Below are 115,343 nucleotides of genomic sequence, written 5' to 3'. Positions count from 1 at the left end.
CCATCCCGTGCCAGGTCTATGATCTTAGGAAATAATAAGATCACGACGCGCTACTATTCTTTAGATAAAAACGGGAAAAGCACCCATACCAATGCAGAAATGACTGCCACAGCAGTACAGGGGCTTTTTGATGATAAATTTCCTATAAGCCGTATGCAATTGCTGGCCTGCGGCACTACCTCCCCGGACCAGCTGCTGCCCAACCATGCCGCTATGGTGCATGGTTTGCTGAAATGCCAGCCGGTAGAGCTGATTGCCGCCACCGGCGCCTGTGCAGCCGGCATGCAGGCATTTAAATATGCTTACATGTCCGTAAAATGTGGTAACACTACCAACGGAGTAAGCACCGGTTCAGAAAAATTCTCCGCCTGGATGCTGGCAAAGAAATTTGAGCCGGAAACGGAGAACCTGAAGCTGCTGAGTGAGAACCCGATCATTGCTTTTGAAAAAGACTTTCTGCGGTGGATGTTGTCTGACGGCGCCAGTGCAGCCCTTTTTCAGGATAAACCGAATGAGGACGGTCTTTCCCTGCGGGTAGACTGGGTGGAGATTGCCTCCTATGCCCATGAGCTGGATACCTGCATGTATGCCGGTGCTATTAAAGACAGTAATGGCGGCACCCAGGGCTGGATAGATATGACGCCGGAAGAATGGGCGCAGCACAGCGTTTTTTCCTTTAAACAGGATACGCGCCTGCTGGGCAAGAACATTGTACCTTCCGGTGCAAAAATGTGGAAAGAGCTGGTAGAGCGCTATAATATTGATATAGAGAACGGGCTGGATTATTTTCTGCCCCACCTTTCCTCTGAATTTTTCCGTTTTAAGATAGATGAAGAGATCAGCCGTTTAGGCGTGCCTATTCCCCAGGAAAAATGGTTCACCAACCTTACCCGTGTAGGTAACGTAGGCACTGCCTCGCCTTACTTTATGCTGGAAGAGCTGATGAATACCGGCATGCTTAAAAAAGGCCAGAAGATTGTGATGATGGTACCGGAGAGTGCACGTTTCTCTTATGCTTACGCGCATTTGACTGTGGTGTAAAGCGGGGAGTTGCCTCCTAAAACTGCTCCTATATGAAACAGAACGAAGTACCGCAGGACGGTGATAACCTGCACGAAGGCACTTTTAAACAATTGTTTTACGCAGTGAACGATGCCGGCGAATACAAGCAGCCGGTAACCAGCGTAGGCTGGGAGCCGGAGAATGTAGCCATGGCACAGGCCTGGGAAGAGGTGCATGCTAAAGTGGAGAAAGCCCGTGAGCGCGTGCTGGCCGGTGAAATAAGCCCTATAGCCTATTACATGGAAAAAAATCTCATGGACCTGCCCCTGCTGGCCAGTTATGTGAGCAAATTTCAATGGCAGGTAAAACGCCACCTGCAGCCCCGGGTATTCAAAAATCTGAGCAGCACCATGCTGCAGCGGTATGCCGCTGCTTTCAAGATCACGGTGCAGGAATTACAGCATCTAAAATAGTTATTGCCTTATAGTACACGGTCCGCAGACCACGGCGGTTGACGTTGGTCTGTGGACCGTGCACAATTTCAGACATTATGAGCCAAGTACAATTTAACCACGTGCAAACGGCACATTGTGAGAGTGGGGTCATATCCAACCTGTTCCGGCATTATGGTCTTACCATCAGTGAGCCCATGGCTTTTGGCATAGGCGCCGGCATTTTCTTTGGCCACCTGCCTTTTGTAAAAGTGAACGGCGTGCCCGGTACCACCTATCGTATATGGCCAGGCGCTATTTTTCAGCGGGTGTGCAGCCGCTTGGGTGTAAAAATGCAATCGCAGAAATTTTCCAGCCCCGAAAAAGCTATGCAGGAGCTGGACCGCGTAATTGGCGAAGGCATCCCCGTGGGCGTATTGTCCAGCGTATATTACCTGCCTTATTTTCCGCCGGCATACCGGTTTCATTTTAATGCGCATAACCTGGTGATCTATGGAAAGAATGGCGATAACTACCAGGTAAGTGATCCTATTATGGATGTGGTAACGGAAATAGATCCCAAAAGCCTGGCAGAAGCCCGCTTTGCGAAAGGCTTCCCGGAGCCTAAGGGTAAAATGTACTACCCGGTGCAGGTGCCTTCCGGCGTTTCGCTGCAAAAGCCCATCCGCCAGGGTATTGAACAGGCTTGCCATTATATGTTAAAGATCCCGGTACCCATGTTTGGTGTAAAGGGCATACGCTTTTTAGCCAAACGGGTAAAACATTATCCTGAAAAGCTGGGCGACCGTAAAGCCACGCTGTACCTGGGTAATATAATACGTATGCAGGAAGAGATAGGTACCGGCGGCGCCGGTTTCCGTTTTATGTATGCCGCCTTTTTACAGGAAGCGGCGGACCTGCTGCAACAGCCGGAGCTGGCCAAACTATCCCGGGAGCTAACCGGTATAGGCGACCTGTGGCGCAACTTTGCGTTTAATGCAGGCCGGGTTTGTAAAAGCCGTTCCGCTGATAATGTATCTTATGGTGAATTAAGTGAAATGCTGCTGCAATGCGCTGCAGCAGAGGAAGTGTTTTTTAAGAAGCTGTCTAAAGTGAAGGTATAATGTGCACATCTGCACATCATTTAAGTCATGATTACTGTTAAAAACTTGCATAAAACCTACCCGGGAGCGCTGGAGCCGTCGTTGAGCGGCTTATCGTTCAGCTTTCCCAAAGGCAGGATAGCAGGTTTGCTGGGACCCAATGGCGCCGGTAAAACCACCACCATTTCCATCCTTTGCGGGCTGGTAAGGGCTGATAGCGGGGATGCGCAGATCTTTGACCTGCACCAGGATGCCCACCACCGGGAGGCTATTAAAAAAATGATTGGTATTGTGCCGCAGCAGATAGCCTTGTTTCCGCAGCTAAGCGCTTTGGAAAACCTGACCTATTTTGGTAACCTGTATGGCCTGAAAGGCAAGCCCCTGCGCACTAAAATAGAGGATTACCTGCAACGTTTCGGCCTGGAAAAGAACGGTAAAAAAGAAGTCTACAAATTTTCCGGCGGTATGAAACGCCGTACCAATATTATTGCCGCCCTGCTGCATGATCCGCAGCTGCTGATCCTGGACGAGCCTACGGCCGGTGTGGATGTGCAGTCACGCAATATGATCCTGCAATTTTTGCGGGAGTATAACCAGCAGCAGGGGGTAAGCATCTTATATACCTCGCACCTGCTGGAAGAGGCGCAAAGCCTGTGTGAGGAAGTAGCCATCATTGACCAGGGCCGCCTGGTAATGCAGGGGCAACCATTACAACTGATACAACAACACCCGGAGTGCCGCAACCTGGAAGAAGTATTCCTGCATCATACCGGGCTGGCGGTGAGAGACTAATACACTATGCTGAGATTACTGGCTACCATACGCAAAGAATGGCTGTTACTGATACGGGACAGGGGAGGACTGGCGTTGTTATTTTTAATGCCGCTGGTGCTGATCACGGTAATGGCGTTGATAGAAGATGCGCCCTTCCGCGACTACCAGGAGCTGAAGTTCGACGTGCTCACAGTAGATAATGACCATGGCAGGCTGGCCCGTTATATTAAAGAAGGGCTGGAGCACAGCGGGCAGTTTACCCTGGTGGATTCACTGGATGGTAAGCCTGTTACCCAGGAAGATGCCGTGCGTTTAGTAAATGCCGGCGATTATAAAATATGTATCCTTATTCCCAAAGGCGCTACAGCTGCTATTGTGAGCAATGCCAACCGGATTGTAAATGACCTTTCAAAACGTATGGGCTTACCGGCCGTGCAACCGGTAAAGAGCCGGAACGATTCTTTGAATGTGCTCATTTATTTTGACCCCGCTGCCAAAAAAGCCTTTAAAAGTGCTATTCACCAGGCGCTGGATAATTTTTTAACGCAGGTAGAAACAGACCTGCTGCTGGAACGCATAAAGCTGCAGCTGCACAGTAAAGAGGCGGATGCTGCTGATACCTTTGCCATACAGTTAAAAGCCGTAGGCCTGCAGGAGCAGGTAACCGGCCCTACCAAACAAATAAACATGGTATATAATTCCGTGCAGCACAATGTGCCGGCATGGAGCATTTTTGCCATGTTCTTCATTGTGATTCCCATTGCAGGTAACATGATACGGGAGCGGGAAGATGGCAGCCTGCTGCGTATGAAGCTGATACCGGGTTCTTACCTGGCGCTGCTGGCGGGTAAAATGCTGTTCTTTGTAAGCATTTGCGTGGTGCAGTTTTACCTGATGACGTTAGTAGGCATTTACTTAATGCCCCTGTTACATTTGCCCCGCTTAGTATTAGGGCATAGCTACCTGCCTGTGTTTGTAATAGCGCTGTGTATTTCACTGGCTGCTACTGCATACGGCATACTGGTAGGCACGTTGTTTAAAACGCCTAACCAGGCATTGAGCTTTGGCGCTATTTCTATCGTGATCCTCTCTGCTGTTGGCGGCATATGGGTGCCGTTGGAGGTAATGCCGCCAGCCATGCAGTTCATTGGACATTTAACTCCGCTGAACTGGGGACTGGAAGCTATTAACGATCTGTACCTGCGTAATGGCGGTTTTGCGCAGATCATGGGTAATGCCGGCAAACTGATGGCATTGTGTTTGGTGATGTTATACCTGGCTGCGCGGGTAGAGAAGGGGCGGATGAGCTGAGCGCAGGGGATTTATTTTCTAATCAATTGTAAAACTGTATTTTTACCGTTGTCCTGATGCAGTCGTGATATTGGGATATACCTACAACACTTATTATGGAAGATTTAAAACAAAAATTGAAAGTACAGATCATTGAGGCATTGAATCTGCAGGATACCAGGCCTGAGGACATTGACGATAATGCGCCTTTGTTCGGAGAAGGCCTGGGGCTGGACAGCATTGATTCACTGGAGCTGATGGTGCTGCTGGAAAGGCATTACCAGATAAAAGTAGAAGATCCGCGCGAAGGCCGGAAGATCTTACAATCCGTACAATCCATGGCGGAATTTATTCAATCTAAACAACCGGCTTAAGCCAATACGGTAGCATGGCGGAACGTGTGTTTATAACAGGGATGGGAATGATCACCGCCATTGGTGATACCGTTGAAGCAAACCTTGGTAGCCTCCGGCAGCAGCAAAGCGGCCTGGGATTTACCCGCTATATAGATACTATTTATAAAGAGGTATTGCCGGTAGCAGAAGTAAAGCATAGTACGGCGGAATTGAGCACTATGGCCGGTGTACCCAATAGCCCCGAATATACCCGCACCACCCTTTTAGGGCTGTTAGCCATGCAGGAAGCCCTGCAGCAGGCAGGCATCAGTGACCTGCAGCAGGAACCTACTGGTTTTATTAATGCCTCCACCGTAGGCGGTATGTGCGATACCGAAAAAGTTTATTTTGACATTACCGATGCTGAAAAGGAAGGAGATTTCCTGAAATATATTGATACGCTGGACTGTGCGGATTGTACACAGCGTATAGCCGATACCGTTGGTTTAACGGAATACATCACTACGGTTAGCACCGCCTGTTCTTCATCAGCCAACGCGCTCATGTACGGCGCCCGCCTCATTAAACAGGGATTGCTGCGCCGCGTGATCTGTGGAGGCACAGAGGCGCTTACCCGTTTTACACTTAATGGTTTTAACTCGCTCAAGAACGTGGACAAACGGCCCTGCCGCCCGTTTGACCAGCAACGTAATGGTTTAAACCTGGGCGAAGGCGCTGCTTACCTGGTACTGGAAAGTGAAAGCCTGGTACGGGAAAACAACAGCGTTATCCTGGCAGAGCTAAGCGGGTATTGCAACAGTAATGAAGCCTTTCACCCAACATCGCCCTCGCCGGAAGGGGATGGAGCCTTTGCTGCTATGAAAAATGCGCTGGCCATGAGCGGCAGAAGCATGGCAGATGTGCAATATGTAAATGTGCATGGCACGGCTACACTGAATAATGATGTATCTGAAGGTAAAGCGCTGGAACGCTTATTTGGTACGCAGGTGCCGCCCTTTAGCTCTACCAAACCCTTTACCGGGCATACCCTGGCTGCTGCAGGCGCTATTGAAGCTATTTATGCCGTACTGGCTATTCAGCACCAGGTAATATTTCCCAATCTTAACTATTCTGAAAAAATGGAGGAGCTGTCCATAACACCGGAAACCCGGCTGCTGGAACAAGTTCCCGTGAATACTGTTATTTCAAATTCATTTGGCTTTGGCGGCAACAATGCCTCCCTGGTGATCAGCAAATATGAAGGGTAAGTATTACATACAAGGATTGGCGGCGATAACGCCCCAGCATACTTTTGAAGGAAACCTTTTTTCTCAGCCACTGGTGAGTACCGGTTCCAATGTATTTGCCGTAACGGAACCGGACTATAAAACATTTATTCCCGCCAATAGCCTGCGGCGTATAAGCCGGCTGTTAAAAATGGGTTTAACCACTGCCCTGAAATGTATGCAGGACAGCGGTTTGAGCGTGCCGGACGCTATTGTTACCGGCACCGGTAAAGGCAGCTTACAGGATACAGAACGTTTTTTGAAAGACATCCGCCAGTATGAGGAGCGTGCGCTGAACCCAACCCCTTTTATACAATCCACTTACAATGCCGTAAATGGTATGATAGCCGTGCAGCAGCAGGTTACTACCTATAACAATACTTTTGTGCATCGCGGTTTTTCTTTTGAAAGCGCGCTGCTGGATAGTATGCTGTTGCTGGAAGAAGGTGTATCCCACACGCTTACCGGCGCTTTTGATGAAATATCTGCTGAGCATTTTTATATTAAATCCCGCATTGGGCACTGGAAAAAAGAAATGGTGAACAGCGCAGAGCTGTATAACCATTTGTCGCCGGGTACTATCTCCGGTGAGGGCGCTGTTTTTTTTACCTTAACGGCAGCACCCACCGCCCAAAGTTATGCGCGGGTTGCAGGTTTAAAAATGTTATACAAACCTTCGCTTACTGCTTTAACAACAGGGCTGGCAACCTTTTTAAGCCAGTACGGATTATCTGCAAAAGATATAGACCTGGTTATTACGGGACGCAATGGGGATAATAATTTTGAGCACTATTACCGGCAGCTGGACCTGGGTTTGCCGCAAGTGAGCCAGCTGCCTTTTAAACATTTGTGCGGGGAGTATGAAACCGTCGGCGCCTTTGCGTTGTGGCTGGGCGCGCACATGCTGAAAGCGCAGCAGGTACCGCAGCAATGGTTTCCCATGGTATCACAATTCCCTGCTACGCTGAACCGCATTTTAATTTACAATCATTTCTTTGGCGATCAGCACACCTTTATATTGCTGGAGCGTACCGCAGCTCCTGCCGTATAAACTGTTCCAGTGCTTCTTTGGAAGGCAGCTTTACCTGGTACTGTTTTACAAATAAGGTTTGATCCATACCAGCCGTGGCATACTGCACCAATGTTTCATTCTTATTGGTTACCATTAAAATACCGATGGGCGGATTATCATCTTTTTCCATTACCTCCGCTTTATAATAATTCAGATAAGTGTTCAGCTGGCCTGCATTTACATGACTGAACGCATCTACTTTCAGCTCCACCAGCACATGGCATTTTAAAATGCGGTGATAAAATACCAGGTCAATAAAGAAATGTTCATCGCCAATGAGTATACGTTTTTGCCTTGCTTCCAGGCAAAAGCCTGGCCCCATTTCCAATAGAAAATCCTGTAAGTTGCCCAGCAGCGCCGCCTCCAGGTCGCTTTCTATTACCAGCGCTTTTTGCGGCAGACCCAGGAACTCAAAGGCGTACATGTTTTTAATAAAGTCAGCCGGATCTATGGGAATATCTGCTTCATGAATAAACTGCTGCAGCTTTTCCTTATTCTTTGAAAGACCCATACGCTCAAAATACAGGCTGTTGATCTGCCTTTTTAATTCGCGCACGCTCCAGTTGCCTTTAATAGTTTCCAGCTCATAGAAGGCGCGTTGCAACGGATCGGAAATGGTTAAAAGGAGCGTAATATGTGTAAAGGAGAGTTTATCCAATAATCTTTGAGGATCAATAAATATGTTTTCACATTTGGCAATCACCGATTGCCAATTTCCAACTGATTGATTATTAGTTGATTGTAATTTTGCAGACACCGTCTGCCAAATTTTAGCAGGTAGGTGTTCCCGGATAACAGGCCCGATATGTTCATAGGTAGTATAGAACTGCCGGTATAAACGAAGGTTGCGTGGAGAAAAACTCTCTTTTTTTAATTTTTCAGATAGTTTATCAAATAGCTTCTCTCCATATTTCGCCCTGTCCTCTCCCTTCTGCTCATACTCCACTATGTAATACCCAATTAACCAATTGCGGATGGTTAATAAGCGGTTCACTGCTTTTGCAGCGCTTTCCTGTAAATGTTGATGCGTGTTTTCAATACTGTGCAACAAAAGATTAAAATTCATAAGATATGATTTTGGTGTAGCAATAACTTTTTCAATAATCATAAGCATGGGAGCATGTACACCGTGGTATAACAAACAATTAGTTAGTAAATTGATTCAAATTTAAAGGGTTATGAGCGTACTAACAACAGGCAAAATGAGAAATGTAGGATCATAAAAAAGCGTAAATACAGTAATTTATCATTACTGCATTTACGCTTTACGTAGAGGCGTTTACTTTATACGGTACACCGGGTACCGCAAATATCCCGGCTCAGCATACTGCGAATGGTTGTATACAAAATCCAGCTGTGCACTGGCGTTATGGGCAAAAGCAGTATCGGTAGCTTTACGTTTTTCCAGCTCCGCTTTTACTTCGGGATGTTGGCGTAAATATTCCGCAGCAGTATCTTCAAACACATAGCTGGAATATCCTTCTTTAGGCGCCAGTATGGCGTCAAAGAAATTCCATGCAAAGAAGGAGTCGCCGCCGGTGGGTTCCAGGGTTTCTATTAAATAACGGTTGGCATTTTGGTTTAGGGGAATGTAGTAATCGCCTTTGCGGAAAGCGATCTTTTCCTGTGTGGCAGCTACTTTCACCTGGCTATGCAGGTAATGTTTTTCATAGGGTCTGGCAGCTGTTTTATAATCGGTGATATGATATACTTCCACTGTGATGGCAGTATCATGGGCCAGGCGCTGCATCTGTACGTTACTATTCTTTAACAGGTCTATTACGGCCCACCAGCCTTGCGGAATAACATACGCTGCAGGCTTTTGCACAAAGTTACCCGGCTCCGCCACATTGTAAAAAGGGATCTGCCGCTCGTAGGGTTTACTGCGGTCGTAATACAGGCGTGGCAAACCGGAAACCTCGCTGGGCTTGTGGCCTGCTGCAAATCCTTTAAATGTAATGGTGCTATGCTGGTTCATATCTGTTTTCCATTCCAGCGGAAAGCTGTTTTGCGTTTTTACGGTTTGTTTGGTTTGATCGCGGATCGATTTAATGGCAGCGCTATGCTCACTTACAAATTGTATAAAACATTCCATTAGCTCATAGGTGGCTTTTACCCGCTGCGGGTAAGGTTTTAGCATATGCGTTTCCGGTACAAATCCAAAAGTATGGAATAGGGCCGCGTAACCGCTGGAGTAGCGGGGGCCGTCGAAATATTGTGTCCAGCCGCTATCGGGTGTTTCCCCAAAATGGTTTACGTAGGGGATCAGGTCATATCCCCGGGCTTTCATGAGCTTATACAGGCCGGGTTCAAATTCCTTATCCAGGTAATCGCCCATTACGCCGCCCAGCTTATTATGCTGGGTACTTAGCAGGGTTAACACGTGCTGGTAGTCGGCGCCGTTGCTTACATGGTTATCAACAAACACATCCGGGTCTGTGAGCTGGTAGATCTGCTGAAAGGAGCGGGCATTTTTAGAATCGGCTTTAATGAAATCCCGGTTCAGATCCAGGTTTTGGGCATTACCACGGGATCCAAAGGCATCCGGCCCGTTCTGGTCTACCCGGAAATCCGGGCTGCGGTTCAGGGCGCCCCCGATATTGTATATGGGTATTACAGCCAGCACCACATTATCCGGCAGGTGTTTTTTACCCAGGGCCAGGTCGCGCAGCAGCAGCATGCTGGCGTCAATACCATCTGGCTCACCGGGGTGTATACCATTGTTAATGAGTATGATACGTTTGTTTTGCTGGTGCAGGCTGTTAAAGTCAAAATTACCCTGGCCGGAGAAAATGGCCAGGTGCAGCGGGTAACCGGCATCAGTAGGCCCCATTTCCAGCAGCTTGATCTGCGGAAAGCGCTGGTCCAGCCGGCGGTAATAATCTATGCATTCTGTATAGGTAGTGGTTTCCCGGCCCTGGGTACGTTCAAAGCGGGTGGTCAGGTCCTGGGCCAAGGTGTGCAAGGGTATCAGCCAGCTGCAAGCGGCGGCTATCAACAGTTTTCTCATCGGTCAGATTTAGATTTCAGGGAGGTTAAAATAATGATTTATCCAGATAACCTGTATATTTAGCAGGGGCGGGCGGACGGTAAAAATGTTGACTGGCGGAAAGCGGAAAGCCAGGGGTGGTGTGAAAGGGCAGTAGTAGCAAAAACAAAAAGCCCTTCCTGTTTTACAGGAAGAGCCATGTATAAGAAATAAGTTGTGTGCCTATGAATTAAGCCAGGACATTCACCTTCTTAGCCAGTTTGCTCTTCAGGTTAGCGGCCTTATTTTTATGGATCACGTTACGTTTAGCCAGCTTATCAATCATAGCGGCAACTGCTGACAGGTCTTTCTCAGCGGCTGCTTTATCGGTCAGCGCTTTCAAATCACGGATCGCATTACGAGTGGTTTTACCGTAGTAACGGTTCCGCTCATTGCGCTTTCTGCTCTGACGTACGTCTTTTTTCGTTGCTTTATGGTTTGCCATTGTTTAATTTTCAGTTTCAGGAGGGCAAAGGTACGGATATTCTTTTTTCAAAACAAAAAATTAATGTACCGTTTCTGCCGAGGCACAAATCTACAAAATATATGAGTTAGGCGCATCCGGGTAGCCTGTTTGTGTACTACTTTATCCGCATATTTATTCATTATTTTACTAGCGCTTTAACAAAAAACAAGCGATATTTGCAATCCAATATTATAATGGGTATCAAATTTCAACAGAACAAGTAATTTGAACCGAAGACCAAGCAAAACTCGTTGTAAATGAAGGACTTCTCATTTGTCACTAACTCGCACCCTGCTTACATTGAATCATTATACCAGGATTACCGTAAAGATCCTCAGGCCGTTGATCCCGAATGGGTTAAATTTTTTGAAGGATTTGATTTCGCGGTATCTACTCAAAATGGTAAAGCAGGAGCAGCAACAGTGGCGGCAGGAAGTAGTGCTGCACCCGTATCCGGCGATCAGCTTAGCAAAGAGCTGAGCGTATACAGGCTTATACAGGCCTACCGCAAAAAAGGACACCTGATCTCCAAAACCAATCCCATCCGCGAAAGAAAGAACCGCCAGGCAAACCTGGAGATCTCTTTCTTTGGTTTAAGCGATGCAGACCTGAAAAGCGAATTTTTTGCCGGCCAGGTAATAGGTCTGGGCAAAACTTCCCTGGAAAATATTGTTAACAGGCTGAAACAGGTATATGCCGGTCCTGTAGGATTGGAATTTACCTATATTAACGACGCCAAAAAGGTAGAATGGCTGCAGCGTGAAATGGAAAACACCATGCACCAGCCCATGCCCCTGGAAAAGAAAAAGCGTGTGCTGCAAAAGCTGAACCAGGGCGTAATCTTCGAAAAATTCCTGCATACCAAATATATAGGTCAGAAGCGTTTTTCGCTGGAAGGTGGTGAAAACACCATTACCGCGCTGGATGCCATGATCAATACCGCCTCTGAGCTGGGCGTACAGGAAGCCGTAATAGGCATGGCGCACCGTGGCCGCTTAAACGTATTAGCTAACATCCTGGGTAAAACCTATGAGCAGATCTTCACGGAATTTGAAGGCCTCTCCACCCCGGACCTTACTATGGGCAGCGGGGACGTGAAATACCACCTGGGTTTCCGTTCTATGGTGGATACGCCTGCCGGCAAACAGATCAACCTGCAACTGCTGCCAAACCCCTCCCACCTGGAAGTGGTAGACCCGCTGGTAACCGGCTTTGCGCGCAGTAAGGCAGATGTGATCTATAACAGTGATTACGATAAGATATTCCCGATACTGATCCATGGCGATGCGGCTGTAGCCGGCCAGGGTGTGGTGTATGAGCTGGTGCAGATGAGCAACCTGAAAGGCTATTACACCGGCGGCACCATGCATTTTGTGATCAATAACCAGATCGGTTTTACCACTGATTTTGATGATGCCCGCTCCTCCGACTACTGTACCAGCGTAGCTGCCATTGTGCAGGCGCCGGTATTCCATGTGAATGGGGATGATGCGGAAGCCGTGGTAAAGATCTCCGAGATAGCCACCCGCTACCGCCAGGAATTTAATTGCGATATTTTCATAGATCTGCTTTGCTACCGCAGGCATGGCCATAATGAAGGCGATGAGCCTAAATTCACCCAGCCCAGCCTGTATGCATTGATCGATAAACATGCGGATCCGCGCGAAGTGTATACCCAGTACCTGCTGAAGAATGGTGAAACAGATGCGCAGGAAATGGCCAAGGATATGCAAAAAGTGTTCTGGGCTGAGCTGCAGGAAAGGCTGGATGAGGTAAAACAGCATCCCCTGCCTTACAGCCATCAGAAACCGGAACAGTGGTGGGCCGCCCTGCGTAAAGCCACTCCGCAGGATTTCGAGCAATCACCGGTAACGGCTATTAAAGAAGAAGATTTTACCCGTCTGTTCAACAGCCTGATGCAATGGCCCAAAGATTTTGTGCCTTTACGTAAGGTGGACAAGCTGCTGAAAGATAAGATCAAGCTGTATGAAACAGAAGGTAAGGTGGATTGGGCTACCGGCGAACTGCTGGCCTATGCCAGCCTGCAGGTAGAAGGGAAGGATGTGCGTATGAGTGGAGAAGATGTACAGCGTGGTACCTTCTCACACCGCCACGCTATTTTGTTTGACGAAAACACCAACGCTACCTATAACCGCCTGGCGCACCTGCAGGAAAAACAGGGCCAGTTCCGCATCTACAACTCTTTGCTGAGTGAGTTTGCTGTAATGGGCTTTGAATATGGTTATGCCATGGCCAACCCCAATACCCTGGTATTGTGGGAAGCACAGTATGGCGATTTTGTGAATGGCGCACAAACCGTAATAGACCAATACCTGACCAGCGCCGAACAAAAGTGGACCACCATGAACGGCCTGGTGCTGTTACTGCCACACGGGTATGAAGGCGGTGGCCCTGACCACTCAAACGCCCGCCCGGAACGCTTTTTACAAGCCTGTGCTGAATATAATATTGTAGTTACAAATATTACTACCGCCGCTAACTTCTTCCATGCGCTGCGCCGCCAGCTTACCTGGCCATTCCGCAAACCGCTGGTGAACTTCTCGCCCAAAGCAAACCTGCGTCACCAGGGTGCTTACTCTACTAAGGAAGATTTTACTACCGGTGGTTTTAAAGAAGTGCTGGATGATCCGTTTATTACAGATGCTTCCCAGGTGAAGAAAGTACTGTTCTGCAGCGGTAAAATTTACTTTGACCTGAGCGAGAAACAAGTGAAGGAAGGCCGTAAGGATATAGCCATTGTTCGTCTGGAACAGCTGTATCCTTTACCGGTAACGCAGCTGGAAGCTGTTAACCAGAAATATAAAGGAGCTACCTGGTTCTGGGTACAGGAAGAGCCGCTGAACATGGGCGCTGCCTCTTACCTGCAAATGAACCTGAAGCAGCTGAACTACGGCGTTATCAGCCGTAACCCAAGCGCTGCCACTGCTACCGGTTATGCAAAGGTGCATACCCGCGAGCAGCAGGAAATCATTGAAACAGCGTTTAATATTTAAGATTTTAGATTTACGATTTTAGATTTAAGCGCGGAGGCTTTCCCAATAAATCTAAAATCTAAGATCTAAGATCTGAAATCGAAATTATTGCAAACAGAAAACTGAAATAATGGTTGTCGAAATCAAAGTTCCTACGGTAGGAGAATCTATAAGCGAGGTAACAATTGCGAAGTGGTTGAAGAAAGACGGGGATTATGTGCAGCAGGATGAAGTATTGTGCGAAATGGAATCGGAAAAGGCCACCTTTGAGCTGAATGCAGAGAAAGCAGGCGTATTGAAAATAGCTGCCCCGGAAGGTGCTACCCTGAACATTGGCGCGGTAGCCTGTACCATTGATACAGATGCTGCTGCACCTGCAGGCGCGGTTGCCCCGGTATCTGCTAACGCACCGGAAGCCGCTGCTGCTGCCAAAGCAGCAGAACCCGCACCACAGGCGCCCGCTGGTCCTCCGCCGGCCAATAAGGGAACTATTGATATGAAAGTGCCCACCGTTGGAGAATCTATCAGCGAAGTAACGCTGGTAAAATGGCTGAAACAGGATGGCGATTACGTAGAACGTGATGAAATGCTGTGCGAAATGGAATCCGAAAAAGCCACCTTTGAGCTGAACGCAGAAGAAGCCGGTATCTTAAAAAGAGTAGCTAAAGAAGGCGATGTGCTGAAGATCGGTGATGTAGCCTGCCAGATAGATACCAACGCCGCCCGCCCGGCCGGTAAAGCAGCACCTGCTGCCACCGCTGCCAAGGCTGAAGTGCCTAAGGCAACACCGCAGGCCCAACAGGCGCCGGTAACCGCTATCCCGGATAATATTAAAACTACCCCGGTGGCTGCCGCTGTAATAGCAGATAAGCATGTGGACCCCTCCTCCATCAAAGGGAGCGGTGCTCATGGCAAAATATTGAAGGATGATGTGTATGCCGCCCTGCAAAACCCGGGTGTGGCATTAGGTAAAGAGCTGTTTGCCCGCAACGACCGCAGGGAGAAAATGAGCAACCTGCGTAAAACGGTATCCCGCCGCCTGGTGGAAGCCAAGAACACTACGGCCATGCTCACCACTTTTAACGAAGTGGATATGACCAATATCATGGACATACGCGCCAAGTATAAAGAAGTGTTCAAAAAACAGCATGAGGTGAACCTCGGCTTTATGAGCTTCTTCACCAAAGCCTGTTGTTTTGCTTTACAGGAGTTCCCTTCTGTAAATGCTTACATTGACGGGGAAGAGCTGGTATACCATGACTACTGCGATGTGTCTATTGCCGTATCTGCCCCCAAAGGTTTAGTGGTACCGGTGATCCGTAATGCAGAAAGCCTGGGCATGGCAGAGATTGAAAAGAAAGTAGTAGAGCTGGCTACCAAAGCGCGTGATAACAAGCTCACTATGGATGAAATGACCGGTGGCACCTTCACCATTACCAATGGTGGTGTGTTTGGCTCTTTAATGAGTACGCCTATCATTAACATACCCCAGTCAGCTATTTTAGGTATGCACAAAATACAGGAGCGCCCCATGGCCATAAATGGCCAGGTGGTAATACGCCCCATGATGTACCTGGCGCTGAGCTATGACCACCGTATTATTGACGGCCGTGAATCTGTAAGCTTCTTGGTGAGAGTAAAAGAAATGCTGGAAAACCCGGAACAGCTGCTGTTCGGCAAAGACCCGGTAAAGGCGTTGCTGAAATTATAATCTTCCTGATAAATTAATAAAGCAAAAATTAAAAAGTAAAACCCGGTTCTACTTTTTAATTTTTGCTTTTTGCTTTTTTACTTTTCTTTGCCCCATGACCCGTTGGGAAAATTACTTGTTATCAGCAGAGAAGATCGTTACCACTTATGATGGCAGCCTGCCATTACACCATTTTCTGAAGCCATTTTTTAAGCAAAACCCGCAAATGGGCAGCCGCGACAGGCGCTGGATCTCGCAGCTGGCCTATGCCTTTTACCGCCTGGGCCATTTATGGAAAAATGAAATGCCCGTAAAGGACCGGCTGTTGCTGGGCCTTTTCTTATGCGAAACACAAAGCAATGAAATACTGGCCCTGTTAAAACCGGAATGGAATGAGCAGGTTACTTTGCCTGTAGCAGAAAAATTGTCTGCCGTTTCCTTTAACGGGCAATCGCCCACACCCAATGATATTTTTCCCTTTACAGCCTCCCTTTCTGAAGGAATAGATGCAGTGGCTTTTGCCAACGCCTATTTTGTGCAGCCCCGCTTATTCATCCGTGTGCGGAAGAACAAGCAGGAAGCTATTACCGCATTGCTGCAGGATGCTGGTGTAACAGGGGAGTGGCTGGCTGATGATATGCTGGCATTATCCAACGGCACTAACATAGAAACCATCATTAAGAATAAAGATTGGTACGAGATCCAGGATGCCTCTTCCCAGCAAACCGGCCAGCTGTTTACGCCCAAACCCGGGCAGCGCTGGTGGGATGCCTGTGCCGCCAGCGGCGGAAAATCTTTACTGCTAATGGATAAGGAACCACGCGTGCAGCTTACGGTGAGTGATGTGCGTGTATCCATACTGCAAAACCTGTATGAGCGTTTTTACACTGCAGGTATTAAAAACTATGAGACCAAAGCGCTGGACCTTACGCTGCCTGTACCCCCGAAAACCCTTGACTACGGATCGTTTGACGGTATTATACTGGATGCGCCCTGCACCGGTTCCGGTACCTGGGGCCGCAGCCCGGAGCACCTGTACTTTTTTGAAGAAACGCGCATTAATACCTTTCACAACTTACAAAAACGTATAGCCGAAAACGTTGTACCGCTGTTAAAAAAAGGCGGTTCATTGATTTATATAACCTGCTCTGCCTTTAAGCAGGAGAATGAAGCGGTGGTAAAACATATTTGCGAACACACCGGCCTGCAATGGCGCGATGGCGGTATTATTACTGGTTATAACATTGGCGCGGATACTATGTTTGCGGCCAAATTGATGAAGTAAATGTGCGGATGTGCAAGTATGCAGATGTACAGATGATGGAATTACTGTTTTACCAGCTTCACCACCTCTTTGTTATTCCCCTGTACAAATCTCAGGTAGTACATACCTACCGGTAATTTATCTAATCCGGTTTGCGTGGTAAAGTAGCCGTAATTGCTTACAGCAGGTAGCTGCCAGGTACGGGTAAGCCGCCCTGCGCCATCTATCAGCTGCAGGTAAATGGGTTGCTGTGAGGCTGTGGATTGATAATAGATGCTTAGCTGACTGGTAAAAGGATTAGGAAATATTTTGATCATGTGGTTGGCTAGCTGCTCGCGGATAAAAGCCGTATCGCCCGCTTCCCGTTTCAATAAAGTATCATAGGCTGCATGAAAGTTGGGAATGCCGTATCCCATGCGATTATCCCTGGCCGGGTATTGGCTGGAGCATGCCTTTACCGCCTGCACAATTTCCAGGTTGGTACGCCGGGGAAAAGCCTGCCATAAGCAGGTTACCAAACCCGCCAGCACCGGGCATGCATAAGAAGTGCCGTTGCCGCCGGCAATAGTTCCATCTATGGTTACTAACGCTGTACCTACCCCCATTGCGGCTACATCGGGTTTTATACGTCCATCTGCGGTAGGGCCATAGCTGCTGAAATTAGCTACCCGCGCCTGGCTGGTTACCGCGCCTACGGTCAGCACACTGTCTGCATCCGCAGGAGCCAGCAGGTATTTCCAGGATGATTCCCCTTCATTACCGGCTGCATTTACCACGATCATGCCTTTGCGTACTGCCAGTGCAGCGGCTCGTGTAATAGCCAGGCTATGACCGTCCAGCTGCGCATAGGTATGATCATACTGCGGATCATCAAACGTGTTATATCCCAGGGAGGAGGAGATTACGTCCACGCCTAAACTATCTGCCAGCTCCACACCGGCGGCCCAGTTGCTTTCTTCTATGGGTTGTTCTGTGCCGGCTTCCTCTGTGCGTAACAGTACATAACCGGCTTCCGGCGCAGTACCGGTTATTTCGCCTGGCAGGTCAGCGGCTAGTATAGACAGGCAATGTGTGCCATGATCACTATAATTATATACATCCGCCGTACCATCTGTAAAGTTGCGGGTATAGGTAATTTTCTGGTTATTACGCAGCCAGGTAAAAGCGCGGTTATTGTTTACAGAAGGGAAACCGCCATCCAGCACCGCTATCAGCATACCATTTCCTTTCAGGTTTTTATTATGCAGGTATTCCCCTTCATGTAAATGAATTTGCGTATAGGCGCTGCCGTAATCAATATCTGTAGTACCCATTATACGGGCGGTACTAACGCTATCCCGCCTGCGCCGGTCACCCGGGGCTGATAGCCTGTTGGCACTTTTTACCAGCGTTCTTACAAAGGGCAGCTGCTGTATTTTTAGCAGGGCAGCTGCATCATTGGTGGCAATAACAGCCTGGTTAGTCCAGCGTAAGGTGTAGCCCAATTGTACATTGCCGGTTTGCAGTACGGCATTCACATAATCCGCATTCACCGGCAGGTCAGTACTGTCTATGGCAATTTGCTGGCGGCTGCGGCGCTCAATTGCGCGGGTGGATAAATATGCTGCAGGCGCATTCAGCTGATAAGGGCTCCCATTTTTATCTGTAAAGGCAATTACATACCGGGGTGTTTGCGCCCGTGCAGGTATACCGGCCAGCAGCAGGCATAGGGGAAAAAGAAGGGAAATGGATAAGGAAAATGTTTTCACAATGGGCCGGGCATTTATGTGAAATTAGGCGTTCCGGCTGAGATTTCCATGTAGCTGCAGGTACAAAAAAGGCCGGGCAAAAATACCCGGCCTGTGTTCCTACGTGTATGCTTTTTTATTGAATGATGATCTTTTTGGTGTACGTATGCTTACCGTTGGTAATGGTCATGATATATAAACCACTGGCAATGTTGCCGGTGGGAATGGTGAGCACACCGGCACTGGCCTTTTGATAGGACACTACCCGTTTGTTCACATCCACCAGCTGCACCTGTACCGGTTTGCTGGCATCATACTGCGCTACCTTCACGGTAAAGGAGCTGCCTTTCACTACCGGGTTGGGATATACGACGGTGTTACCTGTTTTAGCGCTTTCCGCTGTTTGGGTAGTAATTTCAGCAGCAATAGCTGTTTTGGCAGCTGCGCCTACTATGCCATAGGTAAAGTCTTCCCAGCCCTGTGCAGTGGCCCTGTTACAGGTCATAGCCTGGATACCGTTCTCCGAAGAAACAAACAAGCCATTGCTGCCTTTTAGTGAAATAGTACCATCTGCATTCGCGATCCACTCAAACTGTTCCCAGCCATCCGCAGCATCCCGGTTGCAGTTCATAGGGGCAGCACCGTTCTCAGAAGAAACAAATTTACCCTGGTTGCTCAGTGTAATTTTACCGTTGCCGGCATCGCCTACCAGGAACTGCTCCCAGCCCTGTACCGTAGCCCGGTTACAGTTCATAGGCTCTTCGCCGTTCTCCGAGCTTACATACTGGCCGTTAAAGCCTTTCAGCCAGATGGTTTTACCAACAGGCGCTGTGGTAGTGGGGGGCGGTGGCGTGCTGGTATCACCGCTTCTTTGTGCCACTACTTCATGAATGGCCGATACCAGGGACGTGGCGCCTGCACCGTCTGTAGAAAGGTCCCACATCATAATGCCGCCGCCCCTGTCATAGGCGAGATTTGTTTTCTTCTTAATAGTGGGTATACCGTTATATCCTATGTTACCAAATACATCTGCGTTGGGGCTGGCTCCTCTCGAAAGCAATTCGTTGTAACCTATCCAGCCGGGCCGGCCAAAAAATGGCACGCCCAGCACTGCCTTGTCCTTAGGCAGGCCGCGGCCTAACCAATAGTTCATACAGGAAACGGCCAGGTCGTAGGTGGAATGTTGAAAATCATTATCGTCATACGCCATTATGGCAAGGTAATCTGTAATGGGAAAAAGGCCGTTCACAAACATGGAACCGCCTTCGCCAATTACGGCAGCTGTGAGCAGCTTGCCTTTGGGGTGCAGGGCGTTATACAGGTCCTGCATCAGCAGTAGGAAGTTCTGCGGCTCATTGGTGCCGCTGGGATATTCCCAGTCAATATCCACACCATCCAGGTTGTACTGGTTTACAAAAGTCATCATGTTGCTGACGAAAGTGGCACGTATAGCAGCACTGGGCGCAATGGTGCGGAAACCCACATCACCGCCGCCGCCACCTACAGAAATGATCACCTTAACACCTTTGGCATGTGCAGCGCTCACCAGGCTTTGCAGCTTGGATGGATTTTCAATCGGCTGATAGCTGCCGGAAGCAGTAGGGATCAGGAAGGCATAATTAACGTGCGTAAGCTTAGTGAATTGCACGTCGCTTACATTGCCGCCCCAGGTGGGCAAATAGCCTACTACTTTAAATGGCGTTTGTGAAAAGGTCTGCCAGGATGTAGCAAGCAGCAGGAATAACAGCAGGACTGTTTTATTCCATAGGTTTTTTTTCATAAGATGTAGGTTAAATTAAGAGATCGTAAAGCTCGCAATACGGTATAAACAACACTGCCGGTCTTTTACCGGCAGTGTTTGTTTTAGTTAGTTGAGTTATTGAATGATCACCTTTTTGGTATAGGTATTTTTACCGTTGGTGATGGTCATAATATAGAACCCGCTGGCTACATTGCCGGTGGGGATGCTGAGCATACCGGTGCTGGCCTTTTGATAGGACACCACCTTTTTGTTCACATCGATCAGCACTACCTGTACAGGTTTGCTGGCATCGTACTGCTCTACCTTTACAGTAAAGGTGCTGCCCTTTACTACCGGGTTCGGATATACGAGCGCGCTACCTGCTTTAGCGGTGGCTGCTTCTTTAGGAGCAACAGCTGTTGCAGCAATAGCTGCTCTGGCAGCTGCGCCTACTATGCCGTAGTTAAAGGCTTCCCAGCCCTGTATGGTAGGGCGGTTGCAGGTCATGGCCTGTGTGCCGTTCTCAGAAGATACATACAGCCCATTGTTGCCACGCAGGGAAATAGTGCCATCAGCATTTACAATCCAGTCAAATTTTTCCCAATCCTGCGCAGTGGTTCTGCTGCAGGTAATGGCCTGTTCCCCGTTCTCAGAAGAAACAAATTTACCCTGGTTGCTCAGCGTAATTTTACCATTACTACCATCGCCTACCAGGAACTGCTCCCAGCCCTGTACAGTAGGTCTGTTACAGTTCATAGGCTCTTCGCCGTTCTCAGAGCTTACGTATTGACCGTTAAAGCCCTGCAGCCAGATGGTTTGGCCAATAGGCGCGGTTGTGGGCGGGGGAGGATTGCTGGTGTCGCCGCTTCTTTCCAATACTACCTGGTAGATGGCAGTTACCAGTGAGTTAGGATTGGTAGGAGCAACATCCTGTGACAGTTCCCACATCATAACACCGCCGCCATTGTCAAATGCCAGGTTGGTCTTACGTTTAATAGTGGGAATACCGTTGTAGTAGTTGCCGTTAAATACATCGGCATTAGGGCTGGCGCCATTAGCCAGCAGGGTATTATAACCATCCCAACTGGGACGTGCGTAGAAGGGCAGGCCCAGTATGGCCTTTTCTTTAGCCAGGCCGCGGCCTCTCCAGTAGTTCAGTGATTGTACTGCGTAATCGTAAGTGGAGTGATTTGCATTATTGGCATCATATGCCATAATGGTCAGGAAGTCCACTACAGAGAATACGCCATTTACAATGCTGCTGCCGCCTACTGCTACTACCGCAGCAGTAAGCAGCTTACCACGGTTATGCATTTCAGTGGAGAGCTGTGTCATTAATGCCAGGTAGTTATTGGCAGAGGCGCCATTGTCAGGATATTCCCAGTCAATGTCCACACCATCCAGGCCGTACTGGTTTACGAAAGCGATCATGTTGTTCACGAAAGTGGTACGGGTGCTGCTGTTGGCAGCCAATCCTTCAAAACCACCGTCGTTGCCGTTATTCCAGCCACCAACGGAGATCATTACTTTCACGCCTTTAGCATGTGCATTGGTCACCAGGCTTTGCAGCTTACCCGGGTTTTCAATAGGCTGCAGGCTGCCGTTGGAATTTGGCAGCAGGAAGGCGTAGTTGATATGTGTTAGCTTGCTGTACTGAACAGACTGTGGATCTACGTTGCCGGCCCAGGAAGGCATATAACCTACTACTTTAAAGTTATTAGTAACTGCTGCTGCGGCCATCGCTGCAGCGCTTACCTCACCCCAGCTGAAGGCTTCCCAGCCCTGTATGGTAGTGCGGGTGCAGGTCATAGCCTGCGTGCCGTTTTCAGAAGAGATATACAGCCCATTATTGCCACGCAGGGAAATAGTGCCATCAGCATTTACGATCCAGTCAAATTTTTCCCAATCCTGCGCAGTGGCTCTGCTGCAGGTAATGGCCTGTTCTCCGTTCTCAGAAGAAACAAATTTGCCCTGGTTGCTCAGCGTAATTTTACCATTACCGCCATCACCTACCAGGAACTGTTCCCAGCCCTGTACAGTAGGTCTGTTGCAGTTCATAGCCTGGGTGCCGTTTTCGGAGCTTACGTACTGGCCGTTAAAACCTTTCAGCCAGATGGTTTTACCAATAGGGCCGGTTGATGGAGGTGGCTGTATACCGGGTGCTACGGCTGCAATGGTGCCATTGTTCTTTACACAATTGGCAAACTTAATATTGTTCAGCACTGCTGCCATGTTGCTGGCGCCATCCATCAGGTAGGGCGGGTTAATGTGCATTAGTGCAGCATTTTCCTGGGTGTCAAAACGTTTGTACGTCCAGTGGCACCAGCCAATACCTTTTGAATTCAGCGCGCGGATGTTTTCGCTTAACCAGTTGTTGTCGTTCTCGCCGGTTTCGCCTACCCAAACAGGTACCTGGTTGGTGTTACGGAAGTTTACCATGTTGGCGATCAGGTTGATCTGGTTCACATCGCCATTGGTTTCCGTAGTGGAATTGGTGATCCAGTAACGGTGGGCGTTGTACACCAGGTTGGAGCGGTTGGTGAAGGTAAAGGGCTCCATGTAATTGTAGTTGTTGCCCCATCCGTTCCCTTCGATCATGAGCAGGTGATCATCACCCTGTGCACGGATAGCATTGATCAGGCGCTCAAACAGGTCATGGATCGTACGGTTGTCCGGTACGTTGTTCGGCTCATTGATCAGGTCATAAAAAGCCACGCCGTTGTTGTTGATGTAACGGGTGGAGAGGCGCTGCCACAGGCGAACGGTCATGTCCCTATAGATCTGTTTGTTCCACAGATCATTGCCTACCAGGGCGTCGGAAATGTTGGCGTCTGTGCCTTGTGCGCCGGGCGCGGCGTGCAGATCCAGGATCACATACATGTTGTTGGCAGCGGTCCATTTCAGCAGACTGTCTGTGAGGCGGAACCCTTCCAGGTCAGCGTCATTAAACAGCTGGTTGCTGTTGTACCAGGAGGTCAGGTTGCTTACATACGTGTTGTAATTGCCTGAGTTGCGGGCTACGCTGTTACGCACCGCGCGCTGGGCGCTGGTCAGGAACAGCTCATAGTGCAGCGGCAGCCGCACGCAGTTGAATCCCTGGGAGGCCAGGTAATCAATGTCTGCTTTGGTAATGAAATTGTTACGCCAGCTCTGGTAGAAGGCTTCTACCTGCGCATCGGTCTGGCCCTGGTCATACAATCTTTTTTTGATGGACCATTGGGTGCCACCACCGGAAAATGAAGGTTTGATCATGTAACCTTCCTGAAGCATCCATCCACCAAGGCCTACGCCTTTGAGGATCACTTCCTGATTACTTTCATTGATGATACGTGTGCCGCTTTGGCGGAGTCTTGATAATTGTTGCGCAAACGTTTGCATACTCAGGCAGAGTGCTAGCAGTAAAACGGAACAATACAGGTACAGGTACGGTGCACGGCGTGGAAGTCCGTGCCGTCGCGTAGAACGGGTTCTCATAGACGGTTCTTTGTTTTTTGGTTTATAATCAATAAAGGTTCATGCTCCCGCAGTGCACTGCGGGACGGTAAATAGTCGCACGAGTGCGCCCATAGTACCATCTTATCTAGCTAAAAAGCTAAAAAAGGCAAGAAAAAGAGATGAAACCGGATAAGTATTGGATGGAATGGCTACCCTGAAAACACAAAGGGACTGAAAAAATGTAAAATTTCAAATGTAAAAGGGGAATACAGTGAAGATGTTATCTGCTGCATTCCCCTTTATATTCAGGATTTATCTCGTTCATAAAGTCTTTTAAATGGTCTCTATGAACCTCCTTCGCCGGTTTAAAATTTTATATTCTTGTTGGATCAGCTATGATTATAAGCGCTGAATGATGCCGCCGCCTATTACATCATCCCCTTCATAGAACACGGCGGACTGCCCGGGTGCAATACCTTTCACCTGTTCGTAAAAGCGAACGCCGATCTGCCCGTTATCTGTGTGATACAGGTTGCTCAGGGCGCCTTTATCCTTATAACGGATCTTGGTAGTGGCTTCCATCCCTTCGGGGATATGGTCGTATTTAACCATGTTAATACCGGCTACCCGCATTTCACTCCGTTGCAGGTCTTCTTCCTCACCCAGCACCACGGTATTGGTTTCCGGGATAATGCTGGTTACGTATATCGGGCGGCCCAGGGCAATATCAAGCCCTTTACGCTGGCCAATGGTGTAAAAGGGATAACCCTTATGCTGGCCTACAATGGTGCCGTCCTTCAGCACAAAATTGCCCCCATTCACCTGTTCTTCCAGCCCATCTACCCGGCGTTTCAGGAAACCGCGGTAGTCATTATCCGGTACAAAGCAGATCTCGTAGCTCTCTGCCTTTTTGGCCAGCTCAGGATAGCCAAAGTCAAATGCCATCTGGCGGATTTCTGTTTTACGGTATTTACCCAATGGCAGCAGGGTACGGGCCAGCACATCCTGCTGCAGGCCCCATAGCACATAGCTCTGGTCCTTCAGGTCATCAATGCCTTTGCTAAGCACATAACGGTCGTTATGCTGCCGTATTTGCCCGTAATGGCCGGTGGCTATAAATGCGCAGTCCATAGCATCGGCTCTTTTCAGGAGCGCCCGCCATTTAATATGGGTATTGCAAAGCACGCATGGATTAGGGGTGCGGCCTGCCAGGTATTCATCTACAAAATTGTTGATCACAAAATCCCCGAACTCGTCCCGGATATCCAGCACAAAATGCGGGAAACCATGGTGTACGGCGGCTGCGCGGGCATCGTTAAAAGAATCCAGGTTGCAGCAGCCGGTCTCCTTTTTACTGGCGCCGGAAGATGCGTAATCCCAGGTCTTCATCGTAATGCCGATCACTTCATATCCTTGCTCGTGCAGCATCAGCGCGGTAACCGTACTATCGATACCGCCACTCATGGCCACCAGCACTTTGCCGTTTCTGCTCATAGTAGTTCGTGTAAGGCTGCAAAGTTAAAGAAAATCCTGCCATCGGCGGGCAACAGGTTATTGATAGTAGTGATAGCGCCATAGAGAGCATTCAGCCATCAGGATTTCATCATTTTTTATTATAAAATCTTAAAATGGAAGCCTATATTTAGCGGGTAAAGTATTAAATATTATAAATTAGTTCCATGTTGCCTATATTAAACAGCGAATATGTGTTAAGCCGGCCTGATCTCCATATCTCAAAGGAGTACCTTAACTACCCCGAAAAAGTACTGCAGTTTGGTACCGGTGTGTTGCTAAGAGGATTGGTGGATTACTTAATAGACAAAGCAAACAAACAAGGCATTTTCAAAGGCAGGGTAGTGGTGGTGAAATCTACGGATGGCCCTACCACAGAATTTTCTTCCCAGGATAATTTGTACACTACACATATCAAAGGCGTAGCCCAGGGCGAGAAAATTAACCGCACCCTGGTGAACGCTTCTATTAGCCGTGTTTTGCAATCGAATGCAGATTGGGCACAGGTATTGGAAACCGTACACCAGCCTGAATTGCGGGTGATTATTTCCAATACTACCGAAGTAGGGATCCAGTATGTGGAAGAGAATATTTCCAACGGTGTGCCGGCCTCTTTTCCCGGTAAATTGCTGGCGGTGCTGTGGGAGCGTTTCCAGTATTTTCAGGGCAGCGCAGACAAGGGTTTTGTGATCGTGCCTACAGAGCTGGTAGTGGATAACGGGCGTTTATTACAGGAGATCGTATTACAGCTGGCAGCCTTTAACCAGCTGCCGGCAGCATTTATAGAATGGATAAAAAACAATAACAATTTCTGTAATTCACTGGTTGACCGTATTGTGCCCGGTAAACCCAAAGACCTGGAAACACTGCAGGAGAAAGCCGGTTATACAGATAGTTTGTGGATTGATGCAGAACCTTTCCTGCTATGGGCTATAGAAGGTGATGCGCATATTAAACAACGGCTTTCTTTTCATGAAGCAGATGCGCGCATGCTAATAGCGCCCAGCATTACGCCCTACCGGGAGCAGAAATTACGTATCTTGAATGGCAGCCATACCATTTCCGTACCGCTGGCATTCCTGGGGGGATTGAACACGGTGTACGAGTGTATGGAGCATTCCTATATGCACAGCTTTTTCCGTACCGTAGTGATGGAGGAAATACTGCCTACCATACAGGATATTTGTCCGCATGCCGATAACTTTGCACAGGATGTGCTTGACCGGTTTGCCAATCCCAATATTGCGCATAAGCTCATTAGCATAACATTCCAGGAAAGCTCCAAAATGAATGCCCGTAATGTGCGCACGCTGCTGCGTTATTATGAGCGCAAGCATACATTGCCGCCGGCCATGTGCCTGGGTTTTGCCGCCATGCTGCTGTTCCTGCGCCCCGTGAAGGAAGAAGGCGGTAAGTTCTTTGGCGCCCGCGGCACAGAACAATATGTGATCACAGATGATAACGCTGCTGTTTTTGCCGCTTACTGGAAAGAGGTGAAAACCGCTGACAGCGCAGCAGTTACCCAGCTTGTACAACAAATAATATCCGATACCCGCCTGTGGGAAGCTGACCTTAACCAGCTGCCAGGCTTTGCGGAAACCGTAAGCGCGCACCTGCTGGGCATGATGCAGGAAGGCACGCTGGCGTATGCGGATGGCCTGCGTAAGGCGGTGAAGTAATTATGAATTTTTAATTACGAAATGCGGGCATTCATGAATGCCGCTGAAAGTAATTGTGATATGAATAATACGAATGGGGACACACTTCGGGAATGGCATTAAATAAATTTTATGAATTTGAACAATTATGAAAGTGAATGATGCGGGTGGATATATAATCTCCGCTGCATTAATTCGTAATTCGTAATTGAACAATTCGTAATTAAATTTCGCGTATGAAGCAATTCTTATCAGCAGATTTTTTGTTACAAACAGCAACGGCTCAACGTTTATTTCATGAGTATGCCAGCAGCATGCCCATTATTGACTATCATAACCATCTGCCGCCGGATGAAATTGCCGCCAACCGGCAGTTTGAGCACCTGAGCGCTATGTGGCTGCAGGGAGATCACTATAAATGGCGGGCCATGCGCGCCAACGGTGTGGCGGAAGAATTTATTACCGGCAGCGCAGATCATTTTACAAAGTTCAAACACTGGGCGGCCACCGTACCTTATACCATGCGCAATCCCTTATACCACTGGACGCATATGGAGCTGTTAAATCCCTTTGGCGTAACCAAACAGCTGAATGCAGATACGGCAAAGGAAATTTACGATCATTGTAACGCACAGCTGCCGCAATGGACCACCCAGGCCCTGCTGCAGCATTTTAAGGTAAATGCACTGTGCACCACCGATGATCCCTGCGATAGCCTGGAACATCATAAAGCAATCAAGCAAAAGAATTTAGGGGTAAAAGTATTACCCACCTTCCGGCCTGATAAGGCAATGGCAGTAGAAGATGCTGCTGCATTTAATGCTTATATGGATAAGCTGGCCGCTGCTGCCAGTAAAGACATTAACAGCTACCAGGCCTTGCTGGATGCGCTGCGCAGCCGTCACGATTATTTTCACGCCGCGGGCGGGCGCTTGTCTGACCATGGTATCAGCACCTTTTACGCAGCAGCGTATACCACCGCCGGCCTGGAAAACATTTTTGCCAAACTACGTGCAGGCAAGGCCGTGAGCACCGAAGAAGCGGCGCAGTTCAAAGCCGCCACCCTGCATTTTATTTGTGAGTGGAACCATGAAAAAGGCTGGGTACAGCAATTTCACGTAGGGGCCATCCGTAATAATAACAGCCGTTTGTTGCAGCAGATCGGCGCAGATGCAGGTGTGGATTCCATTGGCGACTGGCAGGTAGCGGAAAGTATGTCGGCCTTTTTTGATGGGCTGGATAAAAAAAGCAAGCTGGCTAAAACCATCGTCTATAACCTGAACCCGTCTCATAACGAAGTGTTTGCCACCATGGTCGGCAATTTCCAGGATGGCACAGTGGCCGGTAAAATGCAGTTCGGCAGCGGCTGGTGGTTCCTGGATCAGAAAGACGGTATGGAAAAACAAATGAATGTATTGAGCAACATGGGATTGCTTAGCCGCTTTGTTGGGATGCTGACAGATTCCAGAAGTTTTCTTTCCTATTCCCGCCATGAATATTTTAGACGTATTTTGTGTAACCTTATAGGAAATGATGTAGAGAACGGCGAGCTGCCGTCTGATATTCCCTGGCTGGGTAAAATGGTGCAGGATATTTGTTACAATAATGCAAAAGCCTACTTTAATTTTTAATGAAACCGGTAAAAGTTATATCGTACGGAGAGTTGTTATTCCGCTTTTCCCCTGACTGGGAACAACATAGTTCAGCATTATACATAGGCGGGGCAGAGGCTAATATGGCTGCCTCCCTGGCACGCTGGGGCACACCAGTGGCCTACATTAGCAAAGCCCCCGAAAACGGCCTCTCAAAGCAGGTAATGCAGCAGCTGGAAAAGGCAGGCATTACTACCGACCGTATGCTGTGGGGCGGCGACCGTATAGGCGCCTACTTCCTGGCACAGGGCAGCGACCTGAAACATGCAGAGGTGGTGTACGACCGCAAATACTCCGCCTTCAGCCAGCTGGAACCCGGCACCGTAAACTGGGATGAATTGCTGGAAGATGCTACCTGGTTTCACTGGAGCGCTATTACACCTGCGCTCAGCGAGCAGGCTGCCAAAGTTTGTAAAGAAGCCCTGGAAGCTGCCAGCCGCAAGGGCCTCACCATTTCTACTGATCTGAATTACCGCAATAAATTATGGCAATACGCCAAACCATTCCAGGTAATGCCGGAGCTGGTGCAGTATTGTGATGTAATAATGGGCAACATATGGGCAGCGCATAACATGCTGGATACTGCCCTGGATACCGTGGCTTTAGAGCAGGACAAAAAAGAAGTGTACCTGGAACAGGCTATTAAAGTAGCGCAGGAAATAACGGAAAAGTACCCACGCTGTAAACACGTGGCCTTCACCTTCCGTTTCTCCAGCGGGCCTACCCATAACCTGTATTATGCTACCTACTACCACAACGGGCAGCAAACTGTTTCCAAACAGGTTGAAACCAATGAGGTGGTAGACCGCGTAGGCAGCGGCGATAGTTTTATGGCAGGCCTTATACACGGGCTGCTGCAGGGCTTCGATGCACAAAAGCTCATTTCCTTTGCTGCCGGTGCTGCCTGGTCCAAATTGTTCATAAAAGGCGACTTTAACCAAACCAGTAAAGAAGATATTTTAAAACTCATTTAATATGGCACCTCAACCATCCACTATTATAGCAGCCTTTGAGCGCAGCGGGATAATACCGGTATTTTACCATGACGATGAAGCGGTTTGTATAGAAGTAATGCAGGCTTGCTATGAAGGTGGCATCCGCGTGTTTGAGTTCACCAACAGGGGAGAGCATGCCCGCCGTAATTTTGCTGCCATGCGCGACAAGAAGCTGGTAAGCATGCCCGATATGTATCTGGGAATTGGTACGATTAAAAATGCGGCAGATGCAGCAACCTTTGTAGGGCAGGGCGCTGATTTTATTGTAAGCCCTATCACCGATGCTGAAATTGGGCAGTACTGCAAAAAAGAGAACATCCTCTGGATCCCCGGTTGTATGACACCCTCTGAAATTGCAGTGGCAGAAAAGCTGGATTCCCCGCTGGTAAAGCTGTTCCCCGGTAATATCCTGGGCCCTGGTTTTGTAAAATCCATTAAACCGCTGTTCCCCAATACCAAATTTATGCCTACCGGCGGGGTAGAGCCTACTAAGGAAAGTATTGCCTCCTGGTTTGAGGCCGGGGTGGTTTGTGTGGGCATGGGCTCTAACTTATTGTCAAAACAGGTGATTGAAAGCCAGGACTGGAGCGCGCTGAAAGCCAAAGTGGTGCAAACGTTTGCATTTGTGAAAGCATTACACTAAATTGAGTGGTCAAACACCGTTTGCTCATAAATTCCAAATTTATTAGAATGAATTCCACAAAAACCGGAAACTATCGCTGGGTTATTTGCACGCTGCTTTTCTTTGCTACTACCATTAACTACATTGACCGGCAGGTAATAGGTTTGTTAAAAGGAGACCTGGAAATACAGTTCCACTGGACAGAATCTGATTACAGCTATATAGTGATCGCTTTTTCCGCCGCCTACGCACTGGGCCTGCTGCTCTTTGGGGGGCTGGTTGATAAAATTGGTTCCAAGTTAGGTTATACCATTTCCCTGATCGTGTGGAGCGTGGCTGCGATGGCGCATGCGCTGGCAAAATCCACTTTAGGTTTTGGAATAGCACGTGTGGCATTGGGCCTGGGTGAATCAGGTAACTTTCCTTCCGCCATTAAAGCCACTGCAGAATGGTTTCCCAAGAAAGAGCGGGCATTAGCCACCGGTATTTTTAATGCCGGCGCCAACCTGGGACCGGTGATTGCACCGGCGCTGGTGTACTGGATCGCGAAGGTACAGGGCTGGCAAAGCGCTTTTATCTGGACCGGCGCCATTGGTTTTGTATGGCTGATCTTCTGGTTTATTTTATATGATACACCTGCCAAAAGCAAACGGGTAACGAAAGAAGAATACGCATATATTCACAGCGATAATGAAGAACATCAACCCGGCCCGGATGCCGAAACCCGCAAGATCAGCTGGTTAAAGCTGTTCACCATCCGTCAGACCTGGGCCTTTGTATTTGGTAAGCTGCTGACTGATCCGGTATGGTGGTTCTTCCTTTTCTGGCTGCCTTCCTATATTTCCTCTGCGTTTAATGTAGATATGAAAGCCAGCTATGGCTTGCCCATCATTATCATTTATACCATGGTAAGTATTGGCAGCATTGGCGGCGGCTGGCTATCCTCTTTTCTTATTAAGAAAGGCTGGCCGGTATTTAAGGCACGTAAAACATCTATGTTCCTTTTTGCAGTCCTTGTAGTACCCATTATGCTTACCAAATACACCAGCAGCATGTGGGTAGCCGTATCCCTGGTAGGTTTAGCTGCAGCTGCACATCAGGCCTGGTCTGCAAATATTTTCACCACGGTATCTGATATGTTCCCTAAATACGCAGTAAGCTCCGTGGTAGGTATCGGCGGTATGGCGGGCTCTATTGGCGGTATGCTGTTTCCCTTGCTGGTAGGCTCCATGCTGGACCATTACAAGGCGCTGGGCGATGTGAATGTTGGGTATAACATCCTGTTCATCATCTGCGGATTTGCTTACCTGCTGGCCTGGGTGATCATGCACTTTTTTGCACCCAAAATGGAGCAGGTGCAACTGAAGGATAATTAATAATTGAAAGAAATAATTGAACACGAAAATCCCGGTTGATAAAGCCGGGATTTTTTTTGAAGAAATAACATCACTCCGGGACAATTTTACCGGCGGTACATGCCGGAATGGATATTTAACTTATCTTAATTGTCAGATCGTCAAACCCATCACCCCATCATTAAAAAACTGACCATGAAAAAACTATTATGCCTGTTGGCATTGCTGCCTGCGCTGGCTTTTGCGCAGGGAGTGCATTTTGAAAAAGAGCTTACCTGGCAGCAGGTGCTGACTAAAGCTAAAGCGGAGCACAAATATATTTTTGTGGACTGTTATACTACCTGGTGTGGCCCCTGTAAATACATGACTGCACAGGTATTCCCGCAGGAAGCAATGGGCCGGTTCTTCAACAGCAATTTTATTAATGTAAAAGTTCAGCTGGACAAAACCCCGGATGACAATGAGCATGTTAAAAGCTGGTATACGGATGCGGCAATGATAGAAAAAGAGTATAAGATCCGGAGCTACCCTACCTTCCTATACTTTTCGCCGGATGGAAAGATTGTGCACCGTACGGTTGGAAGCTCAGAGGCGGCGGAGTTTATAGCCAGGTCTGAAAAAGCGCTGAACCCTGCCACCCAGTATTATACACAGCTGGATAAATACAATAAAGGCAATAATAAGCCCGAAGCATTGTACGCAATGGCCATGGCAGCAATGGATGCCGATGATGGCCTCCATGCGGCTAAAATTTCCCGTGAATACCTTGCTACACAAAAGAACCTGATGACGGCTGATAACATCCGCTTCATGGATAACTTTACCCACAGCAGTAAAGACACCGGGTTTACCATTTTTATGAAACAAAGCAAAGGGATAGATGCTGTTTTAGGCGACGGTAAAGCCACCGCCAGGGTAAAAGACATTATTGCAAATGAGGAGGTCTATGCAAAGCTGCGGGGTAATGCAGTGGACTGGGCATCCATTGAAAAGCAAGTGCAGGAAAAATACCCGCAATATGCAATGGAAGTAGTAACCATGGGTAAAGTGCGGTATAGTATGGCAAAAAAAGACTGGCCCATGTTTCAGACCAATGTAATGGCTTATATGAAACAATTTGGCAGCAATACATCGCCTGAAATGCTGAATGAATTTGCATGGGCGGTATTTGAGAACTGCCAGGATATGACTTGTGTAACTGAGGCGCTGGAATGGAGCAAACGATCCATTAAAGACAAGGAAGAACCTATGTACATGGACACTTACGCCAACATCCTGTATAAGCTGGGTAAGAAGAGCGAAGCAATAGCTATGGAAGAAAAAGCGGTGAAGCTGTCGAATGGAGATAAAGACCTGAGCGCTACCCTGGAGAAAATGAAAAATGGGGAGCCCACATGGAAGTAAGGGACTGGCGGCGAGCTGCCTTATAAAATAAACAGGCTGTATCTACCTTGATACAGCCTGTTTTATTTGTGGTAAGATCCAATCAATTATAAGCTCACACCCCGTTTCCACGGAATAAAATCATCCTGGTGCAGCTGCTCAGCCTTGGTAATAACCTCTCCACTGGCTGTTTTAATTACAAACTCCAGTATTTCCTCTCCCATGGCTGCAATGGTTTTTTCGCCACTGATAATAGGACCGGTATTAATGTCAATAATGTCCGGCATCCGTTGTGCCAGGCGGGTATTGGTGGAGAGTTTGATAACCGGTGAAATGGGATTGCCGGTAGGCGTGCCTAAACCGGTAGTGAATAACACCACGTTGGCGCCGGAACCTACTTCTGCGGAAGTGGATTCCACATCGTTACCCGGTGTGCACAGCAGGTTCAGACCGGGTTTGGTAGCATACTCCGTATAATCCAGCACATCTACCACCGGGGAAGTACCGCCTTTTTTAGCAGCACCGGCAGACTTGATCGCATCTGTGATCAAACCATCTTTGATATTACCGGGGGAGGGGTTCTGGTAAAAGCCGGAACCCACGGATTCTGCCTGGCTTTCATAAGCCCGCATAATGCGGATGAATTTTTCGGAAGCAGCTTCACTGTTACAGCGGTTGATCAATTCCTGCTCTACCCCGCACAGCTCCGGAAACTCAGACAGGATGGAAGTACCGCCCAATGCCACCAGCAGGTCGGAAGTATGGCCTACTGCAGGGTTAGCAGAGATACCGGAGAACCCGTCAGAGCCGCCGCATTCCAAACCTATTACCAGCTTGGATAGAGGGGCCGGCTGCCTTTCTATTTTATTGGCTTCAACCAAAGCCAGGAAAGTTTCCTTAATAGCGGTGGACAGCATGTTGAATTCAGAGCCGCTTTTCTGCTGCTCAAACACCAGCACCGGTTTGTCCTCAGTAGGATTCAACTTTTTCAGTGCGGTCTGTAAAATGGATACCTGTGCATGCTGGCAGCCCAGGCTCAGGATGGTGGCGCCTGCCACATTGGAGTGGTGAATATAGCCGGCCAGTAAAGCGCAGAGGGCTTCAGCATCCTGCCGGGTACCGCCGCAGCCGCCTTCATGGATCAGGAACTTAATACCATCTATATTCGGGAATACTGAGCTACGTGTAGCCGTTTCTGTTACTGAAACCGGCTGGTAGTTCTTAATACCTTCCAGGTTGCCACTTTTATACAGGTCTACCAGGTCGCTTACCTGCTCATTATACAGTTCAGGCGGAGCAAAGCCCAGCCCTTTTTCAAATGCAGTTTTAATTACGCCCACATTCCGGTTCTCACAAAATACCATGGGTATTACCAGCCAGTAGTTGCGGGTGCCCACCTGCCCGTCTTTACGGGGGTAACCCATAAAGGTGCGGTTTTTCCATTTGCTTACATCCGGCGCCTGCCATTGGATGGAGCCGTCTTTTTCATGGAACGCCGTAGTATCATGGCGGATGTTGCTGGTAGTGATCACCTCTCCCTGGCGGATGAGGGAATTGGCTTTGCCCACCAGTACGCCGTACATCACAACGGGAGCATCAGGTTGCAGATCGGTAAGGGTGAATTTATGCTTGGCAGGAACATCTTTAACCAGTTCCAGTGAAGTGCCGTTGAATTGGATTTGAGTGCCCGTCGGTAGATCCTGTAACGCCACCAGTACGTTATCATCAGGGTGTATTTGCAAATACGTGTTCATAATACTAAAGTAACGAATATGTGTTTTCGATTTTAATACTAAAATGTTAATCCTTAATAAGATTTTGACACCTTTAAATTGTATAGTCCAGCGTGCAAAGAAACTAATAAAGCAACAAACCAGTGCCTGAATCTATGCAAACGTTTGCAAGATTCATGAATTCGCGCTATCTTACCTTATATTTCAAAATCAAAAGCATGAGTATTAAGGCAGAAACAAGGTATGCAAACAGCCCGCAGGAAGTGAAAACCTGGACCACAGCGCAAACCCGGGAGGCACTCCTGATAGAACAGTTGTTTGAAGCCGATGATGTACGTTTGGTATACAGCCACTACGACCGTTTTATTACCGGCGGCATTATGCCGGTAAGCAAAGCCATACAGCTTGAACCGGTAGACCAGCTAAAGGCAAGCTATTTCCTGGAGCGCCGGGAGCTGGGCATCATTAACGTGGGGGGCGCCGGCACAGTGAAGGTAGACGGGGAAGCATTTGAAATCGATTTCAAAGAAGCCTTATACATTGGCCAGGGCAAGCAGGAGCTGATCTTCAGCAGCAAGGAACCCGGTAAACCCGCCAGGTTTTATCTGAACTCTACGCCAGCCCATACCAATTACCCTACCCGCCGCATCACCAAGAAGGAAGCGGAGATCGTAACCCTGGGCGCCCTGGAAACTGCCAACCACCGCACTATTAATAAGCTGATCGTGAACAGCGTGCTGCCCACCTGCCAGCTGCAAATGGGTATGACGGAGCTGAAACCCGGCAGTGTATGGAACACCATGCCCGCGCATACGCACGACCGCAGAATGGAAGTATATTTTTATTTTGAAGTGCCGCAGGGACAATCGGTAAGCCACTTCTGGGGCCAGCCGCAGGAAACCCGGCATATCTGGATGCAGAATGAGCAGGCGGTTATTTCTCCCCCCTGGAGCATTCATGCCGGCGCAGGTACCAGCAATTATACGTTTATATGGGGTATGGCCGGTGAAAACCTGGATTATGGCGATATGGATGGTTGTCCGATCACTGAGCTGCGCTAAGTACCGCAATTATATTAACACAAAAACATACTAACAAGATGCTGGATCTATTTGACCTTAAGGGGAAAACGGCATTAGTGACCGGTTGTAAAAGAGGCATCGGCATGGCTATGGCGGTAGCGCTGGCAGAAGCGGGGGCTAACATCATAGGCGTTTCTGCCTCACTGGAAAAAAGCGGGAGTGATGTTGAAAAGGCGGTTACTGCCCTGGGGCGTACGTTTAAAGCCTACCAGTGCGACTTTGCAGACCGTAAAGCATTATATGTGTTTATTGAGCAGGTAAAAAAAGACATACCTGTTATAGATATATTAGTGAACAACGCCGGTACCATTATGCGTAAACCGGCAGCAGAGCACCCGGATGAGTACTGGGATACTGTGATCAATACTAACTTAAACGCCCAGTTTATCCTTACCCGTGAGATAGGGCAGGGGATGCTGGCCAGGGGCAGGGGAAAGGTGATCTTTACCGCTTCCCTGCTTACCTTCCAGGGTGGTATTAATGTGCCGGGATACGCTGCCAGCAAGGGCGCTGTGGGATCGCTGGTGAAAGCATTTGCCAATGAATGGGCTGGTAAGGGAGTGAATGTAAATGCCATAGCGCCGGGTTACATTGCTACGGATAATACCTCCGCCCTGCGGGCAGATGAAAAACGGAGCGCCTCTATCCTGGACCGTATACCAGCCGGGCGCTGGGGCCAGCCGGAGGATTTTAAAGGTCCTACGGTATTCCTGGCATCTGCCGCATCGGACTATGTGCATGGCACTATTTTAACGGTAGATGGCGGCTGGATGGGGCGTTAGATAGGTAATTAGCCACTTATTTCATAAATTCCACGCAGCTAATTACAATACATGAGTAAACGATCAGAAAAAACCATCGTCGACATAGCAGCAGAGCTAAACCTCTCTGTATCCACGGTGTCGCGCGCATTGCATGATAATCCTAACATCAGCGCCCGTACGAAAGATAAAGTAAAAAAAATGGCGCGTAAGCTGGGGTACCGCCCCAACGCGCTGGCAGCCGGATTGCGGAATAATAAAAGTAAAACCATCGGGTTGATCATACCGCGCATTTCCATGTTCTTCCCGGCTACCATTACCACCATCATGCAAAACAAATTGCAGGAGCATGGCTATAACCTGATCATTTGCCAGTCAAATGATTCCTATGAGCAGGAAGTGGCATTGGTAAATACGCTGTATTCAGCCAGGGTAGATGGTTTAGCGGTATCAACTACCTTGTATACCAGCGATTTTTCGCACTTCGATATTTTTAAGGAGCAGCATATTCCCCTGGTATTTTTTGACCGGGTGCCCCTGGAAAAAAATGCAAAAGTGATCAAAGGCGATGATTTCCTGGGTGGCTTTACTGCTACGGAGCACCTGATCCTGAAAGGCTGTAAGGATATTGTGCATATTTCCGGCCCGCTGAGCTGCAGTCTGTATATCGAAAGGGTGGCCGGTCATAAAAAAGCGCTGCAGCAATACAAGCTGCCGTTTAAGAAAACGCGCATGTTCTACCAGGAGCTTACCCGGGATAATGCCTTAAAAGCCTGTAAGCAGATCTTTGCCCAAAAGCCTTACCCGGATGGCATTTTCGCGGCCAATGATACCACCGCCCTTACTATCCTGGAATATTGCCGGGGTATTAATGTGCGGGTACCGGAAGACCTGAAGATCATTGGTTACTCTAATGACCCGCGCAGTGAGATCAGTACGCCCTCCATTACTTCCATAGACCAGTCGCCGGAAATGATGGGAGAGCGGGTAGCTGCAGCATTAATAGAATTATTAAAGGCACCCGCGGCGCCGCAAAAGCAATCGCCGGAAATTATACCCATCCGATTAATTGAGCGGGCATCTTCTGAAGGGAAAAATGTAGTGAAAGCAGCTGCAAAGAAACCGGCAAAGAAATAGCCCTTGCAACTAAACCGACAAAAGACCACGAAATGAACAAGTATTCAGGCAAACAAACCTTTAAGCTGTTCACCGGCACCGTATTGCTGGCAGCACTGACCGCCCTGGCACCTGTGCAGGCACAAACGCAAAAAGCAAAACCGGCGCTGGTACAGCGGGCCAACCAGGCATTGGACCTGGCGGTGAAACAGTATAAGCTGATGGCGCAGCACCTGCCGGATAGCCTGCTGCCCCGCTCCACCAACAAGGACGGCAGCTTAATGACCTCTAACTCACACTGGTGGTGCAGCGGTTTTTACCCCGGCACTTTATTATACCTGTATGAATACAAGAAAGATGCTTCCCTGAAAACAGAAGCCTTAAAACGGCTGGCCCTTATTGAAAACGAAAAGAATAATAAAGGCACGCACGACCTGGGCTTTATGATGTATTGCAGCTTTGGCAATGCTTACCGTTTGTTTAAGGATCCGGCGTATAAAGAAGTGCTGTTGACCAGCGCCAGGTCTTTATCCACCCGTTTTAATCCAACAGTGGGCTGTATTAAATCATGGGATCATGGCGCATTCACCTTCCCGGTGATCATTGATAACATGATGAACCTGGAGCTGCTTACCTGGGCCAGCCGTACCAGCGGTGATGGCTCTTTTGCGAAGATCGCTAAAACGCATGCCAATACGACCATCAAAAATCATTTCCGGCCGGATTACAGCTCTTACCACGTAATAGATTATGATGGCGGTACAGGTGCGGTGCTGCAAAAGAAAACCCACCAAGGCGCGGCCGATAGCTCCGCCTGGTCGCGCGGACAAGCCTGGGGCTTATACGGCTATACTATGATGTACCGGGAAACCAGGGACAAGGCGTACCTGGATCAGGCCAAACATATTGCAGATTTTATATTAAACAATCCTAACCTGCCGGAAGACATGATCCCTTACTGGGACTACAATGCGCCCGGCATACCGGATGTACCCCGCGACGCGTCTGCCGGCGCAGTAGCAGCATCTGCTTTACTGGAGCTGAGCCGTTATACTACCGGTAAGGATGCTACCCGTTACTGGAATGCAGCAGAGAAAATGCTTACCAGCTTAAGCAGCCCGGCTTACCTGGCTAAAGAAGGAGAGAATAATGATTTTATATTAATGCATAGTGTAGGTTCTTTCCCGCATAAATCTGAAGTAGATGTGCCGCTTTCCTATGCAGACTATTATTTTGTAGAAGCGCTGCTGCGGTACAAGCAATGGGGTAAGTAGGAAGTAATAATTAATAATTAAGAATTAATAATAAAGCAGAACGCTTAACGCAAAATACAATCAGCGTTAAGCGTTCTGCTTTATGCTTTCAGCTTTATGCTTAATTCGTGATGTCTATCAGGCCGTACTTAATTCCAAATATTACCAAACCTACGCGGGTCTTCACTTTCAGCTTTTCACACAGGCTGCTTTTATAATCGTCTATGGTACGGGGGCTTACATACATTTTCTGCGCAATCTCTTTATAGGAAAGCTCTGTGCACAGCAGCTGCAGGAAGTATTTTTCCTTGGGAGTAAGGTCTATTTTTTCACTTACGGACAGTACATCTTTCTGCAGGCCGGAGATCACTTTACCGGAAATGTAATCCGGCAGGTAAAAATCCTTTTTGATGATTGAGTCAAAAGCATCCTTCAGATCGTCCGGCTCCACATTTTTCATAATGTAACCTTTGGCGCCTGATTTCAGCATTTTAATGATCACGGATTCATCGTTGAGCATAGACAGCGCCAGTACTTTGATCTGCGGAAAGTGGTTATTGATCCAGGTGGCGGTTTCATATCCGTTCATGCCCGGCATGTTCACGTCCAGTATCAGGATATCCGGTAACTGTATCTCACGGCTGTTAATGATCTTAATTACTTCTTCTCCGCCACTGGCTTCAAACAGCATGAAGTAATCGTTAAAGGTGTTAATAAGCCTGCCCAGCGCCTTACGAACCAGCACATGGTCGTCGGCAATTGCTACACTATATTTGGCTTTCTTCGTTGTGCTCATGGAAAGGTTGTTTATTTACGGGTATGGTTATGCGTATGGTTGTTCCGCCATTTTTTATACTATTGATGTTACAGGTGCCGCCGATGAGGGCGGCTCTTTTGCGGATGTTCCGCAATCCCAGGCCTTTTGAGTGTTCTTTTTCCAACAGGGTACCGGGGTCAAATCCTATACCATTATCCCTTATCTCCAGGTTAATAGTATCGTTTTCATGGGTTAAGTGTATTTCGAGTTCACTGGCCCGGGCGTGCTTTACAATATTGTTCAGCATTTCCTGTACAGTCCTGAACAGGATGGTTTCTGTCTGGGAGTCCATCAGGTTCTGAACATCTGTAAAATTAAAAGAAGTTTTGTACAAATTTGTTCTTTCCAGCCTTTGCAGCTCAAATTCTATAGACTTCACCAAACCTATATCTATGATGCGTTCTGTTTGTAAACCTTTGGAAAGGTCCCGCAGTTCAGCAATGGCTTTTTGCAGCATTTTCCGGCTTTCTTCTATATAAAGATGCGCCTCGCTACCGTTTTCTACCGGTACAGTTAGCAGGGAAAGGCTCACAAAGGTGAGGGATTGCCCTATGTTGTCATGGATCTCCTGGGAAAGGTTGCCAAAAATATTTTCCTGTATTTCCAGCTGGGTCCTTAACAGCTCCTGCTCATACTTTTCTTCCATCAAACGCAGCTCCTGTACCTGGGTAAGGCGGCTCTTCTGATTCAGGATCAGCATAATAACAATAAACCCTACCAGGAAAAGTAACAGGATAATAGTTGTGACAATTACGATGGCAACTTCCGGAAATTCAGACTGCATACGGATGATATACAAAACAAGGAATAAAGAATAATACTTAACACGGCATTGATATTGGAAAAGGTTTTATATGCATACTGCGGTATATTGGCTACAAAATTTACAATCCCCAGATACGGTACCGTTATCGCATTAAAAAATAGTAACCCTGTAGCAATCCAGAAGGAGGGATCCCGCAGGAGGTTATCCCGGCCGGGAAATTTAATGCGCTGGTAAAAATAATTGATGGAACAGACAACCACAATTACCGCTCCTACAATATAGCTATAAGTCCCGAAATGCCGAGGTCCCTGTATAAAATAGATGTTCAGCAAGGCAATCGCAGGGTAAAACACCATGATCCAGGTGAAGACCTGTTTAGCCTTTCCCGGCTGTAAAAAAGAGCTTAACAGGTAAATAGCATAGGTTAAATGCACTACCCCATAGAGGTTGTACATGGTAAGGTTGTTACTATTCGCTCTTTTAAACGACCAGCCTACACATTCAATGACAAGGGTTAAAAAGAGATAACAGGTGAACAGTGCAAGGTAAGGGGGCGGATTCTTTTTAGCCAGTGATACCAGGCTGAGCACCAGGCATAGAAAGATGAAAATAATATAAACAGGAATTTCGGCGATGAAATCTAGTATATCCGTTGGGTGCATAGCAATTATTAAATACGGCATCAAATTAGGAAAGTCAGATGAATTAGCATGGGGTACTATAAAGAACTGCCAGACAAAGGATTGTCTGGCAGTAATAAACAGGTTGAGACGGCTGTTAAACCTTAAGATTTTTTCGCTACAATAAAAGTGGGCAGGTCTTTCGTTGTACCGCCGCCACCAGGGCAGGTTGGAGGGCACAGGCTGCCAAAGTTAAATGCCACCACCTCAGGGCCTTTGGGTGTGGAAACATACAGGTCTTTGTTTTCGGTTTTACCTGTTTCGCTTAATTTTTGCTGTGTGGCTACAAACACTACGGTTTGGCGGCCTGCATGCAAAATGTTTTCGGGATATGTGGAAGGATAAGCTCCGAAGTAAACCCGTATTCCATCAGCTCCGGCAGCAGCAGCTGTGTCCAGATACTGCTTTAATTCATCCAGGCTGTACCAAACACTTAATGAGTCGGGTTTACCAAGATGCTTTGAATTCTCAATCCATCTTTCGGCACGGTAATTCTCACGGAGTTCATTTACATGACGAGCATCCACGAATTTGCCCACTTTATTGATTTGTTTAGTAGAGGACATAATCGGAAGTTTTAGGTTTAATGATCAAATAACTTTATAAAGCTATCTCAAATCTGATATAATGTTATTTATAAATTACTTATTTTCATTAGATAATAAATTACTTAAATCCATAATGTAACCATAATCATGTCGTATTGATTTTTTTGTAATATAAAAACCGTCTTTTCCGGTAAAAAATATGAAGAAACATCCAGGTAAAACTGCGTGAATCACGGTGCTCACATACCGTGATTTATCGGTGTCTTTTTTCCATGATTCTACAGTCGCTAAATTCAGAGGGATTCCGGCCCCAGCTCCCCCTCTTATACCCCCTTATATATAAAAGCACAGCGCAAAGCCCGTTAAAATACGGGGGTAATTATACCGTGATTTACGCAGCCACTCCTTTCGTATATGTACATTTTAAGGTTAGTTTATTACCGGATTTTTTACCACAGTTTGCCCGTAAATCTATGTTCGTTCCCGTTAGTTCTGGTCGTTGTAAATATCGGCTAAGTACGGCTGGTTAAAGGTTTGCGGGTTCACATGTACTTGCCCTTTCCGGACGGTTTATGCTACTAAGATAGCCATTTTAACACTTGCAAAGTTGACTCAGGAACCTCTTCACGCATTTTAATTGGATTCATTTTGATAATTTGAACTTGCAATTGAAACACAAATGCAACCTTTCATCAACATTGTACCTACCCCTGAAGTTTTTGTACTCTTGTGAAAACCCAATTGTATTGTCCCCCCCAAAGTACCATAATTGGCCTGTTGTTTAGCAGGCCTTTTCTTTTTTTACCAGGTTTCATACCGGATAGGCGGTCATAAGGTATTTTTGATTATCAACGTTTTAATGCAAGGGTGAACTGGTGCAGCGCCTCCGAATCATAAAAGAAACGGAACACGATAATGCCCATTTCCCGCATGCTCTGCTCCGGTCCTACGTAAGAGATCTCTGTTTCACCTTCCGTTACCCAAAAATGATTGGAGTTCACTACCTGCCCGCCCAGGTTGCCCAAACCGATCCGCGGCTCACCATACACCTGGCTTAAACGCTCCGCGATATGGCCGCCCGGCGGCATGGGGTACACAAACAGGCTGTTTATAAAACCCTGCTCATTGGTGCCGGCCAGCAGGTAGCGGATATCAATAGTGGATTGGGGATGGCGCAGACGGGCTTTCAGGGAACCATTGTACACATAGAACCGGTCAATGTCCGGCAATACCATAAAGCGCTGCCGGTGCCGGTAATCCTTCAAGGGAATAAGACCCCGTACGTTTTTGGGCATTTTACCCAGCTGGATGCCGCCAATGCCCTGCATGTTGAAGATAAAATCCTGTTCTGTTGGAGGTACCTGCATATACGCCATGGAACCATTTGGGGATTCCGGATATAAATTTAATCAACTTATGCAGGTATTTATCTGTTGGGGACGGTCCTCTGTCGACGAAGCACTGTTCAGGGAAGCTAAAAGACCGGGACAAAAGTATTCATATCAATATCCGGATAGTATATAAAAATCCACGGTCCACTACCCATATGCAATAGGCAGTGGACCGTGGTCAGCCGGCTGTGAACGGCTACTGGTAATTCTTTTTAGCCGGTTTGGCGCCCATGTAAAAAGTGAGCTCACCGCCGTTCATGATATCCGCATGGGTAATGAAAGGCTGCGTAAGCGTATGCCCGTTCAGCACTACCTTTTGCACATATACATTCTTATCGCTTTGGTCTTTGGCTGTAATGGTAAAGGTTTTCCCGTCCAGCTGCAGGGTGGCCTGCTCCATGGCAGGGCTGCCCAGCGCATACTGGTCAGAGCCGGGGCATACAGGATAAAAACCCAGGGTCGTGAAGATGTACCAGGCGCTCATTTGCCCGCAGTCGTCGTTCCCACCTAAACCATCCGGGCCCACATGGTACATTTTTTTCAGGATCATGCGTACCCGCTCCTGTGTTTTCCAGGGCTGTTTGGTCCAGTTGTAAAGGTAGGCCACGTGGTGAGAGGGCTCATTGCCATGCACATAGTTGCCAATAATACCATCGCGGCTAATATCTTCTGTTTCCGCAAAAAAAGCATCCGGCAAATGCATGGTGAACAAGGAATCCAGGTGGGGAATAAATTTGCTTTCGCCGCCCATCAGGGCTATCATTTCCTTAGGGTACTGCGGCACATACAGGCTGTAGTTCCATGCATTGCCTTCAATAAAGCCCTGGTTAATGGTGGTTAAGGCATCAAAATCCTTGCGGAACTTACCATCGCTCATCTTTGGCCGCATAAAGCCGGTACCGGCATCATACACATTTTTGAAGTTAGCGGAACGTTTAATGAACTCTTCATACAGATCGTTCCGGCCCAGCTTTTTGGCCATTTGCGCAATACACCAGTCGTCATACGCATACTCCAGGGTTTTTGATACGGACGATGAATTTTTGTCTTCCGGCACATAACCCATTTGCATGTAATATTCCAGCCCGTCATACAGCTTGTAACGTGCAGTGTTTACGCAGGCTTCCAGCGCATGGTTGGCATCAAAGGGAGCATTGCCTTTAATTACGGCATCTGCAATTACAGATACGCTGTGGTAGCCCGTCATGCACCAGTTCTCATTGGCGTAGTGCGACCATACGGGCAGCATTTTATGCACGCTTTGATCGTAGTGGGCCAGCATAGACTGTACCATGTCTGCATTCCGTTTGGGCTGTATCACGTTAAACAGCGGGTGCAGCGCACGGTAGGTATCCCACAGGGAAAAGGTGGTGTAGTTGGTAAAACCTTTGGCCATATGATTGTTCTGGTCCAGGCCGCGGTAAGCGCCGTCTACATCCATAAAAGTGGTAGGGCTTAAAAAGGCGTGGTACATAGCCGTGTAAAAGCTCACCATGTCATCATTAGCTGCCAGCTTTATATTGATCTTCTCCAGCTCTTTTTCCCACAGCGCCTGCGCGTCTGCTTTTACTTTTTCAAAGTCCCAGTGGGGAATTTCTGTGCGCAGGTTTTGCAGTGCGCCTTCTGTGCTTACCGGTGACAGTGCAAACTTGATCTTGATCTTTTCTCCTTCGGTGGTTTTAAAATCAAAGTAAGCTCTTACCTGTTTGCCGGCCATTTCCGGGAAGTTGTGCGCCTGGTCAAACTTGCCCCAGAAACCGCGGTACACATCATGGGCATAGTTCTTTTGTCCGTAGCGGTAAAATGGTTTGGAAAAGCTCATGGCAAAGTACACGAAGCGGGTGCGCCCCCAGCCATTGGTCTGGCGGTAGCCGGTAATGAGCGTATCGTTTTCTACACGTACAAACGTCCATACGTTTTTATTCTCGTAGTTATAAATGCCGGCCATCAGGTCCAGGACAATGTGTGCCTGGTCTGTTTTCGGAAAGGTGTATTGATGAAAGCCCACGCGGTTGCTGGCGGTAAGCTCTGTCAGAATGTTGTATTCATCCAGCTTTACTTTATAATAACCGGGTTCCGCTACTTCTGACTGGTGGGAGAAGGTAGAGCGGTAACCGCTTTCCGGATTGGTGGCAGTACCGGGGTTCAGCTGTAAAGCGCCGGTGGTAGGCATTATCAGGAAATCGCCCAGGTCAGAGTGGCCGGTGCCGCTGAAATGTGTATGACTAAAACCGGTAATGGTTTTATCGTCATACTGGTAACCGGCGCAATACTTATATACATCCGGATTGTACTTACCATTCATCTCGTAGGGGAGGGTATCTGTTTCCGGGCTAAGCTGCACCATGCCAAAAGGCACGGTAGCGCCGGGGTATGTATGTCCCATCTTTTGTGTACCGATGATGGGTTTTACATAATGGGTCAGGTTGGCGCCTGTTTGTGCAAACAGCGGCAGCTGGGCTAAACAGAGCAAATAGAATAAGCTTTTCTTCATTGTTTATATGGCAATATTATTTTTAATAAGTAGTGTTAAAGATAAAACGTTTTAGCGCTCCGCGAAATTTATTCTGCTATAATTGGACCCCGCAAATGCAGCACCCGTCTATAAAAGTAGTATAGTGTAGTATAGTGCAGATATTTATTATCTTGCTGAACAGTAAACACTTTCCACTTATGAACCGCTTATTATTTTTGGTGATGATGGCACTGCCAGCCTTTGTAAACGCCCAGCAGCAGGCACTTGTAAATACCGGCAATAGCCGGTTTGCTGTTTTGAGCAGTGTAGATATGGGTGCTGTACAATGGACCAGCGGTTTTTGGGCAGAGCGTTTTGCCATCTGTAAAACAGCCATGGTGCCACATTTATGGAAGACCTATACCGATCCGCAAATAAGCCACTCCTATGAAAATTTCAGGATAGCAGCCGGTTTGGATACCGGGTCACACGCAGGCCCTCCCTTTCATGATGGTGATTTTTATAAGCTACTGGAAGCCGTAGCCAGTTTATACGCAGCTACCAAAGATAAACAGCTGGATGCGCTGATGGATAGCGTGATCCCTGTAATTGCGGCCTCACAGCGGGCAGACGGTTATATTCACACCCCCGTAATGATCGCTGCACGCCATGCTAAAGCCGGTGTAAAGGAATTTGAGGACAAGCTGAATTTTGAAACCTATAATATGGGTCACCTGATGACGGCCGCCTGTGTGCACTACCGCGCTACGGGAAAAAGAACCCTGCTGGATATTGCCATTAAAGCAGCAGATTACCTGGACCGTTTTTATAAAAAAGCATCACCGGAGCTGGCACGGAATGCCATCTGCCCCTCCCATTACATGGGGGTGATAGAGCTATACCGCACCACAAAAGATCCTAAGTATTTACAGCTGGCTAAGAATCTGATCAATATAAGAGGTTATGTGGAAGGTGGTACGGATGATAACCAGGACCGGGTACCTTTTCGCCAGCAAACCAAAGCCATGGGGCATGCCGTACGCGCCAATTATTTATATGCCGGTGTAGCGGATGTGTATGCGGAAACAGGCGACGATTCCCTGCTAACCTGTTTAAATAAAATATGGCAGGATGTGGTGTACCGGAAAATGTATATCACCGGCGCCTGTGGGGCTTTGTACGATGGGGTTTCACCCTACGGTGTTTCCTACAACCCCCTGGAAATTCAGAAAACACACCAGGCCTATGGCCGCGATTACCAGCTGCCTAATATGACCGCGCATAATGAAACCTGCGCCAATATTGGCAATGTGCTGTGGAACTGGCGCATGCTGCAAATCACCGGCGATGCCCGCTATGCGGATGTACTGGAGCTGGCATTATATAATAGTGTGCTGTCGGGCATTAGCCTGGATGGGGACCGTTTTTGTTATACCAACCCATTAAGCGTATCTGAAAAATACCCTTACACGCTGCGCTGGGCAGGTGAGCGCATACCCTACATCAGCCTGTCCAACTGCTGCCCGCCCAATGTGGTGCGCACCATTGCGGAAACTGCCAATTATGCCTATGGTATTTCAGATAAAGGGGTGTGGGTACATTTATATGGCGCTAACCAGCTGCATACGCATTTGAAGAACGGCGCAGCCCTGCAGCTATCACAGGTTACCAATTATCCCTGGGATGGGAATGTTAAGCTAACCGTGCAGGCGGCAGGGACGGAAGCATTCACCGTTTTCCTGCGCATACCTGGCTGGAGCCGCCAGGCCACCTTGCTGGTAAATGGCAAACCGGCCGGTGTTACAGCTATACCCGGTCAGTATGCGGCGCTGCACCGCAGCTGGAAAGCGGGCGATGTGATCTCCCTGCAATTACCCATGCCGGTAACCTTAATGGAAAGCAACCCGCTGGTAGAAGAAACCCGTAACCAGGTGGCTGTAAAACGCGGCCCCATTGTGTATTGTCTGGAAGGGGCCAACCTGCCCAAAGGCGCTAACCTGTTTGATATTGTAATGCCGGATAAAGCTGCACTGCAGCCCGTGCCTATGCAAATAGACCATAATAATATGATGGGCTTAACCGGTACTGTGCGCCTGCGCAGTGATACCGGCTGGCAAAACACCCTGTACCGGGAAGCAGCCGTGAATGATACCAAACCGCTGAAAGTAACTTTTATTCCCTATTACGCCTGGGGCAACCGCGGTCAGGCTGATATGGCGGTATGGGTTCCAAAATATTTTCAATATTTTGGGGGCCAAATTCAATCTCAGTGAGCAAGCCTATTTTAGTGATCAAGTTTGGAACGGCGTCAATTACCCATCAGAACGGAGAGCTGGACGAATCAATAGTAGCCGCTATAGCAAGGCAGGTAGCTACCCTGCATGCGGAGTATAATATGGTGCTGGTATCATCCGGGGCGGTAGCTGCCGGTAAAAAATACCTGCCGCAATACAGCGGTACCATTAGTGAACGCAAGGCTGCCGCAGCTATTGGCAACCCTTTACTGTTAAATAAATACGCTCAGTATTTTCAGCCTTATAATATTGCCATTGCGCAAAGCCTGTGCGAGCGGCGGCATTTCAGCAACCGCAGCCAGTTCCTGCAGCTGAAAAAAACCTATGAGGAGCTGTGGGCCAACAACATTATTCCTGTAGCCAATGAAAATGATGTGGTGAGCGACCTGGAGCTAAAGTTCTCTGATAACGACGAACTGGCCACGCTGATAGCAGTAGGTTTTGGCGCTTCCGGTTTGCTGTTCAGCACTTCGGTGGGCGGTGTGCTGGATAAGGAAGGCAAAGTAGTACCACAGATAGCGCTCATAGATGAAGCCATTTTTGCGCTGGCAGATACCCGCAAATCCAGTCTGGGGCTGGGCGGCATGGTATCCAAGCTTACCTTTGCCCGCCTGGCTACCCGCATGGGCATACGCGTGGTGATTTTTGGTATTCATACTGCCGATGGTATTTTAAATGCGCTGGCAGGTACTACCGGTACTTTATGCTTGCCGCAGGAGTGCAGCATGCCGGCACGTAAAAAATGGCTGGCCAGCGGCAGCCTGGTAACCGGCCGCCTGCAGGTAGATGCCGGTGCGCAAAAAGCGCTGGAACAGCGTCATAGCCTGCTGGCGGTAGGCGTAAAGGCCATCCTGGAGAAATTTACCCGCGGCGAAGTAATAGAAATTGTAAACGAACAGCATGAAGCAATTGCGGTAGCCCGTGCAAAAATATCGTCCGATGTGCTGGCCGGTAATAAAAAAGCGCAGAACGTAGAGATTGCGCACGCTGATGATATTGTGTTGTTGTAAAAAAAATCATTTCATGGAGTCTATCATGCCTTTACTGGAACAGGCGCAGCAAGCCACCAGTGCTATTAAAACCTTTCCTGACCGCCAAAAGCAGCAGCTGCTGAAACGGCTGGGGGTATACTTACAGGAACATATAAACGAAATTGTAAGCGCCAACCAGCAGGACCTGGAACGCATGCCGGACACCGATCCTAAAAAGGACCGGCTGCTGCTGAACAAAACACGTATTCAGCAATTAGCAGACAGCCTTACGGATATAGCCAAACTGCCGGATCCTTCTAACCAGCTGCTTTCAGAGAAAAAGCTGGACAATGGGCTGCTGGTGCAAAAACGTACGGCGCCTTTAGGCGTAGTAGGTGTGATCTATGAATCGCGGCCTAATGTAACGGTAGATGTGGCAGCGCTGTGTATCCGCTCCGGTAACGTATGTGTGCTGCGCGGCGGTACAGATGCTTTTTATACCAATACCTGCCTGGTAGGGCTTATACAGGATGTACTGTCGGAATTTGAGCTGCCTAAAGCAACGGTACAGCTGCTGCCTGCAGACCGTAACCTGGTTATGGAGCTGCTGACCGCTGTAAAGTATGTTGATATTATTATTCCCCGCGGCTCCCAGCAGCTCATCAACTTTGTGCGTGACAATGCCCGGGTGCCGGTAATTGAAACCGGGGCCGGTGTATGCCATACTTATGTGGAGCGTACGGCCGATCTTCAGCAGGCCGCTATCATTGTAACCAATGCCAAGGTAACACGGCCTTCTGTTTGTAATTCTTTGGATACGGTACTGGTGGATCGTGCGGTGGCAGCGGATTTCCTGCCATTGCTGGCGCCTTCCTTACAGGCGTATAATGTAGAGATCTTTGCAGATGAAACTGCCTATCCCATCCTGGAAAAAGCCGGTTACCCTTATTTACAGCATGCTACCCCGGAAGATTTTGGCCGCGAGTTCCTGGACTTTAAATGTTCCGTAAAAGTGGTGGAAGGTGCAGATGAAGCTTTGTCGCACATCCGCCATTATTCCTCCAAACATTCAGAAGCCATTATATCAGCGGATGCAGCCATTAGTGAACGGTTTATGAATGAGGTAGATGCTGCTGCGGTATACGTGAACGCCTCTACGCGGTTTACAGATGGGGGCGTGTTCGGCCTGGGGGCGGAGATAGGCATCTCTACCCAGAAGCTGCATGCCCGCGGGCCTTTTGCGCTGGAAAAGCTGGTAACGGAAAAATGGTTTGTATATGGGAACGGGCAGGTGCGTATATAATTACAACATCATGATCAGCGTATAGATCTTACCATAGTGACCCCAGTCTTTCATGCTGCTGGTAATGGTTTCCAGCAGTTTTTTATTATCTACAGCTTTGCCTTTTGTGGGCGCTTTTAATTTATCGGGTGTAATATCTTCTGCCAGCACTTTTGTAGCAAACCAGGTTATATGCTCATAGGGCAATGCTATGCCCAGTATCATGCCGGGCAGGCCGGTAAAGGATTCCGGGCCGCCGGGGGTAACAATAGCATCTGTATAGAATGCCACCACGTAAATGGAATCCATGATCACCGCATTGGCGCGGCGGCAATCAAAACCGGCAATATTGCGCTTTTCATCGGTTATTTTCCATCGAATCTTGCGGGTGCTGTCTTTCACCAGGAATACCTGTTCAAATACGGTTTTCCTGGCGGTGCTTTCCTTTTTATCCAGCTGGTCATAGATCACGTTATCATTGCCGGGTTCCGGCCGCAGGCGTATATTATCCGGGTTTTCCCGGCCCGGCGCATATAAGGTGGTATTGCCATTAAAAACCAGGTCAAAGTAAAAGCTGGTGAACTGGGGCAGGCGCTTTTTTTCCATGTCTTTCCAGCCATCATCATTCTCATTTTTAAACAGCGCTTCCAGGCGGGCGTGCTGGTTCACTTTTTTCTCAAACTCAATACGGCCCTGGGTAAGATAAACGGGGTTTTGCGCCGTGGCGTTTACGGCGCAGCCTAACAGGATATACAGGAGTAATTGTTTCATGATCGTAATTTTTTATTTAGCGCCTGCGCCGGTTTTATTAAAGTTCCAGTTAATGGATAAGAACACATAACGGCTAATGGTGCCATAGTTCTGCTGAGAAATAAAGTTGCTGTTCACCTGCCGGTTGAAGCCTATATTCTCTTTCAGCAGGTCGTTCACTTCTGCCTTGATCATCAGCGCATCGTTCTTCATGAACTTTTTACCTATCCAGGCGTTCCATAATACTACGTTATTATTGTTGTCAAAAGCAGCGGTCTTCTGCCGCAGGTTTATATTACAATCCGTGTGCAGCTGCAGCTTCCAGGGGAAGAACAGGTCTATGTTGGGATTAATGCTGAAGGTCCAGTAGTTGGTTTTTATAGCTTGCTGTACAGATGATTTACTGTTGGTATAAGTGGCCGATGCTTCCATGCGGATCTCATATTTCTTTTCTTTGGATTTATTCAGATAAGTTCCCAGGGTATAGTTGCCACTGTTGGTAGTGTTCATCGCTTCGTTAATATAGTTTACATAACGGCTGTAGCCTACATTACCATTGAAGCCGGCGCGCATGTCAAGCTTTTTCATCTTAAAGTTATAACCCAGGTACAGATTGGCATTCCGGTTACCGTCCACGTTCACGGCCTGGTTGGTTCTTTTTCCGCTGGCGTCAATAACGGTTCTGCTGGTAATGGCATTATAGGTAAAGTTATAGGAGCCGTTGATCCAGATGCCGCGATCCGTAAGGATCTTATAGTCACTGAAGAACATCCAGATATTGTTGGAGAACTGCGGTTTCAGGTCCGGGTTGCCAATGCTGATGTTCAACGGATCTTCGTTGGTACGTAAAGGTTGTATCTGGTCAATATTGGGCTGGTTGGTGCTGCCGTTATAGTTAATGGACAGCCTGCGCTGGGTGCTGAACATGTAGCTGAAAGATGCCTGCGGGAACCAGTTCACGAAATCACGGTTACGTTTAAGGCCGGTATGCATATCCTGCTGGTCAAAGCTGGTAAGGCCTGTGCTAAGACCTGCATTGGCCCGTAATTTCTTTTTAACAAGGCTATAAGTAGCGCCGCCCCGGTGGGTGAATACATTGAACTTATAGTCGTTGCTGTATAAAGAATCCAGCTCACCGTACTTGCCACTGGCGTCCTGGTTAAAGGAGCTGCGGTTGGAGCTGCTGTTGTTAACCACTATGCCGTAATTCAATATAATGGAGCTGGACTTTGACAAAGGCTCTGAATAAGTAAGCCTGGTATCAAACGTAATATTTTCGTTACGGTTTGTTTTATACTGATCAATGACCTGTGAGGAATCCACGCTGCCATTCTTATAAAATTCCGTAACAGCATCCAGGTAGCCGTCGGAATTATTCTGGCTATACTTTTCCTGGATATTCAGGGAAAGGGTGCGGCCTTTTTTGCGGAGCTTTTTGCGCCATAATATACTGCTGTTTATTGTACGTATATCCCCGGTGGTAGCTATGTTGCGCTCATTCTGGTTTACCAGTGCATTATCCTGTGCTATGGACTGCATGGTGCGGGCGCTCTTTGTGGTCTTATGATCCAGGCCTCCGTCGGCAGTAACACGGATAGAGGAGGTAGAATCTATCTGCAGGTCGTATATACCGTTAGCCCGTTGCCGTAGTATAGTGTTGGCAAAACGTTCGCTGGAATTGGTATAGTAAAAGGTATCCGGCAGCAGGTACTGGGAGTTCGTATTGCTGTAACCGTCCATATGCAGGTTCAGGATCTTGTAGTTACCGTTAATGGATTGCTTATCCTCATTCCACTTATTATTGAAATGCAGGCCCCCGGTTTGCACCAGCGGAAAGCCCTGCCCGTTATACCGTCCGTCCCAGTTCTCCAGGTCGTCTGACTGAAAGCTGCCCGAATACATATCCGTATTTTCATCGTAGCTGAAATTTTCCGACATGCTTTGCCCGTAATTATCCCTTTCGCCCCAGTTAAGCCCTGTTTTACCGGTGTTGGAAACAATGCCGTAACCGGAGATCTTGCGTTTCTTTTTAAAGAAGTTCAGCATCAGCTGGCTGTCGTGAAAGCCGTCGTTACCCGCACCGGTGCTGGCTTTACCAAAGTAACCGTTCTTTTTATCCTCCTTCAGCTTCAGGTTCAGCGTTTTTGTTTTTTGCCCGTCATCTATCCCGGTAAAGGCCGCCTGATCGCTTTTTTTATCAAACACCTGCACTTTGTCTACCATATCGGCCCGCAGGTTCTGGGTAGCCAGGGTAGGATCATCTCCAAAAAATTCCTCCCCGTCTACCAGCACTTTCTGCACTTTTTCACCCTGGGCGGTGATCTGCCCATTCTTATCTACCTGTATACCCGGCAGCTTTTTCAACAGGTCTTCTACCGTTGCATTGGGCTGCATTTTAAAACTATCCGCATTATATTCGGTAGTATCTCCCTTTAGCTTAATAGCGGCTATGGCCTGGTTCACCAGCACCTCTTTCAGCAGCCGGCTTTTGAGCGATAGTATAATATTAACATTTGTGGTGGAGGTGCTGTCGGCTAACGTGAACGGTTCTACATAATCTGCATATCCCGGTGTAGTGGCCAGCAGCAGGTATTTACCGGGTGGCAGGCGGGGTATGGAAAATTTACCGCCTGCATCGCTGCGGGTAAAGGTTTGCAGAATAGAATCTTTTGCCTGTAAAACAGCGATCACAGTGTTGGATAGCTGCTGATGATTGAGCGTATCCAATACACTGCCTTTCACAGCAGGTTGCTGGGCATAACACAGGCAGGGCACTATGAGGAAAACAATGAATAAATATTTTTTCATGAAGGGAGTTGACGGTTAAACTTATTGAGATGCTGACAATAGTTATTTCCACAAAGAATAATAAAATATTTTATGGTTAATCCCGGGGTGCAGTAAAAGATTTGTTAAAAGGGATGAACCGGTTTATAACTGTGATGAACGACGAATGGGGCTTATAAAAAATAAAAAAACCGGAATAAGAATACTCCGGCCTGTACCTAAACCTACAACTGTTACACTGTATATAAGTGAATCGTTATTTACTGTTTATTACAAGCAAAGGTGCAACGAAAATGAATGGAAAAGAATGGCTATTTAACGGATTCTGTTGTACTTATCCCGGATTATTGTAATGGAAAAGTCTGCTGCTATTTACGGAGCTGCCCGGGCGGGATGCCGAAGTGTTTTTTAAAGGCCCGCTGGAAGTGCTGCGGGTGGCTGAAACCGGTTTCGTAGGCTATTTCAGAGATGGTATTACCGGTATGTAAAATGAGCTGCCTGGCCTGTTCCAGGCGGGTGGCGGCAAAGTACCCGAATACCGTGTTGTTAAAGACCGCTTTAAACCCCTTCTTCAGCTTAAATTCATTGAGCCCGCATTGGCGCGCCAACTGGGCCAGGGTAGGCGGGTGCTGGATATCCCGGAGCAGTATTTCCCGCGCCAGGTGCAGCTTTTCCAGCTCGTTTTTGTCCGGGCCTGTATTTTTCCCCGGCGCAGGTTGCGTGAAAAGCTCAAATTGCAGCAGCAACAGCTCCATCATTTTTGAATCCAGGAACAGCTGTTTTAAACCGCCGGTTAAAGTACAGCTCCACAGGGAATTAATGATGGATAACATCTGCGGGGTATAAGGCAGGCCTGGTTGCTGCAGCAGGAAGGGTTGCTGTTTCAGCACGTTTTCCGCCAGCCGGTCCATGGGGGAGGAGTAAGCGGAGAACAATTCCATAAAACGGTCTGCATGAATATTAATGGTAAAGGTGTTGTGAATGCCGCCGTTCATGAACTGATTATGCTCCCATTCCCCGTGGTTGTACATAATATTGTGGTACCCTTTTGTGAATAGCACATCCTCTTTCATGAATCCCAGCTTCTGGCGGATGCAGCCTTCCAGGGAAAAGTTCATTTCAACCAGGGGCAGCTCATTAAAATGTTTCATGGCCGCATATTCCAGGTTTTTGTCCTTCAGCTGCATCCAGCCGTCGGAAAGGGCTATGGCGCCCATTTTCAGGAGACGGAAATGCCCATCCACCTGCGGCAGGGAAACAGAGAAAATGTAAGGCGTTTCACTTTCCGGCAAATTGGTTATCTCATCAAAACCCGGGAAATCAGGATGTTGTTCCTGCTGTGGCATGATCCAGTCAGATTACTCCGTTTAAGGTACAAAAAAATCCCGTTGGTGCCCTTTGCCGCTGAGCGGTCGGTGCAATTTTGCGGCAACATAATCCATCAGCAATGAATGTAACAACAAACACCCTGCATGTACCTGTTTTAATTGTGGGCGGTGGCGTGGTAGGTTTATCGGCCGCATTATTCCTTTTACAGCAAGGCATTACACCCTTATTAATTGAGCGGCATAAAGGCACTTCCATTCACCCCAGGGCCAGGGGTTTTGACATACGCACCATGGAGCTGTACCGGGAGCTGCAGCTGAGTGAAGCCATCCGCGATGCAGGGAAGGCACTGGCACATAGCTGGGGTATTTATAAGAACAGCAGCCTTGCCGCGGCATTAAAAAAAATAAAACCCGGGAATAAAACGCCCGGCAAAGTGTTGGGTGTAGACAAGATCATGGCATTAAGCCCTGAGGAAGCCGCCCGTTGCACGCAGGACCTTTCAGAACCGGTATTGCTGGCAGCTGCGCGGGAACGGGGCGCACAGCTGGCCTTTTATACGGAGCTGGTTTCTTTTACGCAGGATGCAGAAGGCGTAACAGCCCTGATCCGTAACCGGGAAACGGATGAAACACAAACCGTACGCGCTGCCTATATGATAGCTGCCGATGGCGCTAAAAGCCCTGTGCGGGAAGCTTTGCAGGCGCCGGTTTGCGGCAGGGGCGCTATCGCAAGCCTGCTGAACATTTATTTTGAGGCCGACCTGGCAGCCATCCTGCAAGGCAAACGTTTCAGCCTTGTGATCATAAAAACGCTTACAAGAAAAGGGCTGCTTGCCACTATTAATAGCAGCAATCGCTGGGTGTTTCACCTGCATTATGATCCGGCGGTGGAGAACGCCGCTGATCTTAGCACTGAGAAGGTGACTGCTATTTTGCAGGAGGTGCTGGGCATGCCGGGGCTGCCTATCCGCATCATCAGCATTTTACCCTGGCAGCCTACGGTAAAGGTGGTGCTTAATATGCAGCATGGGCGTATTTTCCTGGCCGGCGATGCTGCGCATGTAATGACACCCTATGGCGGTAAAGGCGCTAATACCGGCATACAGGATGCGCATAACCTGGCCTGGAAGCTGGCTGCTGTATTACAGGGAACCGCGGCGCCTGCGCTGCTGCAAACCTACACTACGGAGCGGCAGCCGGTTGGTTTACATTATGCCATACAAAGCGGCAACTGGTCTGATGAAGATGGATTATTGAAGAAGAATTTCCTGAACATACTGAATGTTATTACAACGGTAACAGGTGCTAAAATAGCTTCGTTCTTAGGCTGGCAGCAAAGCAGCCATCGCCTGACCATGCGTTATGTAGGAGGCTTGCTGGGATTACCGGCCTTTAAATATACATCTGCCGCCGTGTTGGATAATGCATTGCCCACGCAGGAATTTCAGCCGGCCCGCGCGCTGGATGGCACACCGGGTACGCGCATGCCACATCTTTGGGTGTTGTATAAGGGTAAGCAAATATCTACGCTGGACCTGTTAGGAAAAAGCTTTGTATTGTTTACCGGCATGGATAATGCAGGCTGGCAGCAGGTTGCGGCTGCTATGCAGGTACCGGTGTACAGTATTGGTGCGCAGGGCAGCCTGGTTTTTACAGCAGGTACTATCGAAAAAATATTAGGTATCAGCGCTACCGGCGCGGTGCTGGTGAGGCCGGATGGTTTTGTGGCGTGGCGTTGTGAAACCGCCCCTGTCAATGCTTTGCAGGCTTTGCAAACTGCTATGTTGCCTTTTGGGCGGCCTGTTGTTTATAGTCAGGTATAAGCCTTTATAAGAGGAGTTAATAACAGGAGCTGGCCCAAAAGAATGTAAAATGTAAAATTTTAAATCATAAATGTAAAAGTAGAATGCAGCGAACCTGCGTCAGCACCTGGTACCGTGACATTCTACTTTTACATTTGAAATTTTGCATTTATGATTTTACATTCTTTTGGGCCAGCCCCAAGATCTTAATGCTAGGTTCAGAAGCCCGGGCCTGTTTCACACCAGAAAGTGTTTGGCGGAATAGTGGCGGCTTTCAGCTTGGCCTGGTTTGTTTCACTCAGTCGGCTGATCTTCAGTTTTTTGACGTCGAGCTTTTTCTTGGTTTTCTTTTTCATACAAAGGAATTTTGGTTAAACAAATTTGCCTACTCTGTCAGAAGGTTTTCGGCTGCTCCTTGAAAAGATATGTGTTGTAAAAACGGGTTATTAACAGGGTTGGGTTATCTTTCTAAGATACTTTTAAAATATTTATCGGGCAAATTTTTGTATTATCATGGAAATTATACGTCATGGACAGTACCATCCAGATACGGGCGGCTACTATGAAAGAGGCCCCACAGATCACCGAGCTTTCTATACAATTAGGTTATCCATTAACTGTACAGGATACCATCACTAACATTGCAGCCATTGATAAGAGTAATTATGACATGGCGTATGTGGCTGTGATGAATGAACAGGTAGTGGGATGGATCCATGTGTTTTACACCATGCGTTTGGAAACCGGCCCCTTTTGTGAAATAGGCGGCCTGGTAGTGGCCGCCAGCGCCCGTGGTAAAGGCATAGGCAGCCTGCTGGTAGAGAAAACTAAGAAGTGGGCAGCAGAAAGAAATATCAACAAGCTGCGGGTGCGCTGCCAGGTGAAAAGAACAGAGGCGCATGCCTTTTATGAGAAAAACGGGTTTGAAGAAAAGAAAGTGCAAAAGGTGTTTGAGTATGTGATTTAAACGTATGGGTATATAACGTTTACGGATATACTAAAATAACAAAAGGCTGTCTCAGGAAAATGAGACAGCCTTTTGTTATGAATAACATCGCTTAACGTAATGTCTCGCTGAATAGCTGTAAAGTTCTTTCCCAGGCTTTATCTGCTGCTTCCTTATTATAACGCGTAGGGGCGGTATCGTTATTAAACGCGTGCTGCGCTCCTTCGTATACAAACAGCTGGTATTTAACGCCTGCTGCTTTCAGGGCGGCTTCATAGGCCGGTATGCCGGCATTTACGCGTTCATCCAGCCCGCCATAGTGTAATAGTACGGCAGCTTTGATCTTTGGCACATCGGCTGCATCCGGCTGCCGCCCATAATAGGCTACTGCGGCTTTCAGCGTAGGGGCATTTACTGCCAGCTGGTTGGCCATTGCGCCACCCCAGCAAAAACCTACACAACCAATTTTACCGTTACATTCCGGCAGGCCGCCCAGGTAATCCAGGGCTTTCAGGTAATTGTTCAGGTTCTTTTGCGCATCCAGCTTGCCTATGAGGTCGCGGGCCTCATCCTCATTCTGCGGCGTGCCGCCCGTGGCAGAGAGGGCATCCGGCGCCAGGGCAAGATACCCTGCCTGTGCCACCCGCCGGGTTACATCGCGGATGTGCGGGTTTAAGCCCCTGTTCTCATGGATCACGATCACGGCCCCTGTTTTAGCGCCGGCAGCCAGTGTGGTGGGTTTTACCAGGTAACCTTTCATGGTAATGCCGTCTCCCGGGTAGGTAATATCCTGGCCCTGGATGCCAGCGGTATTTTCCGGCACGGTGGCCGCCTGTGCATAGTTCACCTCCAGTAAGGGTAAAACCGCGGTGGCAGCGGCCAGGCTGCCGGTAAGCCGTATGAGGCGGTTAATAAATTCATCGCGCCGTAAAGGCTTGTGGGTATATTCATCAAAGAGGTTTATGATACGCTGATCCATAAAAAACAGATTTCCGGTGAGTAAGGTTTAATATGAAGAGAAAGTACCTTAAATTTAATGTTTTAGACGACAATAATTACAGGAACCGGGTTAATTTTCGAACGGATCTATTAGCAAGCAAAAATTGGTTTTATGAAGCACATTATCGTTGTGGGTGGCGGGTTTGCAGGTATTAACCTGGCGCGTTCACTGGGAGGCAATAAGAATTATACCGTTACGCTGGTTGACAAGAACAACTATAACTTTTTTCCACCACTGATCTACCAGGTGGCTACGGCTTTCCTGGAACCCTCCAGCATCAGCTATCCTTTCCGTAAATTATTCCGTCATAAAAATAACCTGCACTTCCGTTTGGGAAGCGTGGTAAAGGTAGTGACCGAAGAAAATAAGGTGGTGCTGGATAACGGGGAGCTTACCTATGATTACCTGGTGTTTGCCACCGGTGCGGAAACCAATTACTTTGGTATGCAAAACGTAAAACAGCATGCCATGCCCATGAAAACCCTGCATGATGCTATTGCCATGCGTAACCGCATGCTGCAACAAATGGAGAGGGCCATTATTACCAAAGATGAGGCGGAGCGTAAAAAGCTGCTCACCTTTGTAATAGCCGGCGGCGGACCTACAGGCGTGGAAATATCGGGCATGCTGGCTGAAATGGGCCGTACCATCGTGTTAAAAGATTACCCGGAGCTGCACGGCACACGCGGCGAGATATACCTGGTGGATGGCAGCGAAAGCCTGCTATCGCCCATGAGCAAACAGTCGCAGAAAGGCACCTATGATGCGCTGCGCAGGATGGGCGTACGCATACGGTTAAACGTACACGTAAAAGATTATGTAAATGATACCGTGATCCTGGACGATGGCGATACCATTGAAGCCAAGAGCCTCATATGGGCGGCCGGTGTTACCGCAAAAATGTTTGAAGGCATACCAGCTGCCAGCTACGGGCGCGGTAAGCGCATGCTTACAGATGAATACAACAAGGTACAGGGTACCACGAATATTTATGCCATTGGCGATACCTGCTTACAGCTGCATGAGCCGCACTGGCCCAACGGGCATCCACAGGTAGCGCAAACGGCCATACAGCAAGGTAAGCACCTGGCAAAGAACTTTAAAGCCATGGCGCTGAACCACGCAGTAACGCCCTTTAAATACCACGACAAAGGCTCTATGGCTATCATAGGCCGCAACAAGGCGGTAGCGGACCTTCCCAAACCAGTGCTGCATTTCAAAGGCATTATTGCGTTTTTTATGTGGCTGTTCGTACATGTAATGTCGCTGATCAATTACCGCAACCGCTTAAAAACATTAGCCAACTGGACGGTGGCTTACTTTAGCAAAGACCAGTCGTTACGTATGATCATCCGTCCGGATAATGAAAACAATACGTAGCTTCCTGTTATGAAACAGTAGCCGGTACCCCTGATCCCAATGTATGAAACGGCCATTGTGGGGTATACGCGCTTACAGATAAAACTATACACATGCGGTACGTACTGTATTTTTTTTACCTAGCATGGTATTGGGGCCTGGATGTAGCTATTTTTATTATTGAGCATGAGATCCGCGGTGAGCGGCGGTTTGGCGTGCGTACTATTGGCCTTCACCATTTGCCGGAGCACTTGCCGGAACAGGAACGTAAGCACTTTTCCTTTTATGAGCCGGTAAATTATTATAGCGCTACCACCTTATTTGATCAGCTAACACCGGAGGATAAGCAAACCACCCTGCTGGATGTAGGCTGTGGCCGTGGCCGCGTGCTGGCCATTGGCGCGGGATATGGGTTTAAGGATATGATTGGAATAGATTTTTCCGAAGCGCTTTGTGAGGAAGCGGCAGATAATGCAGAAAAAGTAGAGGACCGCCACCCCGGCACACATATTACCATTGAATGGATAGATGCCCGCTATTACGACATTCCACCCCGCGTAGGCGTTATTTTTTTATTTAACCCTTTTGACGGCACCGTAATGGAAACTTTTATCGCCAAAGTATTACAAAGCCTGGAGCAACATCCGCGCCCCATGAAAATATTGTACGCCAATCCCCAGTTCAAATACCTGTGGCAGGATGCAGGCTTTACGGAAACAGCCACCTTTGTAAAAAAAGATATGCTGCGGGGTTGTGTGCTGGAGCGCCCATAAAGGCTGCTGGCGCATTAGGATAATTGTATTATTTTAGGGCCAACGCAGAATTGACTTATACATAATTATGCATAATACCTTTAGCCTTTACATTTTCCTGCTGCTGGCGATCCTGTTCCTTGTTATGCTGGCACATCGTTTAAAGATCTCTTACCCGATTGTGCTGGTGCTGGGCGGTTTGTGCCTGAGCTTTATTCCGCGCCTGCCGCAAATTGAGATCAACCCGGAGCTCATTTTCGTGATCTTTTTACCACCGCTGTTATTTGAAGCTGCCTGGCAAACTTCCTGGAAGGATTTCTGGAAGTTCCGGCGGGTAATTGCCAGTTTTGCATTTCTTATTGTAATACTTACTTCCTGCGTAATTGCCGTTATATCCTCAAACCTGATCCCGGCATTTACGCTGCCGCTGGGCTTTTTGCTGGGTGGTATTATTTCGCCGCCGGATGCAGTGTCGGCCACCTCTATCTTAAAAAGCATTAAAGTGCCTAAACGGCTGGTAACAATAGTGGAAGGGGAAAGCCTGCTGAATGATGCTTCCAGCTTAATTGTTTTCCGTTTTGCATACAGCGCCATTGATTCCGGCAAATTCGTTTTCCATGAGGCTGTTGTGAGTTTTTTTGTGGTGATCATTATGGGTATCCTCATAGGACTGGCCGTGGCCCTGGTGTTTTACGCCATTCACCGCTGGCTGCCCACCACTACCAATATTGATATTGTGCTCACCTTTATTGCGCCATATGTAATGTACATAGTAGCGGAAGAGTTTCACTTTTCCGGTGTGCTGGCAGTGGTAAGCGGCGGCTTGTTCCTCTCTACCCGCAGTAACGTGATCCTGAGCCCTGGCAGCCGCTTCAAGGGAGAGAATGTGTGGGCCACCATTGGTTTTGCATTAAATGGTATTGTGTTTATGCTGATAGGGCTGGAGCTGCCGTTTATTGTACAGCAAATGGGTACAGTAAGTATGGGCGCTGCTATCCGTTATGGGTTGATCATCTCCCTGGTATTGATCGTGGGAAGGCTTTTATGTACACTGGGTGCATCGGCCTTCACCGTTTTTGCAAGCAAATTTATTACTACGGCAGATAGCCGGCCCGGCTGGCGTGCGCCGCTGGCCCTTGGCTGGGCCGGTATGCGTGGGGTAGTGTCGCTGGCGGCGGCATTGTCTATTCCCATCACCTTATCAAATGGTACGCCTTTCCCGCAGCGTAACCTTATTCTATTCATCACATTTACCGTGATCCTGGTCACGCTGGTATTCCAGGGACTAACCTTACCCCTGGTGGTGCGCTGGTTAAAGCTGGAGGACAATGATTATCCCATGCCTTATGCAGAGCAGGAAAAAGTGGTGCGCCACAAGCTGGCGCATACAGGGTTGCGTGTATTAAATGAGCAGTACCTGGAGAAAATAGCCGCCAATGAACAATTGCAAAGCTTAAAGGTGCGCTATGAAAGCGACATTCACCTGCTGGAACGCCTGCAGGATGAGGCAGCGGAAAATACGCAGCTGGCAGCTGAAACTACCAGCAGGCATTACCGCGCCGCGGTAGGCGCTGTGATCAAAGAGCAGCGTGAGCTCCTGCAAAAGCTGAATAAAAAACAGGAGATAGACGAAGACCTGATCCGCAAATACATTGGCCTGCTGGACCTGGAAGAAGAAAAGATCCGGTTAATGGTGAGCGGAGAAGTGACGGAGTAATTATGAATTACGAATTATTCAATTACGAATTACGAATTGGGTTGAACGATGAAGCACTAGTGCTTGTGTATGAAAAATTTCCAATGCCCGGTATTAGCGTTAAGCCTTCGGCCTCCATTCGTAATTCTTAATCCTTAAATTCCAGATTCTTATAATTAATTATCTTTTATGTAAGGAATCAGCCTTATTTGAGGTGCTCCATTCGTAATTCGTAATTGAATAATTCGTAATTCCCTTTTATCTTGGCGCACTACTTAAACGTATTAGTAATAGCTATGAGAAAGACACTGGTATTTTTGGTCGCGGTATGCCTGGTTGCTGTAATCTCCTTATCCACAGCCGTTGCACAGCAGAAAAAAGTGGGGAACCCCGTGATCAGCGGCTGGTACGCTGATCCTGAAGCGGCTATTTTTGGTAAAACCTATTGGATCTTCCCTACCTATTCCGACAAATATGAGAACCAGGTGTTCTTTGACGCCTTTTCCTCAACGGATATGAGCCGCTGGGTAAAACACCCGCATATCCTGGACAGCAGCGCTATTAAATGGGCCAAACGTGCCATGTGGGCCCCGGCTATTGTAGAAAAACAAGGCAAATACTATTTCTTCTTTGCAGCCAACGATATTCAGAACAACCAGGAAAAGGGCGGCATAGGCGTAGCCGTAGCCAGCCAGCCGGGCGGTCCCTATAAGGATTACCTGGGCAAACCGCTGATCGATAAATTCCATAACGGAGCCCAGCCTATAGACCAGTTTGTGTTCCATGACAAGGATGGCCGTTATTATATGATCTACGGCGGCTGGCGGCATTGTAATATTGCCCGCCTGAAAGCCGATTTTACCGGCTTTGAGCCTTTTGCAGACGGCGCTACGTTTAAAGAGATCACGCCCAAAGGATATGTGGAAGGGCCGTTTATGTTCATCCGCAATGGCAAATATTATTTTATGTGGTCTGAAGGGGGCTGGGGCGGCCCGGATTATTCCGTAGCCTATGCCATAGCCGATTCCCCTGCCGGGCCTTTTAAGCGCATCGGGAAAATATTACAGCAGGATACAGCTGTAGCTACCGGCGCCGGCCACCACTCCGTAATACAGCTACCCGGCACCGATCAATGGTATATTGTATACCACCGCCGGCCTTTAACTGAAACCGCCGCTAATAACCGCGTGGTTTGTATTGATGAAATGCATTTTGATAAAGATGGCCTGATCGTTCCCGTAAAGATCACCAAAGAAGGAGTTACGCCGGTGAAGATAAAGTAGGTTGCATCTTATTATTCCGGTTCATATCTTTAGCGGGTACAATACACCACCAGTACACCCGAACCGTAATAAACCAAATCTTAAATAGCTTGTACGGCAGCCTGAATGATAGCGCGCTTTGGAGTAAGGTAATGGAAGGCGACCAGGATGCGCTGGCTTTCATTTACAGCACACATTTTCATTCCCTTTACCGCTATGGCATGAAGCTGCATGCAGACGGCAACCTGGTAAAGGATTGCATTCATGACCTGTTCGCCGGCATCTGGCTGAGCCGGGAACGTTTATCCGTAACAGATTCCATTAAATTTTACCTGCTGGCCAGCCTGAAAAGGAAGATCGGCCGCCAGCAGCAGGGCGTGTTCAGCCGCCTGTTTGAACATACGGAAGAGCCGTTCACGCACTCCCGCGAAGAGGACCTGATCAAGGAGCAGGCCAGCGCAGAGCGTACCCAAAAGCTCGAAAAGGTGATGAGCAGCCTGCCCCGCCGCCAGCGGGAGATCCTGTACCTGCGCTTTTACGAAGGGCTGGATACACAGCAAACAGCAGCCATTATGTCGCTGAGCGTGAACTCAACCTATGTGCTGCTCTCCAAAGCATTGAATTACCTGAAGAAGAATAGTGATCAGCTGCTGCCGCTATTATTAATAGTGCTTGAGCACCAACAGTTTTATAGTCATTTTTGAGGGGCAAAAACTTTTTTTAAAAAAACTTTCCAAAACACGCTAAGATTTTCACCATTCACTGCTTTACCTTATTAAGAACCAATAATGACATTCAGGGACTTTAAGACGGAGGATTTTTTACAACATCCTGTTTTCCGCAACTGGGTGCTGGAACAGGAGCCGGAAGCTACACGGTTCTGGGAGCAATGGCTGCAGGAAAACCCTGACAAACAGCCGGCTGTAAACCAGGCCCGCGAGCTGCTGCTGCTGATAGGCGGCGGCCCCGCACATGCACCGGCCCCGCAGGATGAGGAGCAGACCTGGGAAAAAGTATTACAAAGTATTTCCATCGCAAACCAACATACAGTTACCGGCGCTAAGCTGGTAGCGCTGCACAAAAAACGCCGGTGGTGGCCTTATGCGGCCGCTGCCCTGCTGGCAGGGATGCTGGTTGCCTGTGCAGTTATTTTCTTTTCCCTCAATAAAACCGTGCAATACGCCACGGTAATGGGAGAAATGAAAACCATTGAACTGCCTGACCATTCGGTAGTAAAGCTGAATGTAAATTCCACGTTATCTTTTTCTAAAAAATGGGCCGGTACCGGGCCCCGTGAAGTATGGCTGAAGGGCGAAGCATTTTTTACGGTGCAGCATACCTACAATAACCAGCGGTTTGTTGTACATACCAACGATGTAGACATTCAGGTGGTAGGTACAGAATTTAATGTGAACACCCGCCGGGTAAAAACCCAAGTGGTGCTGCGCAACGGGGTGGTAAAGCTCACACTGAACAATACCACATCTGCCAAAAAAGCCACCGCGCCTATTACCATGAAGCCCGGAGATATGGTTACCTATTCCGCCGCCACCGCGGAGCTAAGCAACCAGCGTGTGAACCCGGAACAGTATGCATCCTGGAGCACACCGGCCCTGCTGTTCAATGAAACGCCGGTAGCAGAGGTGATACGCTCATTGCAGGATAACCTGGGTCTTACCATTGTGCTGGAAGATGACAGCCTGGGCGCCCAAACCTTTACAGGCACTATACCGAGGGATAATATCAATGTGTTTTTTATAACACTGGGAAGATCGTTTAATGTACATACCGAAAAGACAGGAGCTAACACATACAGGATAAGTAAAACACAGGGGGAATAAAAGCAATACAGTAACAGTGTTTCGTAAATACATATAACCAACCTTAATCTAATGCTATGGTGAAAATTCACGCCGGGTATACCGGTGGAGGCCTTGCCTTGGCTCTTTTGATCCAATTGGGCAGCCTTACTGCCATTGGTAAAGCACAGGGCCCGGCCATTGATAGATCTGTTTATTACGTACAAAACAACACACAGGAGCAGGAGCCGCTCAAAGATCACCTGGCTCATATGGAGCGCCGTTACAACATACGCATTAACTATGTTGGCAACACGGTAAAAGGTATTTATGCAGATGCGCCACCGGCCAAAGATCCCGCTACCAAACTGATTGATTATCTCAACAAATTCCTGTCGCCTTTAGGCCTGGAAGCAGAGCAGGTAGGGCAGGACCAGTACATTCTTTACAAGAAGTCCGGTACAAAACCAGCCGATCATCCCATTACCCCTTCTGACCTTAATATGGAGCCCGTGAGCGCAGTGGTGATAGGTGCTACTTCAACCGCTGCGCCTTCCGGTGAGCTGCAGCAGTTTGCTGTAAGCGGACAGGTAACAGAGGAATCGGGTGTGCCGCTGCCTGGTGTAACCGTGGTGGTAAAAGGTACCACCAATGGCGTAAAAACCAATGAAAATGGTAAGTACCGCCTGAATAACGTACCGCCCAATGGCACGCTGGTATTCAGTTACATTGGTTATAAAACGCAGGAGGTGAAAATAGGCAACCGTGCCGGTATTGATGTAAAGCTGCTTACAGAAGTACAGTCAATGAAAGACTTTGTGGTGAATGGTTATCAGCAGCTGAAGAAAGAAAGCTATACCGGCTCCGCCATTACTATTACCGGCGAGGAGCTGAAACGTTTTAACCCGCAGAACATTCTGCAAAGCATACAGGCCTCTGATCCCTCTTTCCGTTTGGTGGAGAATAATATTGCAGGCGCTAATCCTAACCAGCTGCCCAATGTAAATGTGCGCGGCGCCACCGCCATACCTACCGGCGATGCCAGCCAGCTAAGCAGAACGCAGCTGGCCAATGTAACCAACCTGCCATTATTTATACTGGATGGTTACCAGGTAAGCATAGAAACAATTTTTGACCTGGACTTTAACCGGGTGGAAATGGTAACCCTGCTGAAAGATGCCGCTGCTACCGCTATTTACGGCTCGCGTGCATCCAATGGGGTAGTGGTGATACAAACCCGCGCACCAAAAGAAGGAGAGCTGGAGCTGTATTATAATTATGAGCTGAACGTAACTACACCGGACCTTACTGCCTATAACGTATTAGATGCCACACAGAAGCTGGAGTATGAAAGGCTGGCCGGTTTATATACCAGCAATGGAGTGAGCAGTGCCGACGATCTGGAGAAGCTGTATTACGCCAAAAAGAAAAATGTGCTCAGCGGCATTAATACCTATTGGCTGTCGCAGCCGGTGGCTACAGACTTTGGCCATAAGCATTCCGTGTCATTACAGGGCGGCTCGTCTACCATCCGTTATGGTATTGATGCACGTTACCAGACCAATAACGGTGTTATGAAAGGCTCCGGGCGCGATCGTTACAGCTTAAGCAACACGCTGTCTTACCAGCCTAGGAGCCAGAAGCTGCTGTTCCGTAACCAGTTCACACTGTCGCAGGTAAGCGCCAAGGCATCACCATACGGTAATTTTGACCAGTATGTGAATATGAACCCTTATTATCCCATGCGCGATTCCGCCGGGCGTTTGATCCGCGAAATAGATAAATGGAATTACCGCGGTTTGAATGACAAGGGAGAGGATGCAGGGCTTACCGCCACCGTACTGAATCCTTTATACAATGCTACCACCGGCAGTTTTAACAAATCATCTTACCTGGAATTTATTGACGCTTTTTCTACACAATACACACCTACTGATGCGTTACGGTTCAATGCAACCGTAAGCCTTACCAAACGTAAAACCACGGAGGATGTTTTTGCATCGCCGCTCAGCAACTACTACTATTTTTACAGTGGCGACGCGCTGAAAGACCGTGGCAAGTACACCTATACCAGCCAGGATGATATGCAGGTGGATGGTTATGCCACCATCACCTATAACAAGGCCCTGCAAAACACGCACTTCCTGAACTTTTCATTAGGCATGAATGTGCAGGCCACAAAAACAGACATTAAAAGTTTTTCCGCTATAGGCTTTACCAATGACCGGTTCACCAATATCACCTTTGCCCGTAAGTATGAAGATAATACGGCGCCTGCCGGCGATATTGAGGAGCAGCGCCTCATTGGTGGGTTTTTGTCCTTTAACTATTCTTATCAGAACCGTTTCTTAATGGATGGTACCGTGCGGGTAGATGGCTCGTCCAAGTTTGGTACGGGTTCCCGCATGGCCCCTTTCTGGTCCTATGGCATTGGCTGGAACCTGCATAAGGAAAAGTTCCTGCAGCATACCGCCATCAGCCAGCTGCGTTTAAAAGCTACTACCGGTTTAACAGGCAGTGTGTCGTTCCCGGCCTATTTATCCAATACCACTTACCAGTATTACACCGGCAGCTGGTACTCTACCGGCGTAGGCGCCGTGTTTACCGCCTATGGCAATCCACAGCTGAAATGGCAGCGCACCAATAACTATGATGTAAGCATGGAGCTGGGCTTGTTTAATGACCGCGTGTACATTTCGCCGCGTTATTACTACAAGCTTACCCGCGATCTGCTTGCAGACATTAATGTACCCACCTCCACGGGTTTTGATAAATACAAAGCCAACCTGGGCGAGATGGTGAACAAAGGCTATGAGGTGTACATGCGCGCCAATGTATGGCGCACCCGTAACTGGTCGGCCAACATTAATATAAACCTGGTGCACAACACCAATGTGATCACTAAAATCTCCGATGCGCTTAAAAGCTACAACGACCAGGTAGATAAACAGCAGGATGCCAAGGCAGACCTGGCCACCGCGCCCCTGCTGCGTTACAAGGAAGGGCAGTCGCTCAACACCATTTATGCCGTACGCTCTCTGGGCATAGACCCGGAGAACGGGAAAGAAATATACCTGAACCAGGATGGTACCCGCACCTATGATTATAAGGTGAAGAACACGGTGCCTGTAGGCGATCAAACGCCGGATGTAGACGGTTATTTTGGCGGCAGCCTTATTTATAAAAGCCTGATGCTGCAGCTGAATTTTTATGGAAAAGTAGGCGGCGATATTTATAACCAAACCCTGGTAGACCGTATTGAAAACGCCAACCCATGGTATAACGTGGATAGCCGCGCGCTGGGCCTGCGCTGGAAGCAACCCGGCGACCATGCCCTGTATAAGGACATTACAGATAAAAGCCTTACCCGCACCTCATCGCGCTTTGTGCAGCGGGAAGACCGGCTGGAGCTGAAATCCGTATACCTGAGCTACGATGCGCCAGCGGCCCTGTACAAGCAGTTAAAGATGAAGAACCTGCGCTTTGCGCTTACCATGAACGATCTCTTTTACTGGTCCACCGTAAAGCTGGAAAGAGGTATTGAGTATCCCTTTGCCAGGAGCTTCACTTTTTCATTATCAACCAGGTTCTAAAAAATTATTTACGGATGAAAAGATATTTCCTCTTAATTATAATAATAACCGTCTTCGGATCCTGCAAAAAGTGGCTGGATGTGCAGCCACAGTCGCAGGTATCGCAGGATGACCTTTTTAGCACGGAAGATGGTTTTAAAGAAGCCATCAATGGTTTATACAGCCGCTGCGCACAAAAAGACCTGTATGGCAAAGAGCTGCTGGGCGGTTTCCCGGATGTGCTGGCGCAGAACTATACCATTGCGTCCGACGACCCGGTACATTATAAAGAAACAGCGCTCTATAATTATAAGGACGCTGATTTCATTAGCCGTAAAGACAGCGCCTGGCGTGGATTGTACAATGTAATTGCTAATGCCAATCTTATCCTGGAAAAAGTAGATAAGCGGCAGGCAATTCTTACACCGGTGAACTATGCGCTGGTAAAAGGGGAGGCGCTGGCCATGCGCGCTTACTGCCATTTTGATGTGCTGCGTTTATTCGCTGCCGTTGATGCCGGTGGTAAAGGCATTCCCTATGTAACCGCCTTTAGTAAGGATGTGCCTAAAATGTATAAGACCGGTGAAGCCCTGGACCTGATGCTGAAAGACCTGCAGGCTGCCAAAACCCTGCTGTCCACAGCCGATCCTATTGTATCAGCCGGTTATAAAGTAGGTTATCCTATCCCGGATTCATCTACAGAACAGAATGGTGATCTTTTTGTGCAGGAGCGCCGTCACCGCCTGAACTATTACGCCGTATGCGGCCAGCTGGCGCGGGTGTACCTGTATAAAGGTGATAAGGCCAATGCGCTCAACAATGCGCTGGAAGTGATCAACGCCCATAAATTTCCCTGGACCCGTCAGGCCGATTTCCTGAACCCGGATGATACCAAAAAAGACCGGGTATTATACAAAGAGCTGCTGTTTGCTTTTTACATACCCAATACCACAGAAGAGCTGCGGCGCCTGTTTCGTAATTCGGACAGGGGCCTGTATATCTCCACACCGGAAGGCCGTAACCTGTATGAAACCGGCGGGGTAGGCGGGGAGGATTTCCGTTACAAACAGTGGCTGTCCGAACAAACCGTAAGCTCCACCAACTACCTGCGCCTGGAAAAATATGCCCGCGATCCGGATAACAACCTGCACCCGCAAATGGCTCCGGCCATGCGTCTTAGCGAAATGTACTACATAGCTGCAGAATGTACGTTTGATACGGATCCTGCCAAAGCCTGGGATTATTTTAATACCGTGCGCCTGAACAGGGGCATAGGTGTTACGCTCAATGATCCTTCCAAAACCGTGTTCCTGCAGGAGCTGGTAAAAGAAGCGCGTAAGGAGCTGTACGGAGAAGGTCAGATCTTTTATATGTACAAACGCCTGAACATGCCCATTACAGGGCAGAACGGCAGCACGGTGCCAGCCAGCAGCGCCATTATGGTGTTGCCCTTCCCGGACGATGAAATTGTATACGGTAACAGATAAACAGATACGAATGAAGCATATCATAGCTATAGCACTCTTATGCGGTATTTTATATTCGTGTAAAAAGGTGAAAGAGGTCAGGTATCAATCCACCGACAACGTGTACTTCAACTTAATAACAGATACAAGCAAACAGATACGTTCAGATAGTATTGTGTACAGTTTTGCGCTGTTCCCGGAAAAAGCTGCTGATACGGTGTTCCTGCCCGTACGTATATCCGGCAGCCGTGTAAAAACAGCGCGGCAGTTTAAGATAGCAGTGGTAGACAGCGCCACCACCGCCGTAGCCGGCCTGCATTATAAACCGCTGGAAGATAGGTATACCATGCCGGCAGATTCAGGCACCGCGCGCGTACCCCTTATACTGCTGAATACCGATCCGGAACTGGCCAATAAAACCGTACGCATCAAATTTATGCTGGTGGCCACATCGGATTTTAAAGTGGATTATACACCCTGGGACAGCCTGCGCGTAATATTCTCTAACCGGCTGGAAAAGCCCGTGTGGTGGAATGTGTGGATAGGTGAGCTGGGGCTGTATTCCCGGGTAAAGCATGAGCTGTTCATCCGCGTATCCGGCACTACGGAACTACCTGCTACTAACAGTGACGCTACTACAACGCCACGGGTGCTGTATTATACCCGCCGTTTTAGAGCCTTCCTGAGTGATCCCCTGTTATGGGTGCAGAACAACCCGGATGCCGGTTATACTGTAACGCCCACTACCAACGGTAACTACTTTTTTTACAGCATTACCAACCCGGAGAAAAAATATCTGCTGGAGCTGAACCCGGCAGATAACCGGTATTATTTCCGGGATGAGGATGGCAACCGCATTGTTGTGTAAAACAAATTATTCGTCATGCAGAAATTGAAACACGCTCTTTTATATATACCCGTACTGCTGCTGTTACTGGCAGCCTGCGCACGCGATAAAGGCAATTATGATTACGTGGAGCTGCCGGATCCGCAGATCAGTAACCTGGATACCGTGTACAACGCCATTACCGGCGATAGCCTGATCATTACTCCGAAGATAACACTGGCCTCCGGCAAAAATGACTACAGCTGTTACTGGAAAATAGATGTAGCCGCAGAAGCCCGCACACAGGACTATGAAGGCCGGGAGCTGCGCATTGTATTTGGATTGCCGGCCGCACGTTACCCTACGCAGCTAGCTGTAACGGATAACAGCACCGGCATGAAATACTTTTACAAGTTTGATATTATAGCGCAAACAGAATTTACCAAAGGCCTGCTGGTATTAAGCAATAACAATAACCAGGCAGTATTGTCATTCGTAAAGCCGGATGGCGCCGTACGGCCGGATATTTACCAATCCATTAACCAGGAGGCGCTGCCCGGCCCCGCCAAACAGCTGGTGCCTATACAGAATATGTTTTACCTGAACACCCTTACTGCCTACTGGATCACGTATGACGGGGACCAGAACGGCGGTGTGCAGATAGACGCCAGCAGCTTAAAAAAGAATAAATACATACCGGAGAATTTTTTCGATGCCCCGGCCAATGCGCATGCAGATTATTTGCTGAACATGGTGAATGGTACTACCAATGCTGTCATAGACGGTAAGCTATATATAGGCGCTACAGAAACAGCGCCCTTCTGGCCCTACTATGGCTTTTGGGGTGTGCCCGTTAACGGCAGCTACTCCCTGTACCCGCAGCTGATGGAGAATTTCACAGAAACAGCGCTGTCAGGCAGAGGAGGTAATTATTGCGTGGGGTATGATAAGAACCGGAAAGCCTTTGTACGTTTTTACGCCAATACTTTTTATGATGTGAACTACACGGTGCTGGGCGATGCATTTGATCCCAAACAGGTGAAGATGGACATGATCTACATGAACCGCTTTAACGATAATGAGCTGTATGCCATTGGCGACAGCCTGGGTAAAAAGCTGGAATTAAAGTTCAGGGTGGATTTTACAGACAGTACCCAGCGTTTTTATACCACTTATAAAAGGCCCTTCCCTGGTACCAGCCTGTTAACGGCAGGCACCAAATGGCAGTCATCGCCTATCGGGGTGTTCTTCTTCAGCGCCAACGATATTATTTACCGTTATAACCCGCTGAACAACGACATTAAACCCTTGCAAACTACCACTGCCGGTAAAAAGATCACCCTGCTCAAAGTATTGCAGGGCGGCAACTTGCTGATAGTGGGCGCAGAAGGGGGCAGCATTTATTACCTGGACATCAGCACTGGTAAGCTGGGGCAGCTCATTAAAAAAATAGACGGCATCCCCGGATCGCCGCAGGATATTATACTACGTGATTAAACTTTAAATAAATAAACAACATGCAAAAGTGGATATTACTTGCCTGTGCAGCATTCCCTCTGCTAACCAAAGCACAAAGCGGCAACTTTGTATTAAACGGTAAACTGGGCCACCTGAATGCGCCTGCCAAAGCCTACCTGGATCGCCGGGAAGAGGGCAAGATCATGCTGGATTCCGCCATACTGAAAGACGGCGCTTTTCAATTTAAGGGTAAGGTAGACGGCCCTTTATTATGTATGCTGATGGTAGATCATGACGGCGCAGGCGTAACTAACCCGCAAACGGCGCCGGATAAACGCCTTATTTACCTGGAAAAGGGTACCATTACCCTGGTAGCTGCCACCACGCTGGAAGATGGAACTATTACCGGATCAGCCATCAACACGGAAAATGAGCGCTACAAAAAATTCCTGTCGCCTTTTGATGAGCAGATGAACAGCATTAATAAAGACTTTGGCGCCGCTACCGATGAACAACGCCAGGATACAAATTTCACCAAAGGCCTGGACGCGCGTTTTCATAAAGCGATAGCAGAAAAAAAGGAGCTGATGCAAAAGTTCATAGCAGCAAATCCTAACTCCTTCTTCAGCATAGTAGCCTTAAAGGAGCTGGCCGTGCATACCAATATGGACCTCGCGCTGCTGGAACCTATGTACAAAGGCTTAACACCGGAGCTGCGTAACAGCCCTGCCGGTAAAGAGTTTGCCGCTTCTATGGAAAAAGAGCGCGGCCTGGCAATAGGCGCTGCTGCACCTGATTTTACGCAGAACGATGTAAATGATAAACCGGTAAAGCTCTCCGACTTCCGCGGTAAGTATGTGCTGCTTGATTTCTGGGCCAGCTGGTGTGGCCCCTGCCGTGCGGAGAACCCGGTGGTGGTAAAAGCATTCAACCAGTATAAGGACAGGAACTTCACCGTGCTTAGCGTATCCCTTGACCAGCCGGGCAAAAAGGACCTGTGGCTGGCAGCCATTAAAAAAGATGGACTGGAAGGCTGGACGCATGTATCTGACCTGAAGTACTGGAGTAATGCAGTAGCCGGTTTGTACGGCGTAAGAGGCGTGCCCACCAACTTTCTTATTGACCCTGCCGGTAAGATCGTAGGCCGCAACCTGCGTGGCGAGCTGCTGGAAAAGAAGCTGGCAGAGCTGCTGGATAAAGACGCTGCCCATAATTGATTATTTAACTATCCTATAAGAGCAGTTCCGCTTTTAATACCTCAAAGTTTCCCTTTTTAAAAAGCCGTTGCAACCGCAGCGGCTTTTTTGCTGCTTACAATAATCCATCAGTATTACAGGATAATCCATTTTACAGGTGTTTTGCTTTCCCCATTTTTATTAACCACTAAAATTTAATGCAGATGAAACTACTTCCCGTTATGCTGGCCCTGTGCCTGTTAGCCTGTCATCCGGTAAAACCCGTAAAACGTTATGGCATGGTTACCGGTTTAAAACCGGAAAAGATCGCTTATTACAAACAATTGCATGCCGCTGCCTGGCCCGGCGTATTAAAAACCATTAAAGCATGCAACATTGACAATTATTCTATTTATCTTCAAAAAATAGATAATAAATATTTTCTTTTTAGTTACTTTGAATACACCGGCACTAACTTTAACGCAGATATGAAAAAAATGGCCGCCGATACCACTACCCAACGCTGGTGGAAGGAGACGGCGCCTGCGCAGCTACCCTTACCGGAAGCAGCCGGTACCCAAAGTACCTGGACTACCATGGAAGAAGTGTTTCACACCCCCGGAAATAATTAACTCCCTATGGCTGAATCCTATAACCAGGGGCCTGTAACATTACGGGCCCTTAATTTTTATATTATCTTTAAGGGTGTTTAAACCTATGCCTATTCCTATGCGGTCCTGTTACCTTATTTTATGTATGCTGTGTTTTGCATTTTCCTCCGCAGCACAGGATGATACACTGATCACTAAGTATCCCAATGGCAAAACGGGCGAAATGCAAGTGCGCAGGAACGGCATTACCCACGTAGTGGTGAAATATTCGGAGAACGGCCGTAAAAAATTTAAATGGAATATAGATACGCGCACCCTGGAAGGGTATCTGCTTATTGACCATGATGATAGCCTGATCAGCGGGTTTATAAAACAATGTCCTGACCGTACGGAGATCCAGCATTACGGCGAGGGCAAGCCTTTTTACTCCATTACCCATTACCAGGATAATAAGATCCATGGCACTTTCCAGGGCTTTGACCGGGATGGGGTGCTGAATGTTCAGGGCCAGTATGATCATGGTGTGCGTACCGGTGTCTGGAGATATTACCGCACAGATGGGATTGTGGAAAGCAGGCTGCACCTGGCTGCATTACCCAATTACAAGGGCATATCCATCACATTTACCATTATACCCGTTGCCGTTACCCTGCTGTTGTTAGGTATGAGCGCCCTGGTAATGATCAACAGCCGCAGCTACCAGTCCTGGTATACCATGGTAAGTATTGTTACTATTGTGCTGTTTGCGCTGGCATTTTTTGCAGCATTGTTCCCATGGTATCCGTATGCGGATGTGGTGAACGCATTCATTATTCATTATTTTTTAGCAGTAATGGGCACTTTGCTGGCCGTAACCCTGCTGGCTTCTGTGATCAGCTTAGCCTGGGCTACCCGCACGGGCGTACGCCGCTGGTTCAGCAGCGTAGTGGTTTTTGTTACTATTGTATTGATACTATATACAATAGTAGTGGCCACGCTGGCCCGTAACGGCTTAAGCAGCCTGATTATATAAAATCCTTTCTGCACCGCCAATTCAGCGCCAATTGGTACATTTGCCTGTTTTATTTAATTTACGGCGTTAGGGTTTCTTAAATGTACAAACACATGGACAGCATACCATCCGGGGAGGGTTTGATAGCACGGATGATTGAAGGGGATGAGTCGGCTTTCACGAGCATTTACCGGCAGTACCATCCTGCGCTGTATACTTACCTGCTGCGTATCTGCAAAATACCTTCGCTTGCAGAAGACCTGGTGCATGATGTATTTCTGAAAGTATGGGAGATCAGGCACCGTATTAATCCCGCCCTGCCCTTTACCGGCTACCTGTATCGCATTGCCCGTAACCATGCTTTTAAAACCCTTAAAAAGCTGGCGTATGATGAGGTGTTACAGGAAAAAGTATTGGAACATCTTCAGTTCCAAGGTAATGGGCCGGAACAAATGGTAAATGAAAAAGAGTACAACCGTTTATTCCAGGAAGCACTGGGCCGTTTAACCCCCCAGCGCCTGCATGTATTCCGCCTGTGCCGGCAGGAAGGTAAAAGTTATGATGAGGCAGCGGCCATTCTGGGTATTTCCCGCAATGCGGTGAAAAAACATATGGTATTAAGCATGCGGGCCATTCATAATTATATTTACCGCCAGGGCCTGGTAATCACTCTTTTATACCTAGCACAGAAAATATTCTAACTTTTTTTCAGGAAAGGGGTACCCTCGCACCCGTTTTTCGGATATATACCTTGGATACCTGTGTCAAACAGTATCTGTTGTCCACTTATGTCTGAAACCAAAGGCCACTACGAAGAACTGTTACAACGCTACCTGGAAGGTAGCTGTACGCCCGAAGAAGCAGCAGCGCTGTACAACTGGCTGAAGGCTTCAGACGCGCATCGTCCCCTGTTAGCCAGGCTGCAGCAGGAGTTTGAACAGGCTATTAATACACCCCATGAAATACCTGCCGCTGTAAGCGACCGGATTGAAGCCCGTTTGCTCCAGCACATCAGCCGTAATAAAATAATGCCTTTACGCCATCCCTGGCGCTGGGCAGCCGTAGCATCTGTATTAATGTTATTACTGGCCGGCAGCGTATACTGGTTCTATAAAACAGATAAGTCGCACAACATTGCCTCAAACATGGCGCTGAATAAGAAAAGTGTAATTAGTAATGATGTAGCGCCGGGCACCAATAAAGCCGTGCTTACGCTGGCAGATGGCACTACGGTGGAGCTGGACAACGCAGGCAACCAGGTGCTGCAGCAGGGCAAAACCACTGTGCAGCAGCGCAATGGCCGGCTGGAATATGCTGCACAGGGTAAAGGAGAAGCTATTGGTTATAATACACTGGTGGTGCCACGTGGCGGCCAGTTTAATATTGTGTTGCCGGATGGCAGCCATGTATGGCTGAATGCCGCTTCCCGCCTCAAATATCCCACCGCCTTTACCGGTAAGGAAAGGGTAGTGGAGCTGCAGGGGCAGGGATATTTTGAAATAACGCACAATGCAGATCATCCGTTTATTGTAGCTATCAATAATACACAGGTACAGGTATTAGGAACCCGTTTTGACATTATGGCCTACCCTGATGAACAAAGCCTGAATACAACCCTATTGGAAGGCGCCGTGCGCGTGCAGCGCGGTGAGCGCCAGCAGCTATTGAAACCCGGACAGCAGTCGGTACTGGAATATACCACCGGCCAAATGTCCGTACGCCAGGCAGATATAGACCAAACCATTGCCTGGAAAACAGGCTTCTTTGAGTTTGATAATGCCGGCATGAATGTGATCATGCGCCAGCTGGCCCGTTGGTATGATGTAGAAGTGACCTATGGCAATGTGAACAGCAACCGCCTTTTCGGCGGCCGTATCAGCAGAAATCTGCCTTTATCTGAAATATTGCATATGCTGGAAGCGAATGGCGCAAAATTTAGCCTGGAAGGGCGGCGGCTGACGGTTACAGCAGAATAAGCCACGTCATCAATTTCATACCTGGCCGCTACCACGTGCGGCCGGGTATGCATTGTTAAAACTGATCGTAAAACATGAATAAACGTTATGAAGCCTGAAACAAGCTAACACGCACAAAGAGGGCAACACCTATGAAAAAAGCCGGAAGTGCTCGCAACACCCCCGGCAGAAAGTCTGGGTTCCCGAAGAAACAATAAGTCCCGTTAAGAACTATTATCTGGTCATTCCCAAACACTACAAAAGTATGTATTTAAACTTTAGTGGTAAAGCTTCCGTTACCCGGAAGCTACCTACCTGGCGTGGGCACGCTCACGTTATTGAAAAGCAATACCAAAATCAAATCACGGACCATGGTATTACAGCAAAAAGCCTGCTGGCCCGTAAAATGCTCTGCGTTATGAAACTGACTGCCTTTTTAATGCTGGCAGCCTGCTTGCAGATAAGCGCAAAAGCAGTGTCCCAGCAGATCACACTTTCAGAAAAGAACGCATCGCTGAAAAAGGTGCTGAAAGAAGTATCCCGTCAGGCGGGCATGTCTATAGTGTATGATGAGAATATGCTGTCACGCACTAAGCCTGTAACCGTATCGGTAAAAAATGCCACGGTAAAGGAAGTGCTGGACGAATGCCTCCGCGATCAGGCCATGTTCTATAGTATTGATGGCTCACGTATTATTATACAGGTGCGCCCTGCAGCTAAAATGCAGCAGGATACCACTGTTAGCATCAGCGGCCGCGTAACCGACGAAAAGGGCCAGCCCATACCCGGCGCCACCATCCGCGTTAAAGGTACCAACACAGGTACTGCAACTGACGGCGAGGGCCGGTACAATATCCGCGCACCCCGTAACAGTGAGCTGGTGGTATCCTTTGTAGGGTACACCCAGCATACCTTGCCGGCTGTTGCCGGAGTACAGGATGTACAGCTGCAGATGTCGCAAACTGCTTTAACAGAAACCGTAGTAGTAGGTTACGGCGTACAAAAGAAAAGCGTGGTAACCGGCGCTATCTCCAGCGTAAAAGCTGCTGATATTGAGAACCAGCCGGTAACCCGCCTGGAACAAACCCTGCAGGGCCGCACTTCCGGTGTTACTATTGCCGCCAGCAGCGGCCAGCCCGGTTCCAGCGCCAGCGTACGGGTACGAGGTGTTACCTCTTTTAACAATAGTAATCCGCTGTGGGTAGTAGATGGGGTAGTAGTAGATAACGGCGGCATCAGCTACCTGAACCCGCACGATATAGAATCCATGGAAGTATTGAAAGATGCTGCTTCCCAGGCTATATACGGTGCGCGTGCAGCCGCCGGCGTTATACTCATCACCACTAAAAAAGGTAAGGCCGGTACTACGCAGGTGAACTATAATGGTTATTATGGTACCTCTGCACCTGCTAAAAAGCTGCATATGCTGAATGCTACCGAATACGCTACCCTGCGTAATGAGGCAGCTGTAAATGCCGGCAAGGCTGCACCATTTGCCAACCCGGCATCTTTTGGCGCAGGTACCGACTGGCAGGATGTGATCTTTAACAACAGCGCTGCCCGCCAGAGCCATGAGATCAGCGTAAGCGGCGGTAGCGAGAAGTCTACCTTTTACAGCTCCATAGGTTACCTGAAACAGGATGGTATTGTAGCCACTGATATTTCCAAATACCAGCGTGTGAACCTGCGCCTGAACTCCACACATAAATTATCAGAGTGGGTAACCGTTGGGCAGAACGTAGGTTACTCCTACGAAAAATCCATCGGCCTGGGTAATACCAACAATGAGTTCGGCGGGCCTTTAAGCTCTGCCATCAATATGGATCCTATTACGCCGCTAGTAGTAACGGATCCTGCTGTTGCAGCAGCACAGCCTTACCTGAACCTGGGTGTGGTAAAAGATGCCAGTGGCCGCCCGTATGGTATTTCCGGCCAGGTGGGCCAGGAGCTTACTAACCCCCAGGCATATATCCAAACCCGTTTGGGCAACTACTCCTGGGCACATAACATAGTAGGCAATGCGTATATAGAAGTGCAGCCCATTAAAGGCCTGCGTCTGCGTTCCACAGTAGGTACCAAAATAGGTTTCTGGGGCGATGAGACCTTTACGCCTATTTACTACCTCAACTCTTCCACCAACACCACCCGTACTTCTTTCCTGCGTAGCAACAACCAGCGTTTTGACTGGAACCTGGAAAACACGCTGTCTTACAACAAAGTAGCCGGTTTGCATAACTTCACGGTGCTGTTAGGACAAGGCGCCTATAAGGACAACCACACCCGCGGCACCAGTGTTACCTATTACGAGATACCAGCTACCAATTTTAAAGAAGCATCCCTGAACTTTAATGTGCCTAGCGATAAGCGCGTATCATCCGGTTCAGAAGGTATTGATCATACGGTGTCTTCACTATTTGCCCGTTTGGATTATAACTACGATGAAAAATACCTGGTACAGGGTGTTATACGCCGCGATGGTTCATCACGCTTTGGTGTAAATAACAAGTATGGTAACTTCCCATCCTTTTCACTGGGCTGGGTAAGCTCCCGTGAAAACTTCTGGCCTAAGAACAATGTAGTGGATTTCTTAAAGATCCGCGGCGGTTACGGTATTGTAGGTAATGATAACATTAACGACTTTGCTTACGCCTCTACCCTGGGCAGTGGCCGTAACTATACCATTGGCAACAGCGGCAGCTACCTGATAGGCTACAGCCCCAATGCACCGGCTAACCCGGATCTGAAATGGGAACAAACCAGCCAGACCAACGTTGGTTTTGAAGCCACCCTTTTCCGCGACTTCTTTGTAAATTTTGACTGGTACAAAAAAGTAACCACCGGCATTTTGCGTAACCCGCGCATCCCGGCTTACATAGGTTCCAACACCAACCCTGCCGCTAACGTAGCGGATATGGATAACACCGGTCTGGAGCTGGAAGTAGGTTACCGCAAACAGCTGGGTGATCTGAACCTGGGTGTGAACGCCAACGTATCTTACCTGAAAAATAAAGTAACCAACCTGGGTACCGGTGTAAAATATATTACAGACGACCAGGTGCCTTTTGTAGCCAGCAGCTACCCTTTAACACGTATTGCAGTAGGCCAGCAGTATAACGCATTCTATGGTTTCAAGACCATGGGTGTTTTCCAGAACCAGGCAGAGATTGATGCATATACAAAAGACGGCAAAAGGATTCAGCCGGGCGCACAACCGGGCGATTTCCGCTGGGCGGATCTGAATAATGATGGGGTGATCAGTGATGCAGACCGCACATTTATTGGTAACCCTATTCCCAGCTGGTCATACGGCTTCTCCATCAATGCTGCTTACAAAGGATTTGACCTTACTGTATTTGGCCAGGGCTCTGCCGGTAACAAGATCTTCCAGGCGCTGCGCAGGCTGGATATTCCGAATGCCAACTGGCAAACCACAGCGCTGGGCCGCTGGCATGGTGAAGGTACTTCCTCAGATTTTCCCCGTTTGAACGTAGATGATCCGAACAAGAACTTTACCAACCCTTCAGACTTTTACCTGGAAAGCGGCAGCTACTTCCGTATGCGCAACATACAGCTGGGTTATACCTTACCGGGCACGCTTACCAAAAAAGCGCTCATTTCAAAAGTACGGGTATATATAATGGCTGAGAACCTGTTCACCATTACCGGTTACAGCGGCTATGATCCTGAAATTGGCGGTAATGACCGTAGTAATGGCGTACTGAGTGTGGACCGTGGTATTTATCCGCAGGCCCGTTCTTATATGGCAGGTTTAAATGTTACTTTTTAAAACTATTGAAAGATGAAGCAACGTAATATAAAATACATCGCATTAGTGGCCGCTGGTCTTTCCATGGCAGCAGCCTGTAGCCGTGGTTTCCTGGATGTACAGCCCAGGGGCACCATACTGGAAGAGAATTATTACAAAACAGCGGCAGAAGCCTATACCGGACTGATAGCCATTTATGATAAAGTACCCTGGACCAGCAATGGTTATGTGACCAAGGTAGGTGTGGCAGATGCCGCATCAGACGATCACCTGGCTGGTGGCGGCGGCCCGAACGACGTAAGCCAGCTGCAGGTTATTTCCAATTACACCTTAACGCCGGCAACGGGCCCGCAGGACGATATCTGGGCTAACAGCTACCAGGGTGTTTTCCGTGCTAACAAGCTGCTACAAAAGCTGCCCGGTGTAACCGCTATGGATGAAAATACCAAAGCGCGTTTTACAGCAGAAGCAAAATTGCTGCGGGCCTATTTCTATTTTGACCTGGTACGCTTTTTCAAGAACATACCGCTTACGCTGGAACCTATTGAAAAAAACGACTGGTATAATATACCGCAGGTAACGCCGCAGGAAGTATATGCGCAGATAGAAAAAGACCTGAAGGAAGCTATCGCAGAAACGAACCTGCCCAATACCATCAATGCCGCTTCAGAAGGTGGCCGCGTAACCAAAGGCACTGCACATGCCCTGCTGGGTAAGGTATATCTGTGGGAGCAGAAGTGGACAGAAGCCATTGCAGAATTTCAGGAAGTAAATGGCGCCACCCCCGGCGATGTAAGCGCTACCTACGGTTATAAGCTGCTGGCTAATTTTGGCGATCTGTGGAAAACGAAGTTCAATTCAGAATCCATTTTTGAAATGTCCTTCACCTCTACTTCTGCCGGTAACTGGGATTGCGTATCCTGTTCAGAAGGTAATGTGCTGGGCATTATGGTAGGCCCCCGTGCTTATAAGGCATTAAAAACAGGCGCGCCTGATTACGTATCCGGCTGGAGCTTTTTGCCCGTTACCACCAGCCTTTTCAACGCTATTCATAATGATCCCCGTTATCTCTATACCATTGCTAATCTTGACAGCCTTGAAAAGAACGGTATTGCCTCCTATGAAAAAGGATACAACAACACCGGTTATTTCCTGGAGAAATTTGCCGGCCGCGTATCTAACAAAAGCACCGGCGGTGGCCCCTCTGAGCTGAACTTCGGCATTAATATGTACGAGATCCGTTTGGCAGATACCTACCTGATGGAAGCAGAAGCCCGCGTGCGTAATGGCGAAAGCGGTCTGGCCGGCACCCGCTCTTATGCGCTGCTGAATGCCGTGCGTGCCCGTGTAGGCTTACCCGCTATCCCGGCTACTTTTGATAACATTTTTAACGAGCGCCGCTTAGAACTGGCCGGTGAAGGCAAGCGCTGGTTCGACCTGGTACGTACCGGCAAAGCCGCCACCGTACTGGCTACCCGCGGATTTGTAGCCGGTAAAAATGAAATATTGCCCATCCCCCTTTTAGAGCTGGACAACACCAAAATCGAGCAAAGCAAGGAATGGGGCGGCACCAAATAATAGCATCAGGGCTTGACAACACTAAAATTGAGTAAATCAAGGAATAAATAAGGTGGTGCAAGAGAGGCCCAACAGCCCGGCACCACAGTAGCAACAACGCTTAATCAAGGTACCACACCGCAACCGGGCGGTAACCGGTTGCGGGCCCCTTTTTGGTTCCTTTTTGGGGAAGCAAAAAGGAACAAAAAAATAGATACTTTTGATGAAATGAAATCCGGCGGGCAGGAATGTTTACATTCCCCCGCCGCTTTCATAAAAACAAATACCGTTATGAAGGCGCCATTATTACTCGCATTATTATTCGCTTTGCCATTAACAGGCCACGCCCAGCAACCCGCCAAACACTGGCAGTTTGAGAAAAACCCGGTATGGGCCGATGAATTTAACTACAGCGGTTTGCCGGATTCCGCTAAATGGGGCTATGATATTGGCGGCAGGGGCTGGGGCAACAATGAGCTGCAGTATTACACCAGCAGCATTAAAAATGCATCTGTAGCCAATGGCGTACTTTCCATTACCGCCCGCAAAGAAAATAAGGAAGGAAAGAACTATACCTCCGCGCGCATAGTTACCAAAAACAAAGGCGATTTCCTGTACGGCCGTTTTGAGATCAAAGCCAAGCTGCCCGCCGGTAGAGGCACCTGGCCCGCCATCTGGATGCTGCCTACAGACTGGGCTTATGGCAACTGGCCTAAGTCGGGCGAAATAGATATTATGGAGCATGTAGGGTATGACCTCAACAATATTCACATTACCGCGCATACGGAGTCCTATTATTTCAAGATCAACACTCAAAAGACAGCTACTAAAATTATTGAAAATGCCACTACGGCATTTCATTTGTACCGGGTAGACTGGACACCCCAATACATGCAGGGATTTATTGATGACCAGCTGATATTTGAATTTAAGAATGAAGGTACTGGCTACAAGGTATGGCCCTTCGATAAACGCTTTCACCTGCTGCTGAATGTAGCCGTAGGCGGCGACTGGGGCGGGCAAAAGGGGATTGACGACAACGCTTTTCCTACCGCTATGGAAGTAGATTATGTACGGGTTTATAAAATGATTGATAAATAACGATGGAAAAGATGAAAGTATTATTATTGTTAGGCGCCCTTTTTACAACTACGGTATATGCACAGCACAGCCCTGGAAAGCCGGCCAAAGCAGGCAGCGTATCGTACTGGCTTACAAAGTCCGACCGGTCGGTAACCTTTACCAAACAGCCTGCCGGCCTGGTATTTAAAACCGCCAAGAACAGTTATCCCACCATTACGGTAAATGCGGCGCAAACCTTCCAGGAAATAGATGGTTTTGGATATGCGCTTACCGGCGGCAGCGCTACCTTAATTCACTCCCTTTCCCCTGCCAGGCAGGATGCTTTATTGAAAGAGCTGTTCCTTACCAGCGGCAATAACATTGGCGTAAGCTATTTGCGTGTAACCATTGGCGCATCAGACCTCAGCGATACTACTTTTACTTATGACGAAATGCCCGCCGGGCAAACAGATACCAGCCTGGCGCACTTTAGCATAAAGGAAGATGAAAAGGATGTGATACCCGTGCTCAAAAAAATACTGACGCTCAACCCATCCATTAAAATATTAGGTTCGCCCTGGACCGCCCCCACCTGGATGAAGAGTAACAACAGCTTTAAAGGCGGCAGCTTAAAGCCGGAGTACTACGGTGTATATGCGCAATACTTTGTGAAGTATATAAAGGCCATGAAGGCCGCCGGTATTACCATTGATGCCATTACCCCACAGAATGAGCCTTTGCATGGCGGTAATGTGCCCAGCATGGTAATGAAGCCCGCAGAGCAGGCAGATTTTATCGGTAACCATTTAGGCCCTGCCTTTAAAGCCGCCGGTATTAAAACAAAGATTATCATCTACGATCATAATGCCGACAAGCCGGAGTATCCCATTACCGTGCTGGATAACCCTGCTGCACGGCAGTATATTGATGGCAGTGCATTTCACCTGTATGCGGGCCCTATTACGGCATTAAGCAAGGTGCATGATGCTTACCCGCAAAAACACTTATACTTTACAGAGCAATGGGTAGGCAAGCCCGGTACGTTTGATAAGAACCTGAGATGGCATGTAAGCACCCTGATCATAGGCGCTACCCGTAACTGGAGCAGGAATGTAATAGAATGGAACCTGGCGGCTGATCCGGCTTATAATCCGCATACAAAAGGCGGCTGCACGGAATGTATGGGCGCAGTGACCATCGGCCCCAATGACCAGGTGGAAAGGAATGTAGCCTACTACATTATTGCACATGCAGCTAAATTTGTGCGGCCCGGCGCAGTGCGTATCAGCACGAATGTTCCCGGGCAGTTAAACAATGTAGCCTTTAAAACAAAGGATGGCAAAAAGGTGCTGATCGTTATTAATGATGGCAGCGAGGCGCAAACATTTAATATACAGTTCAATAATAAGATAGTTACCAGCTCGCTGGATAGTGGCGCAGTGGCTACGTACGTTTGGTAAACGGATGGGATGTAAAATGTAAAAGTGGAATGCGGCGGTTAAAGCTTCGCTGCATTCCACTTTTACATTTATCCCGTTCATTAAGTCTTTTAAATGGTCTCTATGAACTTCTTTCGCCGGTTTAAGATTTTACATTCTCCGGCTGGCGTTCTGTCCACCAGTTTTGCCAGGCCTTACGTTGCAGAATATCCACCGGTTCACCGATCTGCGGAGTTGCTACCGGAAAGCCTTTTTCCTGTGCTAGCTGTGTAAGCCGTGTAATGGGCTCATTCCACGGATGATTTGCTAATGTGAATTTTCCCCAGTGTACCGGCAGCAGCAGCTTCGCCTGCAGGTCTATGGCGGCCTGCAGCGTTTCACCGGGCATCATGTGTATATAAGGCCAGGCCTCGTCATATTGTCCGCATTCCAGGATGGCCAGGTCCATAGGACCATACTTTTCACCAATGGTTTTAAAGTGGGTATCATAGCCGGAATCTCCGCCTATGTAAATGGTATAACCATACAATTGCAGCACAAAGGAGCTCCATAATGAAGTGCTGCGCCGCAGCCCCCTGCCGGAAAAGTGCCGGGCCGGTGCAGCTGTAAGGGTAATACCGGGCATGGGGTTTTCTGTTTCCCACCAGTCCATTTCCGTAATGTGTGTATCATCATTACCGAAGCAATCTTCAATATCCCTGCCCACACCTAATGGCGTGTAAAAGGCGCTGGTTTTAGCTTTCAGCTGTGTCAGCGTTTTGCGGTTCAGGTGATCATAATGGTTGTGGGTAATGATCATCAGGTCAATGGCAGGCATGTCCTCCGGTTTATATACATCCGTACCGGGATAGGCTTTCATCATACCGGCTATGGGCGAAACGCGCCCGCTGAAAACAGGATCTACCAGTATATTGGTGCCTTTGCAGTGAATGAGGTAAGAGGAATGCCCGAACCATACCACTACCGGTGTTTCCGAATGCAGGGTAGCCAGGTTTGTTTTTACAGATGGTAAAGTGTGCGAAGGTTGTATAGTAGCCGGCCGCTTGAACTGGTCACGGATAATTTGCCCGTAGGAAGCATTTTCTGCCAGCATGGGCGTAGGAGATAAGTTCTCAAATTTGCCCTGCTTGTAGTTTTTTGAATCGCTCAGCGAACGCCATTGTTTTTTCATTGTATCATTTCCTGGTTAAAGGCAAAGGTCTGGAAAAGCAGGGGGAAATGTAACCGGTGGACCTAAAAATGTACATTCGACATCAGCCCCAAAACAGTACCAAGTCCCGGCAGACTGCCGTTAAAATATACGGCATAACAGATCCAGGAAGGAATGGAGACAAATCCCAGGAGCATAATGTATTTCCCATGTTGCCGGGTATGCTGGCTGTAAGCGTACATACGTGAGCCGTCCGGCAAAGTTTTTTTAGCGGTAAAAAGGAAAATGCCAATGAACAGCCCCAGCATACCGCCCAGCAGAGCGGAAAGATAGCCGATCACCGTCCATACAGTGCTGCCATTATCCGGTGTAGCCAGTGTGGTGAACCTTTCCTGGTTAATGCGTTCCAGGTCGCTGGTGGTTAAGGTCACTCCCCTTGTCTGCAGCAGCTGCAGGGCCAGCGCGTAATCATAAGTTCCCCATTCGTCGCGTTTTTCTATTACCTCCATCAGCTCCTCATCGGAGAAAGATAATAGGTAATAATCGTTTTCCATTTCAGGCGGCTGCACGCTCACTGGCTGCCACAACAGGGCATCCGCGGCACGAAAACAATTGGAAGGTATTTTTAAACGGTAGGGAAGATCAAAGTTCTGGCCTATGAAAGTGGAGGGCAGTAACACCGGGTCTGCTTCCAGCACACAGGGAATATCGTTCTCAACTAATAGCTCCTGTACTGCACAGGCCTCATCCTGGGTAGCAAATTTCCGGAACGTCAGGTACTCATACATAGGTAGGATGGATAATTATCTGTTTTTGCTAATCTCTGCTTTCTCGCTATGAAAATAGTGAAAAACGTTAAAAAAAGCCAGCCGGTTTGGCAACAAGGTAAATTTGGCTACTTTTGGCCATAGCCCGGCTGCCGGAAATCCACAGCAGCCACCGGTCAGCGGAATTGGAAACGTCAGAAAAATATTTTACCAATGAACAATAAAGGGATCAGAGCCATAATTACAGGCACCACCGGTATGGTAGGAGAAGGCGTATTACACGAGTGTTTGCAAAACCCGCTTGTAGAAGCGGTTTTAATTATTAACCGCAAAAGCCTGGGCATTACCCACCCTAAGCTTACGGAGATTATTCATACGGATTTCTATGATCTGTCGCCCATAGAAAAACATCTGAGCGGTTATAATGCCTGTTATTTTTGCCTGGGTGTATCATCTGTAGGCATGAAGGAGCCGGCCTATTTTAAGGTCACCTACACACTTACTATGCACGTAGCAGAAACCCTTAGCCGCCTGAACCCGGGCATGATTTTCTGTTATGTATCCGGGGCGGGCACGGATAGTACGGAAAAAGGCCGCAGCATGTGGGCGCGCGTGAAAGGCAAAACAGAGAATGCCCTGCGGAAGCTGCCTTTTCACCGGGCATATGCTTTCAGGCCGGGCTTTATTAAGCCCATTAAAGGATTGCATAATGCGCATCCATTATATAAATACATTGGCTGGGTGTTCCCTATTGGCCGCAGCTTATTTCCCAATGGTTTCTGTACCCTATCAGAGCTGGGCCTGGCCATGATCCATGTTACCATCAATGATTATAATAAGGATGTGATTAATGGCGTGGATATTATTCAGCTGGCTAAAGAATAATTACAAATTGGATTTGTATATTTCGGGTATCATCTATCGTTATGAATAAACGCCTGTTGTACGTATCCTGCTGTATTATTGCCTGTATCACTATTCTTTCACAATGTATCAATAAGGCGGAAAAAAATGAGGCTGCCTTCAGGGGGCCGCAGTATGCAGGCGCCGCTGCCTGTGCCGGCTGCCATAAAAATATTTTTGATACGTACATGGGCACGGCGCATTACCACACTTCCATGCCTGCCAATACCTCTACCGTAAAAGGATCGTTTGCTGCACCGGATCATACTTTTACTTACGACAGTGCTACAAAAGTAGTGATGGAAGCCCGCGACAGCGGATTGTTCCAGGCAGCCTACAATAATGATGTGCCCCAGGAAAGCCATCGTTTTGATATTGTGGTAGGCTCTGGCCGCAAAGCGCAAACCTATTTATACTGGCAGGCAGGGAAATATTTTCAGCTGCCCCTTTCTTATTTTGTACCGGCGCATAGTTGGGCCAACAGCCCGGGTTTCCCTGCAGATCATCCTAAGTTTGACCGCATGATACCCAGCACCTGTTTTGGCTGTCATAGCTCTATGGTAGCCAAAAGTACAGACATGCAGGGAGTGCACATTGTAGAATCATTTGAAAAGAACCAGGTTGTTTATGGTATTGACTGTGAGCGCTGTCATGGCCCTGCCGCGGAGCACGTACAGTTTCAAAGCAGCCATCCGCAGGAAAAGAAAGCCATGTATATGACGCGGATCGCTGAGCTAAAGAATCAGCAAAAGCTGGATATGTGCGCCCTTTGTCATTCCGGTTTAGGCACACCGCAAAAGTCTATGTTCGATTTTAAACCGGGCGATGCATTGTCCGGTTATTTCTTTCCTGAGTTTACGGCGCCAAAGCGCACCGCGCAAATGGATGTACATGGCACCCAATACCAGCTGTTCACTGCCAGCAAATGTTTTATGAAAAGTAATGACATGAACTGTTCTTCGTGCCATAACCCTCATAACAGTGAAAGCAATAATATGGAGCTGTTCTCCCAACGTTGTATGCATTGCCATAACACGGCCAGCCATAATTTTTGCAAACTGGCAGAGCTGCCTGCAAATATCCTTGCAAAGAATTGTATAGATTGCCATATGCCGGCATTACCTTCGGCCAACATTACGTTGCTTACGAACGGCAAACAAAGCCCTACACCGGATTCTATCCGTACGCACCTGATCACCATTTACAAAGAGGAAACAAAGAAGGTATTAGCCCGCTTAAAGCAAGCCAGCTAAATAATCCGTTCCTTATCTATTGCTGAACTCCCTCGAACATTTACTCTTTTCGCACTCCTGCTATACGATTATAATTGCTTTGGCATGGTTTTACTTGTACAGCTTTAAAAAGAAACCATGGATAGCATTAATCAACAGCAGCCCGAAAAGAACCGGGAAAACCTGCAGGGCATGGAAGCTGCCCATAAGCTGAAAGAGCTGGGTGAAAAAGCTAAGACCTGTTTTTTCTGCACCCATATTACCACTGGTAAACAATTTGCGGTACGCCCCATGGCCGTTCAACATATAGATGATGATGGCACCTGCTGGTTCCTGAGCGCTACAGATAGCGAAAAGAACATTGATATAGCTGAAGACCCGGCTGTACAGCTGTTATTCCAGGGCAGCACCCATTCGGATTTTTTAAGCTTTTACGGTCATGCCACCATCAGCCAGGACAAAGAAAAGATAGCGGAGCTGTGGGAGCCTGTTTTTAAGACCTGGTTCACAGAAGGGCAGGATGATCCCCGCATATCAGTGATCAGGGTAGTGCCGGAAGAAGGTTATTACTGGGATACCAAACATGGGCAAGTTGTAGCATTTGCGAAACAGGTTGCCGGCGCCATGATGGGAAAAACACTGGATGATTCAATAGAAGGAACATTAAAGTTGTAAACGCACTTTTAAAATAAGTTAAAAGGTCCGGGTAATTTACCCGGACTTTTTATTACATTAGATACGTTCCACTAAATCATCAATGGCATGCTACACAGAAAAATATTCCTCTTTTGCAGCCTGGCGCTGCTTTTTAATTTTTGTACTGCCCAGAAAAATGCAGGCGGTGCAGGCTGGATTTCCCTGTTCGATGGAAAAACATTTAACGGCTGGAAAGTAGGCGATCATGATTCTACTTTTAAAATAGAGAATGGCGCTATTAAAGTAAATGGGCCGGTAGCGCATTTATTTTATGTTGGAGAGGTACACCAGCATGAGTTTAAAAATTTTGAATTTAAAGCGCAGGTAATGACGCTGCCGGGCTCTAACTCCGGCATTTACTTTCATACCGCTTACCAGGAAAAAGGCTGGCCGGAAAAAGGTTTTGAAGTGCAGGTGAATAATTCGCACACAGACTGGAAACGGACCGGCAGCTTATATGATGTGGTAGATGTAAGGGAAAAATATGCAAAGGACAATGAGTGGTATACAGAGCATATTATTGTAAAAGGGAAAAGAGTGATCATTAAAATAAATGACAAGACCGTGGTGGATTATACAGAGCCGGAAGGTTATCAGCCGGATGCCAGCCACAGCGGCCGGAAAATATCATCCGGTACTTTTGCATTACAGGGGCATGACCCCGGCAGCACTGTTTATTTCAAGGACATTATGGTAAAACCGCTGGCCGATTAATAGCCGGTACGTGGTAACAATATGGTAAAATAGAATTAACACAATCAATAACCGCAATAGCTGTCAACCCGCTGACAGCAGGCTTGTAATGTGATCTGGCAGCTGGTTTATTGCGGGTGTTTAACAACAGATAAAACCGTAAATCAAATCAGGGCAACCGTTGGGAGTTTTCAGCACACCTGTTGATTGTGATCGGGCTGAATTGTTTTACCAGTTGTAAGTCCGCTACAGCAGCAGGTTTTATGCCCTCCGGGTAAAGTGTTTGTAACATGAACTTAACGTTAAAAAAAATTGAAAGTGACACTAAGTTATTTGGTCAATAAAAAAAAAGTCCTAATTTAGCACCCTGAAACAACCCTAAGGACACAAAACAATTTGTCACAGATGTTGTTAATTTCCCAAAACATTGTAACTCGACCAGATTTATTTTAAGGATTTCCAACAGGCTATTTCGATAAATGTTTGTAACCGGGAAATACTAAGGTTTTAGAAATTTTTTAACGCTTTTAGTAGTTCTTGTACTCAAGAGTAGCGATAGCTATATCTGGTTAGTAAAGTTTAAGCATCAACAGCGCATAATCTCCCTCTAATAAAGCCGTAAACTGAATAACCTATGGGTCAATTTTCCCCTGCATGGTGTTTAATCTATACCAGATCAAAGCAGGAAAAAAAAGTTGCAGGATTGTTAAGTAAGCATAACATTACCTGCCTTTTGCCGCTGAAAAAAGAAATAAGTAAAAGAAGAGACCGTGTTAAAGTAATTGACGAACCGTTGTTCCCGTCATATGTTTTTGTACAGCTGCAAAGCCTGACTGAATATACCAGCAGCCTTAACTTAGAAGGTGTTTGTTATTACGTGAAGTTCAATAACCAGATCGCAAAGATCAGCGAACAGGAAATTGAGAATATCCGCCTGCTGTCGTCTGTCGCAACAGGAGTAGAAGTGTCTTTTGAACGCTTCCAGAAAGGGACCGAATATTTAATTGAACAAGGACCACTTAGTGGATTGTTCTGTGAAATAATAGAGTACAAAGGCCATCATAAATTATTGGTACGAGTACAAATATTGCAAAGAGCTGTGCTGATGAACCTCCCTGTTGATTATCTTGCAGAAGTGACACGGGAAAAAAATATACTTGTAGGCTAACAACAGATGCCTGCGGATACAAGGAGGACAAACGGACAACGCGAAACCATAGCCACACCAGGCTTTTTCCAATAAGCTACTTACACTCTTAACCGCTCCGGCAGGTGAAACAACCACGTATTTCATCGTCATAAAGCGCCGGTTCCTGTAAGTATTTTCACCTCCCACCTGTTTAAATTCCAAACCTATTATCGTTAAAAACTCATCAAAGCATTTGATGTTATGGAGACTGTCATTAAAAAAATAATTGATAATTATTGGATCGGGAAGCTGGGCGGACGTACGCTCGTTAATACAACACCGCCGGTCACGGCCACCCAAACCTGCAGCGCTTTTATAGCCAACAGGGAGATAAGCTATTTCAATAAATTAACGGCCGGAAATGATACGGCCGCTTTTACCGTATTGCTGGCTGTTTACAACATACTGGCACAGCGGTATTTTGGCGAATGTGAGCTGATTGCTGCCAGGGGATTGTTATATGCCTTTAACACCATCGGCAGGAAAACTGTAAAAGATCATTTGCAGGAAGTAAAGGAAGAAGTGCAGCATGTGTATAAATACGCGGCATATGATGGGCCACATCCGCTGGAAGCCTATGCGGCTTACGGATTTGCCTATAATGATAAAGCAGCGGTGCTGCCCTGTTCATTCATCGTAAACAAGCAGGAAGCTGGTCTTGAGCTGGTCCTGAATTTTTCAGAAGATCTTCTTGAGCCGTCAGTAGCGGATCATTTCCTGCAAAATATGCAGCGCTGGATAACAGGTTTAAGTGCGTATATAAATGAACCTGCTACCACCATCCCGTTAATCAGTGAAGAGGAAAGGCAGGTGTTATTGAATGTTTTTAATAATACACAAAAGCCTGTTAGCAAAGCGCAAACACTGGTAACTGTTTTTGAGGCACAGGTACAGGAAAGCCCTGATAATACCGCGGTTATTTTTAATGATACCAGCCTCACCTACCGGCAGCTGAATGAAACCGCCAACCAGTTTGCCGCTTATATACAACAAACGTACAACATAACAGCCGGCAACCTGGTGGGTATAAAACTGCAGAGAAGCGAACAGCTGCTAATAGCAATACTGGGCGCCCTGAAGGCCGGCGCAGCATATGTTCCCATGGATGTGGATTACCCCGCAGAAAGACTGGCCTATATTGAACAGGACAGCCAATGCAGGCTGGTGGTAGATGATAAGGTATTAAATGGTTTTAAAGCACAGCAGCCGCAATTTGCCAAAGAAAATAGGGAGCAGCATAGCCGTGCGGCTGATCTGGCTTACATTATTTACACTTCAGGCACTACCGGCAAACCCAAAGGAGTGATGATCACGCACAGCAATGCAGTGGAATTCATCCATTGGGCGCAAAGTGAATTTGATGCATCCGTGTTTGAGGTGGTCTATGCTGCCACCTCACATTGTTTTGATCTCTCTGTTTTTGAGATGTTCTATACTCTGTCCGCAGGCAGGAAGATACGCTTGTTGCACAATGCATTGGAGATAGGCAAATACCTGCAGCAGGATACCGGTATATTGCTGAACACGGTGCCCTCTGCTATGCGCAGCCTGCTGGATGAAGGGCATGACCTGAAAAATGTGCGCTGCATTAACCTGGCAGGGGAGCCTTTTCCGGTGGATATTGCAAAAAGACTGACGCAGCCTGATGTTGAAGTAAGAAACCTTTACGGCCCTTCCGAAGATACTACTTACAGCACCTGTTATAAATTATCAGGCAAAACATACAAAACTATCCCAATCGGTAAACCGGTTTCCAATACGCAGGTATACATCCTGGACGATCACCTGCAGTTATTGCCGGTGGGCGTTATTGGTAAGCTATATATTTCGGGGGCCGGATTATCAAAAGGATATTTAAACCGTCCTGAACTGAATAAAGAAAAATTCATCAGCAACCCGTACAAAGATGGCGCGCTGATGTACGATACCGGTGACCTGGCAAGGTGGATGCCCGATGGCAACATAGAATTTTCCGGACGTAAAGATCACCAGCTTAAGTTACGCGGTTACCGTATAGAACCCGGGGAGATTGAAAATGCAATGCTGGCCTTCTCCGGGAATATATTGCAGGCCGTGGTGGACCAGAAAGATCAGTTACTGGCAGGTTATTATGTTGCAAACGTGCCGGTGGATACCGCGTTGCTGCGAGAGTACCTTGGCGCACAGCTGCCAGCCTATATGGTGCCGGCGCATTTCATACAGCTGCCCTCTATCCCGTTATCCGTCAACGGAAAGGTGGATAGAAAGGCGCTGCAGGCACTTTCATGGAACGCGCCTGTTACCAGCAGCAATGTGTTTCCCCGCAATGCCGAAGAAGAGCAGCTGGCCGCCATATGGCAGGAAGTGCTGGGCGTAGAAAAGGTAGGTATCAGAGATCATTTCTTTGAGCTGGGCGGGCATAGCTTAATGATCTCCCAGATCATTAACCGCATGTATAAAACCGTGGGGAAAGGAGTAGCGTTCCGGCTTTTTTATGACAACCCCACCATTGAAACATTAAGCAAAGCGCTCCGTAATGAGCAGTTCACACCCATTCATAACACAACGCTTTCGGCATCTTACCCGGCTACCCCTTCCCAACGCCGTTTGTGGCTGTTAAGCCAGTTGGACGGCGGTATGCAGGCCTACCGCATTTTTGGCGCACAGCGTTTAAAGGGCCCGCTGCTGGTGGACTGTTTTGAAAAGGCCTTTGCATTTGTAGTAGCGCGCCACGAAATTTTAAGAACCAGCTTTGGCCTGAATGAGCAGGGGGAATTACAGCAATACATACTGCCGGAGCTGCAGCAGGCGATTACGGTAAAAGACCTTTCAGCCGCTGCTGAACCGGAACAGGCGCTGGAAGGATACATACAAGCAAAGAACCTGGAAAAATTTGAGCTGTCCCGGGCGCCATTGTTCCATGCGGCATTAGTGAAGCTGGGAGAGGATGATCATGCGTTTGTATTATCCATACATCATATCCTGGCAGATGGCTGGTCATTAGAGGTATTAACTGCTGAAGTACTAACCGTTTACAACCAGCTACAACAAGGTAAAGCCGCCGCATTGCCGGAGCTTGCCATACAGTTCAAAGATTATGCAGTATGGCTGTTGGCAGCCGGTAAAACCCCGTCCTTTGCACTTTCAAGGGAATACTGGCTGCAGCAGTTCGCCGGTGAGGTGCCGGTATTAAAACTGCCGGCTTTCAGGAGCCGCCCGCTGGTAAAAACCTTCAACGGCAGCCAGCTGCGTCATTCGTATTCCCAAACCTTTACGGACCGGTTAAAATACTTTGCACAGGAACATCAGCTAACGCCGTTTATGCTGTTAATGACCGGTGTTAAAATATTACTCTCCCGCTATAGTAACCAATATGATATTACAGTGGGTACCCCTATTGCCGGCCGTGAACATCCCGACCTGGAAGGCCAGGTAGGGCTGTACCTTAACACACTCGCCATCCGCACCGTGTTTGACGGAAATGACACCTTCCTGGAAGCGCTGCAAAAAGAAAAAAAGCAGCTGCTGGATGCATATGCACACCAGGAGTTTCCTTTTGACAGCCTGGTAGAAGCGCTGGACCTGGAAAGGGAAACATCCCGCTCACCTTTGTTTGATGTAATGGTGGTGCTGCAAAATCAACAGCAGCTGAACAGTTTCCGGCATCAGCCCACAGACCTTGTTATTACCGGACATCCCGTTACGCAAAATACCGCACACTTTGACCTTACTTTCACCTTTACGGAGAACGATACTTTTTCACTGGAAATAGCCTACAATACAGACATCTACGATGAGGTAGCTGTAAAACGCATTTTTTCCCACCTGGAAAATTTATTTGCACAAACAAGCCGTTTCCCGGATACACGCATCAAAAACATTGATCTTTTAACGGTCGCAGAAAAACAGCTGCTGCTGGAAGAATATAACAGCTGTAAGGCCGATGTTGGCCCGGATGCAAATATTGTAGAAAAGTTTGCGCGGCAGGTAGCCCTGTATCCCAACCAGCCGGCCGTTGTATTTGAAGGCAGGGAGCTTACCTATGTTGCACTGGATGAGCGCTCCAACCAGCTGGCCCATTACCTTTTGCAGCATTATAACATTGCGGCAGAAGATCTTGTAATGGTAAAGCTGGAAAGAAGTGAATGGATGATTGTAACGCTCATGGCTATTCTGAAACTGGGCGCCGCCTATGTACCCGTTGACCCGGAATATCCTGCGCACAGGATACAGCATATTCTGCAGGATACGCAGGCTAAAGTATCGGTAGATGCACTGCTGATAAAAAAGATGACGGAAACACCCGGCTTATCAACAGCGCCGTTGGGGACCCGCATTACAGGCAACCATCTTGCCTATGCTATTTATACCTCCGGCTCTACCGGCCTGCCCAAAGGGGTAATGATCACCCATAAGAACCTGCTGCATTTCCTGGCATTTTACAATGTTGGTATTCACCGCACTGCACTTACAGCCAACTATGTGTTTGATGCTGCGGTAATGGAGATCTTTGCGGCCATTACATCCGGCAGTACATTGATCATTCCCCGTGAAGAAACCGTGATGATCCCCGAAGCATATGCGCAATTTTTGTATGAGAACAGGATCAGCCACTGCTATATGCATCCCATGCACCTCGAACAGATTGCCACTTTTTTGGGTAAATATGACCAGGTGTACCTGAAGCGCATTCTGGCCGGTGTGGAGGGTATTAAAAAAGAAGCGGTTACCTGGTACCACCAGAATAACGTTACCATACTGAATGCTTATGGGCCTACGGAAGCAACCATTGTTTCCTGCGCTTACCTGGTAGGAGATCTGGACCGCATTACCACGGCTAATATTCCCATAGGTAAGCCGGTACCCAACTATTATATCTATATCTTAAATGAAGATACCCAGGTTTTACAGCCGCATGGCGCTATAGGAGAGTTATGTATATCCGGCCCCGGTGTGGGCAGGGGATACCTGAACCGCGAAGAGCTGACCCGCGAAAAATTTGAAGCCAGCACTTTTATTAACGGAGAGCGCATTTACCGCACGGGCGATCTGGCCCGCTGGCTGCCGGATGGCAACATTGAGTTTATAGGCAGAAAAGATCAGCAGGTGAAAATAAGAGGGAACCGGGTGGAGTTAGGGGAGATAGAACAGGTCATCCATACCTATCAGCCGGATCTTAACCACGTGCTGGTAGAGATAAAAGAAGTGAACGGTGAAAAAGTGCTGGTCGCTTACTACACCACTCCTGAACCAATAGATAAGCTGGCATTGAGAAGTTATTTGCAGGAAAAGCTGCCGGGCTATATGGTGCCTAATTATTACGTGGAGCTTGCGGATATACCCATTACCATCAACGGAAAAATTGACCGTAGAAAACTGCCGGATATTTCAGATGCAGATATTATCCGCAAAACATTTGTAGCCCCACGCAATGCCACAGAGCAAAAAGTGACCGCTATCTGGAAAGTATTATTGGGTCAGCGTATAATAGGTGTTACAGATGATTTCTTTGAGCTGGGCGGCCACAGTTTATTGCTCACAAAGCTGGTCAATGAATACCACCGCGTATTTAACGTAACCATTGATCTGAAGGAGCTGTATGCCAACACAACGCTGGAACATCATGCTTACCTGCTAACCACCACGGAAGAAACTTCGTATGAAGAAATAGAAAGGGCAGGGGAACAGGCGTTTTATGATCTGTCGCCCACACAGGTGCGCTACTGGCTGCTGCATAAGATCCGGGGTAAAACAAAAGAATTTAACATCTATAATAGCTTTCAGTTACCGGCCAACCTGGACACGGATGCTTTTGAATATGCCTTTAATGCCCTGCTGGAACGGCATGAAATGCTAAGGACCGTGTTTACGGAGCAGGAAGGTATTCCCAAACAAAGGATACTGCCGCATGAACCGGTGCAGATACCCTGTTACCAGCAAGAAGCGGCGGCGCGTAACAGCGTATATGACCATGCATTTGACCTGGGCATTTTTCCCTTATACAAAATAGCCCTGGTAAAAAGTGCTTCCGGGTTTGAGCTGTTCTTCAACATGCATCACATTATTAGTGATGGCTGGTCTATGGGCATTATTTCCCGTGATCTGATGGAGCTTTATAAGGCAAAGGTAGCCGGCAGTGTACCCGATATTCCGGAGCTGCCGGTGCGCTACAGGGATTATGCACAATGGCAGAACCGGTTACTGGGCTCCACTGCGCTGGCTGCCCAGGAAAATTACTGGAAAACCGCGCTGGCAGGTAATCCGCCCTATTTGCAATTACCCATAGATTATGCGAACAAAGCCGGCAAAGCTGCTACAGCTGCTTATTACACCATTTTTATAAAAGAAGAGCTGAAGCAAAAGGTCAGGGCGCTTTCCGGTAAAAACGCCACCAGTATTTTTGCGGTGTTTGTAGCTGCATTTAAAGTACTGCTGCATCGCCTTACCGCGGAAGAGGACATTATTATCGGTATTCCCGCAGCCAACAGGAACCATTATCAGCTGAAAGATGTGGTAGGCTGTTTCCTGAACACATTAATGCTCCGCGATAAACTGAGCAGTGACGTTCCCTTTGAACAGTTCCTGCAGCAGGTGCACCACACGCTCGTGCAGGCGCTGGCCAACCAGAACTATCCTTTTGAGCATTTGCTGGAGCAGCTGAATATTCCGAAAGACGATCACCGTTTTCCGTTGAGCGCCGTGTTCCTGAACCTGCTGGATTTTGAAGCCAATACTACTGCAGAGATCCATGATTTTGAAGCCGTGCATGGCACGCTGGAAGCAGCGCCCAAGTTTGACCTGGAATGTTACATAAAAAGCCTGGCCAATGGTTACTCTATTCACTGTGTGTATGATGATGAGCTGTTTAAAAAGGAAACCATTGCATACTGGATGGAAGCATATACCGCTATACTGGCCCAGGTAGCCGACCATGCAGCACAGGCAGTGAGCGCGCTGAACTTGTTCAGCGAACCTGCCTGGCAGGATGAGGATATAAAACCTGCCAATGCGTTCACGTATTTTGATGCAGCCGCAATAGAGCAGAGTATAGCCCGGCGTTTTGAAGAACAGGTGTATTTATACCCTCATCATACAGCCGTGTTTTGCAATCACCGCCTGCTTACCTATACACAGTTAAACAATAACGCCAATCATCTTGCCCGGCAATTGCTTGCCGCCAATACAAAACAGCAACGCATTGCTTTGTTGCTGGAGCATGACGAAACCTGTGTAACAGGCATGTTAGGAGTTTTAAAGGCAGGTTATGCATATGTACCTATTGATGTGCACAACCCCCTGAGCAGGATCCGTTATATCCTGGAAGATTCCGGCGCTACCATCCTGGTATGCGGGCAGGCCACGCTGGAAAAGGCTCAACAGGTGCAGCAGGAGCTGCCGGCACTTACGCTGGTTACACTCACGGTAGATGAGCATATAGCTGATATCCCTAACCCGGGAATAAATATAGCTCCGTCAGCCGAAGCCTATATTTTATACACCTCCGGGTCTACCGGCACACCCAAAGGCGTTATACAAAACCAGCGCAATGTGTTGCACTTTATAAGGGTATATACCAATAATGTGCATATAGCTGCTGCCGATAACCTGAGCGTATTTTCCACCTACACCTTTGATGCATCTGTAAAAGATATTTACGGCGCTATCTTAAATGGGGCGGTGGTAAGCCTGTACGATATTAAAGAAAGCGGCCTGCATAACCTGGCGGCATGGATCCGTGCACAGCACATCAGTATTATTCATATGGTGCCCACCATTTACCGGCATTTCATGAAAGGCCTGCAGGAACAGGAGCTGCTGGAAACCGTAAGACTGGTGGACCTGGGCGGTGAACCCTGTGTTAAGGCAGACCTTGACTATTTTAAAAAGCATTTTGTAAAAGGCGCTTTCCTGGTGAATGATTATGGCCCTACGGAATCAACCATCGTTTCGCAGAAATTCATGTCGCATGATACACAGCTTACGAGAAATGGGGTACCCCTGGGTAAAACCGTTGCGGATACAACCATTTTCCTGCTGGATGCCGGTCATAAAAAGCAAGGTATTTACCAGGAAGGAGAGATCGCTTTTTGCAGTGAGCACCTTTCCCTGGGTTACCTGAACCGGCCGGAGCTAACGGAGCGCGCATTTATATTGGATCCTGCTTTAGGCGGCAGAATATATAAGTCCGGTGATATTGGCAGAATGCTGCCGAACGGGGAAATAGAATTTTTACAACGTAAGGACACGCAGGTGAAGCTGAACGGATTGCGCATTGAACTGTCTGAAATTGAGCACCAGCTGGGAAATATAGAAGGTATTAAGGAAGCGGTGGTATTGCTGAAAGAAATGAACGGAAACCAGCTGCTGACTGCTTACCTGTGCCGGGATGCTGAGCTGCCGGCCGATGAAATAAAGGCCATTCTCAAAAACCGCCTGCCCAAATACATGATCCCGGCAATATACATTTCCGTAGCGGCGTTCCCGTTAACCCGTACCGGGAAAATAGACCGGGAAAATTTGCCTGAACCTACAATAACAGATCTGAAAACTGTGGCCTATGTGGCCCCGGAAAATGAAACGGAAAGCAGGCTTACCACCCTCTGGGCAGAGATCTTAAAACTGGACGCCGCCACCATAGGGGTAAAGGATAATTTCTTTGAGCTGGGGGGCAACAGCCTGCAGGCAGTGGTATTGATCAATAGAATTAATAAAACGTTTGATACCGCCTTTTCAATTGAGCATTTATATGACACGCTGAATGTAAGGGAGCTTGCAGACCTGCTGGAATTTTCTGCCATGCAAAGCCGGTATAAAGGCATACCCAAAGCCACGGAGAAGGAAAGTTACTCTGTTACACCCGCTCAAAAGCGTTTATGGGTGCTAAGTAATTTTGAAGAAGGCAGCGCTGCCTATAACATGAGCAGCGAGCTGCAGCTTACCGGTAACTTTGACGAGGTCCTCTTTTCAAAGGCATTCAAAAAACTCATTGAAAGGCATGAAAGCCTGCGTACTTATTTTAAGCTGGATCCTGAGCATGGATTAAGACAGTATGTATTGCCACAGGAAGCCGTAACGTGGGAGATAGACCTTGCAGATGCTGCTGAAGAAGATGCAGCTGAAATTATCCGCCGGCATTATACTCATGTTTTTGATCTTTCAAAGGCGCCCCTGGTTAAAGTACAGGTAGTAAAAATGGCCGCGCAAAAATACCTGCTGCTGTTTAACCTGCATCATATCATTTGCGATGGCTGGTCAATGGAGGTATTATCCGGTGAGCTGGTAGCATTGTACAACACCTTGCTGCACGGTCGGCCGGTGGAGCTGCCGGCGCTCCCGGTGCAATACAGGGATTACTCCGAATGGCTGCTCAGTGAAGCACAGCAAAATAATTTAAAAGCAGCAGAAAATTACTGGCTGCAAAAAATGAGCGGCAGGCTGCCGGTACTGGAGCTGCCAACGGTACACAAACGTCCGGAAATAAAAACCTATAACGGCGCTACGCTGGATCACCGGTTTGCTGCCGTTTTTTATGAAGCGCTGGTAAACTATACAAAACAGGAAGGCGCCACCTTGTTCATGGGTTTGATGGCAGGCATTAACGGCCTGTTTTACCGGTATACCGGGCAAACCGATATTATATTAGGTACACCGGTGGCAGGCAGGAAGCATGCCGACCTGGAACACCAGATAGGGTTGTATTTAAATACCCTGGCCATACGCACGCAGTTTGCATCCGGTTTAACATTTAAAGAACTATTATCCCTACAACGTTCCACGCTCATAAATGCTTATAAATACCAGGCCTACCCCTTTGATGCATTGGTAGACCGCTTAAGCCTGAAAAGAGACCTTTCCCGCTCCGCGTTGTTCGATGTAATGGTGGTATTACAAAATCAGCAGCATATTATTGATGCAAAACCCCGTGCCTTTGATGGCGCTACTGTAAAGGTGTTTGAGAAGCGGAAAAAGAACAGCCAGTTTGATATCAGCTTTTCATTTATTGAAAGCAACGGTGAGGTGAGGGTAGTTGCAGAATATAACACGGACCTGTATAATGAAACATTCATCCGTAGCCTGTTGCAGCACCTGGAAGAATTTATGCTGCAATGTATGGCTTTACCGTTACAGCCCATTGAATTACATACAGAGAACTTACAATCGTTGAATAACCACGCTGGCAAAGCAGTTCGCCAGAAGAAAATGATTATATAACATGGAAACAGCGTCCTTATTAAAACAGATAAGAGAACAAGGTATAGATATTAAACTGTCAGGAGATAACCTTGAACTAACCTTTCAGAAGGAAGATGTTGAAGACAGTGTCATAGCATTAATAAAAGAGAACAAACCGGGTATCCTGGCTTACTTAAAGTCTGTAACTGCGGCCGGCCGCGTGGAGCAGATACCGCTGGCGGAAGAGCCGGATTATGCAGCCCGGGCAGGTAATAAAGAGCAGGTTAAAGCTGACGAAGCTTACTGGCTGGAAAAATTAGCCGGTGAGCTGCCGGTCCTTAACCTGCCAACATATAAAACACGGCCGGCTTTAAAGACCTATAACGGCGCCACCTATACGCACATTTATGACCCGCAGCTGTTACAGCGCCTGAGAACATTTTCCAGCGAAAACAAGGGAACGCTTTTTATGGCATTAATGGCCGGCGTAAATGCATTGCTGTACCGGTATACCAACCAAACCGATATTATTGTAGGCACGCCCGTTGCCGGCAGAAATCACCCTGACCTGCAGGGCCGGGCAGGATTGTATGTGAATACCCTGCCGGTACGTATGCAGTTTGAAGCAACATATTCTTTTACAGAGCTGTTCGCTTTGCAGAGCGCCACTTTAAGGTCAGTGTACACTCATTCAGGTTATTCCTTTGACGGCCTGGTGAACAAGCTGCAGGTAAGCAGGGATGTAAGCCGCTCTCCTTTATTTGATGTACTGGTTACACACCAGCAAAAGAATGATAGTTCTTTTGACCCGGGATCCGGCTTCTCAGTCAGTGAATATGATATCACTTTCACCTTCTTTGAAGATGAAAATGATCTGAGTGTATCCATAGAATATAACACAGACCTTTTTCAGCAGCAGTTTATAAAGCGCCTGGCCAATAACCTGGAAAACTTTATGCGGGAAAGCCTGGTGAACCCGCAGCAGCAGATACAGCGCATATCTTATCTGGATGCGGAACAGATGCGGGAGCTCCTGTATTCCTTTAACGATACGGAAGTAAAGTATGATACCACGGCCACCGTGATCTCCTTATTTCAGCAACAGGTAAAAAGAACGCCGGGCAACATTGCCCTGGTTTGTGAAGGCGCTGAAATATCCTACCGGCAGCTGAGTGATAAGGCAGATCAGCTGGCTTTATACCTGCGGTCTGTGGGTGTAACACCCGGTACCACGGTAGGCGTGTGCCTGGGGCGGTCTATAGCAATGATGACAGCGATCCTTGGCATTTTGAAAGCCGGCGCCGCTTACCTGCCTATGGATCCATTTTACCCCTTAGATCGTATTGATTATATAGCAGATCACAGTGGTACAAAATTTATACTCACGGATAGCCAGTCAAAAGATATTATTTCAACGGCATTTACAGCCATTAATGTGGAAGAACCGGAAATATGGAGTTATAGCGGGGAGGACATTTTACCGGTAACAGACAGCGCAGCCATTGCTTATGTGATCTACACTTCCGGTTCAACCGGCAAACCCAAAGGCGTAAAAGTATCGCACCGGAACCTGGTGAACTTTATTACAGGCATGGAGCAGCGGTTCATAAAAGAAACCGCCGTTGATGTATGGCTGGCCATGACCAGCATCAGCTTTGACATTTCTATCCTGGAGCTGTTATGGACGCTTACCAGGGGAGACAAGGTGGTGATACACCTGGAAAGGCCGGCGCCCATTCTTCCCCAACCCGCAGTAGACTTCAGCATCTTTTATTTCCCCACGGGTGTTACCCGGTCAAATACCAATAAATATAAGCTGTTGATCGAAGGTGCCCGGTTTGCGGATCAGCATGGGTTTAAGGCCATTTGGGTGCCTGAACGCCACTTCCATAGTTTCGGTGATCAGTTTCCAAATCCTTCCGTGGCAGCAGCAGCTGTTTCCACCATCACGCAAAATATCAGGATCCGTTCCGGCAGTGTGGTGCTGCCCCTGCACGATCCGGTAAGGGTGGCAGAGGAATGGTCTATGATCGATAACCTTTCGAATGGGAGAGTGGAGCTGTCTATAGCCTCCGGCTGGCACCCGAACGATTTTGTACTGGCGCCCAACGAGTTCCACCACCGCCAGCAGTCTATGCGCGATAAGATAACGATCCTTACAGATCTATGGCAGGGCGGTTCTTTAACCCGGCAGAATGGCGTAGGCAAAGATTTTGAGTTTAAGATCCACCCCCGGCCCATACAGGAAAAGCTGCCTTTATGGATCACATCCGGCGGGGGCATTGATACTTTTAAATACGCCGGCTCCATTGGTGCTAATGTGCTTACCCACCTGCTGGGACAGAGCATTGAGGAGCTGGGCGAAAAAATAAAGGCCTACCGGCAAGCCCTGCACGAAAACGGTTTTGATGACCGCAAAGGCAAGGTAGCCCTGATGGTGCACACCTTTGTAAGTGACAATGCAGATATGGTAAGGAAAGTGGTGGAACCGCCTTTTAAGAACTATCTGCAAAATTCACTGAGCCTGTTAAAACCTATTGCCGAAGAAAAAGGCCTGGACGTTGAGCAGGATGTAAATGTGCTGCTGGATATGGGCTTTCACCGTTATTACAGCACCAGCAGTTTGTTTGGCACACCGGAGACCTGCCTGGATGTGGTTAACAGGATCTATGAGGCCGGTGTAAATGAAATAGCCTGTTTAATTGATTTTGGTGTGGATGAGGACCTGGTGATCAGCAACCTGCCCCATCTTTTTACACTTAAAGAGCTGATCAGGCGGTCAAAGATCCAGCATGATTTTATAGTGGAGCGCATGAACCGTTTAACTGAAAATGAGGATGCTGCCGCGTTAATAGAACAGCACCAGGTAACCCACATGCAATCCACCCCGTCTTTTTATGAAGAGGCCCTGCTGCACGCAAAGGGAAGGGCTGCCCTGCAAAAAATAAGCACCCTGCTGGTAGGTGGTGAAGCTTTAAAACGGTCATTGGCTGAAAAGCTCATTGAAAACGGCGGGCGTCCGGTACATAACATGTACGGGCCTACGGAAACTACCATCTGGTCTACCGTAAAAACCATAACAAAGGCAGATGCCGTCACAATCGGAACACCTATCGCCAATACCAGTATTTACATCCTGGACCACCTGCACCAGTTATGCCCGGTAGGGGTGGCCGGTGAGTTGTGTATTGGCGGCGATGGGGTAGCCCTGGGTTATTTACATAACGAGGAGCTGACGGCATCCAGGTTCATTGCTAACCCATTTGCCCACGGGCAAAAGATCTATAAGACCGGAGACCTGGCACGCTGGCTCCCGAATGGAGAGCTGGAGTGCCTGGGCCGGCTCGACAGGCAGGTGAAAATAAAAGGTTACCGCATTGAGCTGGAAGAGATCGAGAATGTTATGCTCACATATCCGGGCGTTATTCAATGCGTGGTAGCAGCCAACCGGGTAAAAGAGCAGGTAGTATTAATGGCGTACGTAACGCACCGGCATCAGGCAGATGAGGGGGCCATTAAAGACTTTTTAAGATTAAGGCTGCCGGCCTATATGCTGCCACAGCATGTAATAATACTGGATGAATTTCCGTACACCCCCAATGGAAAAGTAGACCACCTGCGCTTACCCCGTCCCGATGCAATAAAAACCACTGCCAGGCATATCGTAGCGCCCCGCAATGAGCTGGAAGCAAAGCTGGCAGGCATCTGGCGCGAATTTTTAAAACTGGACCAGCTGAGCATAGATGATAATTTCTTTGAGATAGGCGGTAATTCACTGAAAGCATTTCAACTGCTTGTTATTATAAACACGGCACTGAATGCAACGCTGAAGATCATTGTCTTTTTCCAGTACCCCACGGTAAGAACCCTGGCCGCCAGTTTAAATGAAAGCCATATTCCGCAGAAAATGCTGGTGGAGGAAAATGAGCTGGAAGGGGTAGATGATCTGATCAATTTCATGGATAACGTGTAATGCTAAAAAGCAAAAAAAATGAAAAAGGATATAGCAATTATCGGGATGTCCGGCCGGTTCCCGAAGTCAGGTAATATTGAAACCTTCTGGAACAACCTGTTGGCGGAAAAGGAACTGATCCATTTTTTCACCGACCGGGAGCTGGAAGAAAAAGGTATGGATCAGAAAAAGCGCGAGCGGGCCAATTACGTAAAAGTATCGTCTTTTGTAACCGGCACAGATGAATTTGACTATCCCCTGTTTAAATATACGATCCATGAGGCCCGGGTAATGAACCCGCAAACCAGGATGATGCATCAGCTGGTATGGGAAGCTTTGGAAGATGCTGCCTGTAACGTGGAATTGTATAATAAAAAAGTGGGCATTTTTTTAGGGGCCAATAAAGACCTGGGCTGGAGCTTTCACTCCACGGTAACCAAAACCGAACATGTGGATGACCTGACTAAGCGCAAAATGGCCAACCCCAATTTTATGGCCTCTCTGATCTCGTACAAACTAAACTTTAAAGGTCCCTGTTATTTTATAGATACAGCCTGTTCTACCTCCCTGAGCACCGCGCACCTGGCCTGCAGAAGCTTGTTGTTAAATGAATGTGGCGTGGCAGTGGTAGGCGGTATCCGCCTGCTGTCTGAGGAAGATACCGGGTATATTTACCAGGAAGGCACCATCATGTCAAAAGATGGGCATAACAGGAGTTTTGACAGCAATTCTTCCGGTACGGTGCCCTGCGATGGCGCAGGTGTAGTGATCTTAAAGCGCGTAGAAGATGCGATAAAAGACAACGACCATATTTATGCCGTTATCCGCGGATCGGCTATGAATAATGATGGGAATGATAAAGCCGGGTATACCATGCCCAGTGTGAACGGGCAGGCAGAATGTATACGCCTGGCGCATAAAATTGCAGGAGTAACACCCGCAGAGATCAGCTATGTGGAAACGCATGGCACCGGTACCCGCATTGGCGATCCCATTGAAATTGAGGCTTTGAACAAAGCGTTCAATAACGACCGGTTGCATAAATGTGCCATTGGTACCATAAAATCCAACATGGGGCATGCAGATGAAGCAGCCGGTATTGCCGGGTTAATTAAAACCACGCTGGCCCTGAAACACCGCATGCTGCCTGCCAGCCTGCATTATCAATCACCCAACATAACCATCCCTTTTAGCGAAGGGCCGTTTTATGTAAATAAAGCCACCACTGAATGGCAGCCTGTTAACAATGCACCCCTGGTTGCAGGTGTAAGCTCTTTGGGCATAGGCGGCACAAACGTGCATATGGTACTGCAGGAAGCGCCGGAAGCCCGTAAAGGCAAGGCCAGGAAGGGACATCAGCTTATCCGCTATTCCGCCAATACAGCAGCGGCCCTGGAACGGTACGAAGCTAAGTTGTTACATTTCCTGCAACAAAAAAAAGACATTAGCCTTGCAGATGTAGCCTACACTTTACAAACGGGCCGTAAACATTTTGATTACGGCAGGTACATCATTGCAAAAGATAATGAGGAGCTGGTAACCACCCTGCAGGCGGGGAAAATAAAGACCTATACGGTAAAACCCAAAAGCAGGATCGTGTTCATGTTCTCCGGCCAGGGCAGCCAGTATGTGAATATGGGAAAACACCTGTATGAAGAACATGCGCTGTTCAGGGAGATCATGGATAACGGTTTTGCCCGCCTGCAGGAGCTGAAGGGTATTGATTATAAAAAGGTGCTGTTTACTGAGGGGGAGGAGATCAATGAAACTTTTTACACACAGCCTGTATTGTTCCTGTTTGAATATGCATTGGCGCAATTGCTCATGAGTTTTGGAATACACCCCAGTCATATGATAGGGCATAGCCTGGGCGAATATGTAGCAGCCACTATCAGCGGCGTGTTCTCCCTGGACGATGCTTTGAAAGTAGTAAGCGCCCGGGCAGCATTAATGGCCGGTGTGGCAGCAGGTGATATGATCAGTGTAGGCACGTCCCTGCAAAAAATAAGCAAAACATTGATCAACGGCACTGCCATTGCAGCGGTGAACGCCCATGATTCTTTTGTATTGTCAGGCACCCGGCAGGAGATGACCTCCATAAAAGAGCAGCTGATCGCCGAAGAAATTTCTTTTATAGCATTAAAAACATCCCATGCCTTTCACTCCGGAATGATGGAAGTGATCATTGATGATTTTGAAAAGGTATTAAACAGCATTCAGCTGAATAAACCGGTTATCCCGGTTATCTCTAACCTTACCGGTGAGGTGCTTACAGCGGAGCAGGCCACTTCACCTGCCTATTGGTCCGGTCATATCCTTGGTACCGTGCAGTTTGAAAAGGGGATCAAACAACTGATAGCCATGGACCATACGCTGTTTATTGAGGTAGGGCCGGGAAGAACGTTGGCCACCTTCTTCAAAAAATCCCAAAACCCTGCTTTGGAGAATGCGGTGCTTACCACAATCAAACATCCTAAAGAGCAGGTGGAGGATGATTGGTTCCTGGCCAATTTCCTGGGCAACCTGGGCATGCACGGTATAACCGTGAACTGGGATAATTATTATGGAGCGCAGCTGCCTAGCAAACGCTCCATACCCACATATGCATTTGAACCTTACAAAGTACCGGCTAAAGTAAGCATAGAGGAAGCATTGCTGAACAAGGAAGCCGCTAACCGCAGCAGCCGGCAGATAAGGGATGCTTTTTACCTGCCTTCCTGGAAACAGCAACCAGTGAAACCTGCTACGGATGCAACTTTTGCAGCCAAAGAAAATTACCTGGTATTAAGTGATGGATCGGCCTTTTGTGAACAGCTGATCAGCAAAGTAAAAGCAGGTAATAAAAAGGTAGTGGAAGTAAGGAAAGGGGATGTGGATCATGAGGACCTGGCAATACATTTAAAAACCTTGCAGCAGGTTGCGGATGTTATTGTATATGCCTGGGACCTGGATAATGAACACACAAACCACCATGCTTATAACGCGGCATTTAATAACCTGTTGCAGCTTGTAAATGGCCTTGAATTGATGGAAACAGCAGATCCTAAAAAGATCATCTTCCTGAGTAACAGGAATTACGCAGTTACCGGCGCAGAGCACATCCGCACATTCAATCAGCATGCCGCCACCTTGTTAAACGTGCTTGCACAGGAGCGTGCGCACGTTTACGCCACCGTAATAGATCTTGACCTGGATCATTATTCAATAGATGCTATAACAGGCGAGTTTGAAGATGCAGCAAAATACAGCCAGGTAGCCTTCCGCAACAACAGGCGTTGGGCGCCTTATTATGAACCCCTGCCGGTAACGGATGAAAGGAAGCCGTTTATAAAACAGCAGGGAACCTACCTGGTAACCGGGCACCTGGATGATATTGAATACACGCTGGCCGCTCATTTATTAACGGAGTACAGGGCAAACGTGATCATACTTTCACCGGAACCGCAGCACCAGAAAGGAGCGCAGTTGTATGAAAAGCTGGCAGCGCTTCCCGGAAAAATTGTTTTTGTACATGCGGAAATAACTGCAGCAAACATTGAAAAGCTGGTAACGCAGTACGGTCCTATAAACGGCGTCATTCATACTGCAAAGCACACCAGTGCAGGGGCCATTGCTTTTGCCAATGATATTACTGCAGAAACTATTGAACAGCATTTTGCCCCCAGGGTGAACGGGCTGCTGCAGATTGACAGCTTTTTTAAGAACCGGCCCGTGGATTTTATCACCGTTATTTCCAGCCTGTCATCTTTCCTGGGCGGTATTTCCTACGGTGCCTATGCAGCCGCCGCTACGTTAATGGATAACCTGGCGCTGCATGCACGGCAAACGAAAACAAAGTGGTCAGTTATAAATATAGACCGTGTACATAAGGAAGAGCCGTGGATACAGGAGCAGGAGCTCATTGCTGTTCTTTACGGTTCTTTCCTGTACACCGGCGCAGAACAGATCATTGTTTCCAAAAGGGATATCCACAACCTGCAGGCCGCCCCTGTACAGGAAAGCGCGAAAACCGGCATCAGCGTGGAAATGAACAGGAACCAGCTACGATCTTCCTACAAGGCCCCGGAAAATGAAACGGAAACGCGCCTGGTTAATTTGTTCGGAGAGCTGTTTGGTATGCAGGGTATTGGAATGGAAGATGATTTTTTTGAGCTGGGCGGCGATTCGCTGAAAGCAGTAGTGTTGATTAACCGGCTGAAAAAGGAAATGGGCATAGAGATCACCATTGCAGAAATGTTTGCTAACAAAACCGCATACGACCTGTCCTTACTGGTAACTGAAAAGAAATGGTTAGGAGAGGCAAAGCACCGCGTGAATGAACTCATAATTTAAATTTTTATGGAGATAAAGGAACTGTTAAAAGAACTCAGAGAAAACGAGGTATCTCTTTCACTGGATGGAGAGAACCTGCGTTTAAAATTTGATCACCAGGAGCTGCCCGGCGAGCTGGTAGGTAAAATAAAAGCTGCTAAGAATGCCATCATCAGCTATTTAAAAGAAAACAGCACTACGGCCGATGTGAAGGCGGCCATTATGCCTGTTCCTTTGTCAGATGAAGGTTACGTGCTTTCCTCATCACAGCAGCGCCTGTGGGTATTAAGCCAGTTTGAGGATGGATTGGCAGCCTACAACATTACTCACCAGGTTGAGCTGAACGGGCAGTATGATATAACACTTTTTAAAAGAGCGGTGTTTGCAGTGCTGGAGCGGCATGAGATACTGCGCACTGCTTTTAAAAAGAACAGTGAGGGAGAAACCAGGCAATGGGTAGTGCCCATGCAGCAGCTGGACTTTACCATACACTACCAGGATCTTAGCGGGGAAGCAGATCCCCTGCAGGCCGCCAATGATTATGTAAAAGCAGATACAGACCAGCCGTTTGACCTGGAAAAGGCGCCCCTCTTAAGAGCGGCCCTGCTGCAGGTAGCACCCGGCCGGTATGTGTTCCATTACAACATACATCACATTATAGGGGATGGCTGGTCCATGGGTGTGCTGGCCAATGATGTAATGGCGTATTACCAGGCCTTTTTATCGGATACCAACGCAGCGCTTGCGCCGCTAACCATACAATATAAAGACTTTGCCGCCTGGCAGCTGAAAGAGCTGACCAGTGCAGAAAATACTAAGCACAAAGAGTTCTGGTTAACTGTTTTGTCGGGTGAGCTGCCGGTAACAGACCTGCCATCCAACCTGGTAAGGCCCGCGGTAAGAACGCAGCAGGGGCATACGCTGGAAACCTATCTTTCCAAAACGCTTACCAGCCAGCTGAAAGCATTCACCAAAGCACAGGAAGGCAGTTTGTTCATCACCTTACTGGCTTTATGGGAAGTATTGATATACCGCTACACCGGGCAGGAGGAGCTGATAACCGGTTCGCCGGTAGCCGGCAGGAACCATGCAGACCTGGAAAACCAGATCGGCTGTTTTGTGAACACGGTTGTATTCAGAGACCAGGTAGCGCCCAATGATAGTTTCCTGGCACATTTTAACCGGGTTAAAAGGAATGCGCTGCAGGCCTATGCGCATCAAACGTATCCGTTTGATCAGCTGCTGGATGATCTGAACCCTAAACGTTATGTGAACCGCAATGCTATTTTTGATATGATGGTGGTATTGCAAAACACCGGCAAAAAGCGGGAGGACAGTGGCGCGGATATAAACACCGATGCAGTCTATGACAAAGGTGCGCACCTGGCCAAGCTGGACCTGGAAGTGAACTTTGCAGAAGCAGGCAGCTACCTTTCCTTCAACGTTAACTTTAATACAGATGTGTATGAGCGGGAGATGGTAACATCATTAATGAAGCATTTTAAACAGCTGGCATCTGCCATCATGGCTAATCCGGAAGCAGGTATCCAAACTTTTGAGCTGCTGGCGGCAAATGAAAAGGTGCGTATTTTAGAGGAGTTCAATCTTACTGATACGGTGTTTGAACCATGCAGCACAGTGGTAGCGCTGTTTGCCGCACAGGCAGCCCGGAACCCGGATAACACAGCGGTGATATTTGAGGGCACAACGCTTACCTATAAACAGCTGGATGACCTGTCCACACAGTTCTCCCGGTATCTGACAGACCGTTATAAAATTACCCGCAATGACCTGGCAGGTATTAAACAATACCGCAGTGAATGGATGATCATCACCATTCTGGCCATACTGAAAGCTGGTGGGGCGTACCTTCCCATAGACCCGGCGTACCCACAGGAGCGGCTGGAATATATAAGGACCGACAGCGCCTATAAGGTATGTATTGATGAGACAGTGCTGGAAGATTTTAAAGCCCTGCAGGAAAATTATGAAACTACACCGGTAGATGCAGCCATTCTGCCGGCAGATTATGCTTATGCTATTTACACCTCCGGCTCAACGGGGCAGCCCAAAGGCGTGCTCAATCATCATGCAGGCCTTACCAACCGGTTGTTGTGGATGAAAACCTATTTAAGCGTATCTCCGGAAGCAGTGATCCTGCAAAAAACACCCTACACTTTTGATGTTTCCGTATGGGAGCTGCTGTTGCCCCTTATCTGCGGTGCAAAACTGGTATTTGCCATACCCGATGGGCATAAGGATCCGTATTATTTGCAAAACCTGATCAAAGAGCAGCAGGTGACCATTGCCCATTTTGTGCCTTCTATGTTAAAGGTGTTCTTAAACAATGTGGATAGTGCAGCAATAACCAGCCTGCAACAGGTGATCTGTAGCGGGGAGGTTTTGCCCGCAAAAGTGGTAAGTGAATTTAAAACCAAAATGAACAGCCGGATCTATAACCTGTACGGCCCCACGGAAGCCGCTATTGATGTAACAGCCATTGACCTTACCCATTATGATACGGAGCTGAATGGTGTGCCCATTGGCTATCCTGTTTCCAACACCGGCATTTACCTTGTGAACGATGCGATGATGTTACAGCCGGTGGGCGTTCCCGGTGAGCTGCTGATAGGCGGCGTACAGGTAGCCCACGGTTATTTAAATAAACCGGAGCTGACCGCAGCCAAGTTCATTGAGAACCCATTCCGGAAAAATGACCGCTTATACCGCACCGGTGATATTGCCAAATGGAACAGCGATGGCAGCATCACCTTTCTGGGAAGAAGGGATAACCAGGTAAAGATACGCGGCCACAGGATTGAGCTGGGGGAAGTAACCACTCAATTACTGCAGCACCCGGAAATTAAAGAAGCCGTGGTTTGCGCAAGAAAAAATGCGGAACAGGATCAGGAGCTGGCGGCATACATCGTATCGCCTGTTACGCAAAATGCATCGGACCTGCGCAGGTTCCTGGCAGCCCGGGTACCGGAGTATGAGCTGCCGGCTTATTTTATACAGCTGGCAGCCCTGCCGCTGAGCGCCAATGGTAAAATAGATGAAAAGGCATTACCCGCCCCGGAAACACAAACCTTAACCGCCAGCACCGCATATGTAGCGCCCCGCAATGAAACGGAGGAAAAGCTGATCGGCATCTTTGCCCGTGAGCTGGGACGGCAGCCCCAGGAAATAGGTATTAACGATAACTTTTTTGACCTGGGCGCCAATTCTATAAAGCTGATCAAGATCCTGAACGAGATCAGGGCGGAGATGAATGTAGATATAAAACCCGTTTTCCTGTTCCAGTATGCCAACATTAATGACCTCGTAAAAAATGTGTTTACGGAAACGGCTAAAGAACATGAGCAGGAAAATGTCTTATTGTCAGAAGAGATTGACGATATGATAGACCTGATGGAAGAGTAGGCCGTCATTTGTTTTAACCCCATTATCTGTTTCTAATGAATAACACGGACACCAGGAAGGTGGAAAGAAAAAAAGATATTGCCATTGTAGGATTATCCGGCCGGTTCCCGCAGTCAGCGGACCTGGCAGCGTTCTGGAAAAACCTGTTGGCAGGTAAGGAGCTGATCCGCCTGTACCAACCGGAGGAGCTAAAGGCATTGGGTGTGGATGAAAAGGTGATCCGGCATCCCAACTATATCCCCGTTACTTCTTTGCTGGACCACCCGGAAAGTTTTGACTATAACTTTTTCGGTTATACGAAAGCTGAAGCTGATGTAATGGACCCGCAAACGCGGTTGATGCATGAGCAGGTATGGTGGGCGCTGGAAGATGCCGGCTGTAACCCGGATGAATACAAGGGTAAGATCGGGTTATATTTATCTGCCTCAGACAACATGAACTGGCGGGCGTATACGGTGCTCAATCCTGATCACCAGGTAGGTTTGTTTATGACCACCCGGCTGGCAGATAAAGCATTTATCAGTACCCTGGTAGCTTACAACCTGGACCTGAGAGGCCCCGGTATTTATACGGATACGGCCTGTTCCAGCTCTTTAACCTCCATTCACCTGGCCTGCAGAAGTTTGCTCATGAAAGAATGTTCCATGGCGCTGGCCGGGGCAGTTACGGTTAATACCACCAACGATAAAGGGTATTGGCATGAAGAAGGGATGATCTTTTCAAAGGATGGGCATTGCAGAACTTTTGACAAAGATGCATCCGGCACCATTTTCGGAGATGGCGTAGCCGTAATAGTATTAAAAAGGCTGGAAGATGCTATTACAGATAAGGATCACATTTACGCCGTAATAAGAGCTACTGCCGTAAATAACGATGGTAAGCGGAAAGTAGGTTACACCGCACCCAGTGTGAACGGGCAGGCGGAATGTATAAGCATGGCGCATAAGATTGCCGGTGTGGATCCCACCTCCGTTACTTATGTGGAAACACACGGAACGGCCACCAAGCTGGGCGATCCTATTGAAATAGAGGCATTGAACAAAGCTTTTAATTATAATACAGCCCACCGCTGTGCCATTGGCTCCGTAAAATCGAACCTGGGCCACCTGGATGCAGCAGCAGGTGTGGTGGCCGTTATAAAAACCGCGCTGTCATTAAAACACCGGGTACTGCCTCCTTCTATTAACTACCACGTTCCCAATCCGGAGATCAATTTTGCATCCGGGCCTTTTTATGTGAATGATAAGCTGCAACCGTGGCAGCGTATAAATGATCAGGTGTTAAGGGCCGGTGTAAGCAGCTTTGGCATTGGCGGCACCAATGCGCACGCTATACTGGAAGAAGCGCCTGTAAGGGAAAGCACACCCTCTGCGAAAGCGCAGCTGCTGGTATTTTCCGCCAAAACAATTACCGCGCTCAATAACTATAAACAGCAGCTAAAGGATTTTATAAAGGAGAACGGCGCCCCCGTTTTGCAGGAGCTGGCCTACACCCTGCAAATGGGCCGCAAACATTTTAAACACAGGGATTTCCTGGTATGTGAGGAAGATACG

At 48.0% G+C, this 115,343-nt stretch carries 76 protein-coding genes (2 of these 76 running past the window's edge); 55 read left to right on the top strand and 21 right to left on the bottom strand.

Translation table 11 applies throughout. The features are described 5' to 3' along the window. The 8 genes from BMZ54_RS22405 to BMZ54_RS22370 form a co-directional block, all read left to right on the top strand. Positions 1 to 1,041: the 3' portion of a dialkylresorcinol biosynthesis protein DarB gene (locus BMZ54_RS22405; protein WP_089917601.1), read on the top strand. The gene continues 99 nt to the left of window position 1, outside the view; 1,041 of the gene's 1,140 nt are visible here — the last part of the coding sequence; its start codon lies off the left edge, out of view; the stop codon is at positions 1,039 to 1,041. 32 nt (positions 1,042 to 1,073) lie between these two features. Further along, positions 1,074 to 1,475 carry a flexirubin biosynthesis protein DarG gene (locus BMZ54_RS22400; RefSeq protein ID WP_089917599.1) on the top strand — a complete coding sequence of 134 codons (402 nt, stop codon included), beginning with the start codon at positions 1,074 to 1,076 and terminating at the stop codon, positions 1,473 to 1,475. 77 nt (positions 1,476 to 1,552) lie between these two features. Further along, the gene (locus BMZ54_RS22395; protein WP_089917597.1) at positions 1,553 to 2,557 is read left to right on the top strand and encodes a BtrH-related acyltransferase DarH; all 1,005 of its coding nucleotides are present in this window, start codon (positions 1,553 to 1,555) and stop codon (positions 2,555 to 2,557) included. A 45-nt stretch (positions 2,558 to 2,602) separates the two neighbouring features. Continuing rightward, positions 2,603 to 3,328, top strand: coding sequence for an ABC transporter ATP-binding protein (locus tag BMZ54_RS22390; RefSeq protein WP_238386650.1), 726 nt, complete (start codon positions 2,603 to 2,605; stop codon positions 3,326 to 3,328). Positions 3,329 to 3,334: 6 nt separating this feature from the next. Continuing rightward, positions 3,335 to 4,621, top strand: coding sequence for an ABC transporter permease (locus BMZ54_RS22385; RefSeq protein ID WP_089917595.1), 1,287 nt, complete (start codon positions 3,335 to 3,337; stop codon positions 4,619 to 4,621). Between the two features lie 95 nt (positions 4,622 to 4,716). Next, positions 4,717 to 4,974, top strand: coding sequence for a phosphopantetheine-binding protein (locus BMZ54_RS22380; RefSeq protein WP_089917594.1), 258 nt, complete (start codon positions 4,717 to 4,719; stop codon positions 4,972 to 4,974). A 14-nt stretch (positions 4,975 to 4,988) separates the two neighbouring features. Next, positions 4,989 to 6,203 carry a beta-ketoacyl-[acyl-carrier-protein] synthase family protein gene (locus BMZ54_RS22375; protein WP_089917592.1) on the top strand — a complete coding sequence of 405 codons (1,215 nt, stop codon included), beginning with the start codon at positions 4,989 to 4,991 and terminating at the stop codon, positions 6,201 to 6,203. Beyond that, positions 6,193 to 7,272, top strand: a complete 1,080-nt coding sequence (locus BMZ54_RS22370) for a beta-ketoacyl synthase chain length factor (RefSeq protein WP_089917590.1) — start codon at positions 6,193 to 6,195, stop codon at positions 7,270 to 7,272. The genes BMZ54_RS22375 and BMZ54_RS22370 overlap by 11 nt, the downstream gene beginning before the upstream one ends. On the opposite strand, the gene BMZ54_RS22365 is transcribed toward BMZ54_RS22370, so the two are convergent. The 3 genes from BMZ54_RS22365 to rpsT form a co-directional block, all read right to left on the bottom strand. Continuing rightward, on the bottom strand, positions 7,235 to 8,359 hold the full coding sequence (locus tag BMZ54_RS22365; RefSeq protein WP_089917588.1) for a PDDEXK nuclease domain-containing protein: 1,125 nt from the start codon (positions 8,357 to 8,359) through the stop codon (positions 7,235 to 7,237). The two genes, BMZ54_RS22370 and BMZ54_RS22365, sit on opposite strands and share 38 nt — an antisense overlap. 213 nt (positions 8,360 to 8,572) lie before the next feature. Beyond that, positions 8,573 to 10,303 (bottom strand): M14 family metallopeptidase, encoded by a 1,731-nt coding sequence (locus BMZ54_RS22360; protein WP_089917586.1) that lies wholly within the window; start codon positions 10,301 to 10,303, stop codon positions 8,573 to 8,575. Positions 10,304 to 10,511: 208 nt separating this feature from the next. Then, on the bottom strand, positions 10,512 to 10,766 hold the full coding sequence (rpsT, locus tag BMZ54_RS22355; protein WP_089917584.1) for a 30S ribosomal protein S20: 255 nt from the start codon (positions 10,764 to 10,766) through the stop codon (positions 10,512 to 10,514). Positions 10,767 to 11,044: 278 nt separating this feature from the next. Between rpsT and BMZ54_RS22350 the strand changes: the two genes are divergently transcribed. From BMZ54_RS22350 to BMZ54_RS22340, 3 genes are all read left to right on the top strand, one after another. Continuing rightward, on the top strand, positions 11,045 to 13,801 hold the full coding sequence (locus BMZ54_RS22350; protein ID WP_089917582.1) for a 2-oxoglutarate dehydrogenase E1 component: 2,757 nt from the start codon (positions 11,045 to 11,047) through the stop codon (positions 13,799 to 13,801). Positions 13,802 to 13,910: 109 nt separating this feature from the next. Continuing rightward, positions 13,911 to 15,491 (top strand): 2-oxoglutarate dehydrogenase complex dihydrolipoyllysine-residue succinyltransferase, encoded by a 1,581-nt coding sequence (gene odhB, locus BMZ54_RS22345; RefSeq protein ID WP_089917581.1) that lies wholly within the window; start codon positions 13,911 to 13,913, stop codon positions 15,489 to 15,491. A gap of 94 nt (positions 15,492 to 15,585) precedes the next feature. Next, positions 15,586 to 16,755, top strand: a complete 1,170-nt coding sequence (locus BMZ54_RS22340) for an RsmB/NOP family class I SAM-dependent RNA methyltransferase (protein WP_089917579.1) — start codon at positions 15,586 to 15,588, stop codon at positions 16,753 to 16,755. Positions 16,756 to 16,796: 41 nt separating this feature from the next. On the opposite strand, the gene BMZ54_RS22335 is transcribed toward BMZ54_RS22340, so the two are convergent. The 4 genes from BMZ54_RS22335 to mnmA form a co-directional block, all read right to left on the bottom strand. Continuing rightward, a complete protein-coding gene (locus BMZ54_RS22335) occupies positions 16,797 to 18,482 on the bottom strand; it encodes a S8 family serine peptidase (RefSeq protein WP_089917577.1) in 1,686 nt (561 codons plus the stop codon). Between the two features lie 115 nt (positions 18,483 to 18,597). After that, positions 18,598 to 20,241 (bottom strand): glycosyl hydrolase family 18 protein, encoded by a 1,644-nt coding sequence (locus BMZ54_RS22330; RefSeq protein ID WP_089917574.1) that lies wholly within the window; start codon positions 20,239 to 20,241, stop codon positions 18,598 to 18,600. 96 nt (positions 20,242 to 20,337) lie between these two features. Further along, entirely contained in the window at positions 20,338 to 23,580 is a 3,243-nt protein-coding gene (locus BMZ54_RS33385; protein ID WP_238386649.1) for a glycosyl hydrolase family 18 protein, read from the bottom strand. Positions 23,581 to 24,036: 456 nt separating this feature from the next. Further along, positions 24,037 to 25,131: a tRNA 2-thiouridine(34) synthase MnmA gene (gene mnmA / locus BMZ54_RS22315; protein ID WP_089917572.1), complete on the bottom strand. Its 1,095-nt coding sequence runs from the start codon at positions 25,129 to 25,131 to the stop codon at positions 24,037 to 24,039. 185 nt (positions 25,132 to 25,316) lie between these two features. Between mnmA and BMZ54_RS22310 the strand changes: the two genes are divergently transcribed. The 6 genes from BMZ54_RS22310 (at position 25,317) to BMZ54_RS22285 (ending at position 32,835) form a co-directional block, all read left to right on the top strand. Then, positions 25,317 to 26,828, top strand: coding sequence for a tagaturonate reductase (locus BMZ54_RS22310; protein WP_089917570.1), 1,512 nt, complete (start codon positions 25,317 to 25,319; stop codon positions 26,826 to 26,828). A 215-nt stretch (positions 26,829 to 27,043) separates the two neighbouring features. Further along, entirely contained in the window at positions 27,044 to 28,438 is a 1,395-nt protein-coding gene (uxaC, locus tag BMZ54_RS22305) for a glucuronate isomerase (RefSeq protein ID WP_089917568.1), read from the top strand. Beyond that, positions 28,438 to 29,433, top strand: a complete 996-nt coding sequence (locus BMZ54_RS22300; RefSeq protein WP_089917565.1) for a sugar kinase — start codon at positions 28,438 to 28,440, stop codon at positions 29,431 to 29,433. Before uxaC ends, BMZ54_RS22300 begins: the two co-directional genes overlap by 1 nt. A 1-nt stretch (position 29,434) precedes the next feature. Next, entirely contained in the window at positions 29,435 to 30,097 is a 663-nt protein-coding gene (locus BMZ54_RS22295) for a beta/alpha barrel domain-containing protein (protein ID WP_089917563.1), read from the top strand. Positions 30,098 to 30,144: 47 nt separating this feature from the next. Continuing rightward, complete coding sequence (locus BMZ54_RS22290) at positions 30,145 to 31,452, top strand: MFS transporter (protein ID WP_089917561.1); 1,308 nt, start codon at positions 30,145 to 30,147, stop codon at positions 31,450 to 31,452. 174 nt (positions 31,453 to 31,626) lie between these two features. Then, positions 31,627 to 32,835 carry a thioredoxin family protein gene (locus tag BMZ54_RS22285; RefSeq protein ID WP_089917558.1) on the top strand — a complete coding sequence of 403 codons (1,209 nt, stop codon included), beginning with the start codon at positions 31,627 to 31,629 and terminating at the stop codon, positions 32,833 to 32,835. An 86-nt stretch (positions 32,836 to 32,921) separates the two neighbouring features. Here BMZ54_RS22285 and BMZ54_RS22280 read toward each other — a convergent pair whose 3' ends face one another. Next, the gene (locus BMZ54_RS22280) at positions 32,922 to 34,568 is read right to left on the bottom strand and encodes a UxaA family hydrolase (RefSeq protein WP_089917555.1); all 1,647 of its coding nucleotides are present in this window, start codon (positions 34,566 to 34,568) and stop codon (positions 32,922 to 32,924) included. A 197-nt stretch (positions 34,569 to 34,765) separates the two neighbouring features. Here BMZ54_RS22280 and kduI point away from each other — a divergent pair, with 197 nt between their 5' ends. From kduI to BMZ54_RS22260, 4 genes are read left to right on the top strand one after another with little or no spacing between them, the layout of a single operon-like run. Further along, the gene (gene kduI, locus BMZ54_RS22275; protein ID WP_089917838.1) at positions 34,766 to 35,608 is read left to right on the top strand and encodes a 5-dehydro-4-deoxy-D-glucuronate isomerase; all 843 of its coding nucleotides are present in this window, start codon (positions 34,766 to 34,768) and stop codon (positions 35,606 to 35,608) included. Between the two features lie 38 nt (positions 35,609 to 35,646). Continuing rightward, positions 35,647 to 36,411, top strand: a complete 765-nt coding sequence (locus BMZ54_RS22270) for an SDR family oxidoreductase (protein WP_089917553.1) — start codon at positions 35,647 to 35,649, stop codon at positions 36,409 to 36,411. Between the two features lie 51 nt (positions 36,412 to 36,462). Continuing rightward, positions 36,463 to 37,527: a LacI family DNA-binding transcriptional regulator gene (locus BMZ54_RS22265; protein ID WP_089917551.1), complete on the top strand. Its 1,065-nt coding sequence runs from the start codon at positions 36,463 to 36,465 to the stop codon at positions 37,525 to 37,527. Between the two features lie 32 nt (positions 37,528 to 37,559). Then, positions 37,560 to 38,780, top strand: coding sequence for a glycoside hydrolase family 88 protein (locus tag BMZ54_RS22260; protein ID WP_089917549.1), 1,221 nt, complete (start codon positions 37,560 to 37,562; stop codon positions 38,778 to 38,780). Between the two features lie 100 nt (positions 38,781 to 38,880). Here the strand turns inward: BMZ54_RS22260 and BMZ54_RS22255 are convergent, their stop codons facing one another. The 6 genes from BMZ54_RS22255 to BMZ54_RS22230 form a co-directional block, all read right to left on the bottom strand. Next, on the bottom strand, positions 38,881 to 39,555 hold the full coding sequence (locus tag BMZ54_RS22255; RefSeq protein WP_089917547.1) for a response regulator transcription factor: 675 nt from the start codon (positions 39,553 to 39,555) through the stop codon (positions 38,881 to 38,883). After that, positions 39,527 to 40,360 (bottom strand): sensor histidine kinase, encoded by an 834-nt coding sequence (locus tag BMZ54_RS22250; protein ID WP_089917545.1) that lies wholly within the window; start codon positions 40,358 to 40,360, stop codon positions 39,527 to 39,529. The genes BMZ54_RS22255 and BMZ54_RS22250 overlap by 29 nt, the downstream gene beginning before the upstream one ends. Then, positions 40,327 to 41,004, bottom strand: a complete 678-nt coding sequence (locus BMZ54_RS22245; RefSeq protein ID WP_089917543.1) for a hypothetical protein — start codon at positions 41,002 to 41,004, stop codon at positions 40,327 to 40,329. Before BMZ54_RS22245 ends, BMZ54_RS22250 begins: the two co-directional genes overlap by 34 nt. Before the next feature lie 122 nt (positions 41,005 to 41,126). Further along, entirely contained in the window at positions 41,127 to 41,588 is a 462-nt protein-coding gene (locus BMZ54_RS22240; RefSeq protein WP_089917540.1) for a hypothetical protein, read from the bottom strand. A gap of 830 nt (positions 41,589 to 42,418) precedes the next feature. Beyond that, positions 42,419 to 42,937: a hypothetical protein gene (locus BMZ54_RS22235; protein ID WP_143081104.1), complete on the bottom strand. Its 519-nt coding sequence runs from the start codon at positions 42,935 to 42,937 to the stop codon at positions 42,419 to 42,421. Positions 42,938 to 43,157: 220 nt separating this feature from the next. Then, entirely contained in the window at positions 43,158 to 45,455 is a 2,298-nt protein-coding gene (locus BMZ54_RS22230) for a GH92 family glycosyl hydrolase (RefSeq protein WP_089917536.1), read from the bottom strand. A 179-nt stretch (positions 45,456 to 45,634) separates the two neighbouring features. Between BMZ54_RS22230 and BMZ54_RS22225 the strand changes: the two genes are divergently transcribed. The 3 genes from BMZ54_RS22225 to BMZ54_RS22215 are packed head-to-tail and all read left to right on the top strand — an operon-like array spanning position 45,635 to position 49,984. Continuing rightward, positions 45,635 to 47,689 (top strand): aceric acid hydrolase, encoded by a 2,055-nt coding sequence (locus BMZ54_RS22225; RefSeq protein WP_089917534.1) that lies wholly within the window; start codon positions 45,635 to 45,637, stop codon positions 47,687 to 47,689. After that, positions 47,686 to 48,720 (top strand): glutamate 5-kinase, encoded by a 1,035-nt coding sequence (gene proB, locus BMZ54_RS22220; RefSeq protein WP_089917531.1) that lies wholly within the window; start codon positions 47,686 to 47,688, stop codon positions 48,718 to 48,720. Before BMZ54_RS22225 ends, proB begins: the two co-directional genes overlap by 4 nt. Before the next feature lie 13 nt (positions 48,721 to 48,733). Then, a complete protein-coding gene (locus BMZ54_RS22215; protein WP_089917528.1) occupies positions 48,734 to 49,984 on the top strand; it encodes a glutamate-5-semialdehyde dehydrogenase in 1,251 nt (416 codons plus the stop codon). Here BMZ54_RS22215 and BMZ54_RS22210 read toward each other — a convergent pair whose 3' ends face one another. The 3 genes from BMZ54_RS22210 to BMZ54_RS22200 all read right to left on the bottom strand — a co-directional run bounded on the left by BMZ54_RS22210 (position 49,985) and on the right by BMZ54_RS22200 (position 54,846). Further along, positions 49,985 to 50,734: a GLPGLI family protein gene (locus tag BMZ54_RS22210; protein ID WP_089917525.1), complete on the bottom strand. Its 750-nt coding sequence runs from the start codon at positions 50,732 to 50,734 to the stop codon at positions 49,985 to 49,987. It lies immediately after the preceding gene. Positions 50,735 to 50,746: 12 nt separating this feature from the next. Further along, entirely contained in the window at positions 50,747 to 53,521 is a 2,775-nt protein-coding gene (locus BMZ54_RS22205) for a TonB-dependent receptor (protein ID WP_089917524.1), read from the bottom strand. Positions 53,522 to 53,868: 347 nt separating this feature from the next. Beyond that, positions 53,869 to 54,846, bottom strand: coding sequence for a helix-turn-helix transcriptional regulator (locus BMZ54_RS22200; RefSeq protein ID WP_089917522.1), 978 nt, complete (start codon positions 54,844 to 54,846; stop codon positions 53,869 to 53,871). Between the two features lie 101 nt (positions 54,847 to 54,947). Here BMZ54_RS22200 and BMZ54_RS22195 point away from each other — a divergent pair, with 101 nt between their 5' ends. Beyond that, positions 54,948 to 56,651, top strand: a complete 1,704-nt coding sequence (locus BMZ54_RS22195; RefSeq protein WP_089917520.1) for an FAD-dependent monooxygenase — start codon at positions 54,948 to 54,950, stop codon at positions 56,649 to 56,651. Positions 56,652 to 56,848: 197 nt separating this feature from the next. On the opposite strand, the gene BMZ54_RS32985 is transcribed toward BMZ54_RS22195, so the two are convergent. Continuing rightward, positions 56,849 to 56,986, bottom strand: coding sequence for a hypothetical protein (locus tag BMZ54_RS32985; protein WP_156093024.1), 138 nt, complete (start codon positions 56,984 to 56,986; stop codon positions 56,849 to 56,851). Between the two features lie 173 nt (positions 56,987 to 57,159). Here BMZ54_RS32985 and BMZ54_RS22190 point away from each other — a divergent pair, with 173 nt between their 5' ends. Continuing rightward, the gene (locus tag BMZ54_RS22190; RefSeq protein WP_089917518.1) at positions 57,160 to 57,597 is read left to right on the top strand and encodes a GNAT family N-acetyltransferase; all 438 of its coding nucleotides are present in this window, start codon (positions 57,160 to 57,162) and stop codon (positions 57,595 to 57,597) included. Positions 57,598 to 57,688: 91 nt separating this feature from the next. Here the strand turns inward: BMZ54_RS22190 and BMZ54_RS22185 are convergent, their stop codons facing one another. Beyond that, entirely contained in the window at positions 57,689 to 58,555 is an 867-nt protein-coding gene (locus BMZ54_RS22185; protein WP_089917515.1) for a dienelactone hydrolase family protein, read from the bottom strand. 132 nt (positions 58,556 to 58,687) lie between these two features. Here BMZ54_RS22185 and BMZ54_RS22180 point away from each other — a divergent pair, with 132 nt between their 5' ends. The 19 genes from BMZ54_RS22180 (at position 58,688) to BMZ54_RS22090 (ending at position 85,343) form a co-directional block, all read left to right on the top strand. Then, a complete protein-coding gene (locus BMZ54_RS22180) occupies positions 58,688 to 59,956 on the top strand; it encodes an NAD(P)/FAD-dependent oxidoreductase (RefSeq protein ID WP_089917512.1) in 1,269 nt (422 codons plus the stop codon). A gap of 92 nt (positions 59,957 to 60,048) precedes the next feature. Beyond that, the gene (locus tag BMZ54_RS22175) at positions 60,049 to 60,708 is read left to right on the top strand and encodes a class I SAM-dependent methyltransferase (RefSeq protein WP_089917509.1); all 660 of its coding nucleotides are present in this window, start codon (positions 60,049 to 60,051) and stop codon (positions 60,706 to 60,708) included. 67 nt (positions 60,709 to 60,775) lie between these two features. Beyond that, positions 60,776 to 62,404, top strand: coding sequence for a Na+/H+ antiporter (locus tag BMZ54_RS22170; RefSeq protein ID WP_089917508.1), 1,629 nt, complete (start codon positions 60,776 to 60,778; stop codon positions 62,402 to 62,404). Positions 62,405 to 62,679: 275 nt separating this feature from the next. Then, on the top strand, positions 62,680 to 63,666 hold the full coding sequence (locus BMZ54_RS22165) for a glycoside hydrolase family 43 protein (protein ID WP_089917505.1): 987 nt from the start codon (positions 62,680 to 62,682) through the stop codon (positions 63,664 to 63,666). A gap of 89 nt (positions 63,667 to 63,755) precedes the next feature. Then, positions 63,756 to 64,349, top strand: a complete 594-nt coding sequence (locus tag BMZ54_RS22160; RefSeq protein ID WP_089917503.1) for an RNA polymerase sigma factor — start codon at positions 63,756 to 63,758, stop codon at positions 64,347 to 64,349. An 84-nt stretch (positions 64,350 to 64,433) separates the two neighbouring features. Next, positions 64,434 to 65,486, top strand: a complete 1,053-nt coding sequence (locus tag BMZ54_RS22155; RefSeq protein ID WP_089917501.1) for a FecR family protein — start codon at positions 64,434 to 64,436, stop codon at positions 65,484 to 65,486. A gap of 56 nt (positions 65,487 to 65,542) precedes the next feature. Next, entirely contained in the window at positions 65,543 to 69,037 is a 3,495-nt protein-coding gene (locus tag BMZ54_RS22150) for a SusC/RagA family TonB-linked outer membrane protein (RefSeq protein WP_089917498.1), read from the top strand. A gap of 14 nt (positions 69,038 to 69,051) precedes the next feature. Then, positions 69,052 to 70,503, top strand: coding sequence for a RagB/SusD family nutrient uptake outer membrane protein (locus BMZ54_RS22145; RefSeq protein ID WP_089917495.1), 1,452 nt, complete (start codon positions 69,052 to 69,054; stop codon positions 70,501 to 70,503). Between the two features lie 10 nt (positions 70,504 to 70,513). Beyond that, positions 70,514 to 71,350 carry a DUF4843 domain-containing protein gene (locus BMZ54_RS22140; protein ID WP_162277644.1) on the top strand — a complete coding sequence of 279 codons (837 nt, stop codon included), beginning with the start codon at positions 70,514 to 70,516 and terminating at the stop codon, positions 71,348 to 71,350. 15 nt (positions 71,351 to 71,365) lie between these two features. Further along, positions 71,366 to 72,805, top strand: coding sequence for a PKD-like family lipoprotein (locus BMZ54_RS22135; RefSeq protein WP_089917490.1), 1,440 nt, complete (start codon positions 71,366 to 71,368; stop codon positions 72,803 to 72,805). A gap of 20 nt (positions 72,806 to 72,825) precedes the next feature. After that, positions 72,826 to 73,983 carry a TlpA disulfide reductase family protein gene (locus tag BMZ54_RS22130; RefSeq protein ID WP_089917487.1) on the top strand — a complete coding sequence of 386 codons (1,158 nt, stop codon included), beginning with the start codon at positions 72,826 to 72,828 and terminating at the stop codon, positions 73,981 to 73,983. Between the two features lie 182 nt (positions 73,984 to 74,165). Further along, positions 74,166 to 74,573, top strand: a complete 408-nt coding sequence (locus tag BMZ54_RS22125) for an L-rhamnose mutarotase (RefSeq protein WP_238386648.1) — start codon at positions 74,166 to 74,168, stop codon at positions 74,571 to 74,573. Positions 74,574 to 74,697: 124 nt separating this feature from the next. Then, positions 74,698 to 75,564 carry a toxin-antitoxin system YwqK family antitoxin gene (locus tag BMZ54_RS22120; protein WP_143081103.1) on the top strand — a complete coding sequence of 289 codons (867 nt, stop codon included), beginning with the start codon at positions 74,698 to 74,700 and terminating at the stop codon, positions 75,562 to 75,564. Positions 75,565 to 75,656: 92 nt separating this feature from the next. Then, positions 75,657 to 76,244 carry an RNA polymerase sigma factor gene (locus tag BMZ54_RS22115; protein WP_162277643.1) on the top strand — a complete coding sequence of 196 codons (588 nt, stop codon included), beginning with the start codon at positions 75,657 to 75,659 and terminating at the stop codon, positions 76,242 to 76,244. 87 nt (positions 76,245 to 76,331) lie between these two features. Then, the gene (locus tag BMZ54_RS22110) at positions 76,332 to 77,519 is read left to right on the top strand and encodes a FecR domain-containing protein (protein WP_089917476.1); all 1,188 of its coding nucleotides are present in this window, start codon (positions 76,332 to 76,334) and stop codon (positions 77,517 to 77,519) included. A gap of 397 nt (positions 77,520 to 77,916) precedes the next feature. Next, positions 77,917 to 81,285, top strand: coding sequence for a TonB-dependent receptor (locus BMZ54_RS22105; protein WP_089917836.1), 3,369 nt, complete (start codon positions 77,917 to 77,919; stop codon positions 81,283 to 81,285). 12 nt (positions 81,286 to 81,297) lie between these two features. Continuing rightward, the gene (locus tag BMZ54_RS22100) at positions 81,298 to 82,842 is read left to right on the top strand and encodes a RagB/SusD family nutrient uptake outer membrane protein (protein ID WP_089917473.1); all 1,545 of its coding nucleotides are present in this window, start codon (positions 81,298 to 81,300) and stop codon (positions 82,840 to 82,842) included. Between the two features lie 270 nt (positions 82,843 to 83,112). Beyond that, a complete protein-coding gene (locus tag BMZ54_RS22095; protein WP_089917834.1) occupies positions 83,113 to 83,922 on the top strand; it encodes a glycoside hydrolase family 16 protein in 810 nt (269 codons plus the stop codon). Positions 83,923 to 83,933: 11 nt separating this feature from the next. Next, a complete protein-coding gene (locus BMZ54_RS22090; RefSeq protein ID WP_238386647.1) occupies positions 83,934 to 85,343 on the top strand; it encodes a glycoside hydrolase family 30 protein in 1,410 nt (469 codons plus the stop codon). Positions 85,344 to 85,464: 121 nt separating this feature from the next. Here the strand turns inward: BMZ54_RS22090 and BMZ54_RS22085 are convergent, their stop codons facing one another. Further along, the gene (locus tag BMZ54_RS22085; RefSeq protein WP_089917468.1) at positions 85,465 to 86,493 is read right to left on the bottom strand and encodes an MBL fold metallo-hydrolase; all 1,029 of its coding nucleotides are present in this window, start codon (positions 86,491 to 86,493) and stop codon (positions 85,465 to 85,467) included. A gap of 62 nt (positions 86,494 to 86,555) precedes the next feature. Continuing rightward, entirely contained in the window at positions 86,556 to 87,260 is a 705-nt protein-coding gene (locus tag BMZ54_RS22080) for a hypothetical protein (RefSeq protein ID WP_089917466.1), read from the bottom strand. Between the two features lie 192 nt (positions 87,261 to 87,452). Between BMZ54_RS22080 and BMZ54_RS22075 the strand changes: the two genes are divergently transcribed. The 10 genes from BMZ54_RS22075 to BMZ54_RS22030 form a co-directional block, all read left to right on the top strand. After that, positions 87,453 to 88,124 (top strand): NAD-dependent epimerase/dehydratase family protein, encoded by a 672-nt coding sequence (locus BMZ54_RS22075; RefSeq protein ID WP_089917464.1) that lies wholly within the window; start codon positions 87,453 to 87,455, stop codon positions 88,122 to 88,124. A gap of 41 nt (positions 88,125 to 88,165) precedes the next feature. Beyond that, positions 88,166 to 89,395, top strand: coding sequence for a multiheme c-type cytochrome (locus BMZ54_RS22070; protein ID WP_089917462.1), 1,230 nt, complete (start codon positions 88,166 to 88,168; stop codon positions 89,393 to 89,395). Positions 89,396 to 89,512: 117 nt separating this feature from the next. Then, positions 89,513 to 90,049, top strand: a complete 537-nt coding sequence (locus BMZ54_RS22065) for a pyridoxamine 5'-phosphate oxidase family protein (RefSeq protein WP_089917459.1) — start codon at positions 89,513 to 89,515, stop codon at positions 90,047 to 90,049. 87 nt (positions 90,050 to 90,136) lie between these two features. Next, a complete protein-coding gene (locus BMZ54_RS22060) occupies positions 90,137 to 90,784 on the top strand; it encodes a 3-keto-disaccharide hydrolase (protein ID WP_089917457.1) in 648 nt (215 codons plus the stop codon). A 613-nt stretch (positions 90,785 to 91,397) separates the two neighbouring features. Beyond that, the gene (locus tag BMZ54_RS22055; RefSeq protein ID WP_089917455.1) at positions 91,398 to 91,931 is read left to right on the top strand and encodes a UpxY family transcription antiterminator; all 534 of its coding nucleotides are present in this window, start codon (positions 91,398 to 91,400) and stop codon (positions 91,929 to 91,931) included. Between the two features lie 222 nt (positions 91,932 to 92,153). Then, entirely contained in the window at positions 92,154 to 102,143 is a 9,990-nt protein-coding gene (locus BMZ54_RS22050; protein WP_089917453.1) for a non-ribosomal peptide synthetase, read from the top strand. 1 nt (position 102,144) lies between these two features. Further along, entirely contained in the window at positions 102,145 to 106,077 is a 3,933-nt protein-coding gene (locus BMZ54_RS22045) for a MupA/Atu3671 family FMN-dependent luciferase-like monooxygenase (protein ID WP_089917451.1), read from the top strand. An 18-nt stretch (positions 106,078 to 106,095) separates the two neighbouring features. Beyond that, positions 106,096 to 110,388 carry a type I polyketide synthase gene (locus tag BMZ54_RS22040; RefSeq protein ID WP_089917449.1) on the top strand — a complete coding sequence of 1,431 codons (4,293 nt, stop codon included), beginning with the start codon at positions 106,096 to 106,098 and terminating at the stop codon, positions 110,386 to 110,388. Positions 110,389 to 110,394: 6 nt separating this feature from the next. Further along, on the top strand, positions 110,395 to 113,790 hold the full coding sequence (locus BMZ54_RS22035) for a non-ribosomal peptide synthetase (protein ID WP_089917447.1): 3,396 nt from the start codon (positions 110,395 to 110,397) through the stop codon (positions 113,788 to 113,790). A 35-nt stretch (positions 113,791 to 113,825) separates the two neighbouring features. Next, on the top strand, positions 113,826 to 115,343 hold the 5' portion of the coding sequence (locus tag BMZ54_RS22030) for a type I polyketide synthase (protein ID WP_089917445.1). 1,530 nt of this gene lie beyond the right edge of the window; the window shows 1,518 of its 3,048 coding nt (coding positions 1–1,518); it begins with the start codon at positions 113,826 to 113,828; the stop codon falls past the right edge of the window.

It is taken from the genome of Chitinophaga rupis (assembly GCF_900109685.1).
GTDB lineage: Bacteria > Bacteroidota > Bacteroidia > Chitinophagales > Chitinophagaceae > Chitinophaga > Chitinophaga rupis.
Note: the sequence above shows the minus strand (reverse complement) of the source record. Positions and strands in the feature narration are given on the sequence as shown.

What these genes read in the sequence shown, in the direction of transcription:
- BMZ54_RS22400 (WP_089917599.1), top strand. Translation starts at nt 1,074, where the DNA reads ATGAAACAGAACGAAGTACCGCAGGACGGTGATAACCTGCACGAAGGC.
- BMZ54_RS22395 (WP_089917597.1), top strand. Translation starts at nt 1,553, where the DNA reads ATGAGCCAAGTACAATTTAACCACGTGCAAACGGCACATTGTGAGAGT.
- BMZ54_RS22385 (WP_089917595.1), top strand. Translation starts at nt 3,335, where the DNA reads ATGCTGAGATTACTGGCTACCATACGCAAAGAATGGCTGTTACTGATA.
- BMZ54_RS22380 (WP_089917594.1), top strand. Translation starts at nt 4,717, where the DNA reads ATGGAAGATTTAAAACAAAAATTGAAAGTACAGATCATTGAGGCATTG.
- BMZ54_RS22375 (WP_089917592.1), top strand. Translation starts at nt 4,989, where the DNA reads ATGGCGGAACGTGTGTTTATAACAGGGATGGGAATGATCACCGCCATT.
- BMZ54_RS22370 (WP_089917590.1), top strand. Translation starts at nt 6,193, where the DNA reads ATGAAGGGTAAGTATTACATACAAGGATTGGCGGCGATAACGCCCCAG.
- BMZ54_RS22365 (WP_089917588.1), bottom strand. Translation starts at nt 8,359, where the DNA reads ATGAATTTTAATCTTTTGTTGCACAGTATTGAAAACACGCATCAACAT.
- BMZ54_RS22360 (WP_089917586.1), bottom strand. Translation starts at nt 10,303, where the DNA reads ATGAGAAAACTGTTGATAGCCGCCGCTTGCAGCTGGCTGATACCCTTG.
- rpsT (WP_089917584.1), bottom strand. Translation starts at nt 10,766, where the DNA reads ATGGCAAACCATAAAGCAACGAAAAAAGACGTACGTCAGAGCAGAAAG.
- BMZ54_RS22350 (WP_089917582.1), top strand. Translation starts at nt 11,045, where the DNA reads ATGAAGGACTTCTCATTTGTCACTAACTCGCACCCTGCTTACATTGAA.
- odhB (WP_089917581.1), top strand. Translation starts at nt 13,911, where the DNA reads ATGGTTGTCGAAATCAAAGTTCCTACGGTAGGAGAATCTATAAGCGAG.
- BMZ54_RS22340 (WP_089917579.1), top strand. Translation starts at nt 15,586, where the DNA reads ATGACCCGTTGGGAAAATTACTTGTTATCAGCAGAGAAGATCGTTACC.
- BMZ54_RS22330 (WP_089917574.1), bottom strand. Translation starts at nt 20,241, where the DNA reads ATGAAAAAAAACCTATGGAATAAAACAGTCCTGCTGTTATTCCTGCTG.
- BMZ54_RS33385 (WP_238386649.1), bottom strand. Translation starts at nt 23,580, where the DNA reads ATGCAAACGTTTGCGCAACAATTATCAAGACTCCGCCAAAGCGGCACA.
- mnmA (WP_089917572.1), bottom strand. Translation starts at nt 25,131, where the DNA reads ATGAGCAGAAACGGCAAAGTGCTGGTGGCCATGAGTGGCGGTATCGAT.
- BMZ54_RS22310 (WP_089917570.1), top strand. Translation starts at nt 25,317, where the DNA reads ATGTTGCCTATATTAAACAGCGAATATGTGTTAAGCCGGCCTGATCTC.
- uxaC (WP_089917568.1), top strand. Translation starts at nt 27,044, where the DNA reads ATGAAGCAATTCTTATCAGCAGATTTTTTGTTACAAACAGCAACGGCT.
- BMZ54_RS22300 (WP_089917565.1), top strand. Translation starts at nt 28,438, where the DNA reads ATGAAACCGGTAAAAGTTATATCGTACGGAGAGTTGTTATTCCGCTTT.
- BMZ54_RS22295 (WP_089917563.1), top strand. Translation starts at nt 29,435, where the DNA reads ATGGCACCTCAACCATCCACTATTATAGCAGCCTTTGAGCGCAGCGGG.
- BMZ54_RS22290 (WP_089917561.1), top strand. Translation starts at nt 30,145, where the DNA reads ATGAATTCCACAAAAACCGGAAACTATCGCTGGGTTATTTGCACGCTG.
- BMZ54_RS22285 (WP_089917558.1), top strand. Translation starts at nt 31,627, where the DNA reads ATGAAAAAACTATTATGCCTGTTGGCATTGCTGCCTGCGCTGGCTTTT.
- BMZ54_RS22280 (WP_089917555.1), bottom strand. Translation starts at nt 34,568, where the DNA reads ATGAACACGTATTTGCAAATACACCCTGATGATAACGTACTGGTGGCG.
- kduI (WP_089917838.1), top strand. Translation starts at nt 34,766, where the DNA reads ATGAGTATTAAGGCAGAAACAAGGTATGCAAACAGCCCGCAGGAAGTG.
- BMZ54_RS22270 (WP_089917553.1), top strand. Translation starts at nt 35,647, where the DNA reads ATGCTGGATCTATTTGACCTTAAGGGGAAAACGGCATTAGTGACCGGT.
- BMZ54_RS22265 (WP_089917551.1), top strand. Translation starts at nt 36,463, where the DNA reads ATGAGTAAACGATCAGAAAAAACCATCGTCGACATAGCAGCAGAGCTA.
- BMZ54_RS22260 (WP_089917549.1), top strand. Translation starts at nt 37,560, where the DNA reads ATGAACAAGTATTCAGGCAAACAAACCTTTAAGCTGTTCACCGGCACC.
- BMZ54_RS22255 (WP_089917547.1), bottom strand. Translation starts at nt 39,555, where the DNA reads ATGAGCACAACGAAGAAAGCCAAATATAGTGTAGCAATTGCCGACGAC.
- BMZ54_RS22250 (WP_089917545.1), bottom strand. Translation starts at nt 40,360, where the DNA reads ATGCAGTCTGAATTTCCGGAAGTTGCCATCGTAATTGTCACAACTATT.
- BMZ54_RS22245 (WP_089917543.1), bottom strand. Translation starts at nt 41,004, where the DNA reads ATGCACCCAACGGATATACTAGATTTCATCGCCGAAATTCCTGTTTAT.
- BMZ54_RS22240 (WP_089917540.1), bottom strand. Translation starts at nt 41,588, where the DNA reads ATGTCCTCTACTAAACAAATCAATAAAGTGGGCAAATTCGTGGATGCT.
- BMZ54_RS22235 (WP_143081104.1), bottom strand. Translation starts at nt 42,937, where the DNA reads ATGCAGGTACCTCCAACAGAACAGGATTTTATCTTCAACATGCAGGGC.
- BMZ54_RS22230 (WP_089917536.1), bottom strand. Translation starts at nt 45,455, where the DNA reads ATGAAGAAAAGCTTATTCTATTTGCTCTGTTTAGCCCAGCTGCCGCTG.
- BMZ54_RS22225 (WP_089917534.1), top strand. Translation starts at nt 45,635, where the DNA reads ATGAACCGCTTATTATTTTTGGTGATGATGGCACTGCCAGCCTTTGTA.
- BMZ54_RS22215 (WP_089917528.1), top strand. Translation starts at nt 48,734, where the DNA reads ATGGAGTCTATCATGCCTTTACTGGAACAGGCGCAGCAAGCCACCAGT.
- BMZ54_RS22210 (WP_089917525.1), bottom strand. Translation starts at nt 50,734, where the DNA reads ATGAAACAATTACTCCTGTATATCCTGTTAGGCTGCGCCGTAAACGCC.
- BMZ54_RS22205 (WP_089917524.1), bottom strand. Translation starts at nt 53,521, where the DNA reads ATGAAAAAATATTTATTCATTGTTTTCCTCATAGTGCCCTGCCTGTGT.
- BMZ54_RS22200 (WP_089917522.1), bottom strand. Translation starts at nt 54,846, where the DNA reads ATGCCACAGCAGGAACAACATCCTGATTTCCCGGGTTTTGATGAGATA.
- BMZ54_RS22195 (WP_089917520.1), top strand. Translation starts at nt 54,948, where the DNA reads ATGAATGTAACAACAAACACCCTGCATGTACCTGTTTTAATTGTGGGC.
- BMZ54_RS32985 (WP_156093024.1), bottom strand. Translation starts at nt 56,986, where the DNA reads ATGAAAAAGAAAACCAAGAAAAAGCTCGACGTCAAAAAACTGAAGATC.
- BMZ54_RS22190 (WP_089917518.1), top strand. Translation starts at nt 57,160, where the DNA reads ATGGACAGTACCATCCAGATACGGGCGGCTACTATGAAAGAGGCCCCA.
- BMZ54_RS22185 (WP_089917515.1), bottom strand. Translation starts at nt 58,555, where the DNA reads ATGGATCAGCGTATCATAAACCTCTTTGATGAATATACCCACAAGCCT.
- BMZ54_RS22180 (WP_089917512.1), top strand. Translation starts at nt 58,688, where the DNA reads ATGAAGCACATTATCGTTGTGGGTGGCGGGTTTGCAGGTATTAACCTG.
- BMZ54_RS22175 (WP_089917509.1), top strand. Translation starts at nt 60,049, where the DNA reads ATGCGGTACGTACTGTATTTTTTTTACCTAGCATGGTATTGGGGCCTG.
- BMZ54_RS22170 (WP_089917508.1), top strand. Translation starts at nt 60,776, where the DNA reads ATGCATAATACCTTTAGCCTTTACATTTTCCTGCTGCTGGCGATCCTG.
- BMZ54_RS22165 (WP_089917505.1), top strand. Translation starts at nt 62,680, where the DNA reads ATGAGAAAGACACTGGTATTTTTGGTCGCGGTATGCCTGGTTGCTGTA.
- BMZ54_RS22155 (WP_089917501.1), top strand. Translation starts at nt 64,434, where the DNA reads ATGACATTCAGGGACTTTAAGACGGAGGATTTTTTACAACATCCTGTT.
- BMZ54_RS22150 (WP_089917498.1), top strand. Translation starts at nt 65,543, where the DNA reads ATGGTGAAAATTCACGCCGGGTATACCGGTGGAGGCCTTGCCTTGGCT.
- BMZ54_RS22145 (WP_089917495.1), top strand. Translation starts at nt 69,052, where the DNA reads ATGAAAAGATATTTCCTCTTAATTATAATAATAACCGTCTTCGGATCC.
- BMZ54_RS22140 (WP_162277644.1), top strand. Translation starts at nt 70,514, where the DNA reads ATGAAGCATATCATAGCTATAGCACTCTTATGCGGTATTTTATATTCG.
- BMZ54_RS22135 (WP_089917490.1), top strand. Translation starts at nt 71,366, where the DNA reads ATGCAGAAATTGAAACACGCTCTTTTATATATACCCGTACTGCTGCTG.
- BMZ54_RS22130 (WP_089917487.1), top strand. Translation starts at nt 72,826, where the DNA reads ATGCAAAAGTGGATATTACTTGCCTGTGCAGCATTCCCTCTGCTAACC.
- BMZ54_RS22125 (WP_238386648.1), top strand. Translation starts at nt 74,166, where the DNA reads ATGAAACTACTTCCCGTTATGCTGGCCCTGTGCCTGTTAGCCTGTCAT.
- BMZ54_RS22120 (WP_143081103.1), top strand. Translation starts at nt 74,698, where the DNA reads ATGCTGTGTTTTGCATTTTCCTCCGCAGCACAGGATGATACACTGATC.
- BMZ54_RS22115 (WP_162277643.1), top strand. Translation starts at nt 75,657, where the DNA reads ATGGACAGCATACCATCCGGGGAGGGTTTGATAGCACGGATGATTGAA.
- BMZ54_RS22110 (WP_089917476.1), top strand. Translation starts at nt 76,332, where the DNA reads ATGTCTGAAACCAAAGGCCACTACGAAGAACTGTTACAACGCTACCTG.
- BMZ54_RS22105 (WP_089917836.1), top strand. Translation starts at nt 77,917, where the DNA reads ATGAAACTGACTGCCTTTTTAATGCTGGCAGCCTGCTTGCAGATAAGC.
- BMZ54_RS22100 (WP_089917473.1), top strand. Translation starts at nt 81,298, where the DNA reads ATGAAGCAACGTAATATAAAATACATCGCATTAGTGGCCGCTGGTCTT.
- BMZ54_RS22095 (WP_089917834.1), top strand. Translation starts at nt 83,113, where the DNA reads ATGAAGGCGCCATTATTACTCGCATTATTATTCGCTTTGCCATTAACA.
- BMZ54_RS22090 (WP_238386647.1), top strand. Translation starts at nt 83,934, where the DNA reads ATGAAAGTATTATTATTGTTAGGCGCCCTTTTTACAACTACGGTATAT.
- BMZ54_RS22085 (WP_089917468.1), bottom strand. Translation starts at nt 86,493, where the DNA reads ATGAAAAAACAATGGCGTTCGCTGAGCGATTCAAAAAACTACAAGCAG.
- BMZ54_RS22080 (WP_089917466.1), bottom strand. Translation starts at nt 87,260, where the DNA reads ATGTATGAGTACCTGACGTTCCGGAAATTTGCTACCCAGGATGAGGCC.
- BMZ54_RS22075 (WP_089917464.1), top strand. Translation starts at nt 87,453, where the DNA reads ATGAACAATAAAGGGATCAGAGCCATAATTACAGGCACCACCGGTATG.
- BMZ54_RS22070 (WP_089917462.1), top strand. Translation starts at nt 88,166, where the DNA reads ATGAATAAACGCCTGTTGTACGTATCCTGCTGTATTATTGCCTGTATC.
- BMZ54_RS22065 (WP_089917459.1), top strand. Translation starts at nt 89,513, where the DNA reads ATGGATAGCATTAATCAACAGCAGCCCGAAAAGAACCGGGAAAACCTG.
- BMZ54_RS22060 (WP_089917457.1), top strand. Translation starts at nt 90,137, where the DNA reads ATGCTACACAGAAAAATATTCCTCTTTTGCAGCCTGGCGCTGCTTTTT.
- BMZ54_RS22055 (WP_089917455.1), top strand. Translation starts at nt 91,398, where the DNA reads ATGGGTCAATTTTCCCCTGCATGGTGTTTAATCTATACCAGATCAAAG.
- BMZ54_RS22050 (WP_089917453.1), top strand. Translation starts at nt 92,154, where the DNA reads ATGGAGACTGTCATTAAAAAAATAATTGATAATTATTGGATCGGGAAG.
- BMZ54_RS22045 (WP_089917451.1), top strand. Translation starts at nt 102,145, where the DNA reads ATGGAAACAGCGTCCTTATTAAAACAGATAAGAGAACAAGGTATAGAT.
- BMZ54_RS22040 (WP_089917449.1), top strand. Translation starts at nt 106,096, where the DNA reads ATGAAAAAGGATATAGCAATTATCGGGATGTCCGGCCGGTTCCCGAAG.
- BMZ54_RS22035 (WP_089917447.1), top strand. Translation starts at nt 110,395, where the DNA reads ATGGAGATAAAGGAACTGTTAAAAGAACTCAGAGAAAACGAGGTATCT.